This is a genomic window from Pantoea sp. SO10 (assembly GCF_005281435.1).
GTDB lineage: Bacteria > Pseudomonadota > Gammaproteobacteria > Enterobacterales > Enterobacteriaceae > Pantoea > Pantoea leporis.
The window spans coordinates 460,538-575,054 of sequence record NZ_CP040095.1 but is presented as its reverse complement, the minus strand read 5'-3'; the positions used below and the strand labels follow the sequence as shown (position 1 = coordinate 575,054).

The window sequence follows — 114,517 nt, the reverse complement described above, 5'->3', positions numbered from 1 at the left end:
CTGCTCGGTTCCAGCCTGTACAGCGCGCAACTGGCCGCTCAGCTGGGTTTGCCGTTTGCATTTGCCTCGCATTTCGCGCCGGATCTGCTGTTCCAGGCGCTGCATCTCTATCGTGAGAAATTCAAACCTTCCGCACGTCTGGCGAAGCCATATGCGATGGTGTGCGTCAACGTCGTCGCAGCCGATAGCGAACGTGACGCTCGCTTCCTGTTCACCTCGATGCAGCAGCAGTTTATTAATCTGCGTCGCGGCAAACCGGGTCCGCTGCCTGCGCCGGTGGAGAACATGGATAATCTGTGGTCGCCGTCCGAGCAATATGGCGTGCAGCAGGCACTCAGCATGTCGATTGTCGGCGATAGCGATAAAGTCCGCAGCGGCCTCGCCGCGCTGATGCGTGAAACCCAGGCGGACGAGATTATGGTTAACGGCCAGATTTACGATTCGCAGGCGCGTCTGCGCTCCTTCGCGCTGGCAATGGAAGCAGCGCGCACGCTGTAAACCTCATTGCGGTGGGTTTAACCACTCTGGGCCCACCGCAATGGTTCGCACGTCTCGCGCCGGTGACTGACCGTGAAAACGGCTGTATTCACGACTGAACTGCGAAGCACTTTGATAACCCACCCGATAACCCGCCGTGCCGGCATCCAGCTTCTCAATCAACATCAAACGCCGCGCCTCGTTGAGCCGCAGCTGCTTTTGATACTGCATCGGCGTCATCGCCGTTACCGCTTTAAAGTGATGATGCAGCGACGAAATACTCATCCCTACGCTGCTCGCCAGAAAATCCATTTTCAACGGCTGATGAAAGTTTTCGCGTAGCCAACGCGCGGCGCGCGCCACTTTGTTGCCTGGCCGTTCCGTCAACGCCATGTTGAGAATGCGCGGCCCTTCGGGTCCAGTCAGCAAACGATAGAAAATCTCCTGCTCAATCAACGGTGCCAGCGCGGCTATGTCCTGCGGGTGATCCAGCAACTCGACTAAACGCATCACCGCATCCACCAACGGTGGCGCGACTTTATGCACGGCGATACCGCGCTCGCTCACCGCCGTGCTGCCGAGTTGATGGTGCGGAAAGTGTTCCAGATAACGCATCAGACGCGTTTCGTTAATGGTGATGCCCACACCAAGATTCGGTTTCTCTGGCGTTGCCATGACCACGCAGGATTGCACCGGCATATCAAGCGTCACCAACAGTAAATCGCCCGGCCCGTAATGCATCACTTCATCACCCATGCGCAGCGCTTTTTGCCCCTGCGCGATCAGGGCAAAGCTCGCCCAGGTCGCCACATGCGCCAAACTGGTGGGCTGAGAACTGCGGCCGAAAGAGAGAAAGTCGATTGGGCAATAGTGACGACCATCCTGCGGTGCGTGGCGAGCAATAATTGCCACCAACTGCTGCCATTGTTCCTGATGAATCATGCGATCGGTGCTCCGCGGTAAGAAATCACTGAGTGGATATTCTCGCTTGCGGTTGGCGCTGCGACTAGTCCTTGAACAGCAGATTTGCAGGATCGTGCAAGAAGCTTGCAGGATTGCGCTACCACCCGATTGTATGGACAGCGCATGCTTTATTTTCCCCGAAATCTCAGGTGGAGAGACACGATGAAAACACTTGAAGGCAAAATTGCGCTGGTGACGGGCGCTTCGAAAGGCATTGGTGCCGCCATCGCCATGACTTTCGCGGCGGCCGGTGCTCGGGTGGTGGTGAATTATCTTCAGGACGAAGTGGGTGCGGCGGATGTGGTGACCGACATTCAGGAGCTGGGTAGCGACGCCATCGCCGTACAGGCTGATATCTCACGCGAGGCCGATGTGCAGCGCTTGTTCGCTAGCAGCATTGAGCAGTTTGGCGCGCCCGATATTGTGGTGAATAACGCCGGCATTTTTCACCACGGTGACTTTGCCGAGCTTAGCCTCAGCGAGATGCAGCAGCAGCTGAATGTGAATCTGCTGGGCACCTTGCTGGTGTGTCAGCAGGCGGCAAAACATTTCCCCGCAGGCGGCGGTTCCATCATCAACCTTAGCGCTTTAAATAGCCAACGCTGCACGCCCGGCTCGGTGCTTTGGGCAGCAACCAAAGGCGCGATCGATACCTTAACGCAGGGCCTCGCACGCGAGCTTGGGCCACGTAATATTCGCGTCAATGCGTTAGCACCCGGCATTATTTTGACCGAAGGTTTGCTGGCGGCGAAGAAGATGCACCCGGAGTTGAAAGCACAGCTGATAGCGGCAACGCCGCTCGGACGCTTTGGCTTGCCGGAAGATGTGGCGCAGGTGGCGCTGTTTCTGGCGTCAGAAGAGTCAGCTTACGTTAGCGGTGAACGCGTGCTGATTGCTGGTGGCGTGTAAAATTTACCTTCCACGCGCATAAAAAAAGGGACGCATCAGCGTCCCTTTTTACTTTTCGCGTTTATCGCTTATGCGTCACGACGACGTGGTGCAGCAGCGCCTTCTGGACGCGGGCCACGACCACCTTCACGGCTGAAGCGTCCGCCTTCACGGCCACCTTCACGACGTTCGGAGAAGCGACGTGGAGCGCCTTCGCCACGTGGAGCACCATCACCGCGCGGTGCGCCATTGCCACGACGTTCGCCGCCAGCAGATGGACGACGTTCGCTACGCTCGTGCACTGGCGCATCACCCATCAGCTGCATATTCATCGGTTTGTTCAGAATACGCGTACGAGTAAAGTGCTGCAGCACTTCGCCCGGCATGCCTTTCGGCAGCTCGATGGTTGAGTGAGTACCAAACAGCTTGATGTTACCGATGTAACGGCTGCTGATGTCGCCTTCGTTAGCGATCGCGCCAACGATGTGACGAACTTCAACACCATCATCACGGCCCACTTCAATGCGATACAGCTGCATTTCGCCAACGTCACGACGTTCACGACGTGGACGATCGCCATCGCGGCTGTCACGGCTTTCGCGTGGACCACGAGAATCACGTGAATCACGACGCTCACCACGGTCAGGACGATCGCTGAACTCGCGACGTGCTGGACGCGGTGCTTCTGGTGGCAGAATCAGTGGACGTTCGCCTTGAGCCATTTTCAGCAGTGCTGCGGCCAGCGTTTCGATATCCAGATCTTCGCCCGGCTGCATTTTGCTCAGCAGTGCGCGGTACTGATCCAGATCGCTGCTTTCCAGCTGCTGCTGTACTTTAGCCGCGAACTTAGCCAGACGACGCTCACCCAGCAGTTCTGCGTTCGGCAACTCAACTTCTGGAATGGTCAGCTTCATGGTGCGTTCGATGTTGCGCAGCAGACGACGCTCGCGGTTCTCAACGAACAGCAACGCACGACCTGCACGACCAGCACGGCCGGTACGACCGATACGGTGAACGTAAGACTCTGCATCCATTGGGATATCAAAGTTTACAACCAGGCTGATACGCTCAACGTCCAGGCCACGTGCTGCAACGTCGGTTGCGATCAGGATGTCGAGACGACCATCTTTCAAACGCTCCAGCGTCTGCTCACGCAGTGCCTGGTTCATGTCGCCGTTCAGTGCTGCGCTGTTATAACCGCTGCGCTCCAGCGCTTCGGCCACTTCCAGCGTGGCATTTTTGGTACGCACGAAGATGATGGCTGCATCGAAATCTTCCGCTTCCAGGAAACGAACCAGCGCATCAGTTTTACGGCCGTATGCGGTCCAGTAAGACTGAGAAATGTCCGGGCGCGTAGTCAGGCTTGACTGGATGCGCACTTCCTGTGGATCTTTCATGAAGCGCTTGGTAATACGGCGAATCGCTTCTGGCATGGTGGCTGAGAACAGCGCGGTCTGATGACCGTCTGGAATCTGCGCCATGATGGTTTCAACGTCTTCGATGAAGCCCATACGCAGCATTTCATCCGCTTCGTCCAGCACCAGACCGCGCAGGTTAGACAGATCTAACGTGCCACGCTTCAGGTGATCCAGCAGACGACCAGGGGTACCGACAACAACTTGTGGTCCCTGACGCAGTGCGCGCAGCTGTACGTCATAACGTTGGCCGCCGTACAGGGCTACCACGTTAATGCCACGCATGTGTTTAGAGAATTCTGTGACGGCTTCAGCAACCTGTACCGCCAATTCGCGGGTAGGTGCCAGCACCAAAATTTGCGGTGCTTTAACAGTAGGATCAATGTTGTTTAGCAGCGGCAGTGAGAATGCCGCAGTTTTACCACTACCGGTCTGCGCCATACCCAACACGTCACGGCCAGCCAGCAGATGAGGAATACACTCAGCCTGGATTGGAGAAGGCTTTACGTAGCCCATACCGTTCAGTGATTCGAGGATGTCGGCGTTCAGGCCAAGGTCAGCAAAAGTGGTTTGAATATCAGTCATGTAGTACACGTGCCTCTTAGATTGCGGCGGCCAGTCTACATAACTCGTCGTGAAAACTTTCAGTCATTTTCATCAAAAAGTGTGAACCGGCTCAAATTAGAAGTTTTGACGAACAGAAAAGCCCTCATCTCTGAAGATGATGACTTTACAGGTATTCAGGCAATAAAAGTTCGTCAGCTATTGCTGGTCAGATTCTGATAAATCGTCTTGTGTCTGGCCGAGTTGCGCCAGTTCCAACAATGCGTATCGGTGCTCAACAAAGTTATTTACGTTGTTGGCCACCGCCAGTTTGAACAACGCTTTCGCGTCGTCCTTCTCCCCCAGACTTAGGTAATACTTACCTAAATAGAAGTTGGTTTCACTGAGATGTTCAGCGAGCGAGGTGTTATCCGTTGCGTCCGCCTTGAGACGTTCCATCAGCGTTTTTTCACTGATGTCGCCAAGGTAGAACTCGACAATATTCCATCCCCATTGATCGCGAACCGCTTTGTCATGACGCTGTCTCAGCGTAACTTTTGCCTTGTCGGCATCCATATCGCTTTCAACGAGATAGAGCCAAAGGCTGCGGAATGGATCGTTAGGATCGTCTTGATAAAACGCCAGCAGATCATCTTGCGCTAACTTGTATCGACCGCCGTAATAGAGGGCGATACCACGGTTTAAATGCGCATAGTTGTAAGTTGGATCAAGCTCAAGTACAGAATCAAACGCTTCATAGGCAGCATCAAAGTTGCCTGCCTGCGTTAAGTATATACCGAGATAGTTAAATACCTCAGGCATATCTGGTCTTATAGACAGCGCTTGCGAAAAATCGTTCCGCGCTAATGCCCTCAGACCCAAACTATCATACAACACTCCGCGCTCATATAATAGCTGCGCGCGTTCATCATCGGTCAAGGCACGACTGGCAAGAATTTGTTCCATTCGCGCCAGGATCACCTCTTGCTGCAGTGTGGGCTGCAAAGGTACTGCCAGAACTTCGTTCTTACGCCAATTGGAGTTGCTGCATCCTGCCAGCGTGAGAGCTGTCGCAACAAAACACCAGCGCAAAAAAGGCTTCATTTCCCACTCCCGAATACAAACATTGGGACAACCATCCTGTCATCCTCCTGCTGTGCACAAGGATTCCCGCCCTCGCGATGATCTAAACACCTCTCCCCGCAAAGCAGGGAGAGGTAAATCGGTAAACGCTTACTCGCCGTCAGATGCATCAGATGCAGCGGTAGCAACTTCTTCCGCTGGTTTCTGCTCTGTCGCTTCTTTGATGCTCAGGCGTACACGTCCCTGACGGTCCACTTCCATGACTTTCACTGGAACTTCCTGGCCCATCTGCAGGTAATCGGTCACTTTCTCAACGCGCTTGTCGGCGATCTGAGAGATGTGCACCAAACCTTCTTTACCGCCGCCGATTGCCACGAAGGCACCGAAATCAACGATACGTGTCACTTTACCAGAGTAAACGCGGCCAACTTCGATCTCAGCAGTAATCTCTTCGATACGACGAATGGCTTCTTTGGCTTTCAGGCCATCAGTAGCAGCAATCTTCACGGTACCGTCATCTTCGATTTCGATGGTGGTGCCGGTTTCTTCGGTCAGCGCACGGATCACTGAGCCGCCTTTACCGATGACATCTTTGATCTTGTCTGAACTGATTTTGATGGTGTAAATGCGCGGCGCGAACTCAGAAATTTCCTGACGCGGCGTGCTGATTGCCTGTTCCATCACGCTCAGAATGTGCAGACGCGCACCCTTCGCTTGGTTCAGAGCAACCTGCATGATTTCGCGGGTGATGCCTTCAATTTTGATATCCATCTGCAGCGCAGTGATACCGTCGCGGCTACCCGCTACTTTAAAGTCCATATCGCCGAGGTGATCTTCGTCACCCAGGATATCAGACAGAACCACAAAGTTGTCGGCTTCTTTAACCAGACCCATCGCAATACCGGCTACGGCAGCTTTGATCGGTACGCCAGCGTCCATCAGTGCCAGAGATGCACCGCACACGGAAGCCATTGAAGAAGAACCGTTAGATTCAGTGATCTCTGAAACCACACGCACGGTGTAGGGGAAATCAGCTTGCTTAGGCATTACTGCCAGCACGCCGCGCTTCGCCAGACGACCGTGACCAATTTCACGACGCTTCGGTGAGCCAACCATACCGGTTTCGCCCACGCAGTATGGAGGGAAGTTGTAGTGGAACAGGAAGCTATCAGTACGCTCGCCCATCAACTCATCCAGATTCTGCGCATCACGTGCGGTACCCAATGTTGCGGTAACCAGCGCCTGCGTTTCACCACGGGTAAACAGTGAAGAACCGTGCGTGCGTGGCAGTACGCCAGTGCGCACATCCAGGCCACGAATCATATCTTTCTCACGGCCATCGATACGCGGTTCGCCACGGATGATGCGGCTACGAACAACACTCTTCTCAAGGTCGTGAACGATGTCAGCGATATCGCCAGCATCCAGCGTTTCATCTTCAGCCTGCAGTGCAGCGATGGTCGCGTCTTTCACTGCGCCAACCTGAGTGTAACGCTCTTGCTTATCAGTGATGCGATAGGCATCGCTGATGCCCGCTTCTGCCAGTGCAGTAACGCGTGCGATCAGTGCATCGTTAGTTGGCAGTGGCTGCCAATCCCAACGTGGTTTACCCGCTTCGGCAACCAGCGCATTGATGTTTTCGATAACGATCTGCTGTTGGTCGTGGCCGTATACCACAGCGCCCAACATCTGCTCTTCAGTCAGGATGTCAGCTTCTGATTCCACCATCAGCACCGCGTTCTGGGTACCGGCAACAACCAGGTTCAGACGTGATTCGTTGATTTCATCAGCAGTTGGGTTCAGTACGTACTGATCGTTGATATAACCCACGCGCGCTGCGCCGATTGGGCCATTGAACGGCAGACCTGACAGAGCCAGCGCAGCAGATGCGCCGATCATCGCAACGATGTCTGGGTTAACCTGTGGGTTAACAGAAACAACGGTTGCAATAACCTGCACTTCGTTAATGAAGCCTTCCGGGAACAGCGGACGAACTGGACGGTCAATCAGGCGTGAGATCAGGGTTTCGCCTTCGCTTGGACGGCCTTCACGACGGAAGAAGCTACCCGGGATACGACCAGCAGCGTAAGTACGCTCCTGATAGTTAACCGTCAGCGGGAAGAAATCCTGACCTGGTTTATTTTTTTTCTGGCCAACAACGGTAACGAATACAGCAGTGTCATCCATGCTCACCATTACTGCAGCGGTAGCCTGGCGCGCCATCATGCCGGTTTCCAGCGTGACGGTATGCTGACCATATTGGAATTTGCGTACGATCGGGTTCAGCAAAATTTAAGTCCTTAAATTCAGAGGCGCAGCCCATTCTGGCGCGCCGGGGATTACCGATCTTCAGTTGCATCCTCGCGACTAATGACAACCTTAACCGCCCATGCGGTAAAGCCTCTCATTAGCCGCGCGAACCTCTGCAAGCAAAGATCACTCTCTGCAACAATACATGAGTTTGGTCCGGATTGCTGCGGATTGCTCGAAAAAAGGGGCCATAAAGGCCCCCTTTTCGCGAAACTCGCACAAATCTGATCGTCAGATGCGTTTTTTTGCATGGTGCATGCGCTACATCCTTGATCAGATTCTTCAGACTTAGCGACGCAGACCCAGGCTTTCGATCAGACTGGTGTAGCGAGCAACGTCTTTACGCTTCAGGTAGTCCAGCAGCTTACGACGCTGAGATACCATGCGCAGCAGACCGCGACGGCTGTGGTGATCTTTCTTGTGCTCAGAGAAGTGACCCTGCAGGTGGTTAATCTGAGCAGTCAGCAGAGCAACCTGAACTTCAGTTGAACCACTGTCGTTGGTACCACGACCGTATTTAGCAACGATCTCTGCTTTAGCTTCTACGCTTAGAGACATAATAAACTCCGTTAGATAATGAATGTATGGGTGCCGATCTCTAATTCAGCAGCCCGCTTTTAAAGCCGCGCCATTCTACTCTTCGCCAGATAGCAACGCAAATGCGCCGTTAGGTCAAATGCGAGAGGCTTGATTACGCAGGAAATTCTACCACCAGACGACGCGGCGCCACGCGCCCATCGTCGGCGATTTCGGCCATGCCAATGAATTTGTGCTCATCACCTTCCGTCACGCGCACCAATCCCTGTTCCGGCGCATCCGCCACCTGAACCGGCATACCTTGTTTGAAATAAGCCGCCACCGTAGGCAGCAAATTCACTATCGGGAACTCTTCTGCCGGACTATCCATCGGCAGCAATAACGCATCGAGCGCACTGTAATCCGGCGTTTCCGCCATGTTGACGGTGGCCGCCACTTCCTGCAGCTGCTCCAGCGTCACCATTCTTTCGATCGGATAACGCGCCACCTGCAGACGACGCAGCATGATAACGTGCGCACCGCAGCCAAGCCGTTCACCGAGATCGTCGATGATAGTGCGGATGTAAGTGCCTTTAGAGACGTGAATCTCCAGCTCCAGTTCATCACCTTCCCAGCGAATAAACTGCAGCTCAAACACTTTGATCGGGCGCGCTTCACGCGGCACGGTTATGCCTTCACGTGCGTACTCGTACAGCTTGCGTCCCTGATACTTCAGCGCGGAGAACATGGTCGGCACCTGCATGGTGTCGCCACGAAAATAGTCCAGCGCTGCATCCAGTGCCGCCTGATCAAAAGTAATCGGACGCGTCTCAACAATATTACCGTCGGCATCAGACGTATCGGTGCGTTCACCCAGGCGAGCAATGACGCGATAACGCTTGTCCGAATCGAGCAGATACTGCGAAAACTTGGTGGCTTCGCCGAGGCAAACCGGCAGCATGCCGGTCGCCAGAGGATCGAGTGCGCCGGTGTGGCCCGCTTTGTTCGCGTTGAACAGACGTTTTACTCTCTGCAGCACATCATTGGAAGATGCGCCTTGGTGCTTATCCAGCAGAAACACACCGTGGACGTCGCGACCGCGACGACGAGGACGACTCATTAGTCCTCCTTGTCATCTTCCGCCGGGCTATCGCCACGACGCTCAACATCGCTCTTAATAACGTTGCTGACCAGGTTCGACATGCGCATACCTTCGATCAGCGAGTTGTCGTAGAAGAAGGTTAGCTCCGGCACGATGCGCAGGCGCATCGCTTTACCTACCAGCGTACGGATATAGCCAGAGGCTTCTTTAAGCGCCTTCAGGCCGTTTTGCACTGCTTCTTCATCTTTATCATTCAAAAAGGTCACAAACACCTTGGCATAGGCAAGATCGCGCGACACTTCGACGCCCGAAACCGTCACCATCATACCGAGACGTGGATCTTTAATTTCGCGCTGCAGGATAATTGCGATCTCTTTCTGCAACTCCTGAGAAACGCGCTGTTGGCGGCCAAATTCTTTTGCCATTATTCTTTCTCCCAAATAATTCGGGAGGCCAGAGGCCTCCCAAATTGCAACACATCAAATGATGATCAATCGATGGTGCGTTTAATTTCAATCACTTCGAACACTTCGATCATATCGCCAACGCGAACGTCGTTATAGTTCTTCACGCCAATACCACATTCCATGCCGTTACGAACTTCGTTGACGTCATCTTTGAAGCGACGCAGAGATTCCAGCTCGCCTTCATAGATAACCACGTTGTCACGCAGTACACGGATTGGGTTGTGACGTTTGATGATACCTTCAGTGACCATACAGCCCGCGATGGCACCAAATTTCGGTGATTTGAACACGTCACGTACTGCAGCCAGACCGATAATCTGCTGTTTGAACTCTGGAGCCAGCATACCGCTCATCGCAGCTTTCACTTCGTCAATCAGATTATAGATGACGGAGTAGTAACGCAGGTCAACGTTTTCAGCGTCAATCACGCGGCGAGCAGATGCATCAGCACGCACGTTGAAGCCGAGAATGATGGCGTTGGATGCTGCAGCCAGCGTGGCGTCGGTTTCGGTGATACCACCCACGCCTGAACCGATAATGCGTACTTTCACTTCGTCGGTAGAGAGTTTCAGCAACGAATCAGAGATGGCTTCAACAGAACCCTGTACGTCAGATTTCAGTACGATGTTCAGCTCAGACACTTCGCCTTCAGTCATGTTGGCGAACATGTTCTCCAACTTAGACTTCTGCTGACGCGCCAGCTTAACTTCGCGGAATTTGCCCTGACGATACAGTGCAACTTCACGCGCTTTCTTCTCATCACGTACTACAGTCGCTTCATCACCCGCAGCCGGCACACCGGACAGACCGAGGATTTCGACTGGAATGGATGGACCCGCTTCCAGTACTTCACGACCCAGTTCGTCACGCATCGCACGTACACGGCCATATTCGAAGCCGCACAGCACGATATCGCCTTTGTTCAGCGTACCTTCACGTACCAGCACGGTAGCAACCGGGCCACGACCTTTGTCGAGGAACGATTCAATCACCACGCCGCTCGCCATACCTTCACGGATAGCAGACAGTTCCAGAACTTCAGCTTGCAGCAGAATCGCATTCAGCAGGTCGTCGATACCGGTACCGGCTTTCGCAGAGACGTTAACGAACATGTTCTCACCGCCCCACTCTTCCGGAAGAATTCCGTACTGGGTCAGTTCGTTCTTAACGCGGTCTGGATCAGCATCTGGCTTATCAATTTTGTTAACCGCAACAACCACTGGCACACCGGCTGCTTTTGCATGCTGGATAGCTTCAACGGTCTGAGGCATCACGCCATCGTCAGCAGCCACAACCAGGATAACGATATCCGTGGCCTGCGCACCACGAGCACGCATTGCGGTAAACGCGGCGTGTCCCGGGGTATCGAGGAAGGTAATCATACCGTTGTCAGTTTCAACGTGGTAAGCACCAATATGCTGGGTAATACCGCCCGCTTCGCCTGATGCCACTTTCGTTGAACGAATGTAGTCAAGCAGCGAGGTTTTACCGTGGTCAACGTGACCCATGATGGTGACGACTGGCGCACGGCTTTCCTGCGCAGCATCGGTGTCACGATCGTCCATTACCGCTTCTTCCAGCTCATTCTCGCGGCGCAGGATCACTTTGTGACCCATCTCTTCCGCAACCATCTGAGCGGTTTCTTGATCGATAACCTGGTTAATGGTCGCCATGGCGCCCATCTTCATCATCGCTTTAACGACCAGAGAACCTTTGATCGCCATTTTGTTGGCCAGTTCAGCAACGGTGATGGTTTCACCGATGACAACATCGCGGTTAACCGCCTGAGCCGGCTTGTTAAAGCCCTGCTGCAGGGTGCTTGGCTTACGATGCTTACCGCCTTTACCGCCACGCACCTGAGCACGCGCTTCTTCGCGATCAGTTTTAGCTTCAGAATGCTTGTTGCCTTTCTTAACCGGACGAGCCGCTTTGGTGGTGCGAGCACGTGCACGGCCAGCTTCTACCTGGCGATCGTTCTCGTCTTCTGCCTGACGGGCGTGAGTAGAGGTAGTGACGTGATAGTCGCCTTTATCCTCTTCTTCAGGTTTTGCCCATTCAGCGCCTTTCTCTTCAGCCAGGCGGCGGGCTTCTTCAGCCACGCGGCGCGCATCTTCTTCCAGCTTACGGCGTGCTTCTTCTTCTGCTTTACGTTTCAGTTCGGCAGCTTCTGCTTCACGACGGGCTTTATCAGATTGCGCAGCCTTGGCTACTACATCGGTAGGTTGATTAGTCAATTTCTCTTTTTCCGCTGCTTCACGTTTAGCCTTGTCAGCGGCTTCGCGCTTGGCTTTGTCTTCGGCTTCACGTTGCGCTTTCTGTTCAGCTTCGCGACGGGCTTGTTCTTCCGCCTCGCGACGCGCCTGCTCTTCCGCTTCACGCTGCGCCTCGGCTTCCGCTTCTGCCTGAGCTTGCTCAGACTCTGCATCGCCTTTCACGTATGTGCGCTTTTTGCGGACTTCGATTTGTACCGACTTACTTTTACCCCCGGTGACGGGAATATTCAAGGTGCTGCGCGTCTTGCGCTGCAAAGTCAGCTTGCTTGAACCGGTCTGACCGTGCTCACGATTCAGGTGAGACAGTAAGGTTTCTTTCTCTTGCTGGGATACCGCATCGTTTTCAGACTTACGGATCCCTGCATCAGCAAATTGCTGTACCAGGCGATCGACCGGGGTCTGAATTTCGGCGGCCAGCGATTTTACGGTTACATCTGTCATGCTGTTCCTTCCTGTTATTACGCGTCATCGCCGAACCAGCAGATATTACGTGCAGCCATAATCAGCGCACCGGCTTTCTCGTCATCCAGCCCTTCAATATCTGTCAGATCGTCAACACCTTGCTCAGCGAGATCTTCCAGCGTGCAAACGCCTTTCGACGCCAGGCGATACGCCAGCGCACGATCCAAGCCCTCAAGATTCAGAAGATCCTCAGCGGGCTCCTGATTACCAAGGCTCTCTTCTTTCGCTAATGCCAGGGTGGTTAACGCATTTTTTGCTCGTTCACGCAGGGCTTCAATGGTCTCTTCATCGAGGCCGTCGATTTCCAGCAGCTCGTTGATTGGCACATAAGCCAATTCTTCCAGCGAAGAGAAGCCCTCTTCCACCAGAATGGTGGCGAACTCTTCGTCGATGTCGAGATGTTTGGTGAACATATCGATCGCTGCATGCGCTTCAGCTTGGTGCTTAGCCTGCAGATCATCGACGGTCATCACGTTCAGTTCCCAACCGCTCAGTTGGGAAGCCAGACGCACGTTTTGGCCGTTACGGCCGATCGCCTGAGCCAGATTGCCGGCTTCAACAGCGATATCCATGGTGTGATTGTCTTCATCCACCACAATTGACGCCACATCGGCTGGCGCCATAGCGTTGATAACGAACTGCGCCGGGTTGTCGTCCCACAGCACAATGTCGATACGCTCGCCACCCAGCTCGCTCGAAACCGCCTGGACACGCGCACCGCGCATACCGACGCAAGCGCCCACTGGATCAATACGTTTATCGTTGGTCTTCACCGCGATTTTGGCGCGTGAGCCCGGATCGCGCGCTGCCGCTTTGATCTCGATAACTTCTTCGCCAATTTCTGGCACCTCAATGCGGAACAACTCGATCAGCATTTCTGGTTTAGAACGGGTGACGAACAGCTGCGCGCCACGCGCTTCAGGGCGAACGGCATACAGCACACCGCGGATACGGTCACCTGGACGGAAGTTTTCACGCGGCAGCATGTCTTCACGCAAAATCACGGCTTCAGCATTGCTGCCGAGGTCCAGTGAAATGTTGTCACGGTTCACTTTCTTCACCACGCCGGTGATGATTTCGCCTTCGTGTTGACGGAACTGATCAACCACCATTGCACGCTCAGCTTCACGTACTTTTTGTACGATAACCTGCTTAGCAGTTTGGGTGGTGATACGGTCGAAGGTGACAGATTCAATCTGATCTTCGACAAATTCGCCCAGATTGAACGCTTCGTCTTCATAACGGGCTGCATCCAGCGTGATCTCGCGAGTCGGCTGCGTGACTTCTTCTACAATCTGCCAGCGACGGAAGGTGTCGAAATCGCCGCTGCGGCGATCGATGCTGACACGCACTTCGATCTCTTGCTCATACTTCTTTTTGGTCGCAGTGGCCAAAGCGCTCTCCAGCGCTTCGAAGATTTTCTCACGCGGCAGGGCTTTTTCGTTAGAAACGGCTTCTACTACAGCTAAGATCTCTTTGTTCATCCTGGTTAGCCTCAATCCGGACTTTTAAAAGTGGGGGACCAGGTTCGCTTTCTGAATGTTGCTCAGCGCGAACACTTCATCGTTACCCTCAACGGTCACCGTGATCATCTCGCCTTCAACAGACTTAATGATACCCTGCCATTTACGGCGGTTTTGTACGGCCATGCGTAGTACCAGGCTCACCTCGTCACCGACAAAACGTGCATAGTGTTCAGCAGTGAAAAGAGGACGTTCGAGACCCGGCGAGGAAACTTCAAGGTTGTAAGCCACGGTAATTGGATCTTCCACATCCATTACTGCGCTAACCTGGTGGCTAACATCGGCGCAATCATCAACATTGATACCCTCTTCACTATCAATATAGATGCGCAGGGTTGATGTGCGACCACGAATAAACTCAATACCGACTAATTCGTAGCCAAGCGCTTCTACTGGAGCAGAGATCAACTCTGTCAATTTTTGCTCTAATGTGGACAAGCCCACCCCCAAGACATAAAAAAAGGGCCTATAGCCCAGTGTTTCGATTTCCTGATAACAAAAAACCCCGAATATTCGGGGCTTTTTGTGACTGGACCCTGTACGCCGCATAGCGGCTTCGGAGCACAATCCAAAAGAATTTTTTTCAAAAATCACTGAGATTGCGTCCGTCGATGCATACAGTATATTTGAAAAAGAACTCTAAGGGAAAGTGGTTGCGGGGGCCGGATTTGAACCGACGACCTTCGGGTTATGAGCCCGACGAGCTACCAGGCTGCTCCACCCCGCGTCCGAAAACGTGGCGAATAATACGCCGACCTTGCAAAAAATGCAAGTTAAACTGAGATTTGGTACCGAGGACGGGACTTGAACCCGTAAGCCCTTTCGAGCACTACCACCTCAAGGTAGCGTGTCTACCAATTTCACCACCTCGGTACATCACTAGACTGCGACGTTGTTTTATCGCACTACAGCGTTGACGATCTTACTGCGGGATATCATTGCCCGGTGTTGCCGGTTTAGCTGGCTGAGTCTGCTGTTCAGACTGCACCGTCGCAGTGAGGTTATCCCACTCGCTACCTTTGGCTGTTTTATTACTGTTCAGGTTACCCAGAACCAGGCTGATGATGAAGAACAGCGTAGCCAGTACCGCGGTCATACGAGTCATAAAGTTGCCAGACCCATTTGAACCAAACAGCGTACCAGAAGCGCCTGCACCGAATGAGGCTCCCATATCAGCGCCTTTGCCTTGCTGCAGCATGATCAAACCCACGAGGCCAATCGCTACAATAAGGAAAACAACTAACAGAGCTTCGTACATAATCAACCTGTTTCCTTGCGCGTATCTGCACAGTTAAAGCTTCAACCAATATCGATGGGGAGTCTCGTCATCACCCATCAGAAGCGGGTGTGAATACTAACCAAAGGCACATACCTCTGCAAGTGCAATTTTCACCATCGCTTTCGATTGCGGAAAAAAGCACCATCCCGGTGATTTTGCAGGCGGAAAGTTTAAAAACTCCCCGCCTGAAAACTTACACCGCTTTTACTGCATCCGCGATTTTATGCGCCAGCGCACTGACCTGCGCCTCATCTTCACCTTCCACCATCACACGAATCAGGGGTTCAGTACCGGATTTGCGCAGCAACACACGACCGCGTCCCGCCAGCGTTTTTTCAGCTTCCGCAGTCACAGCTTTCACGCTTTCGCTTTCCAGCGGATCGTGCTCGCCAGCGAAGCGCACATTGACCAGAATCTGCGGCAGCATTTTCATGCCGCTGCACAGGTCATGTAGCGTCATGTGGTTGCGTACGATTGCAGTGAGCACTTGCAAACTTGCTACAATGCCGTCGCCGGTGGTGGTTTTATCCAGCAGAATGACGTGACCGGAGTTTTCCGCTCCTAAACGCCAGCCCTTCTCCTGCATTTTTTCCAGCACATAGCGGTCGCCCACTTTCGCACGGGTAAACGGAATACCCAGCTGTTTCAGTGCCAGTTCCAGACCCATGTTGCTCATTAACGTGCCCACCACGCCACCGCGCAGCTGGCCCTGACGCAGCCCTTCACGCGCAATGATGTAGAGAATTTGATCGCCATCGACTTTGTGACCTAAATGGTCAACCATCATGATGCGGTCGCCATCACCGTCGTACGCCAGTCCGAGATCGGCCTTCTCTTCCAATACGCGATGCTGCAGCAAACGCAGATCGGTCGCACCGCAATCTTTGTTGATGTTCATGCCATCCGGCTGCACGCCGATAGCAATCACATTCGCACCCAGCTCACGCAGCACATTAGGCGCAATGTGATACGTCGCGCCATTCGCACAATCGACCACAATCTTTAGCCCATTCAGGCTCAGCTCGCTTGGGAAAGTCCCTTTGCAGAATTCGATGTAACGACCAGCAGCATCGACAATGCGACTGGCGCGGCCCAGTTCAGCCGACTCTACGCAGGTGATCGGCTTTTCCATCTCCAGTTCGATGGCTTCTTCAACTTCATCCGGCAGCTTGGTACCTTCAGCCGAGAAGAATTTGATGCCATTGTCGTCAAAGGGATTATGAGAAGCTGAAATGACAATACCCGCTTCCGCGCGGAAAGTGCGGGTCAGATAAGCAATTGCAGGTGTCGGCATCGGGCCGGTGAAGGCCGCTGACAATCCCGCCGCCGCCAGGCCCGCTTCCAGTGCCGATTCCAGCATATAGCCTGAAATACGCGTATCTTTACCAATCAATACTTTGCGTGACCCCTGGCGCGCCAGCACCTTACCGGCCGCCCAGCCCAATTTGAGGACAAAATCAGGGGTAATCGGTGCTTCACCGACTTTGCCGCGAATCCCATCTGTACCGAAATATTTACGATTACTCATGCTTTATCCTTTTGCTCTCCGTGTCGCTTCGACGACGCGCATCGCTTCGACAGTCTCTTTCACATCATGCACGCGAATAATTTGCGCCCCTTGCATGGCGGCAATCACCGCACAGCTGAGGCTTCCGGTCAGACGCTGGGCCGGACCGACATTTAGCAACTGCCCAACCATCGACTTGCGTGACATTCCTACCAACAGCGGTAAGCCGTAGTGGTGGAAATGGCTAAGGTTGGCCAGCAGTTCATAGTTGTGGCTGAGATTCTTACCGAAACCGAAGCCAGGATCGAGCATCAGATTATCTTTTTTGATGCCGGCGGCTTCACATCGCGCAATCTGTGCAGCGAAGTAAGCGTCCACTTCGCTCACGATGTGGCTATATTCCGGTGCCTGCTGCATTGTGCGCGGTTCACCTTGCATATGCATCAGACACACCGGCAAGCCTGTTTCTGCCGCCGCCGCCAGCGCGCCCGGTTCAGACAAAGAACGAATGTCATTGATAATGTGAGCACCCACTCGCGCCGCTTCACGGATCACTTCTGGCTTGGAAGTATCGACCGAAATCCACACCTCAAAACGCTGCGCGATGGCTTCCACCACCGGAATAACGCGTGCCAGCTCCTCTTCCACGCTAACTTCATCAGCGCCCGGACGCGTTGATTCACCGCCCACATCAATAATGGTGGCACCGGCATTCACCATTTCATTGGTGTGCGTCAGCGCATCGACCAGCGTGTTGTGACTTCCACCATCAGAGAAAGAGTCCGGCGTGACATTCAAAATACCCATCACATGGGGAAAAGAGAGATCGAGATGGGAATCACGGGCGAACAACTTCATGGCGAGAATCTCCTTGAGGAATCACTGAATCGCGGAATGTAAAAAACCCCGGACTGGCCGGGGTTTGCATTGTAACAAGTATTGCGGGAGGGAGAACTGGCGGTGAGCAACGCATCCCGCCAGAATGCCATCACATGATCTTGTCTGAACCCGGCGTTTTCGGGTCATCAACAGGACGTGGAGCCTGCGTAGAGTCGCCGTTACCCACAGCAACTTTCGCCTCTTCCCAACCTGCTGGTGGACGCACTTCGCGGCGTGCCATCAGATCGCTGATCTGCGGTGCATCGATGGTCTCATACTTCATCAGCGCGTCTTTCATCGCGTGAAGGATGTCCATGTTTTCATTCAGAATACGGCGTGCACGCTGATAGTTGGTATCAATAAGGTGTTTAACTTCCTGATCGATAATGCGCGCCGTTTCATCTGACATGTGTTTTGCTTTCGCCACTGAACGACCGAGGAACACTTCGCCCTCTTCTTCAGCGTAAAGCAATGGACCCAGCTTCTCAGAGAAGCCCCACTGCGTAACCATGTTGCGTGCTACGCTGGTCGCCATTTTGATGTCAGATGAAGCACCGGTAGAAACATAGTCCGGACCATAAATGATCTCTTCCGCCAGACGTCCGCCGTAAGCCACAGAAATACGGCTTTCCAGCTTCTGACGGTTGGCGCTGATCTCATCGCCTACTGGCAAGAAGAAAGCCACACCCAGAGCACGACCACGCGGAATGATGGTGACCTTGTGCACCGGATCGTAACCCGGAACCAGCGTACCCACGATCGCGTGACCCGCTTCATGATAAGCCGTCGATTCTTTCTGCTCTTCGGTCATCACCATGGAGCGACGTTCCGCACCCATCATGATTTTGTCTTTGGCTTTTTCAAACTCAACCATCGAAACAACACGCTTGTTGCCGCGAGCAGCAAACAGCGCAGCTTCGTTGACCAGGTTAGCCAAATCCGCACCGGAGAAACCAGGCGTACCACGTGCGATAACTGATGGATCCATATCGGTTGCCAGCGGCACACGACGCATATGGACTTTCAGAATCTGCTCACGACCACGCACATCTGGCAGACCCACCACAACCTGACGGTCGAAGCGGCCTGGACGCAGCAGCGCCGGGTCAAGTACGTCTGGACGGTTAGTTGCCGCGATAACGATGATGCCTTCATTACCTTCAAAGCCATCCATCTCAACCAGCATCTGGTTCAGCGTTTGTTCACGTTCATCGTGACCACCGCCTAAACCGGCGCCACGCTGACGGCCAACCGCATCGATTTCATCAATAAAGATGATGCACGGTGCCGCTTTCTTCGCTTGTTCGAACATGTCACGCACACGAGATGCACCGACACCGACAAACATTTCCACGAAGTCAGAACCGGAAATGGTAAAGAACGGGACTTTCGCTTCACCAGCAATCGCTTTCGCCAGCAGCGTTTTACCGGTACCCGGAGGGCCGACCATCAGGACGCCTTTCGGAATTTTACCGCCCAGCTTCTGGAAACGGCTCGGCTCACGCAGATACTCAACCAGCTCACCGACTTCTTCTTTGGCCTCATCACAACCGGCCACGTCAGCAAAAGTGGTTTTGATCTGATCTTCGGTCAGCATGCGGGCTTTGCTCTTGCCGAAGGACATCGCGCCCTTGCCGCCGCCGCCCTGCATCTGCCGCATAAAGAAGATCCACACGCCAATCAGCAGCAGCATTGGGAACCATGAGATAAAGATGGAAGCCAGCAGGCTTGGTTCTTCAGGCGGTTCGCCAACGACTTTGACGTTTTTGGTCAACAGGTTATCGAGTAACTTAGGATCGTTGACGGGGATATAGGTGGTGTATTTATTGCTGTCTTTTTTGACAACGTTAATCTCACGCCCGTTAATTCGTGCCTCGCGGACCTGATCTTGGTTCACTTCCGATAGGAAAGTTGAATAATCAACCCTACGGCCATTCGACTCGCTGGGCCCAAAGCTCTGGAATACAGACATCAGCACGACCGCGATGACTAACCAGAGAATCAGGTTTTTCGCCATGTCACTCAAGGGATTAACCTCATATTACAACGATGTTAACAGACAGCGTAGGGTACTATAGATCCTTCATGCCTGGAATCGCAGTGCGGATGATTTTGCTTGTTTACCCTGAAACTCAGAATTACACATCAGAGTAAACGCATTGGTCGTCTTGCTTTGATTCCGGCAATTCGGGCTAAAGTTTGCGCCCCGTCGCCACAATGTACACTTCGCGCGAACGTAATCGCGAAGCGTCCGGCTTACGAATTTTTACTTTCGTAAACAGGGAGCGAATTTCCCGCAGGTATTCATCGAAGCCATCTCCCTGAAACACTTTCACGACAAAACTGCCGCCTGGGGCCAGGATATCCCGACACATTTCCAGCGCCAATTCTACCAAATACATCGAACGTGGAATATCAACCGCAGGTGTACCGCTCATGTTGGGTGCCATATCAGACATCACCACCTGCACCTTTTGGTCGCCAACGCGCTCCAGTAAGGCGTTAAGTACCGCCTCATCACGAAAATCGCCCTGCAAAAAATCAACGCCGACAATCGGATCCATTGGTAACAGATCGCAGGCGATGATACGACCACTTGATCCGATAAGCTGAACCACATATTGCGACCAGCCGCCGGGTGCCGCACCGAGATCAACAACCGTCATCCCGGGTTTGAAAATCTTGTCACCCTGCTGAATTTCTTCAAGTTTAAACCAGGCACGCGAACGTAACCCTTTTTTCTGTGCCTGCAGCACATATTTATCGCTAAAGTGTTCCTGTAGCCAGCGACTGGAACTGGCCGAACGCTTTTTACCCGTCATAATTTTTCCAATTAAATCGTCATCGTAGCGATAAATCAGCACGCAATGGTCGCGTTGATTTGGCGATATACCCGAGATGGCGGTAGAATGAACCGTTTTCAATCCCTGAGTAAGCAAAAAATACGATGAATCTGAGTACCAAACAAAAACAGCACCTGAAAGGCCTTGCCCATCCGCTTAAGCCGGTTGTCATGCTGGGCGGAAATGGCCTGACCGAAGGCGTGCTTGCCGAAATCGAACTGGCGCTCGAGCATCACGAATTGATCAAGGTAAAAATTGCCTCGGAAGATCGTGAAACTAAGCAGCTGATCGTGGACGCTATCGTGCGTGAAACTAAAGCAGGCAACGTACAGGTAATCGGCAACACGCTGGTGCTGTATCGCCCTGCCAAAGAGCGTAAAATTACTCTTCCGCGTTAATCATGCCTTTAAAGGCGGCGACGGGCAAAGAAAGTGCCACGCTCCTGCATGTGATAAAAGGCCGCAATGCGGCCTTTTTCCTTTCTTTACAAAATGCAGCGACATATTGCAAAGCGTAGCAATATCTTAAAGGTATTCCACCTTCAGGACTTCATATTCCACATCCCCGCCTGGGGTTTTCACAATCGCTACATCGTCGGCTGATTTTCCAACCAATCCACGCGCCATCGGCGAATTCACTGAAATCAGGTTCTGCTTGAAGTCAGCTTCATCGTCACCCACGATGCGATAGGTGAACTCTTCATCCGTATCCACATTAAGAATGGTAACGGTAGCGCCAAAAATCACGCGACCGGTTTTCGGCATGGCAGTCACATCAATGACTTGCGCATTGGAAAGCTTGGCTTCAATCTCCTGAATACGCCCCTCGCAGAAACCCTGTTCTTCGCGAGCCGCATGATATTCGGCATTCTCTTTCAAATCGCCGTGCTCACGGGCTGTGGCGATGGAGGCGATGATGCGCGGACGCTTCACAGTTTTCAGTTCGTTCAGCTCTTCGCGCAGCTTCTCAGCGCCTTTCAACGTCATCGGAATCTGATTCATTTTGGCTCCTCGTCATCTATCCTGGTTAACGGCGTCATCCTGACCGGTGACAGCAGAAAACAGCTTCTGCAGCGCGTTACCTCTTTTCACAAGCAAAAGAAGCCTGACCCGGAAAGCTTTCCGGGTCAGGTTCGGTTTTGCATTTTGATACGTATTTTACCCCAGAGTTCCCTGTGGGTCATCGTTTACTTTGCACCGTCCGGGGACGTAGTATTGACGCCCTCACCCGTCAGTTACCGCGAGATTATGCGATTTTCACGACTTGTTACCGGATTAACCTGTGCGTTTATGCTGCAGGCACAAGCAGCTCCCGTTGAAGAATACATGCAGTATTTGCCAGACGGCGCAAACCTGGCGCTGATGGTACAAAAAGTGGGCGCATCCACCCCGATAATCGATTATCACGGCAAACAGATGGCGTTACCGGCCAGCACCATGAAAGTGGTGACAGCGTTGGCGGCTTTATTAGAGCTCGGGCCCGATTTTCGTTTCCAGACCACCATGGAAACCAAAGGAGCGGTCAATGACGGCACCCTAAATGGCGATTTAGTGGCACGATTTGGCGGCGATCCTACGCTAAGCCGCCAGGATCTGCGCAACATGGTCACTGCGCTGAAAAAGCAGGGCATCACCCATATTAAGGGCAATCTGGTGATCGACACCTCGGTATTCGCCAGCCACGATATGGCGCCAGGCTGGCCGTGGAACGATTTGACGCAGTGCTTCAGTGCGCCACCGGCAGCGGCCATCGTCGATAAAAACTGTTTCTCAGTATCGCTGTATAGCGCCAATACGCCGGGCGAAAACGCCTTTGTGCGTATCGCCTCCTATTATCCGGCCCACATGTTCAGTCAGGTGCGCACCATTGGCCGCAACAGCGGTGACGGACAATATTGCGAGCTGGATGTGGTGCCAGGCGAGCTCAATCGTTACACCTTAACCGGCTGCATGCGTCAACGTTCAGAGCCGCTACCGCTGGCATTTGCCGTGCAGGATGGTGCTGCGTGGGCCGGTGAGATACTTAAAGCCGAGCTGCGCGCCGCCGATATTGATTACAGCGGTCATCTGGTTCGCCAGGCGCAAGTGACGTCGCCGGGTACCGTGTTGGCTTCAACGCAATCAGCGCCGCTGCACACGCTGCTGCACACTATGCTGAAGAAGTCGGACAACATGATTGCCGACACCGTGTTCCGCACCATCGGCCATCATTACTTCAATGTGCCGGGCACCTTCCGCGCGGGTTCAGATGCGGTACGTCGTATTCTGCGCGAAAAAGCCGGGGTCGATCTCGGCAACAGCATTCAGGTTGATGGTTCCGGACTGTCGCGTCATGACCTGATCGCGCCAGAGACCATGATGCAAGTGCTGCAATACATTGCGAAAAATGATTCGACGCTGAATTACATTTCGATGCTGCCGCTGGCCGGTTACGACGGCACGCTGCAATATCGCGGCGGTCTGCATGAAGCAGGGCTGGATGGCAAAGTCTCGGCGAAAACCGGTTCGCTGCAGGGCGTCTATAATCTGGCAGGATTCATCACCACCTCCAGCGGCGCGCGCGTCGCCTTTGTCCAGTTCCTGTCCGGTTACGCGGTACCGCCGGAAAATCAGAAAACGCGCCGCATTCCGCTGGTACGTTTTGAGAGCCGCCTCTATACGGATATCAACAAGAACAACTGATGAAACTGCTAATCGTTGAAGATGATGCGCTGTTGCAATCGGGCCTTGCGCAGGCGTTAAGCTCGCAAGGCTACGCCATCGACTGCGCCAGTACCGCCGCAGAGAGCAACGCGCTGCTGCGTAGCGGTCAGTACAGCCTGATCGTGCTCGATCTCGGCTTGCCGGATCGCGATGGCGCATCACTGCTGCGACAATGGCGACGCGACGGCATTGCGGTGCCGGTACTGATCCTCACGGCGCGCGATGCGCTGGAGGATCGCGTTGATGGTCTGGATGCCGGCGCTGACGATTACCTGGTGAAGCCGTTTGCGTTGGTTGAACTGCAGGCACGCGTGCGGGCGCTGATCCGCCGTTATCAGGGCCACAGCGACAACCTGCTGCAACAGGGCGATCTGACGCTCAATCTCAGTTCACAACAGGTTTTGCTGGAAGATCAGCCGCTGGAGATCACGCCCAAAGAGTTCGCACTGCTCACCCGCTTACTGATGCGCGTGGGGCAAAACGTACACCGCGAAACGCTGCAACAGGATCTCTATAGCTGGAATGACGATCCCGGCTCCAACACTCTCGAAGTTCACATCCACAATTTGCGTCGCAAGCTCGGAAAAGATCGCATCAAAACCGTGCGCGGCGTCGGTTACCGTCTGGAAATCCGCGAATGAACAGCATGCGTCAGCGGTTATTGATTATGCTGGCGCTGATTCTCCTCACCTGTCAGGTGATGAGCGCCATCTGGCTGTGGCATGAAAGCCGCGAGCAGATCAGTTTTTTAGTCAACGAAACGCTCTCTGCGCAGGCGCGTAACGATCGGGTAGAAAACGAGATCCGTGAAGCCATTGCCTCGTTGCTGCTGCCTTCCTTAGTCATGGTCGCCCTCACCTTGCTGCTGTCGTTTTGGGCGATTAACTGGATTATTCGTCCGCTGAAATCGCTGCAGGACAGCCTTGCGCATCGTTCAGCGGATAATCTGACACCGTTGCCGATCTACTCCGAAATGGATGAGATCGTGGCGGTAACCACCTCGATCAACCAACTGTTTTCACGCCTCGATCACACGTTGCAGCAGGAACGCCTGTTCACTGCCGATGCGGCGCACGAGCTGCGCACGCCGCTGGCCGGATTGCGCCTGCATCTCGAGCTGCTCCACCAGCAGAACGTGCCGCAGAGCGAGATGCTAATTGAACGTATCGATCAGTTGATGCACACCGTGGAACAGCTGTTGATGTTATCGCGCGCCGGGCAAGCGCTGGCGGGCGGTCACTATCAGCAGTTGCAGTGGCAACAGGACATCATGCAGCCGCTGGAGCCAGAAATGACCGAGCTGTATCAACAGCGTCAGCAAATCCTGCACTGGCCGCAGAACGACGATGTGCCGCAGCAAGGTGAAGCGGTACTGCTGCGCCTGATGCTGCGCAATCTGCTGGAAAACGCCTCGCGCTACAGCCCGGAAGGCAGCGAAGTCGCGGTGAAGATGCAGCAGGACCAGCAGCAGGTGATCATTGAAGTGTGGGATCAGGGTCCCGGCATTGAAGCCGCCGCTGCGGAAGAGCTAACACAGGCGTTTCGTCGTCGCGATCAGCGTTATGGCGGCAGCGGTTTGGGTTTGAATATCGTGCTGCGCATCGTGCAGATGCATCGCGGCAGGCTGGAGCTGGTGAACCGTGAAGATCGCAGCGGGCTGATTGCCCGCTGCTATTTACCGCATCAACTGATTGGCTAAGCGCCGTTAGAAGTGGGTATTCAGGCTCATAAAGTAAGTACGACCAGATTCGTTGTAGGTATTCGCACCCGCTCCATACAGATAAGAGTTGGTGTTAGCGTTACCGGTGGTTTGCGCATTACCTTCGCGATAGTGACGTTTATCGAACAGGTTATCGATGCCCACCGTGACGCTGGCGTACTTATTGATATCGTAGGTACCGCTCATACCGATAATTGAGTAAGGACTTACTTTATCCGTTGCGCTGCCGGTCGAAAGATTCCCTTTGTAATCATACTTCTTCGGCGTCTGCGTGCCGTACCAGGTCAGCGTGGTTTGCAGCGACAGATCCTGCGTCGCCTGCCAGCTCAGCGTCGAATTCAGCGTGTATTCCGGAATCACCGATAAACGATCGCCGGTCTCTTTGTTCTTACTCTGCAGCATATAGGTGAAGTTGTTATTCCACATCACGCTGTCGGAGAACGGCACGTTGACGGTGCCTTCCAGCCCTTCCACCACCGCTTTCGGTACGTTTTCCCACTTATAAATATCTGTGGTGCCATTGGATGCTTTGCTCACTGGCGAGTAACCGGCTTCGATCTTGTTGCGATAATCGTTGCGGAACCAGGTTAAACCGGCCTGATAACCTTCGTGTTTCCACTCCAGACCAATCTCTTTATTGATGCTGTTTTCCGCTTTCAGGTCGCTGTTACCCTGCAGATAACAGGCGCCGGTGCTGGCCGCACAACCCTGACCGTTGCTGTACAACAAGTAGTTCGGGTTGGTCTGATACAGGCTCGGCGCTTTATAGGCGCGACCAATCCCCATCTTCAGCGTGAAGTCATCGCCCAAACCTTGTGACAGGTTGAGCGACGGGCTCCAGTTATTGCCAACAATCGAGTGATGATCAAAACGCAGGCTTGGCGTCAGCATGGTGCTGTCGGTCAGCTCCATGTTGTCTTCCGCAAACAGCGAGAAAATCTCTGCCTGGGAATACGGGCTGCGACCGGTGTTATCGATGCCCGGCACCGCACCGTAGCTCGCCGCCTGCGTGTTGGAAGAGCCATCCTTCATGCGCTGCTGGTTCCATTCGGTACCCAGCGTCGCCGTTTGGTTAAAAAGCAGCTCAAACGGAATGCTGACTTCGCTATGCAGCAGCACGTCATCCAGCTGAATGGTGTTGAAACCGCTGTTAGAGAAGATGCCTTCGGTGCCGCCGGCCAAACCTTCATTGATGCGCGAGTTGCGGGTTTTCTCGTAGCGCGCGTAGGTATTGGTGCTGACGCCGTTATCCCATGCGCCGGTCCATTTTAATGAGACGTTCTGGCGATACAGGCGGTTAGTTTCATCACCGTACAGGCTTTTCACCAGCGCGCTGGTGTTGGTGTTCTGCGTATCACCCGCATACAGGTTGCCCTGACGGCTGTAACCGGCCTGCAGCTCCAGCGTCTGCATCGGTGCAAACGCCCAGCTCAGCAAGGCATTGATATCTTTATTAACCGAACCTTCACGACCCGCCGGATAGCTGCCCGCATAGCTGCCGGTGCGCGCCGCCGCATGCCCTTCGTTGATGTCATAGGCATCGGCCTGGGTTTTGGCTAAACCACCGTACAAACGGAAGTTGAAATCATCGCCCAGCGGCCCTTCCAGACTGAAGTTAGTGCGCTTAGTGGCGCCTTCCGCTTTATGTTCCGGCACGTTGTAATAGGTGTTCCAGGAACCGTGCCACTGCTGATCGGTCTGTTTTTTAGTGATGATATTCACCACACCGCCCGCCGCGCCGTTACCGTAACGCACCGCCGCCGGTCCACGAATCACGTCGATGTGATCGATCATCTCCGGCGGCACCCAGTTGGTGTCGCCACGCGTATCACGCTCGCCACGCCAGCCAAGGCGCACCGAGTTGCGGCTGGTGATCGGCATACCGTCCACCATGATCAAGGTGTTTTCCGGGCCCATACCACGAATATCGATCTGGCGATTGTTACCGCGCTGGCCGCTGGTGGAGTTGCCGGTCAGGTTAACGCCAGGCATGGTACGGATAATTTCAGACACATCACGCGCGGGCGGATGTTTTTTGATTTCGTCGGCAGTAATGGTTGAGACGCCCGGCGCTTGCAGGTTCTGCTGCTGCGCGGTGACCATCAAGGTGCCGCCGTCCATTGATTGTGCGTCAGTCGTGCTGGCTGAGGTTTTGCTGGAGGAAGTCTCTGCTGCCCAGGCGCTGCTGGAAAGCAGTGAGGCGCTGAGCCCCAGTTCAATCAGAATGGCTAACGATAACCGTGAGTAATTTTTCATTTTATACGTTCCTGGATGGCCAGCAAAAAGCCGTTGGATGCTTAACTGGCGAGCCGGTGAGAAGATCCCTGTCCATATCGCGCCCAGTTCCAGACCCTTCAAACCATCCGTAGCGCAACCTTACCGAACGGTAAGCATCTGGCGGAACAGGCGTGCTCATTTTTGAGCGCAGCCACCCTATTGCAAATGCAAATTATTATCAATAGTATTATTCATCAAGCTTATGTAAATCTCCGCGTAAACACCGACTGGCAGCCCTATGACCTGGCGAAATGATGTAACCGGCAGTGCGGCCTGGTGGCAGGCGCAACAATCCCAAGGTATTCCCCGCATTGAGTTAGTAGACGATGGCCAATGTCAGGTCACTTTCTTCTGGCGTGATCCGCAAGGCGATGAGACGCAATCGTCGACCCAGCGCGTGTGGATTAACATTACCGGCGTGACCGATCACCACCAGCGCCGCCCGCCGCAGTCGTTAATGCGTGTGGCGGGCACCAACGTCTGGTATTGGCAGACCTCGCTGCCCGCTAACTGGCGCGGCAGTTACTGTTTGATGCCCGATGAACAGGCCACGGACTTCACTGGCGTTGCCGACATGTCCACGCTGCGCAACTGGTGGCGCGACAAATTCCCGACGGCGCAGGCCGATCCTTTGAACAGCTTACGTGGCTGGTCCGGTGGTCGCGGCATGGGCGTCTCGCCGCTGCATCTGCCTCACGCGCCCGATCAACAGCTGTGGCAAGCGGTGGATAACGGCACAGCGCCAACCATTGAACTGCAACAGCAACAATGGGATAGCGCGCTATTAGGCAACAGCCGCAAGGTGTGGATTTACACCACCGGCGCAGCCAATCCCGCACAGCGTCCGCTGGCCATCATGCTTGACGGGCAATTCTGGGCGCACAGCATGCCGATTGCCGGACCGCTGCAGCAGCTCACTGATGCCGGTTCTTTGCCGCCAGCGGTGTATCTGTTTATCGACATCATTGACCGCGAACACCGCAGCCGCGAGCTGCCGTGTAACGCGCAGTTTTGGCAAGCCATTCAGCAAGAACTGTTACCGCAAGTTGCACAATCAACGCCTTATCGCCAGCAGGCGGACAGTACCATCGTCGCCGGACAAAGCTTTGGTGGCCTGGCGTCGGTGTTTGCCGCGCTGCACTGGCCGGAAACCTTTGGCAACGCGCTCAGCTTATCGGGCTCCTTCTGGTGGCCGGAACGCGGCAATCCGCACGGCTGGCTGCTGCAGGCGCTGGATAACGGTCTTGCACCGCGTCAACCGCTGCGTTTCTGGCTCGAAGCGGGCAAACGTGAAGGCTTGATTCTGCAAGCTAATCAACAACTTCAACAGCAGCTTAGCGCTGCCGGCTATCAGGTGAATTACCTGCCCGTGGAAGGCGGCCATGACGCGCTCTGTTGGCGCGGCGGCCTGCTGAATGGCCTGCAAGCGCTGTGGAGCAAACCGGAGCATCCATGTCCGAATCCCTGATGAATAAGCCTATGACCGACCAACAAACCTTGCCGTTAGTCGCGGCACAGCCCGGCATCTGGATTGCCGATCAGCTGTCACCTCACCACAACGCTTACGCGGTGGCGCACTTTGTCGAACTGCGCGGTGAGATTGATAGCGCCCTGTTGGCGCAGGCGATCGTTGCCGGCATGCAGGAAGCCGACACGCTGAATATGGCCTTTGGTGAGGTGGAAGGCGAAGCGTTGCAGTGGCCGCAGCCACACGCCTTTAGCCTGCCGCAGATTGTCGATTTGCGCGCTGAGGCCGATGCGCCTGCCAAAGCGCGCGCGCTGATGCGTGACGACATGAATGGCGATCTGCGCGTATTGAGCGGCGCAAAGCTGTGGCATCACCGCCTGTTCCGTCTCGACGATCAGCATTGGTTTTGGTATCAGCGCTACCATCATTTGGTGGTGGATGGCTTCAGCTTTACCGCGCTGACGCGCCGCATCGCCAATCTCTACAGCGCGGCCGTACGCCAGCAAGCCGCTGAACCGACGCCGTTTATTCCGTTTAGCGAAGTGGTGGACGAGTATCAGCGCTACCGCGAATCCTCCTCTTTTGCGCGTGACAGCCAGTTCTGGCGCGAAAAAGGGGCGGCGCTGCCCTCACCGGCTTCGCTCTCGCCGCTGCCGCTCGCCGGACAACATGCCAGCACCGATCTGCTGCGCCATAGCGTTACGCTGGATCGCAGCATCTTCCAGAGGCTAGTGCAGCAGCATCCGCACGCCAGCGCGGCCGATCTCGCCTTTGCGCTAGTGGCGCTGTGGCTGGCGCGTCTCAGCGGGCAAAACGACTTTGCCACTGGCTTCATCTTTATGCGCCGCATCGGCTCGGCCGCCTTGTGCGCCACCGGTCCGGTGATCAACGTATTGCCGATGGCAATCCATTACGATCCCGCGCAGCCGATCGGCGCGCTCGCCGCGCAGCTGGCGGGTGAAGTGAAAAAGATGCGTCGTCATCAGCGCTATGACGCCGAACAGGTGCAGCGCGATCTCGGCCGCCTCGGCGATGGCGACCCGCTGTACGGTCCGGTGATTAACCTGAAGATGTTTGACTACCAGCTCGATTTCGCTGGCGTGGAAGGCATCACCCATCAACTGGCGTCCGGGCCGGTGCGCGATCTGGAGATCGCCATTTACATCAGCGAGCACGGTGAACTGACGCTGGAGCTGCTGGCCAATGCCGAACGCTATAGCGAACAAACCTTGCAGCGTCATGCCAGCCGCTTTGCCCTGCTGCTCGATCAGCTGGCGCAACAGCCGCAGCGGCCGTGCGGCGAACTCGATCTGCTCACTGCCGAAGAGCATGCGCAGATTGCCGCGATCAACCAAACCGCCTATCCGCTGCCAGCAGAAACGCTGGCTTCCCTGTTAGCGCAGCAGGCGGCACGCACCCCTGATGCACCGGCGCTGGCCGATGCGCAGCATCAGCTTAGCTATCGCGCGATGCAACAGCAGGTGTTTGCGCTGGCCGCCGATCTCAGCGCCGCCGGCGTGCAGCGTGGCGATATTGTCGCCGTGGCTCTGCCGCGTTCAGTGCAGCTCTCCCTGGCGCTGCAGGCGATTGTTTCGCTCGGCGCTGCCTATTTACCGCTCGACACCGGTTATCCGGATGACCGCTTACAGCTGATGCTGGAAGACGCCGCGCCAAAAACGCTGATCACCTGCGCAGCGCTCAGCGCGCGCTTCAGCGCCATCGCGTCGGTCAATCAGCTGCATTTTGATGTGCTGTATCACAATGCCCATGCACCGCAGCCGGCCAGCGCGCCGACGCCGCAGGATGGCGCCTACATCATTTACACCTCAGGTTCGACCGGTCGCCCTAAAGGCGTGCTGGTGGGGCATGAAGCCATCGTCAATCGCCTGTTGTGGATGCAGGATCGCTATCCGCTGCAAGCCGACGACGTGGTGCTGCAAAAAACCCCGAGCAGCTTCGACGTTTCGGTGTGGGAATTCTTCTGGCCGCTGCTGGTCGGTGCGCAGTTGGTGATGGCACCGCCAGAAGCCCATCGCGACCCGGAAGCGCTGCAGCAGCTGTTTGCCCGCTACCAAGTCACCACCACGCATTTCGTTCCCTCGATGCTGGCGGCCTTTGTCGCGGCGCTCGACGATCAAGCGGCGATTGCCCGCTGCGCCAGCCTGCGTAACGTGTTCTGCAGCGGTGAAGCGCTGCCGACGGATTTATCGCGCGAGTGGGAAAAACTGACGCGCGTGCCGCTGCACAATCTGTATGGCCCAACCGAAGCGGCGGTGGATGTCAGCTGGTATCCGGCGTTTGGTGCTGCCCTGGCCGCCGTCGAAGGTGCCAGCGTGCCGATTGGTTTCCCGGTGTGGAATACCGGCCTGCGCATCCTTGATGCCCGCATGCAGCCGGTGCCGCCGGGCGTGACGGGCGATCTCTACTTAACCGGCGTGCAGCTGGCGCATGGCTATCTTGGCCGTCCCGATCTCACCGCCAGCCGCTTTATCGCCGATCCTTTCATGCCTGGCGAGCGCATGTATCTCACCGGCGACGTGGCGCGCTGGCTGGATAACGGCGCGGTGGAATATCTCGGCCGCAGCGACGATCAGCTGAAGATTCGCGGTCAGCGTATCGAACTGAATGAGATCGATCATGTGCTCAGCGCGCAGCCCGGCATTGAGCAGGCGGTCACACACGCGGTGGTGCTTGGCGGCACGGCAGCGCAAGGTGATGCGCGTCAGCTGGTCGGCTACGTGATTGCCGGGCAGCCGGTTGATCGCGACGCGCTGCGTCAGGCGCTGGCGCAACGCTTGCCCGCGCATATGGTGCCGGTAGCCATTGTGCAGCTCGATGCCTTCCCGCTCAGCAGCAATGGCAAGCTGGATCGCAAAGCGCTGCCGTTGCCCGCATCCGCCAGTGCCCACGCGGGACGGGCACCGCACGCCGGGCTGGAAACCACCTTAGCCAATGCTTTCTGTCAGCTGCTGGCGCGCGAGGAAATCAGCGCGCAGGATGACTTTTTCGCCCTCGGCGGCCATTCGCTGCTGGCGATGCGCTTGGCGGCGCAGCTACGCCGTGAGCTGCAACAGCCGGTGTCGGTGGGACAAATCATGGTGGCCTCAACGGTGGAGAAGCTGGCAACGCTGCTCAGTGATACGCAATCCCATCAGCAAGCCGGTTTCGAAGCGGTGCTGCCGCTGCGTCAGGGCAACGGACCAACGCTGTTCTGCTTCCATCCGGCGTCAGGGTTTGCCTGGCAGTTCAGCATCCTGCAGCGTTATCTCGATGCGCGCTGGTCGCTGGTTGGCATTCAGTCGCCGGATATCAGTAGCCCGCTGAACCAAAGCGCGCATCTGGATGACGTGTGCGACACCCATCTGCAAACCCTGCGCGACGTGCAGCCGCACGGACCTTACTATTTCCTCGGCTATTCGCTTGGCGGAACCCTGGCGCAGGGCATCGCGGCACGGCTGGAAGCAGCCGGTGAAGAGGTGGCGTTCCTCGGCCTGCTGGATACCTGGCCACCAGAAACGCAAAACTGGGATGAGAAACGCGGCGAGAACGTGCTGGATCCGGCGGTGCTGGAAGAGGTGAACCGCGAGCGCGAGCAGTTTATCGCCGCGCAGCGCCATCAGGCCGGTGAAGAGATGCGCGCGATGTTCGATACCATCGAGGCCAACTACGCCAGTTCGGTGCGCCTGCTGGCGACTGCATGCAGCGCGCGTTTCAACGGTCGCGCCACGCTGTTCCTCGCCGAACAGACGCAGCAGCCAGGACAAGATGCGCGCCGCGCCTGGGCGCCGTATATCGGTGAACTGGAAGTGTGGCCGATGGATTGCGCCCACGTGGAGATCATTTCACCGCAGATGTTTGAGCAGATTGGACCGTTGTTGCAGCGGTTGTTGGGATAGCGATCTTTCCCTCACCCTAACCCTTGTATGTTTAAAGTCATCTTAGTTACCCGCCTCCGGGCGGGTACACTGTCAAAGCGTTGTACCTGACGTTTCAGCCCGTCTGCCCTCTGGGACATCGAGCCCGCGGGAGAGCTTATGGCGGAACGTCAGTTTTTCTCTTAACCCGAACAGCTGCCAGGACCGCTCTGCGAGTCCGTATCTTACAAGGCCGGGAGATGTGAAATGACTGAATACTCTGTAATCGGCATCGACATTGCTAAAGAGACGTTTGACGTTTATATCGATACTTCCTGTACTTATCTGCATCTCGATAATTCACCCGACGGCCATCAGCAGCTGCTGAGCGTATTGTCTGCCCTTCGCGTGAAACTTGTGGCTATGGAAGCAACCAGCCGCTATCACTCGCTGCTGGCCGCCACGCTGACGCTGCAGGGCTTTGCCGTTGCTGTAGTCAATCCGCGTCTGGTAAAAAATTTCGCCCGCGCAACGGGAACGCTGCATAAAACCGACCCAAACGACGCGCGCCTCATCTGCGAGTTTGGCCGGCGCATGGAGCCGGAAGTACGCGCCACGCCGGATGAGCAGACACAACGGCTGGCAGGAATGGTGACCCGTCGCAGGCAGTTGGTTGAGAATCGTGCGATGGAAATAAACCGGTATAAAAGCTGTGATGACGTTGCCATATCGGCGAGCCTCAAGCGTCATATTGACTGGCTGAAAGCGGAGATTAAGGATGCGGATGACGATATCGACAGACAGATAAGAACGATGCCGCTGTGGAAAGAGAAGGTTAAGCTTCTGGAAGAGGTAAAGGGAATAGGACCGACGACGATGGCTGTGTTGCTGTCAATGTTGCCGGAACTGGGAGCGCTGAGCCGTCATAAAATCAGTGCGCTGGTCGGCGTGTGCCCTTACGCGCACGACAGCGGAAAAATGAAAGGTAAGCGCTGCATCTGGGGCGGCCGAAGTGCGGTGCGGTCGGTGCTGTATATGGCCACGCTGACGGCGGTGCGTTACAACCCAACAATCAAAGCTTTTTTTGAGCGCCTGACAGGGCGGGGAAAAGTGTTCAAAGTCGCGATAACGGCGTGTGTGAGAAAGCTGATAACCATTTTGAACGCGATGCTGAGGGACAATAAAGAATGGAGGCCGGCGTAACGCATCCATTGACTTTAAACACAGCTGCTCTCCCGCAAGCGGGAGAGGGAACAATCAGGAGCCGCTGACGGGAGAGGGAATGTTTAGGTGTGGTAACGGGTGTAACATACAAGCTGGGTCGGCCCCTTCTCCCGCTTGCGTGAGAAGGCTGGGATGAGGGCCCGCGCGCACCGTGTTTAATTATCCCCCGCGCCCCAGCGGCACAATCATTGGCGTATGCGCCACCGGATCGTCCACAATCACGCAGCGCAAGCCATACACCTGCTCGATCAACGCGGGCGTCACGATCTCCGACGGCTTCCCTTCGGCAACAATCCTGCCGTCACGCATCGCAATCAAATGCGTGGCATAGCGACAAGCGTGATTAAGATCGTGCAGCACCACCACCAGCGTTCGCCCATGCTGTTGATTCAGCTCCTGCATCAATTCCAGCAGCTCAATTTGATGGGTGATATCCAGCCAGGTGGTCGGTTCATCCAGCAGCAGCAGCGGCGTTTCCTGCGCCAGCACCATGGCAATCCACACGCGCTGACGCTGACCGCCCGATAACTTATCCACCGACTGCTGGGCCAAATCGGCCACGCCGGTGGCGCGCATCGCGTTCTGCACCGCCGCTTCATCTTCCGCACGCCAGCGACCAAACAGCACCTGATGCGGATAACGTCCGCGCGCCACCAGCTCGGTGACGCTGATGCCCGCCGGCGCGTTGGAACTTTGCGGCAGCAAACCCAAACGCCGCGCCACCTCTTTGGTGGGATAGCTGGCAATGGCCGCGCCATCCAGCAACACCTCACCTTTTAACGGCGTATGCAGGCGACTCAACGTGCGCAGCAGCGTCGATTTTCCGCAGGCGTTAGGGCCGATAATCACCGTCAGCTCACCTTGCGGAATCGTCACTGACAGATTCTCTGCCACCACCTTTTTGTCATAGCCCAGCGTCAGGCTATCGCCGCGCAGACGTGAAGGGATATCGGTCATTGGCGTCGCGCCTCCCGCACCAGTAAAGCGATCAGATAAAGTCCACCGAGAATGACGGTTATCACGCCAACCGGTAATTGATATGGCAGGAACAGATGCTGTGCGGCGAAGTCTGCGGCAATCAGCAACAGCGCGCCGCACAGCGCCGCCAGCGGCAAGGCACCTTTAACGCCGCCGCCGAGACGACGGGCAATCTGCGGCGCCAGCAGCGCGACAAACGAAATCGGCCCGACCAGCGCGGTTGACGCCGCCGTGAGAACCACGCCAATCAGCATCAGCCACATGCGGCTGCGCTCCACCGGCACGCCAAGCGCGCAGGCGGTATCGTCGCCCATCTCTAGCAAACGCATCCGCCGCGCCAGCAGCGCCATCAACAGTAACGCCAGCAGCAGCACCGCAATCACCGGCGGCGTTTTCGCCCAGGTAATGCCGTTGAGCGATCCGGCGCTCCACAAGCCCGCACTCAGCGCCGACTCCAGCGAAGCGCTGATAATAAGCCAGGAATTCAACGCCATCAGCAGCGCGCGCACGCTGATGCCGACGATAATCAGCCGGAAGGTCTCTACGCCGTTGCGCCAGGCAAACAGATAGACCAGCGCCGCCGTGGCGATGCCGCCAATCAACGCTGCGCCGGTCATCGCCGTGACGCTTTGATTAAATAGCACCAGCGCCACCAGCACGCCGCTGTAAGCGCCGGTGTTGAAACCGAGAATGTCCGGGCTGCCAAGCGGATTACGCAGCAGCGACTGGAAAATCGCGCCGCTGATGCCTAACGCCGCACCAATCAGCAGCGCCATTAGCACGCGCGGCAAGCGCCATTCCAGCACGATCAGTTTGACGTTGCTGGCGCCCTGCCCGAGCAGAATTTGCCAGATTTGATCACCGCTGATCTGCAATGCGCCGCGCGTCATCGCCAGATAAGCCAGCAGAGCGCAGGCGCACAGCAGCCAAAGCGCATGTAACCCGACACGACGCGTCATAGTGCACCCCGGCCCAATTTACGGCGCACCAGCACAATCAGCATCGGCGCACCGAGCATCGCCGTGACGATGGAAACCCGCAGCTCGCCCGCCACCAGCAGGCGGCCAAGGATATCGGCGGCGAGCAGCAAAATCGGCGTGATCAGCGCGGTCGCAGGCAGCATCCAGCGGTGATCGTTGCCCACCAGCCAGCGGGCAAAGTGCGGCGTCATTAAACCGACAAAGGCAATCGGGCCCACCGCCGCGGTGGCTGCGCCGCACAGCAGCGCAATCGCCAACAGGCCAAGCAGTTGGGTGCGCGCCACCCGCGTGCCGAGCGCGGTCGCCATGTCGCCACCCATACTCAAACTATTCAGCGCCTGCGATAGCGCAATGGCGACCACACTGCCGAGCAGCACCGCCGGGAACAGCGTGCGCAGCGTGGTGAAATTGCGAATATCCAGCGAGCCGCTGTGCCAGAAGCGCAGATGATCGTAGATGTCGGGATTGAGCAGCGACAGGCCAGAGGTTAATCCTTCCAGCACCGCGCCCAGCGCCACGCCGGCCAGCGTCAGACGCACCGGATTGACACGCCCGCCGCCAATCGCGCCGGTCATCGCCACCAGCACGGACGCCAGCAGCGCGCCGCCAAAGGCGAAGCCGAGCCAATCCACCGGCGAGTCAGCACCGAACAGCGCAATGCCAATTACCACCGCGAAACCTGCTCCGGCGTTGACGCCGAGAATGCCGGGATCGGCCAGCGGATTGCGCGTCAGGCTCTGCATCAACGCACCAGCGAGGCCGAGCGCCACGCCCGCCAGCAAACCGGCCAGCGTACGCGGCAGGCGCGCATCACGCACAATGACGCACTCCGCGCTGTGACAGGAGGTGGTAAGCGAATGATAAACATCGGGAAGTGGTATTGATTTTGCCCCCAGCATTAAGCTGAGCGCAATGAGGAGCAAGAGCAGAATCCCTGAGCCTGCTAATGCACGAATCTGGCGCATAGCGTTCTAAACCTTCACTGTTCAACGTCGTCGCATGCGCGATGTAACTTGATAATGGTTATCGTTATTACTCGCGTTTAGCTATGTTACCATGACTCGCCTCGCGGACGATGAGGAAAATTGGTGCAATAAGGCGAACACATGAACAAATCTTCCCACTTTATCGATCTCTCGCTGCTGAAAACTCACCCGGCTTTTCGCGCGGTGTTTATCGCGCGTTTTATCTCGATTGTCGCGCTCGGCATGCTCGCTGTGGCGGTGCCGGTGCAGATTCAGCACATGACCCATTCACCGCTGCTGGTGGGCTTGGCGGTGACGCTGGCCGCTGCCGGCATGTTTATCGGCCTGCTCACCGGCGGCGTTTTGGCGGATCGCTATGAACGCAAAAAGCTGATTTTGTTTGCCCGATCCACCTGCGGCTTAGGTTTTATCGCGCTGGCCATTAACGCCGCGCTGCCAGAACCCTCTCTGATCGCGGTTTATCTGCTGGGTTTCTGGGATGGTTTTTTCGGCGCGATTGGCGTCACCGCGCTGCTGGCGGCGACGCCCGCGCTGGTCGGCAGGGAAAACATTATGCAGGCGGGCGCTATCACCATGTTGACGGTGCGCTTCGGCTCCATTTTATCGCCCGCGATTGCCGGTCTGGTGATTGCTCACGGCGACGTGACGTGGAACTACGCACTCGCTGCCTTTGGCACCTTACTTACCGTGTTAACGCTGCTGAAATTGCCCACTTTGCCGCCGCCGCCACAACCGCGTGAACATCCGCTGAAATCCCTCGCAGCTGGCGTGCAGTTTCTTTTCGCCAGTCCTATTGTCGGCATGGTGGCGCTGATTGGCGCATTAGTCACGCTGGCCAGCGCGGTGCGCGTGCTCTATCCGTCACTCGCGCCGCATTGGTCTGTTAGCGCTGACCAGCTTGGCCTGATGTATGCCGCCGTGCCGCTCGGCGCAGCTATCGGCGCGTTCACCAGCGGTAAACTGAAACACGCCGCGCGTCCCGGACAGCTGGTGCTCGGCAGTGCGATTGTAGCATTTGTCGCGCTGGGTTTGTTTAGCCTGATGCCGAACCTGCCGCTGGCGTTAGCCTGTTTAGTCGCTTTCGGTTACTTCAGCGCCATCAACAGCCTGGTGCAGTACGCGATGATTCAGGCATTAACGCCAGATCATCTGTTAGGCCGCATCAACGGCTTGTGGACCGCGCAGAACGTGACCGGCGATGCGATTGGTGCGGCGGTGATTGGTGCGATGGGTTCATGGTTGCTGCCACCGCAGGCCGCCGCGGTATTTGGCTTTACCGCGGCGCTGCTCGGCATCGTGATGTGGTGGGTGATGGGCCGTTTACGTCGTTACCATCCGCCAGCACCGGAGCTGACGGAACAGGCATCATGATTTAACGAACAGCTTCTCCAGGCGCGCCAGCAGATTGCTGGCGCTGTAGTAATCAAGACGGAAGGAATCGACGCCCAGCTCGTAAACCTGCTTGCCCTGCACCGCCGCGTTTTGCGCAAGGAACGGATTGTTCAGCACCGATTGCGTGGTTTTATCGTCAGCGGCGAACAGCAGGAAGGTTTTGCCGGTCAGGCCGCTGGCAACGTTTTCGCCCGACAGCTGAATGATGTCTTTGCGCTGTCCCATGCTGTGTCCCTGCTCAACCGTCGCCGGTGGCGTTACCAGGGTGAAGCCAAGTTGTTCCAGCAGCTTGCCCTGCGCCGAAGCCGCGGTCCACACATTGACTGCGCGTCCGCCGCCGTTCCATACCATGGCTGAGACCGGCTGCGGTGGCAGCGTGATGGCTTTTTTCAGCGCCGCTTCACGATCGTCAAAAGCTTTAATACGTTGCGCCGCCTGCGCTTCATGCCCGGTCGCCTGGCCTAACTGCGTGACGACATCCTGCCAGCTTTTGTCGTCGTAATTGACCACCAGCGTCGGTGCAATAGCCGAAAACTGTTCGGCGAGCTTGATGGCAGAATCGTTGCCGGTGGCGCTGACGATAATCAGATCCGGCGCTTGCGCGGCAACCGCTTCGGCATTCGGCTCACCGATGTACAGACGTTGAAGATGCTGCTTTTTGGCAACGTCGCTCCACTGGCGAAAGAAACCCTGATCGTCGGCCAGGCGACTGTTCGGCGCAGTCGCGCCGGAAGCAATCACCGGCGCATCAATGGCCAGCAGCGATCCGGTCAGCGTGACGCTGGTCGAGACAATGCGCTGCGGCGCGTGATTGAGCGTAATCGATCCGTTGGCACCCTGAACGGTGCGCGGCCAACCCTGTTCGGCATGAGCGACGCTGGTGAAAATCTGGAAAACACCTATAAGGGCTGCAATGCCCCAAAAACCGCATTTATTCATAAGTTTTGGTCCACTTTTTAGCATATTGCCCTGCTGAGCGTCAGCGCCTGATTACGGCTAAACGCAGCTGAAATCCCGCGAATGGATTGACACTTTTGCCCAATCGACGTAGGTTACAGGCCCATAATAAAAATGATAATCATTCTTAATAATCTTATCATTTATAGGTGAAAATTATGGTGGAATCTTCCACGTTTGAAAATGCCTGGCTGAAGGATTATTCCGCGCTAAGCCGTGGTTTCCTCTTTACCTCGCCGTGGCGTAGTTTGGCAACGCAAGGATGCTATACCACCGTTACCGCGCCGGTAGATGACGCCGCGTCGCTGGACGGTGATTTCCAACAACAGTTGCGCCAGCATTTTGCCGCGGCGAAAAAACAGGGCATCGACAATCCGATTCTGGTCGGGGCGATCCCGTTTGACGTCAGCCAGCCCGCCGCGCTGTTTATTCCTGAATCTTATCAAACGTTTAATCGCGCTGACCTGCAAAACGCGTTGCCGGAAAACGTCAGCGATCTGCCGCAGGTGCGACGTCGCACCGCAGTGCCGGATCACGATGTGTTTACCACGATGGTGGCAGATGCGGTGGCGGCCACGCAGCGCGGCGATCTGGATAAAGTGGTGCTGTCGCGTCTGATGGATATCGTTACCGAACAGCCGGTTGATACCGCAGCGCTGATGCAGCGCGTGATTGCACAGAACCCCAATAGCTACCATTTCCATCTGCCGCTGCCGCAAGGCGGTGCGTTGATTGGTGCCAGTCCGGAGCTGATGCTGCGCAAACAGGGGCGCGATTTTAGCTCTTGTCCGCTGGCGGGCTCAGCGCGGCGCAATCACGACGATGCCCAGCAGGATCGTGCCGCTGGCGATACGCTGATGGATTCCGGCAAAGATCGTCATGAGCACAAACTGGTGACCGACGCGATGCGCGACACCTTGCAGCCGCGCAGCCGTTTGCTGTCGGTGCCGACCATTCCGTCGCTGATTACCACCGCCACGCTGTGGCATCTCGCCACGCAAATCGACGGCGAAGTGCAGGATGAGCGCGAAAATGCGCTGTCGCTGGCCTGCCTGCTGCACCCGACGCCTGCGTTGAGCGGTTTCCCCCATCAGCGCGCGCAGCAGCTTATTCAGCAGTTGGAACCTTTTGATCGCCAACTGTTTGGCGGCATCGTCGGCTGGTGCGATAGCCAGGGCAATGGCGAATGGGTGGTCACCATCCGCTGCGGCACCGTGCATGGCACGCGGGTGCGCCTGTTTGCCGGTGCGGGCATCGTGGCCGACTCCCAACCCGAATCAGAATGGCGTGAAACCGGCGTGAAGCTGGACACCATGTTGCGCGCCTTTGGACTGCAATAAAGGAAAGAACATGAGCATTCCCTATACTCGCTGGCCGGACGACCTGGCTGCGCGCTATCGCGAAAAAGGTTACTGGCTGGATGTGCCGATGACCGACATTCTGGCGCGTCATCAGCATAATGATGCCATCGCGGTGATTGATGGCGATCGCCAGATCAGCTATCGCGAAATGGACGTGCTGAGCAGCAACCTGGCCGCCGCGCTGCAGCGTCGTGGCCTGCAAAATGGCGATACTGCGCTGGTGCAGCTTGGCAACGTGGCCGATTTTTATGTCACGGTATTTGCGCTGTTTAAGCTCGGCGTAGCGTCAGTATTTGCGCTGTTCAGCCATCAGCGCACCGAACTAAGCGCCTATGCAGCGCAGATCGAACCTAAACTGCTGATTGCCGATCGCACTCACGCGCTGTTTGCTGATGATAGCTTTATCAACGCGCTGTGCGCCGCGCAGCCTTCGCTGCAGCAGGTGATTCTGCGTAATGACAACCAGCCGGAAAATACGCTGGAAGCGCTGATGGCGGAAGCCGCGGGTGATTACGTCGCCACACCAACCGCCGCTGATGAAGTGGCGTTTTTCCAGCTCTCCGGCGGCAGCACCGGCACGCCGAAGCTGATTCCGCGCACCCACAACGACTATTACTACAGCATTCGCGCCAGTGATGAGATTTGTCAGGTGACCGCCGATACGCGTTATCTCATCGCCCTGCCCGCGCCGCATAACTTTGCCATGAGCTCCCCGGGTTCGCTCGGTGTATTTTATGCCGGTGGTCAGGTAATTCTGGCTGCCGATCCCAGCGCCACGCTCTGCTTCCCGCTGATTGAGAAGCATCAGGTCACCGATACCGGTTTGGTGCCGCCGGCGGTGAGTTTGTGGCTACAGGCGATTCAGGAATGGGGCAGCAATAAACAGCTGGCTTCGCTGCAGCGCATTCAGGTGGGCGGCGCCAAGCTGGGCGAAACCCTCGCGGCACGCATTCAGCGTGAAATTGGCTGTCAGCTGCAGCAGGTTTTCGGCATGGCCGAAGGTCTGGTGAACTACACGCGCTTTGGCGACGATGAGAACATCATTCTCACCACGCAAGGCCGTCCGATCTCTGAAGATGACGAAGTGTGGGTCGCTGACGAGCACGGCAACGCGCTGCCCACCGGCACCATCGGTCGCCTGATGACGCGCGGCCCCTACACCTTCCGTGGCTATTACAAGAGCCCGGAACATAACGCCGCCAGCTTCGACGCCAACGGGTATTACTGTTCGGGCGATCTGATTGAGATCGACGCGCAGGGCTACATCACCGTGCAAGGGCGCGAAAAGGATCAGATCAATCGCGGTGGCGAGAAGATCGCCGCGGAAGAGATCGAAAATCTGCTGCAACGCCATCCGGATGTGATCCACGCCGCGCTGGTGTCGATGAACGACGAATTGATGGGTGAAAAGAGCTGCGCCTTTATCGTTGCCAGCCAACCGATCAAAGCGGTGGCGTTGCGTCGTCACCTGCGAGAACTGGGCGTGGCCGAGTTCAAATTACCTGACCGTATTACCTGCGTCGATGCCCTGCCGCTGACGCCTGTCGGCAAGGTGGATAAAAAACGTTTACGCCAACAGCTTGCCGACCAACAAGCGCAAGCCTGACCTGTTCCGGAGATTGTAATGGCTATTCCAAAACTGAACGCTTACGCGCTACCCGCAGCAACTGAACTGCCAACCAATAAAGTAAAGTGGACGCTTGAGCCTCAGCGTGCCGCGCTGCTGATTCACGATATGCAGGCTTACTTTCTTAATTTCTGGGGCGAAAACAGCCCGCTGGTTAATCAGGTGGTGGAAAACATCGCTCGTCTGCGTGCTTACTGCAAAGCGCAGGGCATACCGGTGTTATATACCGCTCAGCCGAACGAACAGAGCGATGCCGATCGCGCACTCCTCAACGACATGTGGGGACCGGGCCTGAACAAACATCCGGATCAGCAGAAGATCGTGGATGCGCTGGCGCCGGATCAGGACGATCAGGTACTGACCAAATGGCGATACAGCGCCTTCGTGCGCTCACCGCTGGAATCGATCCTGCAGGAGATGGGCCGCGATCAGTTGATCATCACCGGCGTGTACGCGCATATCGGTTGCCTGACCACCGCGACTGACGCCTTTATGCGTAATATCCAGCCGTTTATGGTGGCGGATGCGCTGGCCGACTTCACGCGCGAAGAGCACATGATGGCGCTGACTTACACCGCAGGTCGCAGCGGTAAAGTAGTGATGACCGCCGACCTGATGCCGCTGCCGTTGAGCAAAGACGATCTGCGTGCGCTGATTCTGCCGCTGCTGGAAGATGACGATGTGCCTGCAGATGACGAGAACCTGATCGATTACGGTCTGGATTCAGTACGCGTGATGGCGCTGGCGGCGCGCTGGCGTCAGGTGCACAGCGACATCGATTTCGTCAGTCTGGCAAAAAATCCGACCATCGATGGCTGGTGGGCGCTGTTATCAAGGGTGCCAGCTAAATGAGTGCAACTTTCGATTTCAGTGGAAAAATCGTCTGGGTAACCGGCGCAGGCAAAGGGATTGGTTACCACACCGCGCTGAGCTTCCATCAGGCGGGCGCGCAGGTTATCGGCTTCGATCTGCGTTTCGAACAGGCCGACTATCCTTTCACCACGCAGGTGCTGGATGTGGCGAACGCCGCCGAGGTGAAAGCGGTTTGTCAGCGTTTGCTGGCAGATCAGCCGCGTCTCGATGTGCTGGTGAACGGTGCCGGCATCCTGCGTATTGGCAGCACCGATGAACTGTCGTTCGACGATTGGCAGGCGTGTCTGGCGGTGAATGCCGGCGGCGCGTTCAACCTGTTCCAGCAAACCTTGCCGGTGTTTCGCCAGCAGCGTGCGGGTGCGATTGTGACTATCGCCTCTAATGCAGCACATGCGCCGCGCCTTGGTATGTCCGCTTATGGCGCTTCCAAAGCGGCGTTGCGCAGCTTGTGTCTGACCGTGGGTTTAGAGATGGCACCTTACGGCGTGCGCTGCAATATCGTTTCTCCGGGTTCCACCGATACCGATATGCAACGCAGCCTGTGGCATACGCCAGAAGCCGAGCAGGAGATGATCAATGGTTTCCCGGATCAGTACAAGCTGGGGATCCCGCTGCGTAAGATCGCTAAACCGCAGGAGATCGTCGCTAACGTGATGTTCCTCGCGTCGGATCTTGCCAGCCACGTGGTGCTGCAGGATATTGTGGTCGACGGTGGCGCAACGCTGGGATCCTAAGTTATGGCAATCTGGAAACGTTCGGTCGATGTTGAAACGTTGAATAAGATGGGTGAAAACTCGCTGGTGGCACACGTTGGCATTGTGTTTACCACCATCGGTGAAGATTATCTCGAAGCCACCATGCCGGTGGATGCCCGCACGCAGCAGCCGTTTGGCCTGCTGCACGGCGGCGCTTCTGTGGTGCTGGCGGAGTCGATGGGATCGATTGCCGGTTATCTCAGCATCGAAGAAGGTAAAAGCGTGGTGGGGATTGAGGTGAGCGCCAGCCACCATCGTGCAGTAAGCAGCGGTGAAGTGCGCGGCATTTGCCGCCCGCTGCACCTTGGTGCGCGTAATCAAAGCTGGCAGATTGAGATTCGTAACGCCCGCAATCAGCTGTGCTGCACCTCGAGATTGACGGTGGCGGTGCTGGGTTAAGACATAAAAAAAGCGGCCTTCGGGCCGCTTTTTTTGTGCGATTAACGCTGGTAAATGATTTCGACGCCTTCGTCGTCCTCTTCGTCCCAGTCGTCATCCCAATCGTCGTCTTCTTCCACTTCCTGCGCCGTTTCCATGGCTTCACGGTGATAATCATCCCACATGAAGGCCACTTTCTCTGGCTCTTTAGCTTCTTCTTCGGCTTCTTTTGGATTTTCGATGATAAAGCTCATCACATCCCAGCAAAGATCTTTCACGCCATCATGGCTAGCCGCAGAGATTAGGTAATATTTTTCTTCCCAGCCTAATGCTTCCACTACCGCTTTGGCACGGCTTTCCGCTTCTTCGCGGCTCAGCAGGTCACATTTGTTGAACACTAACCAGCGCGGCTTCTGGAACAGCTTATCGCTGTATTTCTCCAGTTCGCCAAGAATGATGCGGGCATTTTCTACCGGATCAGATTCATCGATAGGGGCAAGATCGATCAGGTGCAACAGCACGCGGCAGCGCTCAAGGTGCTTCAGGAAGCGAATACCCAGACCTGCGCCATCCGCTGCACCTTCAATCAGGCCAGGAATGTCGGCGACAACAAAGCTCTTTTCGTTGTCCATACGCACCACGCCAAGGCTTGGCACCAGCGTAGTGAACGGATAATCCGCGACCTTGGGTTTCGCTGCAGATACCGAGCGAATAAAGGTCGATTTACCGGCATTCGGCAGACCCAACATACCAACGTCAGCCAGCAGCATCAGTTCCAGTTGCAGATCACGCTTCTCGCCCGGTGTTCCCATGGTTTTTTGACGCGGGGAACGGTTAACTGAGGATTTAAAGCGCGTGTTACCAAGGCCATGCCAGCCGCCTTTCGCCACCATCAGCTTCTGCTCATGACGCGTCATGTCGCCCAGCGTTTCGCCGGTACCCTGGTCAATTACGCGGGTACCAACGGGCACTTTAACGATAATGTCTTTACCACGTTTACCGGTGCAATCACGGCTTTGGCCATTCTGGCCACGTTCGGCACGGAAAGACTTTTCAAAGCGATAATCGATCAGGGTGTTGAGGTTTTCATCCGCCAACAAATACACGTCGCCGCCGTCGCCGCCATCGCCGCCATCCGGGCCGCCTCTTGGAATATATTTTTCACGGCGGAAGCTTACGCAACCATTGCCGCCATCACCCGCGACCGCAAGGATCGTCGCTTCATCTACAAACTTCATTTTATTTCTCCGTCACGCTGTCGTTCACGGCAGCTTGCAGGCCGCAAACGGGTCCGCCAGGGTCTTCTGCGCTGACCGACGGCGGATAATACAAGACTGGCAAAGCCAGGAGTACATAAATTGTACAACAACTGTGCTAAAGCGTAACTGTTATCCAGCAAGCTCAGTAGCAGAATGTAAAAAGCCCCGCAAAGCTGCGGGGCCTTTCATTCGTGTATTCAGACGTTAGACGTCTGCAGCACGACAACCTTACTCAGCAACGATGCTGATATATTTACGGTTGTTCGGGCCTTTAATCTCGAATTTTACTTTGCCGTCTGCGGTGGCAAACAGGGTGTGGTCACGACCACAACCTACGTTGCTACCTGCGTGGAATTTGGTGCCACGCTGACGAACGATGATGCTACCTGCCAGAACAGATTCGCCACCGAAACGTTTTACACCCAGACGTTTTGCGTTGGAGTCGCGACCGTTACGGGTCGAGCCACCAGCCTTCTTATGTGCCATTTGTCAGATCTCCTCTTACGCGCCGATCACAGTGATTTTCACATCTGTGAACCACTGACGGTGACCAGCTTGCTTACGGTAGTGTTTACGACGACGAAACTTAACGATTTTAATTTTCTCGCCACGACCGTGAGCAACAACTTCTGCCTTGATCACACCGCCTGAAACCAGTGGCGCGCCGATTTTCACGTCTTCGCCATTTGCGATCATCAGAACCTGGTCAAACTCAATGGTTTCACCGGTTGCGATGTCCAGCTTTTCCAGGCGAACGGTCTGACCTTCGCTTACTCGGTGTTGTTTACCACCACTTTGGAAAACCGCGTACATATAAAACTCCGCTTCTGCGCGTGCCTTTCTATTCATCAGGCGGCGCGATAAATATTCACAATAGGGCGCGAATTCTACGCAATACTCCAGCAGAAGACAAGAGCACTTTGCACTCTCTTGCAGAAAAAAAGCGCAAGGCGAATGCAAACGTTTCGCAACCCGATTTTTCAAGTACAATCAGTAACAGATTACCTGAACTCACGCTGTGTAAAGCGCTTACCATGCAAAAAACGAGTAAAGCTGAAAAGACGAATGAACTTAGAACAGATTAATGAATTAACCGCGCAGGACATGGCGGCCGTCAACCAGACCATCCTCGAGCAGCTGAATTCAGAAGTCTCACTGATTAACCAGTTGGGCTATTACATCATCAGCGGCGGGGGCAAACGCATCCGTCCGATGATCGCTGTGCTGTCGGCACGCGCGCTGAATTATCAGGGATCGTTGCACATCACTAATGCGGCGCTGATCGAATTTATCCATACGGCGACGCTGCTGCACGATGATGTGGTGGATGAATCCGATATGCGCCGTGGCAAAGCCACCGCTAACGCCGCGTTCGGTAATGCGGCAAGCGTGCTGGTGGGCGATTTTATCTATACGCGCTCATTCCAGATGATGACCAGCATGGGATCCTTAAAGATCCTTGCGCTGATGTCGGAAGCGGTCAACGTGATCGCCGAAGGAGAAGTGCTGCAGTTAATGAACTGCAACGATCCCGATATCACTGAAGAGAGCTACATGCGGGTGATCTACAGCAAAACCGCTCGCCTGTTCGAAGCTGCTTCGCAAGCGTCGGCGATTTTAGCTGAGGCGACGCCCGCGCAGGAAAAGGCGTTACAGGATTATGGTCGCTACCTTGGCACCGCTTTCCAGTTAATTGATGATTTGCTGGATTACAGCGCAGATGGTGAAACGCTGGGCAAAAATACCGGTGATGACCTGAGCGAAGGTAAACCGACGCTGCCATTGCTGCACGCGATGCACAACGGGACGCTTGAGCAGGCGCAGATGATCCGTAAAGCCATTGAAGAAGGTAACGGTCGTCATCTGCTGGAACCGGTGCTGGCAGCGATGCAACAGACTGGCTCGCTGGAGTGGACGCGCAAACGCGCTGAAGAAGAGGCAGATAAAGCCATCGCAGCCCTGCAGGTATTACCCGAAAGCCCGTGGCGCAGCGCCCTCGAAGCGCTGGCGCACATGTCAGTACAGCGCGATTTCTGATTACAACGGGGCCTTCTCTGGCCCCGTTTCCTTCCTCACTCTTCTCCCTTTTTACTTACATCTCTTGCATCGCTTTTGCGAAAAGCGACGCAGTTTCGTGCGCCAGCCAAACATTTACTGGAAAATTACGGGAAACATTTGCTATAAAAACGCGGGTTTTTTCCAGATATCTCTGCCACGGGAGCGCCTTTTTACAGCGGAGATGAAGTAATAACACGGACATGGAGAAGAGAGTTATGTACACAAGGAAAGCGGATTGGCACCCGGCAGATATCATTGCTGCATTACGTAAGAAAGGCACATCACTGGCAGCGCTGTCACGCGAATCAGGGCTCAGCTCCTCAACGCTGGCCAATGCGCTGTCGCGTCCCTGGCCCAAAGGTGAGTGGCTAATCGCCAATGCGATCAAGGTTCATCCGGCAGACATCTGGCCAAGCCGATATTACGATCCTGTTACCGGCCAGTTATTGGATCGCAAGAAGTGCATACGATCGCCGAAGGATCGTAAAAAGATCTGACTGTAATACCAATGAAAAAAAACCAGCCGCGTTGCCGTGACTGGTTTTTTTGATCTACGAAGCAGAAATTATTCGCCGCTTACGCGCTCGATATTTGCACCCATCGCTTTCAACTTATCTTCGATGTGCTCGTAGCCACGGTCGATGTGATAGATACGATCCACTATCGTGGTGCCTTCCGCGATACAACCCGCCAGCACCAGACTCGCTGATGCACGCAGATCGGTGGCCATCACCTGCGCGCCCGACAAGGTTTCTACGCCATGACAAATCGCTGTATTGCTCTCAATTTCCGCGTGCGCGCCCATACGAATCAGCTCAGGGATATGCATAAAGCGGTTTTCGAAGATGGTTTCGGTAATCACACCGGTTCCTTCTGCCACCAGGTTCAACAGTGTGAACTGCGCCTGCATGTCAGTAGGGAAGCCAGGATGCGGCGCGGTACGGATATTCACCGCTTTTGGACGCTTACCGTGCATATCCAGGCTGATCCAATCTTCGCCCACTTCGATCTCTGCACCAGCCTCACGCAATTTAGACAGCACGGCATCCAGCGTATCTGGCTTCGTGTTGTGGCAAACAACTTTGCCCCGTGAAATGGCTGCTGCGACCAGGAAAGTACCGGTTTCGATACGATCTGGCAGCACGCGATAAACGCCGCCGCCCAGACGCTCAACACCTTCAATGGTAATTTTGTCTGTGCCCGCGCCGGTGATTTTCGCACCCAGCGTGTTGAGGAAGTTTGCCGTATCGACAATCTCCGGCTCACGCGCGGCGTTCTCAATGATGGTGATGCCGGTGGCCAGCGTGGCCGCGCTCATGATGGTAACGGTAGCGCCGACAGACACTTTATCCATCACGATATGCGCGCCCTTCAGACGGCCATTGACAGAAGCTTTAACGTAGCCCTCTTCCAGCTTAATTTCCGCACCCAGCTGTTCCAGGCCAGTAATGTGCAGATCGACCGGGCGTGCACCGATAGCGCAGCCGCCCGGCAGTGAAACCTGGCCCTGACCAAAACGCGCCACCAGCGGACCCAGCGCCCAAATCGAAGCACGCATGGTTTTCACTAAATCGTATGGCGCACTGAAAACATTAACTTCGCGAGCATCAACGTGGACCGAACCATTGCGCTCAACGCGCGCACCCAGCAGATTCAGCAGCTTCATGGTGGTATCGATATCACGCAGCTTCGGTACGTTCTGAATCTCTACCGGCTCCTCAGCCAGCAGCGCAGCAAACAGAATCGGCAACGCAGCATTCTTCGCCCCGGAAATGGTCACTTCACCACTTAAACGGGTGGGGCCTTGCACACGAAATTTGTCCATTAACACCGCTCTCAATTATCTATCAATAAAACAACCGGTGAGGCACTTAGAAACCGTTGAGTTTACGGTCGCGCGCCCACTCGGCTGGGGTATAAGTTTTGATGGAAACCGCATGAATACGGTTATCCGCAATATATTCCATCAGCGGCGCGTACACAGCCTGCTGCTTCTTCACGCGGCTCAGTTCGCCGAACATTTCGCCCACCGCGATGACCTGAAAATGGCTGCCATCGTTGCTGAGTACGTGTACTTCTTCTAATGCCAGCGCCTGCATCAGCACGGCCTGAACTTCACTATTTTCCATCGCTCGTTACTTCGCTTAATAATAATAAGGCAGACATCTTAGAGGAAAGCGTCTGACTCTTAAATACGCAAAAGCCCCTGAAAATATCAGGGGCTTAGCATCGACATCATTTGATCAGGCGATTTTTTCCGCAGAAACAATAATCTGCTGCAGGTTATACAGCGTGATCAGTGACTGGAGTTTATCGGAGATCCCAGAGAAAAGCGGTGCGCTGCCTTGAGCACGCGCAATCTCACGCAGATGCACCAATAGCGCTAAACCCGCTGAATCCACCCTTTCCAGCCCGGCGACATCAATGGTGGTGATATCCGCCACCGCAGTGTCACGTTCCTGCCACAAGGTCAGCAAAGTATCACGATCTAATTTGCCGCTTAAGGCCAGCGTGCTGGCAGTGCGCTGCCAGCGTAACGGTTCACTCATTATTGCTTTTTATCCAGGGTGATCGGCTGTGCGGCATAGGTTTTCAGCTGAGCCGTCAAGCCATCAATGCCTTTGGTACGCAGCAGATCGCCCCACTCATTCTGTTTCGTGGTGATCATGCTGATGCCTTCGGCCACCATATCATACGCCTGCCAGTTGCCGGTTTGGCTATTCTTACGCCACTGGAAATCGAGACGCACAGGCGGGCGCCCATTAGGATCGATGATGGTGACGCGAATCGCCACGATATTGGCATCGCCAATCGGCTGCTCCGGCTGAATCTGGTAGGTTTGACCGTTGTACAGCGCCAGCGCCTGGCCGTAAGCCTGTGCCAGATAATCACCGAACGCGGCAAAGTAGGCATCACGTTGCGCCGGTGTCGCATCGCGATAATAGCGACCAAGAACCAACGCACCGGCATATTTTATCTGTACGTACGGCATCAGTTCCTGACGTACCACTTCGCGCAGATAGTTCGGATCCTGCTTAATCTTCGGCTGTTCGTTTTTCAGGCGGGTGAAGGTCTTTTCCGCCGCTTCGTTCATCAGCTTGTAAGGATTAGTTTGATCCGCTGCGGCGTTGGCTGCCAGCGGTGCGATTGCCAACAGGGCAATCATCAGTAAACGTTTAAACATCATGTTTTACCTCGTAGGTTATTCCGTTGTTGCAGGTGCTGCCGGTGCACTCTGCGCACCCTGTGATTTATCGTCAGATTTGTTATCGCCGCTTTTATAGAGGAATTGACCGATCAGGTCTTCCAGCACCAGCGCCGACTTGGTGTCACGCAGCGTGCCGCCATCTTTCAGCATAGAAGAGCCAAGCTCGGGATCGTCAAAACCTAAATTCAGCGCCAGGAACTGCTCACCGAGCAGGCCTTGAGTGCGGATGGCTAATGAGCTGGTGTCGGGAATTTTATCAGCGTATTTATCGCTAATATCCATGGTCACACGCGGTGAGAGGGTTTTCTCATCCAGCGCAATATCTGACACCCGGCCAATCAACACGCCGCCAATTTTCACCGGAGAACTGACTTTCAGTCCGCCGATATTATCGAAGGTGGCATACATCTTCCACGTTGGTTCGGTGCCGATAGTTTTGAGATCGGCAACGCGCAGGCCGAGGAATAACAGCGCCAGCAGCGCAGCCAGCATGAAGACGCCAACCCAGATTTCGTTTTTCTTGCTTTGCATTGCATCAATTCCCAAACATCAGTGCTGTCAGCACAAAATCCAAACCGAGTACCGCCAGTGAAGCATGCACCACGGTACGCGTTGTCGCACGACTGATCCCTTCCGAGGTCGGGATGGCATCATAGCCATTAAAGAGCGCAATCCAGGTTACCGTGACGGCAAAGACTGCGCTTTTGATCATGCAGTTAACGACATCAGTGCGGAAATCTACCGCGTTCTGCATCGCCGACCAGAAGAAACCGGGATCGATCCCTTTCCAGCTCACGCCAACCAGCGCGCCACCGGCAATACCAACGGCGGTAAAGATCAACGCCAGCAACGGCATGCTGATAAATCCGGCCCAGAAGCGCGGTGAGACCACGCGACGTAGCGGATCGACGGCCATCATCTCCATGCTGGAGAGCTGTTCGGTGGCTTTCATCAGCCCGATTTCAGCGGTTAACGCTGAACCCGCACGGCCTGCAAACAGCAACGCCGTGACGACCGGACCGAGCTCACGCAGCAGCGAGAGCGCCACCAGCATGCCAAGGCTGGTTTCCGCATTGTAAGTGGTGAGCACCAGATAGCCTTGCAGACCCAGCACCATGCCAATAAACAAGCCAGATACCACGATGATCAGTAACGATAACACGCCCACGCTGTACAACTGTTTTACCAGCAGCGGCGCATGGCGACGAAACGCCGGCTTACCGACTAACGCATGAAATAACATGAGGCCTGCGCGGCCAAAAGCGGCACAGGTATTGATTCCCTGACGTCCAAATGACGCTAGCGCCTGTAACAACATCAGTTTACGTTCTCCCTGAGCGGGTCAAGTCGCTGAGATAATCGCCAGCGGCAAAGCGGAAAGGCACCGGACCATCCGCATGACCCTCGATAAACTGGCGCACACGCGGATCGGGATTTTCCCGCAGTTCCGGCGCGCTACCCTGAGCAATGATTTTTTGTCCGGCAACAATATAGGCATGATCGGCAATGCTCAAGACCTCAGGCACATCGTGTGAAACCACGATGCAGGTCAGGCCCAGAGCATGATTCAGTTCATCAATTAACTTCACCAGCACGCCCATGGTAATTGGATCCTGGCCGACAAAAGGCTCATCGAACATGATCAGTTCGGGTTCCAGCGCGATAGCACGCGCCAGCGCCGCACGGCGGGCCATACCGCCAGAAAGTTCAGCAGGCATTAGTTTAGCGGCTCCACGCAAACCCACCGCTTCCAGCTTCATCAATACGGTGCTGTGCAACAGCTCTGGCGGCAGCTGCGTATGTTCACGCAACGGCCAGGCAACGTTTTCATACACGTTGAGATCGGTAAACAGCGCGCCGGACTGAAACAGCATGCTCATTTTTTTACGCGCTTCGTACAATTTGGTGCGGGAAAGCGTCGGGATATTTTGATCGCGGAACCAAATCTCGCCTTTATCGGGCTGTAATTGCCCACCGATCAGACGCAATAATGTGGTTTTGCCAATTCCGGACGGGCCCATAATCGCGGTGACTTTACCGGCAGGTACCGTTAACGAGATGTCGTCGAAGATAGTACGATCTCCGCGCGTGAAACTGACGCCACGAACCTCAACCAGATTCGTTTGCTGCTGGATCATCTTTACCTCTTTATGCGGATCGGGCGCTATCAAAGCTGTGGATGGTAGCCTGGTAGCCTCGAATGCACGATAGTTTTACAGAAACTTACCCACTTAGTGTGGCGAAAACGGCCTTAAAATTTACTTTTGCCTCTCAGACAGTCAAAATCAGCGCCTGTTAGTGCGTGCAGAATGTTTTTACCCGTCGGACAAGGTTCGCCGACACCTCCATCCATCAAGGATTTTTAATGTTCGTAGCCTCTGCCTTGCTGTTTATCGGATTGATTTTACTGGTTTACGGTGCCGACCGTTTGGTATTTAGCGCCGCGATCCTCTGTCGATCCTTTGGCATCCCACCGCTGATCATTGGTATGACGGTGGTGAGCATTGGCACATCATTACCGGAATTGATCGTCTCGTTTTCGGCCGCACAGCATGGACAGATGGATTTAGCGGTTGGCACCGCGCTGGGCTCGAACATCACCAATATTCTATTAATTCTGGGCGGCGCGGCACTGCTCCACCCATTGACAGTACACTCCAATCTGATTCGGCGCGAATTGCCATTAATGCTGCTAGTCTCACTGCTCTGCGGCATCATGCTGTTTGATAACTATTTAAGTCGACTCGACGGCATCGCGTTACTGCTGATTGCATTGGGTTATCTGCTGGTGGTAATTCGCATTGCTCGCCGGGCTGAACGCGATAATAACGACACGCTAACCCGCGAACAGCTGGCGGAGCTGCCGCGCGATGAGGCCGGCAACACAGTGGCCTTTCTGTGGCTGGCGGTTGCACTGATTATTTTGCCGATGTCGACGCGTATGGTGATCGACAACGCCACCGTCTTTGCCGACTACTTTGGTGTGAGCGAACTGGTGATGGGCCTGACGCTGATCGCCGTCGGCACCAGCTTGCCCGAACTGGCCACCGTGGTGGCTGGCGCGCTGAAAGGTGAGGACGATATCGCGATCGGTAACCTGATCGGCGCCAATATTTTCAATCTGGCGATTGTTCTCGGCCTGCCGGCGCTGATTCATCCCGGCAGCGTTGATGCGCATGCCTTCGCACGTGATTACTGGGTGATGCTGGCAGTGAGCGTACTGTTCGCCCTGCTCTGCCTGCTGCGCAAACGCCGTATTGGTCGTATCGCAGGCACACTATTATTAGGTGGTTTTATCGCGTGGGTGCTGTGGCTATGGCTGAGCCCCATGCTTATCACAAGCTATTAAGGACGGACTGACCATGTCACATCAGCAACCGGATTTCGATTTTCAGCAAGCAGGCAAAGCGGTGCTGCGCATCGAACGCGAAGGGCTGGAGCAGCTTGATCAATATATCAATGATGATTTCGATCGCGCCTGCGCGATGATCTTTGCCTGCCGCGGCAAAGTGGTGGTGATGGGCATGGGCAAATCCGGGCATATCGGTAAAAAAATGGCCGCGACTTTTGCCAGCACCGGTACACCTTCGTTCTTTGTGCATCCCGGCGAAGCCAGCCACGGCGATCTCGGGATGGTCAGCACCAATGATGTGGTTATCGCGATTTCTAACAGCGGTGAATCCGGCGAAATTCTTGCGTTGGTGCCGGTGTTAAAGCGCCAGAAAGTGCAGCTGATTTGTATCACCGGCCGTCCTGAGAGCGCGATGGGCCGCGCTGCAGATGTGCATCTGTGCGTGAAAGTGCCGCAGGAGGCTTGTCCGCTCGGCCTGGCACCGACCACCAGCACCACCGCGACTTTAGTGATGGGCGATGCGCTGGCCGTGGCGTTGCTGGAAGCGCGCGGATTTACCCAGGAAGATTTTGCGCTGTCGCATCCCGGCGGTGCGCTGGGCCGCAAACTGCTGCTGCACGTCAGCGATATCATGCACAGCGGCGATGAAATTCCTCACGTTAGCCGTGATGCGTCGATGCGGGATGCGCTGCTGGAAATTACCCGTAAGAATCTGGGTTTGACGGTGATCGTCGATGACCTAATGAAAATCGAAGGCATCTTTACCGATGGTGACTTGCGTCGCGTGTTCGATATGGGCATCGATTTCCAGAAAGCCACCATTCAGGAAGTGATGACCAGCGGCGGCATTCGCGTGCGCCCCAATATGCTGGCCGTTGACGCCCTTAATTTGATGCAAAACAAAAACATCACCGCCCTGCTGGTGGCCGATGACGATCGCCTGCTCGGTGTGGTACATATGCATGACATGCTGCGCGCTGGCGTGGTCTAACAGGAAGAAATAATGAGTGCTGAAACGGCGATGGTCGAGACTTGCTACGGTCCGGTGAGCGCGGACGTCATGGCGCGTGCTGCGAAGATTCGCCTGCTGATTTGTGACGTTGATGGCGTGATGTCCGATGGCGTCATTTATATGGGCAACAGCGGTGAAGAGCTGAAAGCTTTTAACGTGCGTGATGGTTATGGCGTGCGTTGCCTGCTGACCTCCGGCGTCGAAGTGGCTATTATTACCGGCCGCAAAGCAAAACTGCTGGAAGATCGCTGTAAGACGCTCGGCATTACGCATCTTTACCAGGGACAATCGGATAAGCTTTTGGCCTGGCGGGAACTCCTGGATAAACTGTCATTAACGGCCGATCAGGTCGCCTATATTGGCGATGACCTGATCGACTGGCCGGTAATGGCGCAGGCGGGTTTGAGCGTTGCCGTTGCTGATGCTCACCCGATTTTACTGTGGCGCGCGCATTATGTGACCCGCATTGCCGGTGGCCGCGGTGCGGTACGTGAGTTGTGCGATCTGATTTTGATGGCGCAGAACAAATTTGAGGATGCCAAAGGGCAATCAATATGAGTAAGAGCAGGCGTTGGATGACGCTGATCCTGGCCTTGATCGCCTTAGTGCTGATCGGCTGGAATCTCACCAACCAGGATGACGACAGAACGCCGGTGGCAACCAACGATCAAGCGCCAACCTACACCAGCGAGAAATCGAACACGGTGGTGTATAACCCCACAGGCGCGCTGGGCTATAAGCTGGTCTCCGATAAAGTGACCTACTTTGCTGCCGATGAGATAAGTTGGTTCGATAATCCGGTGATGACCACCTATGACGTTAATAAAGTGGCGACATGGTCGGTGCGCGCCGATAAGGCAAAGCTGACCAAAGATCGTATGCTTTATCTTTACGGCAACGTTGTTGTCAATTCTTTGACTCAGGATTCACAGCTTGAGCGCATCCTCACCGATAACGCTCAGGTTAATTTGGTCACCCAGGATGTGACATCTGACGATCAAGTCACCCTTTTTGGCCGCAGTTTTAATTCCACTGGCATGAAAATGCGCGGCAATTTACGGACGAAACATGCTGAGCTGCTTGAAAAGGTCAAAACTTCCTATGAAATTCAAAATGAACAAAAATAGCCTTAAGTTATTGCTGGTGAGTACGCTGCTGGCAACGAGCCTGCCTGCGCTGGCATTAACTGGCGACTCAGACAAACCGGTAAATATCGACTCCGTTAACCAGGCGCTGGATCTGCAGGGCAACGTTGCGACCTTTACCGGCAACGTGATTGTGACGCAGGGTTCCATCAAGATTACCGCCGATAAAGTGGTGGTCACTCGTCCGGGCGGCGATAGCAAAAAAACCATCGTTGATGCTTACGGCACGCCAGCCACCTTCTATCAGATGCAGGATAACGGCAAGCCGGTGCAAGGCCACGCCAGTAAACTGCACTATGAATTGGCGAACGATTTTGTTGAGCTGACCGGCAATGCCTTCATTCAGCAGCAGGACAGCAACATCAAAGGCGACCGCATCACTTACCTGGTGAAAGAGCAGAAAATGCAGGCGTTCAGCCAGGGCGACAGCAAGCGCGTGACTACCGTTCTGGTACCGTCGCAGCTGCAGGACAAAAACGGTTCGTCCGCGAGCCCTAAAAAGAGTAACTGATTGCTATGGCTACACTAATCGCTGAGAACCTGGCGAAAGCCTACAAAGGCCGCCGCGTGGTGGAAGATGTTAGCCTGCAGGTAAAATCCGGCGAGATTGTCGGCCTGCTGGGCCCAAACGGTGCCGGTAAAACCACCACCTTCTACATGGTGGTGGGCATTGTGCCGCGCGATGCCGGCCGCATCGTGATTGATGATGAAGACATCAGCATTTTGCCGCTGCATGCGCGCGCCCGTCGCGGCATCGGCTATCTGCCGCAGGAAGCTTCGATCTTCCGTCGCCTGAGCGTGTACGACAACCTGATGGCTGTGCTGCAGATCCGTGATGATTTAACCGAAGAACAGCGTCAGGATCGGGCCAACGAGCTGATGGAAGAGTTCCATATTGGCCATCTGCGCGACAGCATGGGCCAGGCGCTGTCGGGTGGTGAACGCCGTCGTGTGGAAATTGCCCGCGCGCTGGCGGCTAATCCGAAATTCATCCTGCTGGACGAACCTTTTGCCGGTGTTGACCCGATCTCGGTTATCGACATCAAGAAAATCATTGAGCATCTGCGTGACAGCGGCCTTGGCGTGCTGATTACCGACCACAACGTGCGTGAAACCCTCGCGGTGTGTGAACGCGCTTATATCGTCAGCCAGGGACATTTAATTGCCCATGGCACGCCTGATGAAATTCTTGTAGATGAGCAAGTTAAGCGTGTTTATTTGGGCGAAGAGTTCAGACTCTGATAAGGTGTTGTAACACCCTACGTTTGCTTAGGAAATTCTTACCGAATTATGAAGCAAGGTTTGCAACTCAGGCTCAGCCAACAGCTGGCGATGACTCCACAGTTGCAGCAAGCCATTCGCTTGCTGCAACTCTCTACGCTTGAACTCCAGCAAGAACTGCAAATGGCGCTGGAAAGCAATCCGCTGCTTGAACAAACCGAACTGCACGAAGAAGTTGACGCACGTGAATTTCAGGATCAGGAAAGTGATTCGTTAGACACGCGCGAAGCGCTTGAGCAGAAAGATATGCCTGAAGAGCTTCCGCTCGACGCTACCTGGGACGAAATCTACACCGCAGGCACACCGTCAGGCACCGGCACCGATTACCAGGATGACGAACTGCCGATCTACCAAGGCGAAACCACCCAATCGCTGCAGGATTACCTGATGTGGCAGGTTGAGTTAACGCCGTTCACTGATACCGATCGCGCGATTGCCACGTCAATTGTTGATGCCATTGATGACACCGGCTATCTCACCGTCAGCTTACAAGACATTTATGACAGTATTGGTGATGAAGAGCTGGCGCTGGAAGAAGTCGAAGCCGTGCTCAAGCGCGTACAGCGTTTCGATCCGATCGGCGTCGGTGCACGTGATTTGCGTGATTGCCTGTTAGTCCAGCTGTCGCAATATGCTGCCGACACGCCCATGCTGGCGGAAGCGCGCCTGATTGTTAGCGAACATCTCGATCTGCTGGCCAACCATGATTTCCGCAGCCTGATGCGCGTAACCCGTCTGAAGGAAGAGGTGCTGAAAGAGGCGATGCTGCTGATTCAGTCACTCGATCCGCGCCCAGGCCAGTCGATCAACACCAGTGAACCGGAATATGTCATTCCCGATGTGCTGGTACGCAAAATCAGTAAGCGCTGGACGGTTGAACTCAATTCCGACAGCATGCCGCGCCTGAAAATCAATCAGCAGTATGCGGCGATGGGCGGAGCTGGCCGTAATGAAAGCGATAACCAGTTTATTCGCAGCAACTTACAGGAAGCCAAGTGGCTGATTAAGAGCCTGGAGAGCCGCAACGACACGCTGCTGAAAGTGACACGCTGTATCGTTGAACAGCAGCAGGCGTTTTTTGATCAGGGTGAGGAGTACATGCGTCCGATGGTGTTGGCAGATATCGCTCAGGCTGTTGATATGCATGAATCCACCATTTCCCGCGTGACCACGCAAAAGTATTTACACAGCCCGCGTGGCATCTTTGAACTGAAGTATTTTTTCTCCAGTCACGTCAACACCGAAGGCGGCGGCGAAGCCTCGTCCACGGCGATTCGTGCATTGGTGAAAAAATTAATCTCGGCGGAAAACCCCGCAAAACCCTTGAGCGACAGCAAACTGACCTCCATGTTATCCGAACAGGGCATCATGGTTGCGCGACGTACGGTTGCTAAATATCGCGAGTCTTTATCTATACCGCCATCAAACCAGCGCAAGCAATTGGTTTGACCGAACGAAGAAGGAAGACCTATGCAGCTAAACCTTACCGGACTTAATGTTGAAATTACCGAACCTCTGCGTGAATTTGTAAATACCAAATTTGCCAAACTGGAACACTATTTTGATCGTATCAATCAGGTTTATATTGTTCTGAAGGTAGAGAAGGTGACGCAGGTTGCGGATGCAACACTGCACGTTAACGGCGGAGAGCTGCACGCCACATCGGAAGCGGAAGACATGTACGCGGCCATCGACGGGTTAATCGATAAGCTTTCCCGTCAGCTGACCAAACACAAAGACAAACTGAAAAAACACTAACCTTCACGCTTGCAGAGTGCTGACTGATTCGGCACTTAGAGCATAAATGGGGCGGAACTTACCGCCCCGTTTTGTCATCTGCGCAAGCGCCAGCGGGTGAACGGTAATGAAATCAATTGCCTGAAACTCGCGGCTATGTGAACTCGCAAGTGAAACGATGATGAACAACGATCTAACACTGGAATTGAGCTCGGTCCTATCACTGGACTGTACCCGTAGCGGCGTACACTGCCAGAGTAAAAAACGCGCGCTGGAGATTATCAGCGAGCTGGCAGCGAAGCAGCTCAATCTGCCGCACCAGACGCTTTTCGAAGCCATCCTGACCCGCGAACGCATGGGCAGTACCGGTATTGGTAACGGCATCGCCATTCCACATGGCAAGCTGGAAGAGGACACCTTACGCGCTGTCGGCGTGTTTATTAGCCTCGATCAGCCTATCGCTTTTGATGCGGTAGATAATCAGCCGGTTGACCTGCTGTTTGCCCTGCTGGTACCCGCGGACCAGTGTAAAACCCACTTACACACGCTTTCGCTGGTTGCCAAACGCCTCGCAGATAAAACCGTCTGTCGTCGTTTGCGCGCGGCACAGAGCGACCAAGAGCTCTACGCCATTATCACAGAAGCTCAGGAAGCACACTCTTAAGCGAGAAACACTTTTACCGGCGTTTTCGCCGGTTTAAAACGGGAGAAATGTGATGGTGCTGATGATCGTTAGCGGTCGGTCAGGCTCAGGAAAATCAGTCGCGCTGCGTGCCCTCGAAGATATGGGCTTTTACTGTGTCGACAACTTGCCGGTGGTCTTGCTACCGGAGCTGGCGAATACCTTAACCGAACGCAATATCTCTGCGGCGGTCAGCATTGACGTGCGTAACATGCCGGAATCACCGGAAGTCTTTGAAGCGGCGCTCAACAATCTGCCCGATGCCTTTTCGCCGCAGCTGCTGTTTCTTGATACCGATCGCAACACGTTGATTCGCCGCTACAGCGATACGCGTCGCCTGCATCCGCTCTCCAGCAAAAACTTGTCGCTGGAGAGTGCTATCGATGAAGAGAACGATCTGCTGGAGCCACTGCGCTCACGCGCCGATCTGATTATCGATACGTCTGAGATGTCGGTTCATGAGCTGGCGGAGATGCTGCGTACCCGCCTGTTAGGCAAGCGTGAGCGTGAACTGACCATGGTGTTTGAGTCATTCGGCTTCAAACACGGCATTCCGATCGACGCCGATTATGTCTTCGATGTGCGCTTCCTGCCGAACCCGCACTGGGATCCTAAGCTGCGTCCGATGACCGGCCTGGATCGTCCGGTGGCCGCCTTCCTCGATCGTCACACCGAAGTGCACAACTTTATCTATCAAACGCGCAGCTATCTGGAACTGTGGCTGCCGATGCTGGAAACCAATAACCGTAGCTATCTCACCGTCGCCATTGGCTGTACCGGCGGTAAGCATCGTTCGGTGTATATCGCGGAACAACTGGCGGATTATTTCCGTTCACGCGGTAAAAACGTGCAGTCTCGTCATCGCACTCTGGAAAAACGCAAATCATGACCGTGAAGCAAACCGTTGAGATTCGTAACAAGCTGGGCATGCACGCGCGCCCAGCGATGAAGCTGTTCGAGCTGGTGCAGAGTTTTGATGCTGAAGTGTTGCTGCGTAACGAATCGGGCACCGAAGCTGAAGCCAGCAGCGTGATTGCGTTGCTGATGCTCGACTCAGCGAAAGGCGGTCATATTGAAATCGAAGCCAGCGGCCCGCAGGAAGAGCAGGCGCTGGCAGCGGTCATCGAACTGTTTGAAGCGGGCTTTGACGAAGATTAAGCCTTTCAATGCAGCTTGTAGCGATTCAGGAAACCCTCGCCGCCTAACTGGCGCATCTGCCGCATAATCCACTGCTGGCGCTGTCGCGTGTAGCCTGAAGGCGCATCGGCACGGAAGCGGATCGGATTGGGTAGAACCGCCGCCAGTAACGCGGCTTCAGACATCGTCAGGCGGCTGGCGGGTTTATGGAAATAGCGCTGTGAGGCCTCTTCCACGCCAAATACGCCATCGCCAAATTCTGCAATATTGAGATAAACCGTCAGGATGCGCCGCTTGGTCCACACGGTTTCGATTCCCACCGTGAGTCCCGCTTCCAGCCCTTTACGCACCCAGCTGCGGCCATCCCATAGAAACAGGTTTTTCGTCGTCTGCTGAGACAAGGTTGAAGCTCCGCGCATGCGTTCATTGCCATCGTTATCCAGCACTGATTGAATGGCATCAACATCAAAGCCCCAATGCTCGGGAAACTTTTGATCTTCAGAAGCGATAACCGCTAAAGCCATCCACGGCGAGATCTCATCCATGCCGACCCAATCCGAGTGCGCCACATAATCAAAACGCCCTGTAAACCAGGCACCGATTTGCCGCTCCACCATTACCGCCGAGAACGGTACTGGTAGAAAAGCAAACAGCAGAATGCCCGCTAACCAGATGCCGAGCCAGGCCAGCAGCACTTTAGCAATCAGTACTTTAATACGTTTTCCCAGCGTCCCTTTACTCTTGCTCATGCAATTTTCTCTTACCTGTTCCCTGTATTAATCAATCACCCAAGTCACAATAGCTAATACCAACGATTAACCACTAAATTTTATCCTCTGATTGGCAAAAACGTCAGTGAAATTGTTGCCTGCGCAATCAACGTTCCTCTATTAGAGCCAATCACATCAAGCACTTCCGCCAAAAAGGAATCGGTTCCATGAGGTTAAATGCACCAGGCGCTGCGCGCATGAACACTTAACTGAATGTGATATCGCTCACGTAAAAGCTTTCATGAAGCTTAACTATCATTTTTTATGATGTTCGAACTTGTTCATTGATTACAGAGACCATTCTGAAAAATGCGACCAAATCTGTCTGATCCTGCCTGCATTCGGCCTCAATGATGGTAAAGCGATTTACCGCACAATTGGTTTACATCATTCAATAAACTATAAACTGGAACTTTCCGTTTAAGGTTTCCAAAACGTTTTGGATAAGCCGTCAGAAAACCTGACTTTATTCATAAATATCAGCATGTTAATCTAACTTAACTTCAATTTTTTGTCAGAATCACATTTTCCATGCTCGTGTCAGGCTTTTCCTGCTAACGACTGAAGCAAAACCAGGCAAAAAGCAGAACAATTGGTCAAAAAAGGTGCAATATGGCAAAGAAATTAATTCCTTGCTTGACTGTGTCAGCAAATTAATGTTTTCTGTATTTAATCGCTGCTCAACATCACACAATTTAATGAATCTTGTCACAAGCATTGGCGAATTTGTTAAGGTGATTTGGAAGCGTTAACCAATACCGAACTGCTGCTTTCTTTTTCGATTTCTAATAATAGCAGCAGTGCCCATTTCCCTGGTGTTGGCGCAGTATTCGCGCACCCCAGTTTCGACTGGGGTCATTTTTTTCTAACGTCCTGTAATTTTTCCCGCTCCGCTACCCATTCACGTAACACGTTCGCGTCTTTCAGCCACTCTTGTTTTAACTCATCGACCCACTCTTGCACGTTGTCCCACCACGCTGGCAATTCCGGCGACTGAATCTGCTTCGCCAACTGCTGTATATGCAGTAAGCCAACCGAACCTGCCGCACCTTTGATCTTGTGCCCTTCTTCAGCAATCCCTTTTTGATCGCGCGCCATCATGTTGGAATCCAGCACCTCGAGATAGCCCGGCATCATCTGCTCAAACATGGTCAGGCTTTGGGTAATCAATCCTGGGCCAACCAGTTCAATGTATTGCTCCAGCATCGCCACATCTAGCAGCGTGCGCGACTGCGCATCTGATGATTCGGTGGCGATCTCTTCCAGCTCCGGCTGATAATCCCAGAACTTCTTGATCACCGCCGTAAGCGCTGGCACAGCAAGCGGTTTGCTCAACACATCATCCATGCCGGCATCGAGATACTCTTTTTTGTCTTTCAGCACATTGGCGGTCAATGCCACCAGCGGCGGCAGCGCCACATCTGCGTAACGCTGATGGATGGCACGTGACACGTCGAGGCCCGTCATATCCGGAAGCTGAATATCGAGCAGCACCAGATCGAACTCCTGCGGATCAAACATCGCCAGCGCATCCGTACCGGTCATCGCGACTTCTACGCTGCAACCCAGCTTCTCCAGTACCGAACGCGCAACGATGACGTTGAGTTCAATATCTTCCACCAGCAACACGTGCAGCGCCGGCAACGGCATACTGTCATCCAGATTGTCGTCTTCCACTTCCTCAGCGACGCGTGGCGCGTTGATCTCCACGGTGAAGCAGGAACCCTGCCCCGCGACGCTACTCACGCTAATATCGCCGCCCATCGCCTGGGCTAAACGACGCGAGACCGCTAAACCGATGCCGGTGCCCGTCGCCGGCTTGCCGCCGTGCTGATCTTTCACCTGGTAATACATGGCGAAGATCTTATCCTGCTCTTCCTGCGGAATGCCCATGCCGGAATCCTGCACTTCAAAGTGCAGCGTTTCATCCTGACGATAGGCAACGCGCACCACAATCTCGCCCTGCTGAGTAAATTTCACGGCATTGCCGATCAGGTTCCACAGAATCTGACGCAGACGCGTGCCATCCGCCGAAATTTTATGGGGCAGCGGCAGCTCTGGCGCCATGACAAATTTCAGCCCTTTTGGCTGCGCCAGCAGACCGGAGAGGTTTTCCAGATCGGCGAGGAAACCGGTGAAATCCAGCGGCTGATTATCCAGCTGCACTTTGCGGCGTTCGATTTTGTCCACTTCAATTACATCATTGAAGATGTTGCCCAGCGTGATGGCCGACACGTGGATGGTTTTGAGGTACTTCAGCTGCTCCTGATTGAGATCGGTATCCAGCAGGATGCGGCTCAGTCCGACGATGCCATTCAGCGGCGTACGCAGCTCATGGCTGATAGTCGAAATAAAGGTAGTCTTCTCACGGCTGGCGTTCTCCAGCGCGTCCTGATAGCGCTTACGCTCGGTAATGTCGCGGCCAAAGCCCATCAGGCCACTGCGTTTTCCGACACGGTCGTAATAGGGCACTTTACGGATTTCGAAACAGGCTTTGCGCCCGTCGGGATATTGCAGCCACTGTTCGTAGGTTAGCGACACATTGTGGCGGAACACCTTCTCATCGGTTTCCAGCACTTTGGTGGCGGCTTCGTCATCGTAGATATCGCGTGGTGTCAGGCCAATCAGCTGTTTTTCACTCATGCCGGTTAGCAGTTCCATGGCGCGATTACAGCCGGAGAACTGCTTATCAATGTTGCGGTAGAACACCAAATCCGGTGACGCATCAAGGAAGGAGCGCAGGAAGGAGGATTGCTGTTCCAGCTCAATTTGCGCCTGCTCGCGTCGTGCCATCTCTTCGCGCAGCTTATCCATCACCTGCTCGCGCGCCTGCTCGGCTTTAATACGGTCGTTAATTTCCTGATTAAGCTGGGTGATGGTCTCTTTCATCTGCTGGTTCAGCTCGAGATCGCGCGTACGCATCTCTTCCAGCTTATCCACCAGTTTCGACAGGCGCTGGCGCGACTCTTCCAACTGATCGACCACCACTGAGAGGAAATAGACCGCCCAGGGCGTAATCAACAGACCGAAGAAGATGGAGCGGACGACGTCGATGCTCTCCACATGCCCACGCAATACCATGGTGACGGCCATCTGTACCACCATCGCCAGCACCACCAGCGCTGAGGCTAACAGCAGCGAAAAGCGTACCAGGCCGAGTTTGACCATCAAATCAACGTAGTACTGCGCTAAAAGACGAATCTGTTTCATTACGAGCTCCCTGAACGAAATCTGGCTCATGATAGCGTAATTATCGCTGCGCTGCCCCGCTTCACCCGGCCATATCGCGCAGGTTATGCCCTGTAATGGTGCATCGCAGCGTGATTTCGCCGACGTTCCCTTCTATATGCGCAAAGCGCTTGACTAATTCTGCCAACTGAATAATCTGGAGGGCCGCGCTTTTGCGAACCTTTCCTCAACATCCGGTGCTAATCAGCACCCTGGCAGCCATTCATCCTGATGGTTGCACCTCTTTATTGCATACCCATTCAATTTAAATGACTTTCTACGCATGCTTTGCGTGATTAATTTTACTAATGGCAGCGCCATTTTGATTCAAATATGACGCCATAAGAAAAACAGATACATGCTGTGTATCAACTGCCCCTAACAGCATTAAATGCTGTTATAACCCTTTCTGCCAGCATTGTTTGGATATTAGAGGGCTGGGTCACAGTGAGACGGCTCACACTTCCTGGGGGAATGCGCAGCGGGATATTGACATAAATTTACGCAATAAATTCTTATTAATCATTTAATTAAGTGACAAGAAAGCCTATTACCCGCATCAAAGCTGGCTATTTGACCTGAGTTCGCTTTCCCGATAAGTTGGAATTCCACTGGAAGCTTTCCTGGTGGGCCTGTGTCTCGGCATATCTATGCAGCAAGAAGCCTCCCTCTGGATGCAAGCTATCTCCCGAAAGAGACCGGAATAAAAAGAGCAGCTCATTAAGGACGTGACAACAGTGTCTTGAGAGCCCTTGCTCGGTGCTGCGACGCCTGCTCTTTACTGAGCGGCACAAGAATTGATACCGCCGCGCTGGCTTACATTGTCACGCTGCGGTACACGAAATAATGCAGGTAATGTCAAAAGAAGTTTAAGGAGACTCTCAATGTCCACGCAAAAACCGAATCCCTATGGTTTGTATGACCCATCAGCTGGCAGTGACAGCTGTGGTGTAGGTTTCATTACCCGTAAGGACGGCGAGCAGACTCATGAGATTCTGCGGATGGCCCATAGCGCGCTGTGCACGGTTCCGCACCGAGGCGGCATGTCTGCCGAAGGCGTGGGCGATGGCGCGGGTGTGAACGTCGATCTCTCCCTGAACTTCTTCCGCAAGGTCACCGGTCTGGCGCTGGAAGCCGGCCGTTTTGGCGTCGGTAACTTCTTTGTGCCAAAAGACGCAGAGCTGCGTGCAAACGCTGAGCGTCTGGTTGAAGAAACGCTGGCGGCGCATAACTTCCCGGTATTAGTGAAACGCGATATGCCGCTGGACGGCAGCGTGACGCGCCCGGCCGCCCTGCAATTCCAGCTGCCGATTGTGCAGTGGATTTTTGCCGCGCCGCAGGAAGTGACTGAACAACTCGAATTCGAGCGCCAGATTTATCGCGCGCTGCTGGATATCGAAGCGCGCGCCTTTACCGAAAGCGAATTCGGCGGCCTCTATCCGCTGTCGCTCTCTTCGCGCACGCAGGTATTTAAAGCGCGTCTGAACTCCAACGAAGTGATTCCTTACTTCAAAGATTTGACCGATGCCGATCATCAGGTGCGCGGGCTGTTCTTCCACACCCGTTTCTCGACCAACACCGATCCGCATACCACCATGGCGCAGCCATTCCGCTTAATGGCGCACAACGGCGAGCTGAACACCGATCGTAAAAACCGCATTGCCGAAGCGGCACTGATGCTGGCGCGCGGTAAAAAAATCGTGCGTCCAAAAGGTCAGTCCGACAGTTCGCGTCTCGACCAGAGCATCCATAGCCGTTTGATGGAAGATAACCTCGACCTGATCAACGCCGTAGTTTCGATGATGCCGCCAGCGTGGGAGAACGATACCTCGCTCTCGAACGAAGTGCGCGCCATGCTCGAGTACTTCTCTTTATATGAAGAGAAGAACGATGGCCCAGCTGCGCTTATCTTCGGTAACGGTGAAGTGATCGGCGCGCGACTTGACCGCCTCGGTCTGCGTCCGCTGCGTTCCGTTGAAACCGCGGAGTACATCGGAGCGATGTCTGAAGCGGGCCAGATCGCCTTCCCACCGGAAAGCGTGCTGCGTCGTGGCCGTATCGAAGCGGGCGGCATGCTCTATTACGATCACAAAGAGAAACGCTCTTACACCACGGTTGAAGCGCTGGAAAAACTGGCCGCTGAAAAAGATTATCTGTCACTCCTGAGCAAAGCGCGTATCGATCTCGCCGACCTGCCAGAAATTCAGGCAGAGCAGCTCGGCTCGCCGCTGCGTTATCGTGGTGACCTCAAAACCTATCAACGTTTTGTCGCCTACTACTACAACCAGGAAAGCTTCAAATTCATGATGGATCCGATGCTGCAAACCGGCGCTGAGAAGATCTCAGCCATGGGTTACGGCAACGCCATCAACGGCCTGTCTGACCACGAAGGCGGCATGGCGCACTACTTCTCACAACGATTTGCCCAGGTTACCAACCCGCCGCTCGACTCCATTCGTGAAGCGGACGGCATGACGCTGCGTGTTGCGCTGGGTGCGAAGCCGCATCTCGGCCGCAGCAAAGGTCAGCAAATCATTGTTCCGACGCCAATCCTGACGCACCTCGACATGCTGCGCCTGCGCGAGCAAACCGTCGCTCCTTATGCGCGTTTCGAGATGCTGTATGAACCGGTGGTCGGCAAAGATATCGTCAGCCGTGCGGCCAACGCCAACGCGCTGGAAAAAGCCATTGATGACTTAGCCCAGCAGGTTGTCGATTTCGCACGCCAGCAAGGCGGCATCGCGGTGATCACCGATCGTCATATCTCTTCAACTCACGCAGCGATCCCGATGCTGCTGATGGTGTCGGCGATCAACCAACGTCTGGTGCAGGAAGGTCTGCGTCTGGATGTTTCGCTGGTGGTCGAAAGTGGTCAAAGCATCTCTTCACACCATATCGCGGCGACGCTGGGCTTCGGTGCTTCTGCCGTTTACCCACTCGGCGTGCAGATGCGTGCGGAAGAGAAATTCGGTGAAGGCGAAGAAGGCAATAAAGCCTTTAAACGCTATGCCAAAGCAGCCGAAAAAGCGCTGATGAAAACCATGGGTAAAGTCGGCCTGTGTACCGTTGAGAGCTACAGCTGCGGCGAGTTCTTCGAGCCGAACTTCCTGAATACCGACGATCCGGTATTGAAAAAGTATTTCCCGAATATCAAAACGCCGGTTGGCGGCGCGGGCTTCCCGGCGATCGCCCAGATGGCGGTAGACTGGCATCAAAGCGCATTAAAAATTCAGGGCGAAGCGGAAGTGCCGTTGCTCGGCCTGTTCAAAGAGCGTGCTGAAGGCGCGGGCCACTCATACGGCACCATCGCGGTGCGTACCTTCATTGATATGACGGAACAACCGATTCGCTTTGCTAACAAAGAGCGCGAAGAGGACAACTTTATTCGTTTGATGACGCTGGCCAAACTGGATAATGCGTTCAACATCAAAGCGGAAGCCTTTAAAGACAGCAGCTTCGAGCGCATCCCAAACGATGTGATCGACAGCTTTGCCATCACGCCAGATTATCGTCAGTTCTCCAGCCTGATGCATGCCGAACGTAAACGCCGTCCTGCGGCGCTACGTGACATCCTCGCGCTGCCGTGCGATCTGACCCACGTGGACAGCGAAGCCGAATTCGGCCGTAAACTGGGCCGCTACTCGCTGGTGAACAACGGTTTCGCTACGCGTGGCCTGAAATGTGAAGCAGTGAACGGCAGCCTGAACCAGTTCGAGCTGCGTCTGATCGATGCAATTGCTGGCCTGAAACCAGAAAGCGAGCGCCTGGAAGCGCTGGCACGGGCACTGAAAACCCGTTTCACCGATGATATCGAAAGCAGCAACGTAGCGGATGGCGTGCTGCACATCACCGCTTACGGCAAAGCGGCCGATTATCTGTCGCTGATCTTCACCGCGCTGCCATCGCTGCCGCTGGAAGAGATTCAGCCAGCCCACGAAATCACCCGTACCTTTGCTTCCGGTGCGATGAGCCACGGTGCGTTGGTTGCGCCGGCGCACGAAGCTGTCGCGCACGGTACTAACATGGTTGGCGGCATGAGTAACTGTGGTGAAGGTGGCGAGCACTATTCACGTCACGGCACCATCCGCGCGTCACGTATCAAGCAGTTGGCATCCGGGCGTTTCGGCGTGTGGGCGGCTTATCTTGCTGATCCAATGCTGGAAGAGCTGGAGATCAAAATCGGTCAGGGCGCGAAGCCCGGTGAAGGCGGCCAGCTGCCGGCACCAAAAGTGACCGTTGAGATTGCCGCAGCGCGTGGCGGTACGCCGGGCGTTGAGCTGGTTTCACCGCCGCCGCACCACGACACTTACTCCATCGAGGATTTGGCGCAGCTGATCCACGACTGTAAAGCCGCGCGCGTGCGTGTCATCGTCAAACTGGTTTCATCTGAAGGTATCGGCACCATCGCCGTCGGCGTGGCGAAAGCCGGCGCGGATGTCATTAACGTCGCGGGTAACACCGGCGGCACCGGCGCAGCGTCCGTTACCAGCCTGAAATATACCGGCCGCGTCGCGGAAATCGGCATCGCTGAAGTGCATCAGGCGCTGTGTGCCAACGGCCTGCGCGACAAAGTGCAGCTGCGCTGCTCCGGCGCGCAGCAAACCGGCAGCGATGTGATCAAATCTGCCCTGCTCGGCGGCGATAGCTTCGAGTTCGGCACCACCGCGCTGATGATGCTGAAATGCGTGATGGCGAAAAACTGTAACGTCAAATGCCCGGCCGGTTTAACCACCAACGCCGAAGCCTTTGATGGTGATCCGCGTCAGCTGGCGCAGTACTTCATCAACGTGGCGCAGGAAGTGCGTGAGTTCCTCGCCCGCCTCGGTCTGCGTTCTCTGCGTGAAGCGCGTGGCCGTTCGGATTTGCTGCACTTGATGGATCACCCGCTGGAAGTCGGCAAACTGGATCTGCGTGCGATGTTGACCGTAGTGCCAGAGCAGAAAATTGCCAAGCCGGTGTATCTGGAAAAAGACTTTGAGCTGGATGATGGCTGGGTCAGCGAGCTGAAAACGCAGCTGGTTGGCGCGGCAAGCCGTGAAATCGCGCTGGGCGCGGGCATCACGCTGAACAACCGTAACAAAAGCGTCGGTGGTCAGCTGGCGATCGATATCGAACGCATGCTGAACCATGAACTCTCGAAAGAGCAGCTGGCTGCATTGCCAGCGGTGCTGAAAGACGATCGCGGTCGTCACTATCTGGCGCCAGCCACCGTGCTGATTAACACCAGCGGCTCTGCTGGCCAGTCGTTCGGCGCGTTCTGCAACGACGGCATGCAGATGAAGCATTACGGCACCTGTAACGACGGTGTCGGCAAAGGCCAGTGCGGCGGCGAGTTGGTGGTGATGTCACCAGGCGGCGGCGCACAGGATAGCGATGGCAACGTGTTGATCGGTAACTTCGCGCTGTTTGGCGCCACCGGCGGCCGTCTGTTCGTTCAGGGCCAGGCGGGTGACCGCTTCGCCGTGCGTAACTCCGGCGCAACCGCGGTAGTGGAAGGCGTTGGTGACTTCTGCTGCGAATACATGACCAACGGCGCCATCCTCAACCTTGGCACCTTTGGTAAAGGCTTTGGCAACGGCATGAGCGGCGGTTTCGCTTACCAGTACGATCCGTATGGATCGCTGGCAGCCCACGCAGCAGGTGATTCGGTGCTGTTTGGTTCTATCGCCGATGAAGATGAAATGGCGCAGGTGCACAAACAAGCGGTGCTGACCATGCTGAACTGGCATCTGGAAGCAACCCAATCGCCACGCGCGGCCTGGCTGCTGGATAACTGGGAAACCGAGTGCCACCACTTTGTTTATGTGATGCCGCGTTCGCTGCTGCTGTATCAGGATGGCACCGAAATCCTGAAAGCCAAATCACGTAAAGACCTGCTTGAAGAGCTGTCAACCTCACTGGCTGCGCATCAGGTTGCGAAGTTCAAATCAGCGTGGCGTGACGGTAAAACCATTGCCAACGGCGCAGTTCCGGCTTATGGCGCGACCGATACGCTAGAGATGTTTGTTCTGCTGAACAACTACACCGTTCTCAGCCTCGCGCAGCAGCTGGCGCTGGGCAAGCTGCCGAAAGGCACGGCGGTGGAAGATCCAGCAGTAGAAAAAGCGGTACGTAATCTTCTGATGACCGAAGATTTCACGCTCATCAGCAAGCTGCAACGTCATGCACGCTCGGCGATTGAGAGTTACAGCGATGACGAGCTGGCAAGCCTGATCGCCGCGAAACGAATGTCAGATTACAAAGCGGCATTAACGCAGCGCAACATTCGCTCGATGGACAGCCTGGCGACTTACGGCTGGATCATCTATCAGGATGCCTGCAACCGTGAAGTGCTTGGTCATCTGCCTGATTTTGAAGAGCTGTTTGCGCGTGCTGCACTGCCAGAAATCGCTGCTGCGGTCGGGAAACTTTCCTGATTACAGCGCCAATGAACAAGTGTAATTTTGACCTTTCCCTCACTACTTCAAGGTGCAGAAAGGCGGCAAACGCATCTGTAACCTGAAGTATGACAGGGATAAAATTTTGAACAGGATTGAGCCTTACCGATGAAAATTCCTTACATTCCTGAAGATGCACCGTTTAACGGTGAGCAGAAATACTGGCTGGCGGGCTTCCTCGCCGGTCTCCATTCGCGCCTGCTGGTATTAGAAGACAAGCAGAGCGCACCGGCTGCAGGTGCCAGCACCAATACGCAGTTGCACATCCTGTTCGGTTCACAGACCGGCAACGCTGAAGCGCTGTCGCAAACGGCCGCTAAAGCCGCACGCGCCAAAGGTTTGGTGCCGGTGGTTCAAGCGCTGGGCGAAGTGGATCTGGATGTGTTCGCCACCATGCGTCACGTGCTGATCGTCACCTCGACCTACGGCGAAGGCGAAATGCCGGACAACGCCCAGCTGTTCTGGAACGCGATTTCAGCCAGCACCGCGCCGCGTCTGGAGCAGATGCACTTTGCGGTATTGGCGATTGGCGACACCGGCTACGACGGTTTCTGCCAGGCAGGTAAATTCATCGATATGCGTCTTGAGCAGCTCGGTGCAAAACGCGTCGCCGATCGTATCGACTGCGATATCGACTTCGAAGAGCCATCCAGTGCGTGGATTGGTACGGCGATGCCGCAATTCGCCGCCAGTGCAGGCAGCAGCGGTACAGCATTAGAAAGTGCGCCTGAAGCGCCGGTCATTCCGGGCAGCAATAAGCAGAACCCCTATGCGGCTGCGTTGGTGACTAACAAGCGTCTTTCGGCAGAAGAGTCGGCGAAAGATATTCGTCACTTCGAGTTTGATCTCACCGACAGCGGTTTGAAATATGAAGCGGGCGATGCGCTGGGTGTGATCCCGGTGAATGACGCAGCACTGGTTTCACTGCTGCTGACTCAGCTGAAAGCAGATTACGAAACGCCAGTTCCCAGCTTTGATCGCAACCTCGGCGATCTGCTGACTTATCAGTTCGAAATCTCCGAGCCGTCACGCAAACTGATTGAGTGGGTTGGCCAGCACACCACCAACCAGGAACTGCGTCACGTCCTGCAGCACGACGATAAAGATACCCTTGCCGTTTGGCTGTGGGGCAAAGACACGCTGGATCTGCTGCAGCTTGAGCTGACGCGCAGCCTGTCGGTGCCGGAATTCGTTGCCATGCTGCGTCCGTTACAGCATCGCGCTTACTCCATCTCGTCGAGCTCGAAAGCCCATCCAAATCAGGTACATCTGACCATTGCTTCCGTGCGCTATCACAGCGGCGGCCGCGAGCGTAAAGGCGTGTGCTCAACTTATCTGGCTGAACGTGTACGTCGCGGCGAAAAGCCGGCGATCTTCATCTCACCAAACAAAGCGTTCCGTGTACCGTCAAACGGCAATGCGCCGCTGATCATGGTTGGGCCAGGCACCGGTATCGCACCGTTCCGCGCCTTCCTGCAGGAACGTCAGGCAACGGGCGCAGAAGGTAAAAACTGGTTGTTCTTTGGTGACCAGCATCAGGCACACGATTACATCTACGAAGAAGAGTTGCAGGCATGGCAGGAGAAAGGTCTGCTGACTAATCTGGATCTGGCCTTCTCGCGCGATCAGGAAGAGAAGATTTACGTGCAGAACCGCATGCTGGAGAAAGGCGCTGAGCTGTACGCCTGGCTGCAGGATGGCGCTTACTTCTACGTGTGTGGCGACGCATCTCGCATGGCAAAAGACGTTGATGCGGCGCTGTATGAAGTGGTTCGTCAGTTCGGTGGCTTGTCCAGCGAGCGCGCGGCGGCTTACGTCGATCAGCTGAAGAAAGATAAACGCTACCTGCGCGACGTCTACTAAGACGCGCAGGCATAAAAAAACGGGCCAATCGGCCCGTTTTTTATTGCACGTTTTACTTCACCACACGCAGTGAAGGTCGTCCGCCACGCGGCGGCGGCTCATCATCTGGCGAATGATCGTCGTCAGTCGCATCATCCGGACGATCGCCATCAATCACAGACATCATTGTCTCTTCCTGACCGCTACCTTCCTGCTCGTCCGTCGCCAGCTCGTAAGCCGGTTCCGGCTCGAACATGGTGCCAGCGCCGTTTTCACGGGCATAAATCGCCAGAACTGCAGCCATCGGCACAGAAACCTGACGCGGTACGCCACCGAAACGCGCGTTGAAACGCACTTCATCATTGGCGAGGTCAAGATTGCCTACCGCACGCGGCGCGATGTTCAGAACGATCTGTCCATCACGCGCATATTCCAGCGGCACCTGCACACCAGGCAGATTGATGTCGACCACCAAATGCGGCGTCAACTGGTTATCCAGCAACCAGTCGTAGAACGCCCGCAACAGGTAAGGACGACGCGCCGTTAGTTGCGACATTTCCATACATTAGCCCCGAGCTTGCAGGCGCATTTCACGTTCTGCTTCCGTCAGTGACGCAAGGAAAGAGTCACGTTCAAACACACGCGTCATATAGCCTTTCAGCTCTTTAGAACCGGCGCCAGACAGGTCAACGCCCATCTGCGGCAGACGCCACAGCAGCGGCGCCAGATAGCAATCCACCAGGCTGAACTCTTCGCTCATGAAGAACGGTGTGCGTGCGAACAGTGGTGCAATCGCCAGCAGCTCTTCGCGCAGTTGCTTGCGCGCTGCATCGGCTTCGGCACCGTTGGCGGTTTCGATGGTGCGCATCAGGCTGTACCAATCCTGCTCAATGCGGTGCATCATCAGACGGCTTTCACCGCGCGCTACCGGGTAAACCGGCATCAGCGGTGGATGCGGGAAACGCTCATCGAGGTATTCCATGATGATGCGTGATTCATACAGCGTCAGTTCACGGTCGACCAGCGTCGGTACGGTGCGATACGGGTTGAGGTCAATCAGATCCTGCGGCAGGTTATCCGTTTCAACCTGCTCGATCTCCACGCTGACGCCCTTCTCAGCCAGTACGATACGTACCTGATGGCTGAAAATGTCAGTCGGACCAGAAAACAGCGTCATTACCGAACGTTTGTTGGCAGCGACAGCCATGAAAACCTCCAAGTTTGTTCACAAAAAGATACTGCGAATAGCCAACCACACGGCGACTCACCGGCTCATCAGATTCGCCTACCGTCAGCGTCAGGAGCATCGACCGGTCTTCCGGACAGGAACGACATGCACAACGCTGCGTCTTGCAGGCGCAAAGTGACAGTGAGTTTACCAGATTTTAAGCAGCTTGTGGGGCGGGCGTGATGATTTGCGGGCAAAATGCGGGTAAAGCTCGCGTTTTTCGTGGGAAAAAATCATTAATGCAGGCAATAAAAAACCCGCCGAAGCGGGTTTTTTGAGCCAACTGCCGCTGCCGAAGCAGCAAACAATTAACGCTTGGAGAACTGCGGACGACGACGTGCTTTACGCAGGCCGACTTTCTTACGTTCAACTTCACGCGCATCACGGGTAACGAAGCCCGCTTTACGCAGTTCAGAACGCAGAGACTCGTCGTACTCCATCAGAGCGCGTGTGATACCGTGACGGATCGCACCAGCCTGACCAGAAATACCACCACCTTTAACAGTGATGTACAGGTCAAATTTACCAACCATATCAACCAGCTCCAGCGGCTGACGCACGACCATGCGTGCAGTCTCGCGACCGAAGTACTGCTCCAAAGAGCGCTGGTTAATTACGATGTTACCGCTACCCGGCTTGATGAAGACGCGAGCGGCAGAGCTTTTGCGGCGACCAGTGCCGTAGTTTTGAGTTTCAGCCATTGCCTATAATCCCGATTAAATGTCAAGAACTTGCGGTTGCTGCGCCGCGTGGTTGTGCTCGTTGCCTGCGTAAACTTTCAGTTTACGGTACATAGCACGACCCAGTGGGCCTTTCGGCAGCATGCCTTTAACCGCGATTTCAATCACACGCTCAGGACGGCGCTCGATCATCTCTGCAAAGGTCGCTTGCTTGATACCACCGATGTGGCCAGTGTGGTGATAGTAAATCTTGTCAGTACGCTTGTTGCCGGTTACAGCAACTTTTTCTGCGTTCAGAACGATGATGTAATCACCGGTATCAACGTGCGGAGTGTATTCCGCTTTGTGCTTACCACGCAGACGGCGCGCCAGTTCAGTCGCCAGGCGACCCAAGGTTTTGCCCGTTGCGTCAACAACATACCAGTCACGCTGTACGGTTTCTGGTTTAGCTGTAAAAGTTTTCATTGAAAAGCTTACCCAAATAAAAAGTTACACGTTGGTGAAATCCCAAACGCTAAGTAAACGATTGAGGCTCACACGACCATTTTGCCCAGCAAGCCACCCCTTCAAGTGAGTTACCGGATCACATCGAGTTCTTGGGAAAGAAAACCGATGCTGTAACGTGGGGTCGCAAGATTATAGAGAAGTCGAACTCAAAGATCGAACCTTTTTGCATCTAAAACCTACGATTTATGCCACGTCATCAGGGCAGATGCGGCAGACGCAAATACTCTTCGCTCTGCATCTCCTGCAAACGCGACAAGCAGCGTTGATACTCAAACTTCAAGCGTGTGCCCTGATAAATTTCAAACAGTGATGTTTCAGCCGCGACAACCAGTTTCACGTGGCGTTCGTAGAACTCATCGACCAACGCAAGGAAGCGGCGCGCCTGATCTTCGGTCTTATAAATCATCACCGGCACATCATACAGCAAGAGGCTGTGAAAACGGCGCGAGAGCTCAATATAGTCGTGCTGACTGCGCCCTTCGCCGCACAGCGTCAGGAAATTGATCGCCAGCACGCCTTCATGCACGCCCAGCGTGGGCATCTGGCGATGGTTGATTTCCAGCACCGGCGCGTCTTCACGCGCTTTACCGGACAGCGCGCGGAACATGCGCTCCATTTCGCTATGCGTGGCCTCGTTGAGCGGGAAGTTCCACAAATGCGCCGACGTTAGTGTGCGCAAACGGTAATCGATACCCGCGTCCACATTCATCACTTCACAATGACGCTTGATTTGTTCGATGGCTGGCAGGAAACGCGGGCGCTGCAGGCCGTTGCGATAGAGCTCATCCGGCGGAATGTTCGAGGTGGCTACCAGCGAGATGCCGCGCGCAAACAGCGCTTCCATCAGCGTGCCCAGCAACATGGCGTCGGTGATATCCGAGACAAAAAACTCATCGAAACAGAGAATGTCGGTTTCCGCTTTAAAGCGATCGGCGACAATTAGCAGCGGATCGCTGTGGCCTTGCAGCTGCGTCAGTTCCTGATGGACACGCAGCATAAAGCGGTGGAAATGCAGGCGCAGCTTACGATCACCAGGAATTGACTGAAAAAACAGATCCATCACCCAGGTTTTACCGCGTCCCACACCGCCCCACATATACAGGCCGCGCACTGGCGCTTCGCGGGTGCTTTTCTCTTTATTCATTATCTTAGACAAGCGGCCAAACAGACCTTTGGCAGCCGGTTCAACCTGTTGCTGGCGGGCAATCAATCCTTGCTGGATGGTATCTAAGCGGGTAATCGCTTCTCGTTGTACGTCATCCGGGCGAAATTCGCCCTGCGACAGCGCCTGCTCGTAGCGCGCAAGCGGAGATGAGGTTTGCATGGTTCTCTCAGAATCCCTGAAAAAGTCCGATTCACGGGTCGGTTGACGAAAATTAGGCCGCTCTACACTAAGCGATGCAGCCCGATAGTTCCACTTCCAATAGATTATTGGGTATAGTGGCTGCTATTGAAGTTGATGTTGCAACAGAAGCAATGCCCTACGAAACAACGGAAATTACACGGGAGTCATTATGACCTGGGAATACGGGCTGATTGGTTTAGTGATTGGCATTATTGTCGGCGCAGTCGTCATGCGTTTTGGCAACAAGAAGCTGCGTGAGCAGCGTAGCATGCAGTATGAACTGGAAAAATCGAAGGCTGAGCTGGCCGATTACCGCGAGGAGCTCACCAACCACTTCGCCCGCAGCGCCGAGCTGCTGGACAATATGGCGCATGATTATCGCCAGCTGTATCAGCACATGGCGAAAGGGTCTAACGACCTGCTGCCAAATCTGCCCGGCGAGAAAAATCCGTTTGCCTACCAGTTAACGGAAGCCGAAGCGGATAACGATCAGGCGCCGGTGCAGATGCCGCGTGATTACTCTGAAGGCGCATCCGGCCTGTTACGTGGCAGCGACCGCGCTCCGCGTAATTAATCCTTTTGGGGCACAGCTTAGCTGTGCCCTTTTCGTTTTCGAACACAAACCACAAACTACTGTCACACTTCTTTTATCCCTTTCGCAGCGAGAGCGTTGTAGCAATGAAAAAACAAGCACGTCTGTTAAGCGCATTAGCCTTAGGTATCGGGATGAGTTTGGCTGCGGCGCCGAGTGCGCTGGCAACTCTTCCCGCCCAGATTCAGGGACAAGCATTGCCAAGCCTTGCACCGATGCTGGAAAAAGTTCTGCCCGCAGTAGTGAGCGTGCGTGTTGAAGGTACCGACAGCGGTCAGCAGGCGCAGGATATTCCTGAACCACTGAAGCGCTTTTTTGGTCAGGCACCGGGACAATCGCAGCCTCAGCCTTTTGAAGGTCTGGGTTCTGGCGTGATCATTGATGCCGCTAAAGGCTATATCCTCACCAATAACCATGTGGTCAGCAACGCCGATAAAATCAGCGTGCAGCTGGGTGACGGCAACGAATATGACGCTAAGTTAATTGGTCACGATGAACAAACCGACATCGCATTGATCCAGGTTGAAGGCGCGAAAAACCTGACGCAGGTGAAAATCGCCGACTCTGATTCGCTGAAAGTGGGTGATTTTGCCGTGGCCATCGGTAACCCGTTTGGTCTGGGTCAAACCGCCACCTCGGGCATCATCTCTGCGCTCGGTCGTAGCGGCCTGAATCTGGAAGGACTGGAAAACTTCATTCAGACCGATGCCGCGATTAACCGCGGTAATTCCGGCGGTGCGCTGGTGAACCTGAATGGTGAGTTGATTGGTATCAACACCGCGATTCTGGCGTCAAGCGGCGGCAACATCGGCATTGGCTTTGCCATTCCCGCCAACATGGCGATGAACCTGGCGCAGCAGCTGATTCAGTTCGGCGAAGTGAAGCGCGGTCAGCTTGGTATCAAAGGCACGGAAATGACCGCCGATATCGCCAAAGCGTTTAACGTTGATGCGCAGCGCGGCGCCTTTGTTTCGGAAGTGCTGCCGAAGTCAGCCGCCGAGAAAGCGGGCATCAAAGCCGGCGATATCATCACCTCCATCAATGATAAGCCAATCACCAGCTTTGCTGAGCTGCGTGTGAAAGTCGGCACCACGCCGCCGGGCCAGGATGTGAAAATCGGCCTGCTGCGTGAAGGCAAACCGGTCAACGTCACCGTCACGTTGGAACAGAGCGCGCAAACCACCGCCAGCGCGCAGCTGATGTCGCCTGCACTGCAAGGCGCAACGCTGAGCGACGGCGCGACCAAAACCGGTGATAAAGGCGTGAAAGTCGATGCCATTGAAAAAGGCACGCCAGCGGAGCAAGTTGGTTTGCAGAAAGATGATGTGATCATCGGCGTAAACCGCAATCGCGTCGCTTCTATTGCCGAAATGCGCAAAGTGCTGGAAGGCAAACCGCCGGTGCTGGCACTAAACGTGGTGCGCGGCGAAGAGACGATTTACCTGCTTCTGCGATAATCCTCGCAACAGGCGGACAAGCAGGTGTTTGTCCGCCTTTCTCATGCTATTCTGCCCTGCGATCTCACCTGGCTTGAAATAACACCATGTTTCTTAAACTTTTGCGTTCTGTGGTGATGGGCCTGATCGTGGCTGGCTTACTGCTCGTCGCGATCCCTGCGCTGCGTATGGGCAGCAACGTCACCTTTGATCAAGACAACAGCGACGATGAAGCACCCGTTAGTTTTAATCAGGGTGTGCGACGTGCCGTGCCTGCGGTCGTTAACGTCTATAACCGCAGCGCCCATGGCAACAATAATCGCGGCATCACCACGCTGGGTTCCGGCGTCATCATGAACGGCAAAGGCTACATCCTCACTAACAAACACGTGATTAATAACGCCGACCAAATCATCGTCGCGCTGCAGGATGGACGCTTCTTCGAAGCCACCTTAGTGGGTTCCGATGCCATGACCGATTTAGCGGTGCTGAAAATCAGCGCCTCCAACTTGCCGGTTATCCCCATCAACGCCAAACGTATCGCGCACATCGGCGACGTCGTCATGGCGATCGGCAACCCATATAACCTCGGCCAAACCGTGACGCAAGGCATTATCAGCGCCACCGGACGCGTGGGTCTGAGCTCATCCGGACGACAAAACTTCCTGCAGACCGATGCCTCGATCAATCAGGGTAACTCGGGCGGCGCATTGATTAACTCGCTGGGTGAACTGATGGGCATTAACACCTTGACGTTTGATAAAAGCAGCGATGGCGAAACGCCGGAAGGGATTGGTTTCGCCATTCCCACCGCGCTGGCGAGCAAAATCATGGATAAGCTGATTCGTGATGGTCGGGTGATTCGCGGCTACATCGGCATCACCGGGCGCGAACTGCCGCCGCTGCACGGCCAAGGCAGTAATCTTGATCGCGTGCAGGGCATTATCGTCAGTGACGTCACGCCGAATGGCCCCGCCGATAGCGCCGGCATTCAGGCCAATGACGTGCTGCTGGAAGTGAATGGTAAACCGGCGCTCTCGGCGCAGGAAACCATGGATCAGGTGGCAGAAATTCGGCCGGGCTCGGTGATTGACGTGCAGATCTTGCGTAATGAAAAGAAAATGACCTTGCCGGTGACGATTCAGGAATTCCCGGAAGTGACCGCGCCCGCCACCACCACGCCATAAGGGCGCTTGCGCGCCCTGATGATTTAGCTGCGATCGACCGGGAAGGCGATCACTTCGCTTAGCGAGCTGGCTTTCAGCGCCAGCATGATCAAACGATCCACGCCCAACGCCACGCCAGAACAGGCAGGCATACCGTGCGCCAGTGCATCCAGCAGATAGGTATCGATAGGATGTTGCGGCAGGCCACGCGCAGCACGACGACGATTGTCCTGCTCAAAGCGCTGACGCTGCTCGCGGCTATCGGTTAATTCACGGAAACCGTTCGCCAGCTCAATCCCTTTGTAATAGACCTCAAAGCGCTCGGCGACGCGGTGATCTTCCGTACTGATCTCCGCCAATGCGGCCTGCGTCGCAGGGAAATGGTAGACGAAGCACGGCTTATCGTTACCAATCTTCGGCTCAACGCCCAGCATAAACAGCAGCTGCAGCAGCGTATCGCGGTCTTCTTCACGATTGGCCAACTCGCCCTCGCCCAGCTTCTCCGCCACTTCGCGTAGCTGCGCTTTATCAGCCGATAACGGATCGACTTCCAGATGGCGGATAAACGCCTGCTGATACGACAGGGATTCCGCGCTGTCGCACTCCAGCACCTGCTGCATCAAATCGTCCACCTCGTTCATGAGGCGGTACATGTCGTAGTGCGGACGATACCACTCCAGCATGGTGAACTCGGGATTGTGGTGACGCCCGGCCTCCTCATTACGGAAGCTGCGACCCATCTGGTAAATCGGACCACTTCCGGCCGCCAGCAGGCGCTTCATGTGATATTCCGGACTGGTCATCAGCCACAGATCGCGCCCTTCGGCTGCGCCTGGCCCAACAAAACGCGTCTGGAACGGCACCAGATGGATGTCAGTAATGGTCGCCTGGCTCATCGCCGGGGTATCGACCTCCAGCACGCCGCGATCGGCAAAGAAACGACGTATTTCCGCCATGATAGCGGCGCGTTTCAACAAATTGGCAATGGGTGCGCTCGGCTGCCAGCTTGCCGTTTCGCTCATGTTGATGACTCCTCATACAGATAAGGGGTGGAAGTCTACCCGCAATGCCGATGGCAAACAACGGCAGCGGGCGCAGGCAGCAATTTGCTAGCGGGCAGCTATACTTAACCCATTAAAATCGTGAAGGAATCCCACAATGTCTCCATGGAAAACCCTGCTTGCCAGCCTGAGCGCTTTTCTCTCCGTTGCCTGCTCAACCGCGCCGCCTAAAGGTGTCACAGTAGTAGAGGGTTTCGACAGTCAGCGCTATCTCGGCCAATGGTATGAAATCGCCCGCCTCGATCACCGCTTTGAGCGCGGATTACAACAGGTTACCGCTAATTATAGTCCGCGCGAGGATGGCGGTTTGAAGGTGATCAATCGCGGCTACAATCAGCAGAAACAGCGCTGGCAAGAGAGCGTTGGCAAAGCCTACTTCACCGGCGATAAACAGCGCGCCGCGCTGAAGGTGTCGTTCTTTGGCCCGTTCTATGGCGGCTACAACGTGATCGCACTGGATCCTGACTATCGCTATGCGCTGGTGTGCGGGCCGAATCGTAGCTACTTGTGGATTCTGTCACGTACGCCGCAGCTGGATGAAAATGTTAAGCAACGCCTGGTTGAACAGGCCAGAAGTGCCGGATTCCCGGTGGATGAGCTGATTTGGGTGGAGCAGAAATAGAGAGGACCGGTGCGAAAGTCGCTTTCGCACCGGACTATCTTACTGTGCGCTGCGCTGGATTGCCTTGCCGCCCGCCGAAACGTCTTCGCCAACACCACGCGTGGTGTTACAAGCGGTCAGAACGGATGAGAGCACCAGCACGGAAAAAATCGCGACAATACTTTTCTTTAACATAGCCATATCCTTTTTGGTTGCAGTAAAAGTACAGCTCTTAAAGCATAGTCTTGATCTGTAAAACTGCGGATTGGACGGATGAAAAAAGAGAAGGGAAACACACAGTGAGAAAAAAGGCGCATCAATGATGCGCCTGATTTGACGATTATTTTACGCGAGAAACGTATTCGCCAGAGCGGGTATCTACTTTTACTACTTCGCCAATCTGTACGAACAGTGGCACTTTGATTACAGCGCCAGTCGACAGCGTAGCGGGCTTACCGCCGGTACCTGCGGTATCACCCTTCAGGCCTGGATCGGTTTCGATAACTTCCGCTTCGATGAAGTTCGGTGGCTGAACAGCGATCGCTTTATCGTTCCACAGGGTAACGATACAATCCGCATTGTCCTGCAGCCACTTGGTCACGTCATCCAGCACTTTAGATTCGATCTGATACTGCTCGAAAGACTCTGGGTGCATGAAGTAGTAGAAGTCACCGTCGTTGTAAGAGTATTGCAGCGTCATATCACGAACGTCTGCGCCTTCGGCAGAGTCAGTAGATTTGAAGGTCTTCTCAACGCGAGAACCGGTCAGCAGACGACGCATTTTAACGCGCGCAAATGCCTGGCCTTTACCCGGCTTAACGAACTCACTGGCTTCGATGGCATATGGCTCGCCTTCGAACATGATTTTAAGACCGGGACGGAAATCGTTGCTAAGATAAGTCGCCATAAAGGCCCTCTGTAAATATTGAACTGGTAAATAGCCAAAAAAATGGCACACATTGTAACCCTAAATCCCCCCGTCAGAGAAGATTGGTTGCAGCAACTAGCTGATGTTGTCACCGAACCTGCTGAATTACTGCAACTTTTATCTCTTGATCAGCATGCTGATCTGGCTGCAGGCGCTGATGCGCGCAAGCTTTTCGCCCTGCGCGTACCGCGCGCCTTCATCGCACGCATGAAAAAAGGCGATGCGACCGACCCGCTGCTGCTGCAAGTGCTCACCAGCCGCCAGGAATTTATCTATGCGCCAGGTTATAGCACCGATCCGCTGGATGAACAAAGCAGCGTGGTGCCGGGTTTACTGCATAAGTATAGAAACCGTGCGCTGCTGCTGGTAAAAGGCGGCTGTGCGGTCAACTGCCGCTACTGTTTCCGCCGTCATTTCCCTTATCAGGATAATCAGGGCAACAAGCGCAACTGGCAGGCAGCGATTGACTACATCGCCACGCATCCGGAACTGGACGAGATCATATTCTCCGGCGGCGATCCGCTGATGGCGAAAGATCATGAACTGGCATGGCTGGTGGGCGCGCTGGAGAAAATCCCGCATCTCAAACGCCTACGTATTCACAGCCGCTTGCCGGTGGTGATTCCGTCGCGTATCACCGAGAGTTTGTGTCAGATTCTGGCGGACACGCGCCTGCAGGTATTGATGGTGAGCCATATCAACCATGCGCAGGAAATTGATGATGAGCTGCGTTACGGCATGCAGATGCTGAAGCGTGCCGGCGTGACGCTACTCAATCAGAGCGTGTTGCTGCGTGATGTGAATGATGATGCGCAGACGCTAGCGGATCTCAGTAATGCGCTGTTTGATGCCGGCATTCTGCCCTACTACTTGCACGTGCTGGATAAGGTGCAAGGCGCGGCGCACTTCTTTGTGTCAGATGAGGAAGCACGTGGGCTGATGCGCCAGCTGCTGCCGATGGTTTCCGGTTATATGGTGCCGAAACTGGCGCGCGAGATTGGCGGCGAGCCAAGCAAGACGCCGCTGGATTTGCAGCTGCGTCAGGCATAAAAAAAGCCGCATCAGCGGCTTTTTTTACAACTGCAACTTACGGGCACTTATACACCTGGCCGGTCATTTTGCTGTCGAGCGGTGCGAAAGCTGACAGCAGATTCTGCGTCGGGCTGGTGGCGCCATAAATCACGTTGCCGCCCATTTCTGCCGCGCGGTTGCGTAGGTCGTTAGCTGCGCCACGCAGTGAACTGCCTTCACCGCCTGAACCGCTCAGCCAGTTGCTCTGAGAGCCGGTAAGCGTTCCCAGCAGCTGACATTGACTTGCGGGTTGTTGGTCGACGAAGGTCACACGTTCGCCGCCAGCACTCAATTGATTGGAGCTGCTACAGCCCGCCAGCAGTAAAGTTCCGACTGCCAGACCGAGCAAGAGGTTAATCCGCATTGTAATCCCCATTTATTATCATCAGTGTCGGGCGGCAGCGTAGCAGAAAAGCGCACTTTTTTTCTGAACATTCATTGCCCTAAACCCGTAAAGCCGAAGTATTGCGCCCTTACTTATACCTTGTTCCCCAGCAAAAGAAAAACCCCCGACCGTTTCCGATCGGGGGTTTTCCAGATGACTTAAGCAGTCAGGGGCAATTACATCATGCCGCCCATTCCGCCCATGCCACCCATACCGGCAGCGCCGCCTAAATCAGGTGCGTCGCTTTTTGGCAGGTCAGTCACCATCGCTTCGGTGGTGATCATCAGGCCCGCAACCGACGAAGCGTACTGCAGCGCAGAACGAGTCACTTTGGTTGGGTCCAGGATACCGAAGTCGATCATGTTGCCGTACTCTTCAGTCTGCGCGTTGTAACCGTAGTTACCGTCGCCTGCTTTCACGTTGTTAGCAACAACTGAAGGCTCTTCGCCGGCGTTGGAAACGATCTGACGCAGCGGGGCTTCCATTGCGCGCAGCGCAACTTTGATACCCACGTTCTGATCTTCGTTATCGCCTTTCAGGCCAGATGCGGCGATTTTCGCTGCAACGCGAACCAGCGCCACACCACCACCGGCAACCACGCCTTCTTCAACCGCAGCACGGGTCGCGTGCAGGGCATCTTCAACGCGTGCTTTCTTCTCTTTCATTTCAACTTCAGTTGCTGCGCCCACTTTCAGCACGGCTACGCCGCCTGCCAGTTTCGCTACGCGCTCCTGCAGTTTCTCTTTGTCGTAATCAGAGGTTGCTTCTTCGATCTGCTGACGAATCTGCGTTACGCGGCCAGAGATAGCGCCTTGATCGCCCACGCCATCGATGATGGTGGTGGTGTCTTTGTTGATCACAACGCGTTTTGCCTGACCCAGATCTTCCAGGGTAGCTTTCTCCAGCTCCATACCGATCTCTTCAGAGATCACGGTACCGCCGGTCAGGATAGCGATATCCTGCAGCATCGCTTTACGACGGTCGCCGAAGCCAGGTGCTTTAACCGCAGCCACTTTGACGATACCGCGCATGGTGTTCACCACCAGCGTTGCCAGAGCTTCACCTTCCACGTCTTCTGCAATGATCAGCAGTGGCTTACCGGCTTTCGCAACGGCTTCCAGCACGGGCAGCATTTCGCGGATGTTAGAGATTTTCTTGTCAGCCAGCAGGATGAACGGGGTTTCCAGCTCAACTGCGCCTGTTTCTGGCTTGTTGATGAAGTACGGAGACAGGTAGCCACGGTCAAACTGCATACCTTCAACCACGTCCAGCTCATCTTGCAGGCCGGTGCCTTCTTCAACGGTGATAACGCCTTCTTTGCCCACTTTGTCCATCGCGTCTGCAATCAGTTTGCCCACGGTTTCATCAGAGTTAGCAGAGATGGTACCAACCTGTGCAATCGCGCGTGAATCCTGGCAAGGCACAGACAGGGTTTTCAGTTCTTCAACGGCGGCGATAACGGCTTTATCGATACCGCGTTTCAGATCCATCGGGTTCATGCCCGCAGCGACGGCTTTCAGGCCTTCGGTGATGATGGCCTGAGCCAGTACAGTTGCAGTGGTGGTGCCGTCGCCTGCTGCGTCGTTCGCTTTAGAGGCCACTTCTTTCACCATCTGTGCGCCCATGTTTTCGAACTTGTCTTCCAGCTCGATTTCACGCGCAACAGAAACACCATCTTTGGTGATGGTCGGTGCACCAAAAGATTTATCCAGAACCACGTTACGGCCTTTCGGGCCCAGGGTAACTTTTACTGCATCTGCCAGTACGTTTACGCCACGCAGCATTTTTACGCGTGCGTCATTACCGAATTTTACGTCTTTAGCTGCCATTTCAAATATCCCTTAAATTCGTTTCGTTCAGTGAATTGCGCGTAAATTACGCTTCAACAACTGCCAGGATGTCGCTTTCGGAGATGATCAGAACTTCTTCGTTGTCGATTTTCTCGGTTTTAGCACCGTAGCCTTCGCTGAAAATCACCAGATCACCCACTTTTACGTCCAGTGGCTTAACTTCACCGTTTTCCAGGATGCGGCCTTTGCCAACAGCCAGGATTTCACCGCGGGTAGATTTACCGGCAGCTGAACCGGTCAGCACGATGCCGCCCGCTGATTTAGCTTCGACTTCTTTACGCTTGACGATAACGCGATCGTGCAATGGACGAATTTTCATTTGATAGCTCTCCTTTAGAAAGTCCAATCATTCATTTTTGGGGTTGAGCCGGACAGCAGGGCTTCCAGCCTCGTGCTGGAAGAGATAGGGGCAATAAGTGGGCTTTCAAGGGCAAAAAATATAAATATTTTCGTTTCTGCAACAGACGGCGAAAAAAGCAACAAAAAGGCGGCTTGCGCCGCCTTGATTATCTAATGGTCTTTGTCATGACCTATTTGGTCCTGATCTTTGCGCTCATATTCACCGTCCACGGTGAAACCCGCATCCGGACCGGCGCCCGGACCTCGCCATACGCGCAAGTGCGGCATCAGCTTCAACGTCAGATGCTTCTGCACCGGCGGCAACAGCAGCAGTAAACCGAGGAAGTCGGTGAAGAAACCGGGCAACAGCAGCAGGAAGCCGGAGATGATCAGCGAAACGCTTTTGGTCATCTCAGCCGCCGGGCTTTCGTTACGCGCCAGCTTCTCCTGCATCAAACGGAAATTCTTCATGCCCTGATTTTTCACCAGCGACACACCAATACACGAGGTGAAGATCACCAATAGCATGGTGAGCAGCACGCCCAGCGCATGCGCGACCTGAATGAAGATTGAGATCTCAATCCAGGCCAAAACAAAAAAAATCACGAACGGTAACCAGCGCACCGAGTTCTCCTGTGAGTTGAAGCTGCCCCGCAAATGGCCAGGCAGCAAAAAGGGAGGGTCTTTACGACCGTATTGATAGAGATGGGCATTTGCACCGGCATTTTCAACCGATCCTGCCATTTTTTTCCCACTGACTTAAAATTGCGAAGTACATCACATATCGTTATTACCGCTGGGCCTGCAAAAGCCCGTAAAGTGATCTGTGCACAAACAATTCTGTAACATCAGAATATGATCGTGCCCGTCAGTGCGAAGATGGATAATATGTCGGCGCTGACATTCCACGACAATATAATCGCTTCACCTGCACGTTGTTTGCCGCCCGTCCATCCCGACGCCCGGCAGTAACCAGGCAGCAATAACAAGAAGGTAATCATGGCGAACAACATTCGTATCGAAGAAGACCTGTTAGGCATGCGCGAAGTTCCGGCAGACGCTTACTACGGTGTTCATACTCTGCGTGCGATTGAAAACTTCTACATTAGTAACAATAAAATCAGCGACATACCGGAGTTTGTCCGCGGTATGGTGATGGTGAAGAAAGCAGCCGCGCTCGCCAACAAAGAGTTGCAGACCATTCCCCGCAATATCGCCAACACCATTATTCAGGCCTGTGATGAAGTGCTGAACAACGGTAAATGCATGGATCAGTTCCCGGTTGACGTCTATCAGGGCGGCGCGGGCACCTCGGTCAACATGAACACCAATGAAGTGCTGGCCAACATCGGCCTGGAGCTGATGGGCCACCAGAAAGGTGAATATCAGTACCTCAATCCCAACGATCACGTGAACAAGTGTCAGTCCACCAACGATGCTTATCCAACCGGTTTTCGTATCGCGGTGTACGCTTCGATCCTGAAGCTGCTCGACGGCATCAATCAGCTGAGCGAAGGTTTCCAGCGCAAAGCGGTTGAATTCGAAAGCATTCTGAAAATGGGCCGTACTCAGCTGCAGGATGCGGTGCCGATGACGCTTGGCCAGGAGTTCCACGCGTTTAACGTGCTGCTGAATGAAGAGACTCGCAGCATTCTGCGCACCGCTGAACTGCTGCTGGAAGTGAACCTCGGCGCCACCGCCATCGGCACACGTCTCAACACGCCGGATGGCTATCAGCAGCTGGCGGTACAGCGTTTGGCGGAAGTGAGTAATCTGCCGGTGGTGCCTGCAGAAGATTTGATTGAAGCCACCTCCGACTGCGGCGCGTACGTGATGGTGCACTCGGCTCTGAAACGCCTGGCCGTGAAACTATCGAAAATCTGTAACGACCTGCGCCTGCTCTCCTCCGGTCCGCGCGCCGGCCTGAATGAGATCAACCTGCCTGAACTGCAGGCCGGTTCATCAATCATGCCCGCCAAAGTCAATCCGGTGGTGCCAGAAGTGGTGAACCAGGTGTGCTTCAAAGTGATCGGCAATGACATTACCGTCACCATGGCGTCAGAAGCGGGTCAGCTGCAGCTCAACGTGATGGAGCCAGTGATTGGCCAGGCGCTGTTTGAATCGATCAGCATTCTGACTAACGCCTGCTTCAACCTGCTGGAAAAATGCGTCAACGGCCTCACCGCCAACAAAGCGGTGTGTGAAGCTTACGTGTTCAACTCGATTGGTATCGTCACTTACCTCAACCCGTACATCGGCCATCACAACGGCGATATCGTCGGTAAGATTTGCGCCGAAACCGGTAAAAGCGTACGTGAAGTGGTGCTGGAGCGTGGCCTGCTAACGGAAACTGAACTGGATGACATTTTCTCCATTCAGAACCTGATGCATCCGGCGTACAAAGCCAAACGTTACACCGACGAAAACGAACAGTAATCCGTTCCGGATCAAGTTGCCAACAGCACGCCCGTATACAATGCGGCGTGCTTTTTTCATTTTGGCGGCTACAACTTTAAGAGTCGGGATTTCTCCGCGGCTCAGGGAGTGGAACGAATGGTAGTAGTGGAGTTGGTTATTGTCCTGCTGGCAATCTGGCTCGGTGCACGTCTGGGCGGCATCGGTATTGGGTTCGCGGGCGGTTTAGGTGTGCTGGCGTTGACGCTGATTTGCGGCTTGAAACCCGGCGCGATTCCCTTTGATGTAATCGAAATTATCATGGCGGTGATTGCCGCAATTGCCGCGATGCAGATCGCCGGCGGTCTTGATTATCTGGTGGGATTGGCAGAACGCCTGCTGCGCCGCCATCCACGCTATGTCACCTTCCTTGCGCCGCTGGTCACCTATGTCATGACGCTGCTGGCCGGCACCGGCCACACCGCCTTCTCCACCTTGCCGGTGATTGCCGAAGTGGCGAAAGAGCAAGGCGTGCGCCCGTCGCGTCCGCTGTCGATTGCGGTCGTCGCCTCGCAGATTGCCATTACCGCCTCGCCGCTCTCGGCGGCGGTGGTATTCTTCGCTTCAATCCTGGAACCGCATGGCGTGAGTTATCTGGCGCTGCTGGGTGTGGCGATTCCCTCTACCATGGCAGCGATCTTCTGCGCCGCCATCATCACCAGTTTTCTCGGCAAGGAGCTCAGGGATGATGAGAAATATCAGGCGCGTTTAGCGAAAGGTGAAGTGAAACTGCGCGGTGAGCAGGTTTATGACATCAAACCGGGCGCGAAGCGTGCCGTATTGCTGTTCCTGATCGGCATCGCCGCCGTGGTGCTCTACGCCACCGCAATTAGCGACAGCGTTGGCCTGATCAGCAATCCCGTGCTGCCACGCAACGAAGCCATCGTGGTGTTTATGCTGACCGTTGCCACGCTAATCTGCCTGACCTGTAAAGTCGATACCGGTGAAATCCTCAGCGCCAGCACCTTTAAATCGGGCATGAGCGCCTGTATCTGCGTGATGGGCGTGGCGTGGCTGGGCGATACCTTTGTCAAAGCGCACCTCAACGATATCCAGGCGTTAGCCGGTGACATGCTGCAAGGTTATCCGTGGATGCTGGCGCTGGTGCTGTTCTTCGCCGCCACGCTGCTCTATTCGCAAGCCGCCACCACCAAAGCGTTGATGCCTGCCGCGTTGATGCTGGGCGTCTCGCCGCTGGCCGCCGTCGCGTCCTTTGCGGCGGTTTCCGCGCTGTTTGTGCTGCCAACCTATCCTACGCTGCTGGCCGCGGTGGAAATGGATGACACCGGTTCAACCCGTATCGGCAAGTTTGTGTTTAATCACTCCTTTATTATTCCCGGCGTGTTGGCGATTGCCTTCTCGGTGGCGTTTGGCCTCCTGTTTGGCAGCCTGATTCTGTAGCGCGTTTACATCCTGAAAACCTCGTGGCGAAGCGGTCGTGTTATTATCGCGGCCTATTCGCCACCGGAGCTCACTCATTCGCTATGGCTGCACGACTCTTTCGCCTTGCCGGCTTTTGCCTGGCGCTGGTTTTCTGCCTTTCGGCACAAGCCTCACTCTTCTCCCCGAACAACAACAGCCGCTTTGTGCCGGTTGATCAGGCGTTTGGCTTCGATTTCACTCAGCAAGGCAATCAGCTGACGCTCAGCTGGAAAGTGAAGGATGGCTACTATCTCTATCGCCAGCAAATCCACGTCACGCCGCAAAAAGCGCAAATTGCTCCACTCACGCTGCCGCCGGGCCAGCCGCATGAAGATGAGTTCTACGGCAAAAGTGAAATCTATCCGCAGGATCTGCAACTGCCGATCACGCTGCGCCAGGCCGATGCCGGCGCGACCGTCACCGTGACCTATCAGGGCTGTGCGGCTGCGGGCTTCTGCTATCCGCCGGAAACCCGCGCGGTGCCGCTGAGCGCGGTTGCCGCCAATCAGGCTGCGCCTGCGGTCAGTGCGCAGCCCGCCAATCACAGCACGCCGCTGCCGTTTTCACCGCTTTGGGCGCTGCTGATTGGTATTGGCGTCGCTTTCACGCCGTGTGTGCTGCCGATGTATCCGCTGATCTCCAGCATCATTTTAGGAGGCCCGCGCCGCTATTCGATGGGGCGATTGTTCGCGCTGGCGATGGTGTATGTGCAAGGTATGGCGCTGACGTACACCGTACTCGGCATGGTTGTGGCAGCGGCCGGATTACGCTTCCAGGCGGCGCTGCAACATCCTTACGTGCTGATTGGCTTGTCGGCGCTGTTTATCGTGCTGGCGCTGTCGATGTTTGGCCTGTTCTCGCTGCAATTGCCTGCCAGCCTGCAAACGCGCCTCACGCTGTGGAGCAATCGCCAGCAAGGTGGCTCGCTGCCGGGCGTCTTCATGATGGGTGCACTGGCCGGGTTGATCTGCTCGCCCTGCACCACCGCACCGCTCAGCGCCATTCTGCTGTACATCGCGCAGAGCGGTAATCTGTGGGCCGGAGCCGGCACGCTGTGGTTGTATGCCTTCGGCATGGGCCTGCCGCTGATTGCCGTGACGATGTTTGGCAACAAGCTGCTGCCAAAAAGTGGGCCGTGGATGCAAACCGTCAAAGAGGGTTTTGGCTTTGTGATTCTGGCGCTACCGGTATTCCTGCTGGAACGCGTGATTGGCGATCTGTGGGGCATCCGTCTGTGGAGCCTGCTTGGCGTGGCATTTTTTGCCTGGGCATTCAGCCTCAGCCTGCGCGCCAGCGGCAAATGGCGCGTGCTGCAAGTCATCATGCTTGCTGCCGCGCTGGTCAGTGCGCGCCCGCTACAGGATTGGGCGTTTGGCAGCAGCAACAGCGCGCAAGCCGTGGCGCATCTGCCGTTCCACACCATCAATAGCAGCGAGCAGCTCGACAGCGCGCTACAGCAGGCGCAAGGCCGTATCACCATGGTCGATCTCTACGCCGACTGGTGTGTGGCCTGCAAAGAGTTCGAGAAATACACTTTTAGCGATGAGGGCGTGCGTAACGCGCTAAGTCAGGTACAACTGCTGCAAGCCAATGTCACCGCCAATAACGCGCAGGACAACGCGCTGTTGCAGCATCTGCAGGTTTTAGGTTTGCCCACCATTCTGTTCTTCGATGCGCAAGGCAAAGAGATCCCCGATTCGCGCGTCACCGGCTTCCTCAACGCCGCCGATTTCCGCACGCATTTGCAGAATGTGTCACGTTAAACGACACTGTCAGCAGGACACTGTCCTTTCGTCCGCGAGCGGGCCCGCATTCCAGAGGAGAGTCACTTGCAACGTGAACAAATACTCGAGCATGCGTTGAATGTGCTCGAACAAAGTGGCCTGGCCGCCACCACTTCCCTAACTCAGCTGGCTGGTGCAACCGGTCTTGAAGCGGAACAACTCACGCGTTTCTGGCCCGATCGTGATGCTTTGCTGTATGACGCGCTGCGCTATCACGGCCAGCAGATTGACAGCTGGCGTCGTCAGGTGCAGCTTGATGAACACCTCAGCGCCGAACAAAAGCTGTTAGCCCGCTACGAAGTGCTGAGTGAGCACGTCAGCAAAGGTCGTTTTCCCGGCTGCCTGTTTATCGCCGCCTGCAGCTTCTATCCGCAACCCGATCAGCCGGTGCATCAGCTAGCCGAACAGCAAAAGCGCAGTTCCTGGCAATTCACCCATGAAATTCTGGTCGATTTAGCGCTGGATAATCCCAGCATGGTGGCCGATCAGATGGAGCTGATTCTGGAAGGTTGCCTGAGCAAACTGCTGGTGAAACGCAACGTACAGGATGTCGCGACGGCGCGGCGTCTGGCGGAAGATGTACTCGGCATCGCGCTGTGCCGCAAAAATGGTGCGCTGGCGTAGCCTTTTTGTTCACCTTGTCTGAAAAGCAAGCAATCAATCACGATTGCACCGCTTTTTTGACGAAAGCCGTTGACGGCTGTAAGCCATTAGGGTTTAATGCGCCCCGTTGCCCGGATAGCTCAGTCGGTAGAGCAGGGGATTGAAAATCCCCGTGTCCGTGGTTCGATTCCGCGTCCGGGCACCAACATTCTGAAAACCCAGCTTATGGCTGGGTTTTTGCTTTTCTGCGTTTTGAAAAAGATGCCAGTTTCTCACCGACATCTTCCCCCACATCAGATCTGAAATATCCGACCATCTCCGGTGGGAAGTTCAACATTCAGACTCAACTTACCGCCTAACGCTTCTACATATTTTTTCAGGCTGGAAAGTTTTATCTCGTCACCTCGCGCCTCAATCGCTGCGATAGCAGGTTGCGAGATACCCATCTTTTCAGCCAGCTGCACCTGTGAAAGTTCCAGCTCCTCACGCAACTGACGCAGGCGGATTTCCATGATTTTTTGATCAGCCTTACTTTTAATGCGCTCCTGAGATTCAGGGGAACGCTGCGCAATCAATTCTTCAAGTTTTTGCATTGGTTAGTTCCTCCAGATGCTGCTTGTACTCTTTATCGGCTAGTTTGATCATCGATTGGTAGAAACGCTTCTGATTCACTCCAGTTTTATCCCCCGCACACAGCACGATAGCCTTCCTCACGGGATCAAACGCGAAAAATGCGCGAATAGGCCTTCCATTGCTTTGAACGCGAAGTTCCTTCATGTTGGCAAAACGAGAGCCGGTGACGGTATCGACATCCGGTCGCCCCAACATTGGGCCAAACACTTTCAGCAGTTCGAGACTCGACAACACATCTTCAACCATTTCGTCATCTTGTTCTTGCAGCCATGCTGCGAAGAGCAAAGTAATTTCGACTTCCCAACTGTTCAAACTTGCCTCTCATAAACTGTAGTTTATATTCTTAACATATAAACTGAAAGTTATATTTTGAGAGATGATTTACATCATGATTTCTACTTGCCGCTGCACTTAACGTTTTAAATTTGAGAATTTCCTCTGAAAACAAATTAAATACTCAGCTAATACTTTTAATCTATCTCCCCATAATAAAATCCAATAAAATTAATTATCAGTGAGTTAAACCCATCCAAAATAGTAATTCGTGATCCTGTCTCGGTTAGCCGTAACATCCCCTGCGTAACATCTGCGTAATCGCGTAAGCTTAATTTCATACCAGTAATCACCTGCTGATTCAGCTTGTTAGCTTAACGCCCTAATCATTGAAGTAATGACTCATCAAAACGAAAAATAAAGCGTCTCACTTTCATCTTTAATTATTTATTCAGAAACACAACGCGATTAATTAAATCACTCCCTACAGGAAAATAACCATGAGCGCAGGAAACCGAATCTATTTACGTCGTCCCGCCGATGCCGAACCGCTGTTGGAAGCTTTTCGCCGGTTACCGGCTGCGGTGGTGGCGGATTGCATGAGCCGTTTGCCCGCCTTGTCGGCCGAGATCAGCCTGAAAACCGCGCCGCGCCAACCGATCATGTGTGGCCTGGCGGTGACGGTTAAAGCGCGTTCCGGTGACAACCTGATGCTGCACAAAGCGCTGGATATGGCGGGCCGAAACGATGTGATTATTCTGTCGAACGAGGGCGATCGCAGTCAGTCGCTGATGGGCGAAGTGATGGCGACCTATGCCAGACAGCGCGGTATGGAAGGCATTGTGCTGGACGGACCGGTCCGCGATATCGAAGGGTTGTCACGCATGGACTTCCCCATCTACGCCGCCGGTCACACGCCGGGCGGCCCGTTCAAGGATGGTCCGGGCGAGATCAACGTGCCAATTGCCTGCGGTAAAATTCACGTTTCACCGGGCGATATCGTGCTGGGCGATGCGGATGGTGTGATTGTGATTCCTCGCCAGGATGCCGCACGCATTCTCGAAGCGGCGCAGGCGTATTTAATCGTTGATGAACACAACTTCGAGCTGGCGAAAACCGGCTCACTCGAACGCAGCTGGCTGGATGAGACGCTGCGCACCAAGCAGGTTGAAATCATTGATGATGTGTTTCGTTAGAAACAAAACCGCGCGATAAATCGCGCCGCTACCGATGCGTGCACCTATGTGTAGCGGCGCAATTCATTGCGCGATAAATCGCGCCGCTACGGATGCGTACACCTATTTGTCGCAGCGCAAATTATTGCGCAACGCTAAGGCGTACTGCTCACCATCGCCAGTTTGCGCTGGCGATTCTCACGCCACACCGCAAATATCCCGGCCAGCGCTACAATCGATGCGCCCAGCAAGGTGGTGCTGCCCGGCAGGCTGTTCAGGAACAGATAACCAATCAGCATCGACCACACCAGCGTGGTGTAATCGAACGGTGCCAGCAGTGACGCATCGGCGTAACGCAGGCTCAGCGTCACCAGAATCTGCGCCAGCCCACCAAACAGGCCGCAGCCCACCAGCAACAGCAGCTGTATCGCGCTGGGTTTGCTCCAGCCAAACAGCGCCGTCGCCAGGCCAATTACGGTAGTCATCAGTGAGAAATAGAACACGATCGCGCCCGGCTTCTCGATGCCGTTGAGGAAGCGAATTTGCACGTTAGAGGTCGCGGAGCACAGCGCCGCCAGCAACGCACATGCCACACCAATACTCGTCGTCGCGTTGCTGGCCCCATGGGAAAACAGCGCGCCGCTGGTGCTCAGGCTGGAAGAGAGCATGATCAAAATGCCGGATAATCCCACCACCACGGCGACCCAACGCGAAACCCGCACCCGCTCTTTCAACAACATCGCCGCCAGGATTACGGTAAACAGCGGCGCCGCATAGCTCAGCGCGGTGGCATCGGCCAGCGAAATATAGACCAGCGCCAGATAGTTAAAATACATGCCGCCGGTGCCGGAGAAGCCGCGAATAAAGTGACAAAAAAGGTTACGCGTCTTGAGATTGTCCAGCACGTTGCCCTGCATTTTCAGCCAAATCAGCAGCGGCAACAGCGCGATAAAACTGCGGAAAAAAATCACTTCGCCGGTGGGAATGGCGCCGTTCAGCCCCTTCACACACGCCAGCATCAAGGTGGCGCACAGCGCGGCCAGTATCTTCAGTAACACGCCTAATCGGGCATTCATGCTTTTTCACTTCTCTCTACCACATGCAATCGGCGGGACTGCCGAGAGGACTTGCAATCAGCCTGGCGAGAAAAGTGTGCGCTGGATAACACTTTTTTGCTCTGCCCGAATAGAAAGAACTTATGCGCCGCTTAGCCATATTTTTTTGCTATTGCACGACAGGGTTTCCCTCTTTTTCGTCTGAAAACAAAGCCGATATAGTCCAGAAAAACGAGAACGCAGGCGCTCCGTCCCGGTGACGCCGTGGTATTCATCATTGAGGAAGTTCACATGACCATGAAAAGACGTACCACCATCGGGCTGGCACTGCTGCCGCTGCTGGCTATTTCGGCTGCTCATGCCGACATGATGGCCAACATCAAATCCAGCGGCGAGCTAAAGTGCGCGGTCTATTCGGACGTGCCGCCCTTCTCTTCTCCGGATCCGAAAACACGTCAGCTGGCGGGCATGGATATCGATCTGTGTAACGCGCTGGCGAAGCAGATGAACGTCAAACTGACGCTGGTGCCCACCTCGGTGGAAGCGCGTATTGCGGTGATTGCTACCGGCCGCGCCGACGTACTGATCGCCAATCTGGCCTACACCAAAACCCGCGGCAACCAGATTCAATTCAGCGATCCCTATTACGTCGCCAAGGAGATGCTGCTGGTCAAAGCACCGCTGGCCGACAAGCCGCTGAGCTATTTCAAGGGCAAACGCATCAGCGCCACCAAAGGCACCACTTCTGAGCAATCAATCCATATCAAAGGCGGCAAAGCGGTGACCTTCCAGGATTCAGCCTCCGCGTTCCTCGCGCTGGAGCAGAACAAATCGGTGGGCTTCGTCACCAACACCATGACCGGCATCAAAACCATTTCGCAGGCAAAAAAAGACGGCATCAATCTGGCGATGATCAAAGAACCGATGGCGCTGGAGCCGATTGGTGTCGGCATGAAGCGTGATGAACCGGCGCTGCTGGCCAGCGTCAACAGCAGCCTGAAGGCGATGGACGATGACGGCACCATCGACAAAATCTGGGATACGTGGATTGGGCCCAACACCGAATACAAAATGGTGCGCGAAGAGCGCGTACAGCCGCTCTCCAGTCTGAAATTTGAACCGCTGGAATAACCATGCCCGTGACGTCGCACTCTGCTCTCCAGCCTGCCAGCGTTCCCGCGCTGGCTTGCTCCTCTGCTATCAAGCTCTCCACCATCGGCGCACGCGCGTGGCTGGTGGAAGCGCCAGGCGGTTTCGATCTCCCGGCGCAGCGCCGCATCTGGTCGCTGGCGCGCCTGCTGCATGCCGATGAAGCGATTGAAGCGCTGATCCCCGGCGTCACCAATCTGCTGGTACTGTTCCGCCATATTCCAGCTGATGAAATCGCCGTGCGCATGCAGCTGCATGCCGCATGGGATCAGGCGCAGGCGATCAGTCCGCAGGGCAAACTGATTGAAATTCCGGTGCATTACGGCGGAGAACACGCCACCGATCTCGAGGCGGTGTGCCGCCATACCGGTTTGAGCCCACGCGAGGTGGTGCGTCTGCACCATCAAAGCGAATACACGGTGTTTGCATTGGGCAGCGCGCCGGGCTTCGGTTATCTGCACGGTCTCGATCCGCTGCTGGCGACACCGCGCAAGAAAGTGCCGTCGCTCAGCATGTTGAAAGGCACCGTCACCATCGGTGGCGCGCAGGCGGGCGTTTCGGCGCTGACCGGCCCGAACGGCTGGAATGCGATTGGTTTTGCCGAGCTGGCGGTGTTTGACCCGCTGGCCGCATCGCCCGCGCTGATGGCACCGGGCGATCGCATCCGTTTTCTGCCGCAGAGGATTGAGCTGTGATTGAGATCGAACAGAGCGGTGCGCTCAACACGGTGCAGGATTTAGGTCGCTTCAACTATCGCCACATGGGCGTGTCGGTGAGCGGCGCGATGGATCCGCTGGCGCTGCGTGCCGGTAATTTGCTCCTCGGCAACGACGAAAATGCAGCGGCGATTGAAGTGCAGCTGTTCCCGTTCCGCGTGCGTTTTCTGCAGGAAGGCAGCATCGCGGTGACCGGCGCCGATTGCCGCGCCACGCTGGATGGCACGCCGCTGCCACCGTGGTGGGGCTGCAGCGTGCGTGCCGGGCAAGTGCTGGAGCTGCGTTATCCGCGCAGCGGCGCGCGTGGCTATCTGTGTGTTTCTGGCGGCATTGATGTGCCGCTGGTGCTCGGCTCGCGCAGTACCGCGTTGCGCGGCGGCTTCGGCGGTGTTGAAGGACGCCCGCTGCAGCGTGGTGATCGGCTAACACTCGGCGAAAATCGCGGCCCGGCACTTCCGCAGAGTGGCATTGGCATCGAACCGCCGGACAGCGCGTTACATGCCTTTTTCCCCAGCAACAGCGCCGGAGAAATTCAGCTGCGTGCCATTCCCTCTGGCGAATATCCGCTGTTTGCCGCCGATGCCGCGCGCTTCTGGCAGCAATCCTGGCAGGTATCAAATCAAAGCAATCGCACCGGCTATCGGCTTTCTGGCGATCCGATCTTCCCGTCAGAAACCGTTGAGATGCGATCTTACGGACTGATCCCCGGCATTGTGCAGGTGCCGCCGGGTGGCGAACCGATCATCCAGCTAAGCGATGCCAACACCGCCGGCGGTTATCCGAAGATCGCTGGCGTGATCGAGCAGGATCTTTGGCGGCTTGGGCAAGTGCTGCCGGGCCAGTCGATCCAGCTGATCCGCAGCGATGTGCATGAAGCGATTGCCATCGAACAGGAAGTGACGCGCTGGCTGAGCCGCCTGCGTGTTAGCTGCCAGCCACTGCGTAAAGCGCTTACCGTTTAATCCGCACAAGGAAACTAAACATGAAGATTGATGTGAATTCCGATATGGGCGAAGGCTTCGGCGTTTACCAGCTGTGCGATGACGCCGCGCTGATGAAAGTGGTGTCATCTGCCAATATCGCCTGCGGTTTCCACGCCGGCGATCCGGCGATCATGACCAACATGGTGCGGCTGGCGAAGGCAAATGGCGTGGGCATTGGCGCGCATCCCGGCTTGCCGGATCGTCAGAGTTTTGGCCGCCGCGAACTGCCATTTAGCGCCGAAGAGATTTGCCAGCAAGTGGCCTATCAGCTCGGCGCGCTGACGGCGATTGCCCGCGCGGAAGGCACCTACGTTTCCCACTTCAGTTTCCACGCCGCAATGGGCAACATCGTCAACCGCGATGCCGCGCTGGCGCAACAGGTGATGGAGTTAGTGGCGCGCATCAATAGCGAGCTGATCATCTTCGCCCAGCCCGATACGATCATTGAAGTCGCGGCGCAGGCGGCTGGCCTGAAAACGCTGACGCTGTTCCTGGCCGACCGCGCCTATGACGCGCAAGGCCGTCTGGTGCCGCGCGGCATTGCCGGTGCGGTGATCAACGAGGAAAGCGCGCTGCGTGCCCGCGTGCGCCAGTTTTTGCAGCACGGCACGGTGACGACGATTGAAGGTGAAGAGATTGCCGTACGTGCGCGCTCGATTCTGGTTCACAGCGACACGCCAGGTTCACTCGCGCTCGCCACCATTGTGCGCAGCGAAATCGAAGCCAGCGGCCATCAGGTTGCCCCGGCGGCAGAGGTTCTACAATCCAGGTAAAAACCAGGTCGCCATTTTTGGCGACCTGGACATCAAACGCATCCACCACAAAACGCCGCAATGCGATCGCATCCCGTCTCTAACCGCTCCATGCTCGTGGCATACGACAACCGGATAAACGGGCTCATGCCGTACGCCGCGCCCTGCACCGTGACTACGTGCTGCTCCTCAATCAGCGCCAGCACAAAATCGGCATCATTCGTGATCAATCTGCCACCGGCGCTGGTTTTACCGATGTAGCCCGCGATATTCACAAACAGATAAAATGCGCCCTGCGGTTTGTGACAGCGCAGGCCATCAATCGACGTCAGGCGCTCCAGCACGTAATCGCGGCGCTGGCGATAGATGCGCGCGCGCTCCTGCAGCAGATCCTGCTGGCCTTCCAGCACCGCTACCGCCGCGGCCTGCGTTAAGGTGCAGACGCCGCCGCTGTTCTGGGTATTCACGTTGCTCATCGCTTTGATCAACGACGCCGGGCCGCCGCAGAAGCCCAATCGCCAGCCGGTCATGGACCAGGCTTTCGATACGCCGTTCACCGTCAGCACGCGCTCAAACAGACGCGGCTCAACCTGCGCCAGCGTGTAGAAACGCACATCGTCATAAATCAGGTGTTCGTAGATATCGTCGGTCATGATCCACACCTGCGGATGGCGCAGCAGCACCTCGCCCAACGCCTGCAGCTCCTCTTTGCTCGCCACCGAACCGGTGGGATTGCTCGGATAGTTGAGCAGCAGCCATTTGGTTTTGTCGGTGATGGCGGCGTCTAAATCGGCTGGCAGCGGTTTGAAGCCGTTCTCCTGTGTGCAGGGTAGCGCCACCGGTACGCCACCAGCGAATTTGACGATATCGGCATAGCTGATCCACGACGGCGTCGGGATCACCACTTCATCGCCTGGATTGATGGTCGCGAGGATCGCGTTAAAAATGATCTGCTTAGCGCCGCCAGCGGTGAGGATCTGGCTGACGTCGTAATCGAGCTGATTATCGCGTTTGAACTTCAGCTGGATCGCTTTGCGCAGCGCCGGCGTGCCGTCGGTGGGCGGATAGCGCGTATCCCCGGCGCGCGCAGCGGCATAAGCTGCTTCAATCGCGTGAGGTGGCGTGGGGAAATCGGGTTCACCGGTAGAAAGCGCCACCACATCAATGCCCTGCGCCGCGAGATCGCGGGCCTTTTGGGTCATGGCAACGGAGGCAGAAACGGTCACATTCTTTAATCGATCGGCTATCTCGGGCATGGGTTAATCCTGGCTCAGTTTCAGCATGAAAGGCTTGCAGCAAGCTGCAAACACGACGTTTACCAGAGGATAGGTTTTTGCCCGAAGCGGCGGTTAATAGTGCTTTGTTGTGGTGATATAACACAAAGCGATGACTGAACCGACCGCACACTTTCGCCATAAAGGTGGCGAGCCTGATGTGGAAATGCGCGGCAGGTCACGCGCCAGCGCCTGACGCAATGTTAATAGAGTGTTACTTTGAGTGCCGGTTAACAGCGCGCAACGCCGGTTTACTCACTCCCATCATCGCCAAATCTAATGAGTGAATCGCACCATACTAGTGCAAAGGTCGCTGTTTTACCCTCGCCGTCTCGGCAACTGTCCAACTCAGCACCTGCCGTAGGAGGCACTGTAGCTCTACCCTCCTGTCTGAGTTCATTCGCGAAAGCCTATTTTGGCATCAAGTTTGCTTGATACCCGCTATGCGTTCTGTTGGAGGAAGCGTTCATGAATCTTCGTCGCCTGAAGTACTTTGTTAAAATTGTTGATGTGGGCAGCCTGACCCAGGCCGCCGATATTTTGCATATTGCCCAGCCCGCGCTGAGCCAGCAGCTGGCTACGCTGGAAGGGGAAGTGAATCAGCAACTGCTCATTCGTACCAAGCGCGGCGTAACGCCGACCGAAGCCGGTAAAACGCTCTATTCCCATGCGCAGGCGATTTTGCGCCAGTGCGAGCAGGCACAAAGTGCCATTGAACTGGTCGGCGCGTCACTGAACGGCAGCGTCTCGGTTGGCTTAGCGCCGGGCACCGCGGCACAAAACCTCGCGTTACCGCTAATGATGGAAGTGCAGCAGCAGCATCCCGGCATCGTGCTCTACTTCAATGAGAACTTCGGCACCACGTTAAGCGAACTGATCATGAATGGCCGCATGGATATGGCGGTGATTTACGATCATCGCACCATTCACGGCCTGCGCTTTATGCCGCTGATGAAAGAGGATCTCTACTTCGTCTGCCCGTTTAGCCTCGCGCAGCCGGTGAAAGAGATCCCGCTGGCGCAGGTGGCGCAATACGATCTGTTCCTGCCGCGCGTCTACAACATCATGCGCAAAGTGCTCGATGATGCCTTCGTACACAACAATCTGCAGTACCGCGTGAAATGCGAGATCGAGTCGCAAACCACTCTGAATGCCGCCCTGAGCGCCGGACTTGGCACCACCATCATGCCGGAATCCGCAGCGCGCGCGATGCTGAAAAGCGGCGATGCGTGGATGGCAAAGATCGTCGATCCGGATGTGCAGGTGTCGCTGTCGTTTTGCATGTCGGATCACCTGCCGCTGTCACAGCCGGCCGAAGCGGTGAAATCGATCCTGCTGTCGCTGATGTCGCGCCGCAACGTTGAGAATCATCCTCTGACGTTGGTGGGATAAGTCCCGCTTATTGCCGCAAAGCGAAACCCTCTTACTGCCCGTATTGCGAACGCGCTAGATTACGATTTTGCCCGCTCCGGCGGGCGTGTTTCGCTTTGACGGGAATTCCATGGATAAAACCGCAATACCGCTGCCGACGCTGCGTGCGCTGGCGCGCAAGATGCAATCCTCCGGGCTGAACAGCCTGGCGCTCGATGGCAAGCACTGGTCAGTGCGGTTGACCTTCGCCGCCACGCCAGCCACGCCCGCGCCTGTCACGCTTCCCGCCGCTGAAATCCCCCTCATCCCGCAACGCATCGGCGCACCGATGCCCGGCACGCTGCTGCGCCGCCATCCGCATAGCCCGCAGGATTTTGTCGCGCCCGGCCAGCACATCGAGGCCGGTGCGGTGGTGGCGCTGGTGCAGGTTGGCCCGCTGTATGTGCCGGTGATTAGCCCGGATAGCGGCACGGTGCAGTCGTTCGCGGCAGAGCATTTGTCTGCGGTGGAGTATGGCGAGGACGTGTTGATGTTTCAGTCGCCATGAATGGCAGCCCTGCGGGGTTATAAGGGGCGCTTATTGCCTCAAAATTTTTATGTCTTATGCCCTTGCGGCATAACTGCATACAGTCAAAAGACGCCATAACGAGGAGAGGCAGATGCCATTTTCAGATTACAAAACCGCGCTGGTGACCGGCGCATCGGCGGGAATGGGCGAAGCGATTGTTGAGCGCTTGTGCCAGGAGGGCATCACCGTGCACGCGGTGGCGCGCCGTAAAGAGCAGTTGGCGGCGCTGGCCGATCGTACCGGCTGTATTCCGCACGCGGTGGATGTCAGTGACATAAAGGCGCTGACCGCGCTGTGCCAGGATCTCGAAATCGACATTCTGGTGAATAACGCTGGCCTGTCGCATCCGGGCTCGATCCTCGATGCCGACGAGAACGTGATTGAAACCCAGGTGGACGTCAATCTGCGCGCGGTGCTGCATCTGTGTCGTTTGCTGGTGCCGGGTATGGTGGCGCGCGATCGTGGCCACGTCTTCAACATCACCTCGATTGCTGCCATCTACAACTTCAACGGTAACTCGGTGTATCACGCCACCAAAGCCGGCGTGCATGCCCTTTCGCGCCAGCTGCGCGTCGATTGCTACGGCGCGCGAGTGCGCATCACCGAAATCTGTCCGGGCCGCGTCGCCACCGATATCTTCGGCAACGTGTCTGGCGATCACGAAGAGGCGCGCCGCCGCTTCATTGATGGCTTTGAATTGCCGCAGGCCAAAGATATCGCCGACTGCGTTGCTTTCGCGCTCGCGGCACCGCTGGCGGTAAATATCGGCAACATCGAAATCACCCCGACATTACAGGTGCCGGGCGGTCTTTCCACCATGCGACCGGGCGACCACAGCGCGTAGCAGGCGATGATGAGGTAACAGAATGGCTCTCGATTTCAGCAGTGTGATAACCGGCCAATACGGCCAGATGATCGTTGACGGAACGGTGATCACCCTTGAACTGGCGTTGGGTGCCTGGCTGCTGGCGATGGTGCTGGCGCTGCTGCTGGTGGTGATTCGCCTGACTGAAAACCGCATCGCGGTTGGGCTGGTCAAAGCCTATGTCTCTTATCACCGCAATGTGCCAACGCTGATCCAGTTGATGATGTGGTACTTCGCCATTCCCACGCTGCTGCCGGAAGCGCTGCAGATGTGGATCAACAACTACAACGCCGAGTTCCTGTTCTCCCTTACCGCGCTGGGCCTGTGTCAGGCGGCGTACTTCTCCGAAGATATCCGCAGCGGCCTGCGCGCCATTCCCGACGGGCAGAACGAAGCTGCGCGCGCACTCGGCATGAGCTACGTGCGCGCCATGCACGGCGTTATTCTGCCGCAGGGCATTCGCAATGCGATGCCCGCGATGATCAACCACACGGTGCTGCTGTTTAAAAACACCAGCCTGGCGATGGTGATTGGTGTGGCGGATCTCACCTATGTAACGCGCGATATTGAGAACCAAACGTTCCGTACCTTCGAATCCTACATCGTGGCGACCGGGGGTTATCTGTTCTTCTCCCTGCTGCTGATGGGCCTTGGCGCACTGCTGGCCCGCCGCTTCCAGCGCGTCTATGCGAGGTAATGGCGATGTTTGAGATGTTCACCATTTTGCATGACAACGGCATGCTGCTGTTGATGGGGCAATACCCAAACGGTCCGATTGGCGGCGTGCTTTGTACGCTGCTGATCTCGGTGCTGGCGGTGCTGCTGGCGTTTCCGATTGGTGTGCTGCTGGGCCTGGCGCGTCTGTCGCCGTGGCGCTGGCTGAGCTGGCCCGCCACCGGCTGGGTTTACCTGCTGCGCGGCATCCCGCTGATGATGGTAGTGTTCTGGACTTACTTCTGTGTACCGCTGCTGATTGGCCACAACATCAGCGGTTTCGCCACCATGCTGTGTACGCTGGTGATTTATGAGAGTGCCTATATCGCCGAAATCGTGCGCGGCGGCATTCAGGCGCTGCCGCACGGCCAATACGAAGCCTCGCGCGCGCTGGGCATGAGCCACCTGAAAACCCTGCGTCTGGTTATTCTGCCGCAGGCGCTGTTCAACACCCTGCCCAGCCTGGTTAGCCAGCTGGTGTCGATTATCAAAGACAGTACGCTGGGCTATGTGATTAACGTGCCGGAGCTGACCTTTGCCGCCAATCAGGTGAGTAATCAGCTGCTGACCAAACCGTTTCAGGTGTTCGCCATTGTGGCGCTGAGCTACTACCTCATCTGCTTCAGCCTCACCTGGCTGGCCAATAAACTCGAAGCGCACATTGCGCAGAAACGTCGTCAAGCACCGCAGCCAACGCCCAGCGTGGCGCCCGCGGTGATGCTGACTAAAACCTCTTCGCAATAAGGAAACCGCATGGGACCGATGATCATGTTTAATCAGGTTAATAAATGGTACGGCGCGTATCAGGCGCTGACCAACCTGAGCGCCGAAATTAACCCCGGTGAAGTGGTGGTGGTGTGCGGCCCTTCCGGCTCGGGCAAATCGACGCTGATCCGCACCGTTAACCGTTTAGAACCGATCGATGACGGCCAGATTGTGTTTGATGGCACCGATATTCACGGCAGCAGCACGCGCCTCAATCAGCTGCGCACGCGCATCGGCTTTGTGTTTCAGAGCTTCAACCTGTTCCCGCATGTGACGGTGGCCGAGAACATCATGATGTCGCCGATGAAAGTGCTGGGCGTGAAGCGCAGCGAAGCGCGTCGTCAGGCGGGTGAATTGCTGGAGCGTGTGGGCTTAGCGCATAAAGCCGATGCTTATCCGGCGCAGCTTTCCGGCGGCCAGCAGCAGCGCGTGGCGATTGCTCGCGCGCTGGCGATGAAGCCGCCGGTGATGCTGTTCGATGAACCGACCTCGGCGCTCGATCCGGAGATGGTCGGCGAAGTATTGTCGGTGATGCGCGGTCTGGCGCAGGAAGGGATGACGATGATGTGCGTGACCCACGAAATGAACTTTGCCCGTGAGGTGGCGGATACCATCTGGTTTATGGACCAGGGACAGATTCTGGAGAAATCACAACCAGAACAGTTCTTCACCCAGCCGCAGCACCCGCGCGCGCAGCGCTTTCTAAGCGACCTGCGATCGCATTAAGGGGGATATTTTTTCACTATCGCCATTTTTAATTAAAGTTTGGTCCTAACTTGTCGTTCTTCTTTATGCCACCACCAGGAGAAGACCGATGAAAACAGCATTCGTATTATTTTCTGGTTTGCTATTTGCCCAAGCCGTTCTGGCTGAGGGCGGTACCGTTTCTTTTACCGGTGCGATAGTTGAGCCTGCCTGTACGACGACGACCAATAGCCAGCATGCCGCAGTGCAATGTAGCCAGAATGGTGTCGATAAAGTGCGTCAGATTAGATTCAATAAGCAACAGCAGACGCTGCCGTTTCAACTCGGCAATGTCAGCGTGCAATCATCGGGCCATATTAAAGCTGTTGAAGTGATCTATCGGTGAGTCATCACTGACAATTTTCCCCCGCCAGGGGGAAAATTATTTATTGATAGGTCAGAGTGAAAGTCGCGGAACTGTTAGCTGTGCCAGGTGTAATGGTTGCGGTCGTTTGGTAATAACGCGCCTGAAGCGGAATATTATAATTCCCCGCGCTGGCCGAAGTTCCGGCAACAATATTAGCGCCCAGTTGCACAGGCGCATTGTTAAACAGCAGCTGCACGCCCACTCCACTTGCCGTATTGGCACCTGATGTCAGATTTAATACCCCATTGGCGGAGTTTTGGGCATTTCCATCAATCTTCACATTGATGCGGGTGCCGGCATTACAGTTAAGCGGAAGGGTAAAATTACGCGTAAAGCTGGCATCGGGTGAACTGCCCGTCCCACTGAACGCACGCTTATCCACATTGCCCATATTCACGGCGATGGCAGTATTACTGACTGAACACGCCAGCGTTGTGACACTGAAACCATTCATAAGAATAGTCGATTCCGGTGAATGCCAGAACGCCTGGTTGTTGTGCAAAATAAACGATCCTGCCTGCTGCGCGGTGACCATCCCCGATCCGGTTGGTCCGGTTTTATAGAACTGTAGCAACGCTTGCTCGCGCAGAGGTTGTCCCGCCATTAAGCCATTGACCGAACACAGCAACCTATTGTTCGCATTACCATCTCCCGTTTCGGTTCCATCAACCCAGCCACTTGAGTTACTGCAATTGTTCACTGAGATGGCACCGATAGCAAAGCCAATCCCCGCAATATTGGTGCTGTAAATTCGCCGGCCCCCAATGGTCGTGACATAGCTACCGGTGCCTTTTACGCCCACACTTTGAAAAGTCAACGCGGGGGCTGTGTTAGTACAAGTATATGTGTTCACCGCACCCGAGGTGATCTGGCTGCCAATCAACGATCCCACCGGTAAATCCCGTTGAATCACTATCGCAGGAGGAGAAATTGTCGTCGCGGCTGTGGTGGTGGTACAGGTATAAGCCTGCGCAAAGTTAACGTACAACCCAATGAAAAAAATGCTCGGTAATAAAAGAAATAAACGCATAAATGCTTCCTTTAGCGGCACTGTGCCGTCACAGAATTGACACCAAACTGAGCCTTTCCTAACGTAAACGGAGCCTGACATTCGCCGCCCTTCCAGTTCACCTTAACCACGCCCGCTGCGGGCACGCCGCTGAGGTAAACATGTTGTTTGTCATCAACGATGCCATGCGAAAGGGTTTCGCCGTTGGCAACGCTGGCACGTGCGCCGAACGGCACTTGACGCCCACGTAAGGTGACGACCATTTTTGCCCCCGATACCGTGGGATAATTGGCTAATGCTACGGCCCCCTGCGTAGGCACCACTGTTTGGCTGTCACTCAGCAGATCGACGTTATCGCCGAGCGAATTGGCATCAAGCGAAAGCGAGGTGCGGCGATAAGGTGTTACGTTGGGTACGACGGCATAACCTCTGCCATCAGTCAGCACGCCGGTTTGGTTGAGCACGCGAACCGCTTCCGCGTCTTCAGCACGCACTAAGGCCATGGTGTCACCCAACGGCTGGCTCAGAGTCACACCATAGGGATGCACCACAATGCCGCCCGTTGCGCCGTAATTCAGTTGTCGGGTATTCCGCGAGTAGTTATAGCCAGCCTGGTATTCGCCAAAGCGTGCTTTATAGTTGACTGACGCATTGCCATTGGCGCCAACCCCTTGATTGGTGTAACCCTGTTGCACGCTATAGCTCAGGTTATTGTCTGCCAGTGCAGTGCCTGACAACCCCACCGCGCCAGTGGTTTTATCGTGATTGTCGGTGCTGCCCGAGAAGTTCAGCCAGCTTTTGGATAAAAATCGGCCGAAGGGAATCTGCACCGCCAGCGAAAAAATTTGATCGTGGTTGGTGTAGAACGGCGTCTGTGAATAGCTGTAATTAAAGGAGTAATTGATGGCGTTAAAGCTGGTGTTATAGCCCAGCGTCAAACTGCGCTCCTTGTCTGTCACGCCCCAATATTGTTGCTGGTAAGCGGAGAGAAAAAGGCTGCCATAATCACCCAACGATTGATTAACGTTGAGTTGGGATTTACTGCGTCTGTTATGGCTATAACGCCAGTTTCGCCATTCGCGTCGGGCTTGTTCAACTTCATTGCGGTTGTTGGGATTACCCCGGAAACCCGGCGGTAGTGTATTCGCGTAATAGCCATTGGCTTCATTAAAATCGTAATAACCAGAGGTGGAATAACGGTAGCCAGCCAGAGTAAAAGTGGTGCCGCTCATTGCGAAATCTTTTGCATATTGAAAACGAAATGAGCCACCGCGATGAGTTTCTTCCATTAAACGGGCATTGGCGAATGTCCCGTCCAGCGAAATCGAACCCAATAACCCCAGACCTTTCCCCACACCAACCGATGCAGACGTGTAATCACCCGACAGAATAGATCCACCATAAACGGTTGAGCTATAAGGCAAACCATAGATACCTGTGCCTTGTATAAAGCCCGGTTTTTTTGCCGATCCCCCGGTTGAACGATATTGCCCGGCCGTGAAAGCATATTTGAAACGCCCTTCACGCTGCATGATAGGCACCGCAGAAAATGGCTGAACAAACTGTCGGACGCTGCCATTCGCTTCTTTTATTACCACCTCAAGATCGCCACTGGCCGAGGTAGGATAAAGATCATTTATGGCGAAAGGTCCGGGTGGCACATAGGCTTGCCAAATGATGTTACCGTCCTGACGAATGGTAACTTGCGCATTGCTCTGCGCAATGCCTCGTACAACGGGTGCGAATCCTCGTAAGCTCTCGGGCTGCATATTGTCGTCTGAGTAGAGCTGAGCTCCACGAAAGGGGAAGCTATCGAATACCTCTGAGGGTGTATAGCTCTCTCCCAATACCAGCTGGCTTTTCCAGGGTTTGATGTCACGCTGAACGTAGGTATTAATACTGTTCCACTTATCATTACCCTGACTATGGCTATAGGTGGTGTAATTGCGCGCGCGCCAGGCCCCGAGATTGATACCGCTACGCAAATTAAGATACGCGTTGTTATCACTTCCCTGACGATAATCACTCCAGTTATTGGCACCTGAATAGCCATAATTCATAAATAGCGCGTTGACACCATCGTCCCACTCATCTGGGCCAACATACCCTTGTGCGTTATGTCGTACATATTCTTGTGGAATGGAGACGTTTAAGCGTTGCTGGCTTAAATCAAAGCGGGTTTGCGCCTGCGGGATGATGGCAGCGATATTCGTCACTTCCTGCGCAGGTGAGATTTTCACGAAAGCGGGTGTGGCATTCTCTTTCACGCCCCACCGCATAAAATCAGCTTTTATTAATAGGGGCTGCAGACCCTTCGCACCGGGTTCAAAGCGTATGCTTTTTGATCCAACAAAATTGTCGTTCAGGTAAACGTCGGCGTTGTAAACGCCCGCCGCCTGGCCTCCACTGTGGCTAAAAGTGGAAAGATCCAGATTTGCACGCTGGCCGCTGTGTCGTTCCACCGTGTCAGGATCAAAATAATCCTCTGCAGCCACATCATTAATGGATATTGCAGCCAGTATTAACATGTTAAGTAAGGTGCGCTGAAAAGCAGGCCTCAGCGTTAAAGGTATATTTTGTCTCATCGACATGGCCCTCTCCTTTAATCGGTGCCCACTTTTAATGTTTGTTCTGCTGTAATGCCGCCGAAATCATTAATCGCTCGCCAGCTCACCGGATTGCCAACATGCACTTTTTGGCCCAGAACGATTTCCTGTGAAGGCAGCACCATCGGCGGTTTGGTCATGGTTGAACCGTTTACGGTCAGGTCGTAGAGCGAAACGCTGTAAGGCGTGGGATTAAACACCGCGAGTTTTCCCTCACGCTGGCGAAATTTGAGCCGGGTAAAAGCCAATGCGGGATCGCCGCTTAACTCTGCGGGCCGGTAAAATAACTTCATCTTGTTTTTAATGGTGATAACGAGATCGTTAGTGGCCTGACGATTGACCGTCGGGATGATCTTGATATTCAACCAGTGCACGGATTCCTGATCGTCTGGCAACGTGTGGCCACTGTAGATAACGCGCACCGAATTCTGGCTATGCGGCTCAAGGCGGAAGAGCGGGGGCGTAGTGATGAAAGTGTCATCAGCGGTATCACTCTCTTCCTGACCGCTAACCCAGGATTGAATCAAATAGGGACGATCGTCTGGATTAGTCACACTTATCGCGGCCAGCTTGTTTTTACCGTCATAAACCAGGCGTGTGCCACCAATCTGCACACCAGACTGAGCCATAGGCGACAGGCACAAAAGTGCCATGGCCAATGGCCAAAGACTTTTTTTAAACATCCATCTCTCTCCGTGACGAAAGAAAGAGCCGCATGACGCGGCTCTGAAACTACTTAGTTGTAAGCAATGGTGAAGGTCGCCGTGGAGTTTGCTGTACCCGCAGTAACTGGCGTGGCCGTAGCGTAATATTTCGCTATGTAGGTCAGTACATTAGGGCCGGCTGCCGTGATTGGACGATCAGCCGATTTGCTGGCGATAGGGATGAGAGTGGAACTGTCTTGCTCATACAGCGCGACACCCACATTAGTGGCAGTTTGCCCTGAGTTCAGAGCGAGGATTTGGTTATTTCCCGCAGAGGTTGCGCCATCGAAACGTACGCTGGCCGAGGTTACCGCAGCAGGACAACTTGTCAGATTAATGTTGAAGCGAGTCGGTGCCGCGGTGACACCGGCTCCGGTGAAGGTTTTGCTCGAAACGGTGCCCAGATTCACGGTTTGGTTGGCAGAGCCAGTATCCACCGTGCAAGCGTTATCGGTAATTGTACCCGTGAAATTAATCGTGCCATCAGCAGCAGTTGTCGTGCCAATAAATCCAAGAGAAGCCGTAATTGCAACCAATACTGCGAACTTGCTTTTCATGATTAAGCCTCAAAAATCGTCATAAAAAATGTCTCTGCTAAAGCAATGAAGGTTCATTTCCACAGCAGAAGAAACATTAATCGAAGTAATGTTGGAGCCCTTCGACCGCTTTAAGTAAATGACAATTTTCAGGCTATTGAAAGTTTTTTTGATTATTCGTGCTTAATTTGAAATATAACCCTAAAAAAATTAGCGCGACGGTCAATTTACAGATCTTTGATCTTTTTTAAGATCTTTTTTTAGAATAAAAAACTTAACATTTGCATTTTAACGATCTAAAGATCTAAAAAACTACTTAAGACAGTATTTTGTTCGATCGAGACAAAATTCAGTATCCTCAAGATATGTCTGCAATTGCCGCCGGAAAGGCTAAATATCGCGAGATGATGCTTACACCACCAAAACAAAGGCGGTTATTATTCATACGCTTCTTATAACGCCGGCTTAACTATTACAGAAATAAAACTGTTATATTACGTTGCGTTAATTGCACGTTTAGTGATTATTTAATCTGGGGAGAATGAAAATGCGCTCTTGATAAAGAGCGCGTAGAGGGGTGAAAAATTACTCAAAAAATCGAGTTAACTTTTATTTCAATTGGCAGTGAATTCTGCAGTTTCGAGGGTCTAAAAGCGACCGAGGAAGATTGAGTCATTAACGCCCTCTTGCTCCGCACATGAGCAAGGCCCATTCACCACGCTATCCATATGGCTCCCGCATCCGCAGACTTCACGCACTGCTCCACCCATCGCACGCCCATCAAACCGGCATGCGCGCCCGGATACCAGAAGTCTTTCAGGAATGCCTGATCGCCACGATCGGTGGCATCCATTGCCAGCGCAAAACGGCGATAGAGATTGGACCAGGCTTCAAACAATCCTTCCGGATGTCCGCCGCCAATACGGTCGTCAGCCAGCGCACTCGGATGCAGATAACCCATGCCGCGCTCGAGAATCTGCACCGGCTCGCCCTGCACTTCATAGCGCAGCTGATTCGGCTGCTCATCCCACCACTCCAGGCTGGCTTTCTCGCCGATCACCCGCACCTTCTGGCCGTGCATCGAACCGCAGTTCACCGCCGATGCCCACATAGTGCCGACTGCGCCGTTGTCGTACTCCATCATCACGAAGGCGTTATCCTCCAGCGGCGCACGGGTTTTGACAAAGCTTTGGCGGCTGCACAGCAGGCGTTTGATCTGCAGATGCGGCACCATGGTTTCGGCGATAAACAGCGGATGCGTCGCCAAATCGCCCAGCACATAGCTCGGCCCGACGAAGCGCGGATCGACGCGCCACTTGGTGCTTTCGTTCTGCAATTCAACCGCTTCGTTATGGAAGCCGTGCGCGAACTGCATGTTGATGATGCGGATCTCACCCAGCAAACCTGCGGCAATCATCTCGCGTGCCTGATGAATCAGCTGATGTCCGGCGTAACCATAAGTCACACCGATGATTTTCTTCTTCTCAGCACACAGCTGTTCCAGCTCATCGGCCTCGGCAGCGGTGAAGCACAGCGGCTTCTCACACACCACATGGAGACCCGCATTCAGTGCGGCGCGGCAGATGGCGAAGTGCGTGTTATTGGGTGTGGCGATCGACACCGCTTCGATGCCGTCCGGACGCGCCGCTTCTGCCGCAAACAGGGTTTCGTAATCTGCGTAGCAGCGATCGGCTTCGATACCCAGCGAAGTGCCAAAGGCGCGGCCGCGCTCGGCGTTGATATCGAATGCGCCCGCCAGCAGCGTGAAGTTGTTATCACGCGTGGCCGCCGAACGGTGAATGTAACCAATCTGGCTGGTGCCGCCACCGCCAACCATGCCCCAGCGCAGCGAGCGATCCAGAGCCTTAATGCCGTTGATCATGTTGTTCTCCTCAGAATCCGACCGATTGCAAATAGTGCAGGCTGGCGGTGACGTCACGCAGGCTGGTGTCGGCATCACGCGGATCGCGCTCCTGCTCGACGGTGATCCAGCCCTGATAATTGCGCTCCGCCAGGAAGGCGCGCACCGCTGGATAATCAATTGCCCCTTTGCCAATCGGGCACATCACGCCTTCTGCGCAGGCGGCAAAGAAATCGACGCCGCGCGCAATCACGTCGCGCCATACCGCATCGTTAACGTCTTTGAAGTGCAGATAATCGATGTGATCCCAGTAGCGGCTGAGGTAAGGAATCGGATCCATGCCGGAGTAGTACAGATGGCCGGTATCGAGGCACAAACCAGCGACTTCATGCGGAATGTCTTCCACCAGCTGTTGCAGCTCGTCGGCGAACTCAATGCAGCCACCGGCATGCGGATGGATCACCGCACGCACACCGTATTCGTTCCAGGCAATCTGGCTCAGCGTGGTGATGTGCTGCATCATGCGCTGCCACGCTTCAGCTGACAGGCGCGGCGCCTTGGCGGATTGACCAGCGTATTTGGCGCGTTCTGGATTACCGAAGTCGATAATCACCAGATAAGGTGCGGGTTTGTTGTCCGCATGGGTTTTGGTCGCGGTCGGTACCAGAGACAGGTTGCGACAGATGTTGTGCGTCAGCTCAACCGTCGCCGGAAAATTGGCTTCACTCACCAAATCATCAAAAATGGTGCCCGCCACCAGCGACAAGTCGTGCGCTTCCAGCTGCTGACGCAGTTCGGCAGGCTCAACCGGCAGATAGCTCCATGGGCCCAGCTCAATGCTTTTATAACCGGCCTGCGACGCTTCACTCAGGACTTTCTGCCACGGCGGCAGGAAGGGATTTTTCGGGTCATCAACGCCCCAGCTACAGGGCGCGTTAGCAATATGGATAGTCATGATCGTTCCTTGCGGTAGTGGATGGCGCAAGTATCAAATAAATATTTCATCACCAACAACCATGAAACATTCATTTTTTGATAGCGATCATAGTATTTCGCATCATTAAAATGATAGAAAATATATCAAATACAGCAACGACGCGGCCTACAGGTTTTCACGCGTGACGATATCAAACGGCAGGATGATCTGGGAGAAATGATCGCCCGGCTGCGCATGATGCTGCTGCACCATCTGCGCCAGGCGCATGGCCATTTCGTCGATGCGGTTGCGGATCATCACCGTAATGGTGCCATCAATCAGCGCCAGCTCGCCCTCTTTCACCGGACCATGACATATCAACGCCACCTTACGCTGCGGCTGCTGGCGCAACGCATGAATCACGCCCTCAATGCCGCCGCAAGGCGCGAAGATCAGTGCCAAATCGGCATGTTCTTCCAGTAACTGACGCGTGGAACGGTAGCCGCCATCAATCGATTCATTGGTTTTCAGCGGCTCCAGCACGCGTCGCGCGCTGTCCTGCTCACGCAGATAGGAGCGGAAACTGATCTCATTGCTCTCCTGACAGATAAAGCGATGGTCGCCCACCAGCACGCCGACCGAACCCGGCTGATGCAACAGGTGCGTGGCAATCCACGCGGCGGTGCGTCCGGCTTTCTGGTTATCCAGACCGACATAACCGGCGTGACCGCACGGCGAAAAGTTGGAAAACAGCGCATAAACCCGCACGCCCTGACGCGATATGTTTTCTATCGCATGGCGAATCAGCGGGTGGTCCAG

General features: G+C 55.0%; 108 protein-coding genes and 3 tRNA genes (2 of these 111 cut by a window edge). 52 read left to right on the top strand and 59 right to left on the bottom strand.

The window, feature by feature from the left end; genetic code table 11:
* Positions 1–498: the 3' portion of a luciferase-like monooxygenase gene (locus FCN45_RS02575; protein WP_137385066.1), read on the top strand. 513 nt of this gene lie to the left of the window's left edge; 498 of the gene's 1,011 nt are visible here — the last part of the coding sequence; the start codon falls outside the window, past its left edge; it ends in the stop codon at positions 496–498.
* A 3-nt stretch (positions 499–501) separates the two neighbouring features.
* On the opposite strand, the gene FCN45_RS02570 is transcribed toward FCN45_RS02575, so the two are convergent.
* Positions 502–1,419: an AraC family transcriptional regulator gene (locus tag FCN45_RS02570; protein ID WP_137385065.1), complete on the bottom strand. Its 918-nt coding sequence runs from the start codon at positions 1,417–1,419 to the stop codon at positions 502–504.
* Positions 1,420–1,602: 183 nt separating this feature from the next.
* Here FCN45_RS02570 and FCN45_RS02565 point away from each other — a divergent pair, with 183 nt between their 5' ends.
* Positions 1,603–2,349, top strand: a complete 747-nt coding sequence (locus FCN45_RS02565; protein ID WP_137385064.1) for an SDR family NAD(P)-dependent oxidoreductase — start codon at positions 1,603–1,605, stop codon at positions 2,347–2,349.
* A 68-nt stretch (positions 2,350–2,417) separates the two neighbouring features.
* Here FCN45_RS02565 and FCN45_RS02560 read toward each other — a convergent pair whose 3' ends face one another.
* The 17 genes from FCN45_RS02560 to rlmE all read right to left on the bottom strand — a co-directional run bounded on the left by FCN45_RS02560 (position 2,418) and on the right by rlmE (position 20,509).
* On the bottom strand, positions 2,418–4,328 hold the full coding sequence (locus FCN45_RS02560) for a DEAD/DEAH family ATP-dependent RNA helicase (protein WP_137385063.1): 1,911 nt from the start codon (positions 4,326–4,328) through the stop codon (positions 2,418–2,420).
* A 16-nt stretch (positions 4,329–4,344) separates the two neighbouring features.
* Positions 4,345–4,395 (bottom strand): protein YrbN, encoded by a 51-nt coding sequence (gene yrbN, locus FCN45_RS23860; protein WP_152689941.1) that lies wholly within the window; start codon positions 4,393–4,395, stop codon positions 4,345–4,347.
* A gap of 110 nt (positions 4,396–4,505) precedes the next feature.
* On the bottom strand, positions 4,506–5,390 hold the full coding sequence (gene nlpI / locus FCN45_RS02550) for a lipoprotein NlpI (protein ID WP_137385062.1): 885 nt from the start codon (positions 5,388–5,390) through the stop codon (positions 4,506–4,508).
* Positions 5,391–5,519: 129 nt separating this feature from the next.
* Positions 5,520–7,658: a polyribonucleotide nucleotidyltransferase gene (gene pnp, locus FCN45_RS02545; RefSeq protein ID WP_137385061.1), complete on the bottom strand. Its 2,139-nt coding sequence runs from the start codon at positions 7,656–7,658 to the stop codon at positions 5,520–5,522.
* 309 nt (positions 7,659–7,967) lie between these two features.
* The gene (gene rpsO / locus FCN45_RS02540; RefSeq protein ID WP_025903869.1) at positions 7,968–8,237 is read right to left on the bottom strand and encodes a 30S ribosomal protein S15; all 270 of its coding nucleotides are present in this window, start codon (positions 8,235–8,237) and stop codon (positions 7,968–7,970) included.
* A 133-nt stretch (positions 8,238–8,370) separates the two neighbouring features.
* A complete protein-coding gene (truB, locus tag FCN45_RS02535) occupies positions 8,371–9,315 on the bottom strand; it encodes a tRNA pseudouridine(55) synthase TruB (RefSeq protein WP_137385060.1) in 945 nt (314 codons plus the stop codon).
* Entirely contained in the window at positions 9,315–9,722 is a 408-nt protein-coding gene (gene rbfA, locus FCN45_RS02530) for a 30S ribosome-binding factor RbfA (protein WP_101762250.1), read from the bottom strand. Before rbfA ends, truB begins: the two co-directional genes overlap by 1 nt.
* A 65-nt stretch (positions 9,723–9,787) precedes the next feature.
* Positions 9,788–12,478, bottom strand: a complete 2,691-nt coding sequence (infB, locus tag FCN45_RS02525; RefSeq protein ID WP_064737725.1) for a translation initiation factor IF-2 — start codon at positions 12,476–12,478, stop codon at positions 9,788–9,790.
* 17 nt (positions 12,479–12,495) lie between these two features.
* Positions 12,496–13,983 carry a transcription termination factor NusA gene (gene nusA, locus FCN45_RS02520; protein ID WP_101762251.1) on the bottom strand — a complete coding sequence of 496 codons (1,488 nt, stop codon included), beginning with the start codon at positions 13,981–13,983 and terminating at the stop codon, positions 12,496–12,498.
* Between the two features lie 24 nt (positions 13,984–14,007).
* Positions 14,008–14,460 carry a ribosome maturation factor RimP gene (rimP, locus tag FCN45_RS02515; protein WP_137386838.1) on the bottom strand — a complete coding sequence of 151 codons (453 nt, stop codon included), beginning with the start codon at positions 14,458–14,460 and terminating at the stop codon, positions 14,008–14,010.
* Between the two features lie 212 nt (positions 14,461–14,672).
* Positions 14,673–14,749 (bottom strand) — tRNA-Met (locus tag FCN45_RS02510).
* 59 nt (positions 14,750–14,808) lie between these two features.
* Positions 14,809–14,895 (bottom strand) — tRNA-Leu (locus FCN45_RS02505).
* 49 nt (positions 14,896–14,944) lie between these two features.
* Positions 14,945–15,280, bottom strand: coding sequence for a preprotein translocase subunit SecG (gene secG / locus FCN45_RS02500; protein WP_137385059.1), 336 nt, complete (start codon positions 15,278–15,280; stop codon positions 14,945–14,947).
* Between the two features lie 214 nt (positions 15,281–15,494).
* Positions 15,495–16,829: a phosphoglucosamine mutase gene (gene glmM / locus FCN45_RS02495; RefSeq protein WP_101762253.1), complete on the bottom strand. Its 1,335-nt coding sequence runs from the start codon at positions 16,827–16,829 to the stop codon at positions 15,495–15,497.
* Positions 16,830–16,832: 3 nt separating this feature from the next.
* Positions 16,833–17,666, bottom strand: a complete 834-nt coding sequence (gene folP, locus FCN45_RS02490; protein WP_101762254.1) for a dihydropteroate synthase — start codon at positions 17,664–17,666, stop codon at positions 16,833–16,835.
* Between the two features lie 130 nt (positions 17,667–17,796).
* Positions 17,797–19,704 carry an ATP-dependent zinc metalloprotease FtsH gene (gene ftsH, locus FCN45_RS02485; RefSeq protein ID WP_036620266.1) on the bottom strand — a complete coding sequence of 636 codons (1,908 nt, stop codon included), beginning with the start codon at positions 19,702–19,704 and terminating at the stop codon, positions 17,797–17,799.
* Between the two features lie 175 nt (positions 19,705–19,879).
* On the bottom strand, positions 19,880–20,509 hold the full coding sequence (rlmE, locus tag FCN45_RS02480) for a 23S rRNA (uridine(2552)-2'-O)-methyltransferase RlmE (protein ID WP_007886684.1): 630 nt from the start codon (positions 20,507–20,509) through the stop codon (positions 19,880–19,882).
* A gap of 125 nt (positions 20,510–20,634) precedes the next feature.
* On the opposite strand from rlmE, the gene yhbY reads away from it, so the two are divergent.
* Entirely contained in the window at positions 20,635–20,928 is a 294-nt protein-coding gene (yhbY, locus tag FCN45_RS02475) for a ribosome assembly RNA-binding protein YhbY (RefSeq protein ID WP_007886683.1), read from the top strand.
* 126 nt (positions 20,929–21,054) lie between these two features.
* Here yhbY and greA read toward each other — a convergent pair whose 3' ends face one another.
* Positions 21,055–21,531, bottom strand: a complete 477-nt coding sequence (gene greA / locus FCN45_RS02470) for a transcription elongation factor GreA (RefSeq protein WP_110868068.1) — start codon at positions 21,529–21,531, stop codon at positions 21,055–21,057.
* A gap of 246 nt (positions 21,532–21,777) precedes the next feature.
* Between greA and dacB the strand changes: the two genes are divergently transcribed.
* From dacB to pmrB, 3 genes are read left to right on the top strand one after another with little or no spacing between them, the layout of a single operon-like run.
* The gene (dacB, locus tag FCN45_RS02465; protein ID WP_137386837.1) at positions 21,778–23,211 is read left to right on the top strand and encodes a serine-type D-Ala-D-Ala carboxypeptidase; all 1,434 of its coding nucleotides are present in this window, start codon (positions 21,778–21,780) and stop codon (positions 23,209–23,211) included.
* On the top strand, positions 23,211–23,873 hold the full coding sequence (pmrA, locus tag FCN45_RS02460) for a two-component system response regulator PmrA (RefSeq protein ID WP_101762257.1): 663 nt from the start codon (positions 23,211–23,213) through the stop codon (positions 23,871–23,873). The genes dacB and pmrA overlap by 1 nt, the downstream gene beginning before the upstream one ends.
* Positions 23,870–24,931: a two-component system sensor histidine kinase PmrB gene (gene pmrB / locus FCN45_RS02455; protein WP_101762258.1), complete on the top strand. Its 1,062-nt coding sequence runs from the start codon at positions 23,870–23,872 to the stop codon at positions 24,929–24,931. The genes pmrA and pmrB overlap by 4 nt, the downstream gene beginning before the upstream one ends.
* Before the next feature lie 6 nt (positions 24,932–24,937).
* Here pmrB and FCN45_RS02450 read toward each other — a convergent pair whose 3' ends face one another.
* The gene (locus FCN45_RS02450; protein WP_110868070.1) at positions 24,938–27,208 is read right to left on the bottom strand and encodes a TonB-dependent siderophore receptor; all 2,271 of its coding nucleotides are present in this window, start codon (positions 27,206–27,208) and stop codon (positions 24,938–24,940) included.
* Positions 27,209–27,467: 259 nt separating this feature from the next.
* Here FCN45_RS02450 and fes point away from each other — a divergent pair, with 259 nt between their 5' ends.
* The 3 genes from fes (at position 27,468) to FCN45_RS02435 (ending at position 33,754) form a co-directional block, all read left to right on the top strand.
* The gene (gene fes / locus FCN45_RS02445; protein WP_137385058.1) at positions 27,468–28,697 is read left to right on the top strand and encodes an enterochelin esterase; all 1,230 of its coding nucleotides are present in this window, start codon (positions 27,468–27,470) and stop codon (positions 28,695–28,697) included.
* Positions 28,682–32,593: an enterobactin synthase subunit F gene (locus FCN45_RS02440; RefSeq protein WP_137385057.1), complete on the top strand. Its 3,912-nt coding sequence runs from the start codon at positions 28,682–28,684 to the stop codon at positions 32,591–32,593. Before fes ends, FCN45_RS02440 begins: the two co-directional genes overlap by 16 nt.
* Positions 32,594–32,818: 225 nt before the next feature.
* Positions 32,819–33,754 carry an IS110 family transposase gene (locus tag FCN45_RS02435; RefSeq protein ID WP_137385056.1) on the top strand — a complete coding sequence of 312 codons (936 nt, stop codon included), beginning with the start codon at positions 32,819–32,821 and terminating at the stop codon, positions 33,752–33,754.
* A 180-nt stretch (positions 33,755–33,934) separates the two neighbouring features.
* Here the strand turns inward: FCN45_RS02435 and FCN45_RS02430 are convergent, their stop codons facing one another.
* The 3 genes from FCN45_RS02430 to fepD are packed head-to-tail and all read right to left on the bottom strand — an operon-like array spanning position 33,935 to position 36,698.
* The gene (locus FCN45_RS02430) at positions 33,935–34,732 is read right to left on the bottom strand and encodes an ATP-binding cassette domain-containing protein (protein ID WP_137385055.1); all 798 of its coding nucleotides are present in this window, start codon (positions 34,730–34,732) and stop codon (positions 33,935–33,937) included.
* Positions 34,729–35,712 (bottom strand): iron-enterobactin ABC transporter permease, encoded by a 984-nt coding sequence (gene fepG, locus FCN45_RS02425; RefSeq protein ID WP_137385054.1) that lies wholly within the window; start codon positions 35,710–35,712, stop codon positions 34,729–34,731. The genes FCN45_RS02430 and fepG overlap by 4 nt, the downstream gene beginning before the upstream one ends.
* Positions 35,709–36,698 (bottom strand): Fe(3+)-siderophore ABC transporter permease, encoded by a 990-nt coding sequence (gene fepD / locus FCN45_RS02420; protein WP_101762264.1) that lies wholly within the window; start codon positions 36,696–36,698, stop codon positions 35,709–35,711. Before fepD ends, fepG begins: the two co-directional genes overlap by 4 nt.
* 141 nt (positions 36,699–36,839) lie before the next feature.
* Here fepD and entS point away from each other — a divergent pair, with 141 nt between their 5' ends.
* The gene (gene entS / locus FCN45_RS02415) at positions 36,840–38,090 is read left to right on the top strand and encodes an enterobactin transporter EntS (RefSeq protein WP_137385053.1); all 1,251 of its coding nucleotides are present in this window, start codon (positions 36,840–36,842) and stop codon (positions 38,088–38,090) included.
* Here entS and fepB read toward each other — a convergent pair.
* On the bottom strand, positions 38,085–39,050 hold the full coding sequence (gene fepB, locus FCN45_RS02410) for a Fe2+-enterobactin ABC transporter substrate-binding protein (RefSeq protein WP_137385052.1): 966 nt from the start codon (positions 39,048–39,050) through the stop codon (positions 38,085–38,087). The genes entS and fepB overlap by 6 nt on opposite strands.
* Before the next feature lie 176 nt (positions 39,051–39,226).
* Here fepB and FCN45_RS02405 point away from each other — a divergent pair, with 176 nt between their 5' ends.
* Genes FCN45_RS02405 through FCN45_RS02385 form a run of 5 tightly spaced genes read left to right on the top strand, consistent with a single transcriptional unit; the run spans position 39,227 to position 44,083 of the window.
* The gene (locus FCN45_RS02405; protein ID WP_137385051.1) at positions 39,227–40,408 is read left to right on the top strand and encodes an isochorismate synthase; all 1,182 of its coding nucleotides are present in this window, start codon (positions 39,227–39,229) and stop codon (positions 40,406–40,408) included.
* 10 nt (positions 40,409–40,418) lie between these two features.
* The gene (locus FCN45_RS02400; RefSeq protein WP_137385050.1) at positions 40,419–42,035 is read left to right on the top strand and encodes a (2,3-dihydroxybenzoyl)adenylate synthase; all 1,617 of its coding nucleotides are present in this window, start codon (positions 40,419–40,421) and stop codon (positions 42,033–42,035) included.
* An 18-nt stretch (positions 42,036–42,053) separates the two neighbouring features.
* On the top strand, positions 42,054–42,908 hold the full coding sequence (locus FCN45_RS02395; protein ID WP_137385049.1) for an isochorismatase: 855 nt from the start codon (positions 42,054–42,056) through the stop codon (positions 42,906–42,908).
* Complete coding sequence (gene dhbA, locus FCN45_RS02390; RefSeq protein ID WP_101762269.1) at positions 42,905–43,663, top strand: 2,3-dihydro-2,3-dihydroxybenzoate dehydrogenase; 759 nt, start codon at positions 42,905–42,907, stop codon at positions 43,661–43,663. Before FCN45_RS02395 ends, dhbA begins: the two co-directional genes overlap by 4 nt.
* Before the next feature lie 3 nt (positions 43,664–43,666).
* Entirely contained in the window at positions 43,667–44,083 is a 417-nt protein-coding gene (locus tag FCN45_RS02385) for a hotdog fold thioesterase (protein WP_137385048.1), read from the top strand.
* A 41-nt stretch (positions 44,084–44,124) separates the two neighbouring features.
* Here the strand turns inward: FCN45_RS02385 and cgtA are convergent, their stop codons facing one another.
* The 3 genes from cgtA to rplU form a co-directional block, all read right to left on the bottom strand.
* Positions 44,125–45,300 carry an Obg family GTPase CgtA gene (gene cgtA, locus FCN45_RS02380; protein ID WP_008104343.1) on the bottom strand — a complete coding sequence of 392 codons (1,176 nt, stop codon included), beginning with the start codon at positions 45,298–45,300 and terminating at the stop codon, positions 44,125–44,127.
* 249 nt (positions 45,301–45,549) lie between these two features.
* Positions 45,550–45,807, bottom strand: a complete 258-nt coding sequence (gene rpmA / locus FCN45_RS02375; RefSeq protein ID WP_007886647.1) for a 50S ribosomal protein L27 — start codon at positions 45,805–45,807, stop codon at positions 45,550–45,552.
* A gap of 15 nt (positions 45,808–45,822) precedes the next feature.
* The gene (rplU, locus tag FCN45_RS02370) at positions 45,823–46,134 is read right to left on the bottom strand and encodes a 50S ribosomal protein L21 (protein ID WP_007886644.1); all 312 of its coding nucleotides are present in this window, start codon (positions 46,132–46,134) and stop codon (positions 45,823–45,825) included.
* A 252-nt stretch (positions 46,135–46,386) separates the two neighbouring features.
* Between rplU and ispB the strand changes: the two genes are divergently transcribed.
* Both ispB and FCN45_RS02360 read left to right on the top strand, forming a co-directional pair.
* Entirely contained in the window at positions 46,387–47,358 is a 972-nt protein-coding gene (gene ispB / locus FCN45_RS02365) for an octaprenyl diphosphate synthase (RefSeq protein ID WP_101762272.1), read from the top strand.
* Between the two features lie 236 nt (positions 47,359–47,594).
* The gene (locus tag FCN45_RS02360; protein WP_101762273.1) at positions 47,595–47,876 is read left to right on the top strand and encodes a helix-turn-helix domain-containing protein; all 282 of its coding nucleotides are present in this window, start codon (positions 47,595–47,597) and stop codon (positions 47,874–47,876) included.
* A 68-nt stretch (positions 47,877–47,944) separates the two neighbouring features.
* On the opposite strand, the gene murA is transcribed toward FCN45_RS02360, so the two are convergent.
* The 7 genes from murA to mlaF all read right to left on the bottom strand — a co-directional run bounded on the left by murA (position 47,945) and on the right by mlaF (position 52,725).
* Positions 47,945–49,204 (bottom strand): UDP-N-acetylglucosamine 1-carboxyvinyltransferase, encoded by a 1,260-nt coding sequence (gene murA / locus FCN45_RS02355; RefSeq protein WP_110868080.1) that lies wholly within the window; start codon positions 49,202–49,204, stop codon positions 47,945–47,947.
* A 46-nt stretch (positions 49,205–49,250) separates the two neighbouring features.
* The gene (ibaG, locus tag FCN45_RS02350) at positions 49,251–49,508 is read right to left on the bottom strand and encodes a BolA family iron metabolism protein IbaG (RefSeq protein ID WP_008104351.1); all 258 of its coding nucleotides are present in this window, start codon (positions 49,506–49,508) and stop codon (positions 49,251–49,253) included.
* 114 nt (positions 49,509–49,622) lie between these two features.
* Positions 49,623–49,928: a lipid asymmetry maintenance protein MlaB gene (mlaB, locus tag FCN45_RS02345; protein WP_008104353.1), complete on the bottom strand. Its 306-nt coding sequence runs from the start codon at positions 49,926–49,928 to the stop codon at positions 49,623–49,625.
* Positions 49,928–50,563 (bottom strand): phospholipid-binding protein MlaC, encoded by a 636-nt coding sequence (mlaC, locus tag FCN45_RS02340; RefSeq protein WP_101762276.1) that lies wholly within the window; start codon positions 50,561–50,563, stop codon positions 49,928–49,930. Before mlaC ends, mlaB begins: the two co-directional genes overlap by 1 nt.
* A gap of 18 nt (positions 50,564–50,581) precedes the next feature.
* Positions 50,582–51,118: an outer membrane lipid asymmetry maintenance protein MlaD gene (gene mlaD / locus FCN45_RS02335; protein ID WP_137385047.1), complete on the bottom strand. Its 537-nt coding sequence runs from the start codon at positions 51,116–51,118 to the stop codon at positions 50,582–50,584.
* Between the two features lie 4 nt (positions 51,119–51,122).
* On the bottom strand, positions 51,123–51,905 hold the full coding sequence (gene mlaE / locus FCN45_RS02330) for a lipid asymmetry maintenance ABC transporter permease subunit MlaE (RefSeq protein ID WP_007886633.1): 783 nt from the start codon (positions 51,903–51,905) through the stop codon (positions 51,123–51,125).
* Between the two features lie 4 nt (positions 51,906–51,909).
* The gene (gene mlaF / locus FCN45_RS02325) at positions 51,910–52,725 is read right to left on the bottom strand and encodes a phospholipid ABC transporter ATP-binding protein MlaF (protein ID WP_008104360.1); all 816 of its coding nucleotides are present in this window, start codon (positions 52,723–52,725) and stop codon (positions 51,910–51,912) included.
* Positions 52,726–52,952: 227 nt separating this feature from the next.
* Between mlaF and FCN45_RS02320 the strand changes: the two genes are divergently transcribed.
* The 11 genes from FCN45_RS02320 to npr all read left to right on the top strand — a co-directional run bounded on the left by FCN45_RS02320 (position 52,953) and on the right by npr (position 60,954).
* Complete coding sequence (locus FCN45_RS02320) at positions 52,953–53,936, top strand: calcium/sodium antiporter (RefSeq protein ID WP_137385046.1); 984 nt, start codon at positions 52,953–52,955, stop codon at positions 53,934–53,936.
* Between the two features lie 13 nt (positions 53,937–53,949).
* On the top strand, positions 53,950–54,930 hold the full coding sequence (kdsD, locus tag FCN45_RS02315; protein WP_110868082.1) for an arabinose-5-phosphate isomerase KdsD: 981 nt from the start codon (positions 53,950–53,952) through the stop codon (positions 54,928–54,930).
* A gap of 12 nt (positions 54,931–54,942) precedes the next feature.
* Positions 54,943–55,509: a 3-deoxy-manno-octulosonate-8-phosphatase KdsC gene (gene kdsC, locus FCN45_RS02310; RefSeq protein ID WP_137385045.1), complete on the top strand. Its 567-nt coding sequence runs from the start codon at positions 54,943–54,945 to the stop codon at positions 55,507–55,509.
* Positions 55,506–56,078 (top strand): LPS export ABC transporter periplasmic protein LptC, encoded by a 573-nt coding sequence (gene lptC / locus FCN45_RS02305; RefSeq protein WP_101762281.1) that lies wholly within the window; start codon positions 55,506–55,508, stop codon positions 56,076–56,078. Before kdsC ends, lptC begins: the two co-directional genes overlap by 4 nt.
* Positions 56,053–56,607, top strand: coding sequence for a lipopolysaccharide ABC transporter substrate-binding protein LptA (lptA, locus tag FCN45_RS02300; RefSeq protein WP_036648348.1), 555 nt, complete (start codon positions 56,053–56,055; stop codon positions 56,605–56,607). The genes lptC and lptA overlap by 26 nt, the downstream gene beginning before the upstream one ends.
* Before the next feature lie 5 nt (positions 56,608–56,612).
* Positions 56,613–57,338 (top strand): LPS export ABC transporter ATP-binding protein, encoded by a 726-nt coding sequence (gene lptB / locus FCN45_RS02295; RefSeq protein WP_008104371.1) that lies wholly within the window; start codon positions 56,613–56,615, stop codon positions 57,336–57,338.
* A gap of 48 nt (positions 57,339–57,386) precedes the next feature.
* Positions 57,387–58,826 (top strand): RNA polymerase factor sigma-54, encoded by a 1,440-nt coding sequence (rpoN, locus tag FCN45_RS02290; protein ID WP_137385044.1) that lies wholly within the window; start codon positions 57,387–57,389, stop codon positions 58,824–58,826.
* A 21-nt stretch (positions 58,827–58,847) separates the two neighbouring features.
* A complete protein-coding gene (gene hpf / locus FCN45_RS02285; RefSeq protein ID WP_101762283.1) occupies positions 58,848–59,135 on the top strand; it encodes a ribosome hibernation promoting factor in 288 nt (95 codons plus the stop codon).
* Between the two features lie 160 nt (positions 59,136–59,295).
* On the top strand, positions 59,296–59,778 hold the full coding sequence (gene ptsN / locus FCN45_RS02280) for a PTS IIA-like nitrogen regulatory protein PtsN (protein ID WP_176970221.1): 483 nt from the start codon (positions 59,296–59,298) through the stop codon (positions 59,776–59,778).
* A 52-nt stretch (positions 59,779–59,830) separates the two neighbouring features.
* Entirely contained in the window at positions 59,831–60,685 is an 855-nt protein-coding gene (gene rapZ / locus FCN45_RS02275) for an RNase adapter RapZ (protein ID WP_101762285.1), read from the top strand.
* A complete protein-coding gene (npr, locus tag FCN45_RS02270) occupies positions 60,682–60,954 on the top strand; it encodes a PTS phosphocarrier protein NPr (protein WP_008104379.1) in 273 nt (90 codons plus the stop codon). The genes rapZ and npr overlap by 4 nt, the downstream gene beginning before the upstream one ends.
* A gap of 5 nt (positions 60,955–60,959) precedes the next feature.
* On the opposite strand, the gene mtgA is transcribed toward npr, so the two are convergent.
* Together mtgA and arcB are read right to left on the bottom strand one after the other, a co-directional pair.
* The gene (gene mtgA, locus FCN45_RS02265; protein WP_137385043.1) at positions 60,960–61,682 is read right to left on the bottom strand and encodes a monofunctional biosynthetic peptidoglycan transglycosylase; all 723 of its coding nucleotides are present in this window, start codon (positions 61,680–61,682) and stop codon (positions 60,960–60,962) included.
* 876 nt (positions 61,683–62,558) lie between these two features.
* On the bottom strand, positions 62,559–64,913 hold the full coding sequence (gene arcB / locus FCN45_RS02260; RefSeq protein WP_137385042.1) for an aerobic respiration two-component sensor histidine kinase ArcB: 2,355 nt from the start codon (positions 64,911–64,913) through the stop codon (positions 62,559–62,561).
* A 902-nt stretch (positions 64,914–65,815) separates the two neighbouring features.
* Between arcB and FCN45_RS02255 the strand changes: the two genes are divergently transcribed.
* Positions 65,816–71,347 (top strand): glutamate synthase-related protein, encoded by a 5,532-nt coding sequence (locus FCN45_RS02255; RefSeq protein WP_137385041.1) that lies wholly within the window; start codon positions 65,816–65,818, stop codon positions 71,345–71,347.
* A 129-nt stretch (positions 71,348–71,476) separates the two neighbouring features.
* On the top strand, positions 71,477–73,231 hold the full coding sequence (locus FCN45_RS02250; RefSeq protein WP_137385040.1) for a sulfite reductase subunit alpha: 1,755 nt from the start codon (positions 71,477–71,479) through the stop codon (positions 73,229–73,231).
* 52 nt (positions 73,232–73,283) lie between these two features.
* Here the strand turns inward: FCN45_RS02250 and sspB are convergent, their stop codons facing one another.
* From sspB to zapE, 5 genes are all read right to left on the bottom strand, one after another.
* The gene (gene sspB / locus FCN45_RS02245) at positions 73,284–73,772 is read right to left on the bottom strand and encodes a ClpXP protease specificity-enhancing factor (protein ID WP_064737765.1); all 489 of its coding nucleotides are present in this window, start codon (positions 73,770–73,772) and stop codon (positions 73,284–73,286) included.
* A 3-nt stretch (positions 73,773–73,775) separates the two neighbouring features.
* A complete protein-coding gene (gene sspA, locus FCN45_RS02240) occupies positions 73,776–74,417 on the bottom strand; it encodes a stringent starvation protein SspA (RefSeq protein WP_008104394.1) in 642 nt (213 codons plus the stop codon).
* Positions 74,418–74,746: 329 nt separating this feature from the next.
* Complete coding sequence (gene rpsI / locus FCN45_RS02235; protein WP_007886600.1) at positions 74,747–75,139, bottom strand: 30S ribosomal protein S9; 393 nt, start codon at positions 75,137–75,139, stop codon at positions 74,747–74,749.
* A 15-nt stretch (positions 75,140–75,154) separates the two neighbouring features.
* Positions 75,155–75,583: a 50S ribosomal protein L13 gene (rplM, locus tag FCN45_RS02230; protein ID WP_007886599.1), complete on the bottom strand. Its 429-nt coding sequence runs from the start codon at positions 75,581–75,583 to the stop codon at positions 75,155–75,157.
* 238 nt (positions 75,584–75,821) lie between these two features.
* Positions 75,822–76,949, bottom strand: a complete 1,128-nt coding sequence (zapE, locus tag FCN45_RS02225) for a cell division protein ZapE (RefSeq protein WP_137385039.1) — start codon at positions 76,947–76,949, stop codon at positions 75,822–75,824.
* 190 nt (positions 76,950–77,139) lie between these two features.
* On the opposite strand from zapE, the gene zapG reads away from it, so the two are divergent.
* The 3 genes from zapG to degS all read left to right on the top strand — a co-directional run bounded on the left by zapG (position 77,140) and on the right by degS (position 80,185).
* Positions 77,140–77,544: a Z-ring associated protein ZapG gene (gene zapG / locus FCN45_RS02220; protein WP_064737767.1), complete on the top strand. Its 405-nt coding sequence runs from the start codon at positions 77,140–77,142 to the stop codon at positions 77,542–77,544.
* 104 nt (positions 77,545–77,648) lie between these two features.
* Positions 77,649–79,019 (top strand): serine endoprotease DegQ, encoded by a 1,371-nt coding sequence (degQ, locus tag FCN45_RS02215; RefSeq protein ID WP_101762291.1) that lies wholly within the window; start codon positions 77,649–77,651, stop codon positions 79,017–79,019.
* 86 nt (positions 79,020–79,105) lie between these two features.
* A complete protein-coding gene (degS, locus tag FCN45_RS02210; protein WP_101762292.1) occupies positions 79,106–80,185 on the top strand; it encodes an outer membrane-stress sensor serine endopeptidase DegS in 1,080 nt (359 codons plus the stop codon).
* 23 nt (positions 80,186–80,208) lie between these two features.
* On the opposite strand, the gene epmA is transcribed toward degS, so the two are convergent.
* Entirely contained in the window at positions 80,209–81,186 is a 978-nt protein-coding gene (gene epmA, locus FCN45_RS02205; RefSeq protein ID WP_101762293.1) for an elongation factor P--(R)-beta-lysine ligase, read from the bottom strand.
* 136 nt (positions 81,187–81,322) lie between these two features.
* On the opposite strand from epmA, the gene FCN45_RS02200 reads away from it, so the two are divergent.
* Positions 81,323–81,847: a lipocalin family protein gene (locus tag FCN45_RS02200; RefSeq protein ID WP_101762294.1), complete on the top strand. Its 525-nt coding sequence runs from the start codon at positions 81,323–81,325 to the stop codon at positions 81,845–81,847.
* Positions 81,848–81,886: 39 nt separating this feature from the next.
* Here the strand turns inward: FCN45_RS02200 and FCN45_RS02195 are convergent, their stop codons facing one another.
* Together FCN45_RS02195 and efp are read right to left on the bottom strand one after the other, a co-directional pair.
* Positions 81,887–82,021, bottom strand: coding sequence for an entericidin A/B family lipoprotein (locus tag FCN45_RS02195; protein WP_007886592.1), 135 nt, complete (start codon positions 82,019–82,021; stop codon positions 81,887–81,889).
* A gap of 145 nt (positions 82,022–82,166) precedes the next feature.
* A complete protein-coding gene (gene efp, locus FCN45_RS02190; RefSeq protein WP_034826669.1) occupies positions 82,167–82,733 on the bottom strand; it encodes an elongation factor P in 567 nt (188 codons plus the stop codon).
* Positions 82,734–82,775: 42 nt separating this feature from the next.
* On the opposite strand from efp, the gene epmB reads away from it, so the two are divergent.
* On the top strand, positions 82,776–83,804 hold the full coding sequence (gene epmB / locus FCN45_RS02185) for an EF-P beta-lysylation protein EpmB (RefSeq protein WP_137385038.1): 1,029 nt from the start codon (positions 82,776–82,778) through the stop codon (positions 83,802–83,804).
* Between the two features lie 37 nt (positions 83,805–83,841).
* Here epmB and FCN45_RS02180 read toward each other — a convergent pair whose 3' ends face one another.
* From FCN45_RS02180 to FCN45_RS02165, 4 genes are all read right to left on the bottom strand, one after another.
* Positions 83,842–84,189: a DUF4156 domain-containing protein gene (locus tag FCN45_RS02180; RefSeq protein ID WP_008104416.1), complete on the bottom strand. Its 348-nt coding sequence runs from the start codon at positions 84,187–84,189 to the stop codon at positions 83,842–83,844.
* Positions 84,190–84,386: 197 nt separating this feature from the next.
* The gene (gene groL / locus FCN45_RS02175; protein ID WP_137385037.1) at positions 84,387–86,039 is read right to left on the bottom strand and encodes a chaperonin GroEL; all 1,653 of its coding nucleotides are present in this window, start codon (positions 86,037–86,039) and stop codon (positions 84,387–84,389) included.
* Between the two features lie 46 nt (positions 86,040–86,085).
* Positions 86,086–86,379, bottom strand: a complete 294-nt coding sequence (locus FCN45_RS02170) for a co-chaperone GroES (protein ID WP_101762298.1) — start codon at positions 86,377–86,379, stop codon at positions 86,086–86,088.
* Between the two features lie 191 nt (positions 86,380–86,570).
* Positions 86,571–87,023 carry an FxsA family protein gene (locus FCN45_RS02165; RefSeq protein ID WP_192236087.1) on the bottom strand — a complete coding sequence of 151 codons (453 nt, stop codon included), beginning with the start codon at positions 87,021–87,023 and terminating at the stop codon, positions 86,571–86,573.
* A 375-nt stretch (positions 87,024–87,398) separates the two neighbouring features.
* Between FCN45_RS02165 and aspA the strand changes: the two genes are divergently transcribed.
* The 5 genes from aspA to FCN45_RS02140 all read left to right on the top strand — a co-directional run bounded on the left by aspA (position 87,399) and on the right by FCN45_RS02140 (position 92,867).
* Positions 87,399–88,835 (top strand): aspartate ammonia-lyase, encoded by a 1,437-nt coding sequence (aspA, locus tag FCN45_RS02160; RefSeq protein WP_137385036.1) that lies wholly within the window; start codon positions 87,399–87,401, stop codon positions 88,833–88,835.
* A gap of 117 nt (positions 88,836–88,952) precedes the next feature.
* Positions 88,953–90,254 (top strand): anaerobic C4-dicarboxylate transporter, encoded by a 1,302-nt coding sequence (locus FCN45_RS02155; RefSeq protein WP_137385035.1) that lies wholly within the window; start codon positions 88,953–88,955, stop codon positions 90,252–90,254.
* Between the two features lie 83 nt (positions 90,255–90,337).
* Positions 90,338–92,038 (top strand): protein-disulfide reductase DsbD, encoded by a 1,701-nt coding sequence (locus tag FCN45_RS02150; protein ID WP_137385034.1) that lies wholly within the window; start codon positions 90,338–90,340, stop codon positions 92,036–92,038.
* Between the two features lie 66 nt (positions 92,039–92,104).
* On the top strand, positions 92,105–92,683 hold the full coding sequence (locus tag FCN45_RS02145) for a transcriptional regulator (protein WP_101762303.1): 579 nt from the start codon (positions 92,105–92,107) through the stop codon (positions 92,681–92,683).
* A 108-nt stretch (positions 92,684–92,791) separates the two neighbouring features.
* Positions 92,792–92,867 (top strand) — tRNA-Phe (locus FCN45_RS02140).
* An 88-nt stretch (positions 92,868–92,955) separates the two neighbouring features.
* Here FCN45_RS02140 and FCN45_RS02135 read toward each other — a convergent pair.
* Positions 92,956–93,255: a helix-turn-helix domain-containing protein gene (locus FCN45_RS02135; RefSeq protein WP_137385033.1), complete on the bottom strand. Its 300-nt coding sequence runs from the start codon at positions 93,253–93,255 to the stop codon at positions 92,956–92,958.
* Positions 93,242–93,607: a type II toxin-antitoxin system RelE/ParE family toxin gene (locus FCN45_RS02130; RefSeq protein ID WP_137385032.1), complete on the bottom strand. Its 366-nt coding sequence runs from the start codon at positions 93,605–93,607 to the stop codon at positions 93,242–93,244. The genes FCN45_RS02135 and FCN45_RS02130 overlap by 14 nt, the downstream gene beginning before the upstream one ends.
* Before the next feature lie 461 nt (positions 93,608–94,068).
* Here FCN45_RS02130 and FCN45_RS02125 point away from each other — a divergent pair, with 461 nt between their 5' ends.
* On the top strand, positions 94,069–94,764 hold the full coding sequence (locus FCN45_RS02125) for an RraA family protein (RefSeq protein ID WP_101762304.1): 696 nt from the start codon (positions 94,069–94,071) through the stop codon (positions 94,762–94,764).
* Between the two features lie 134 nt (positions 94,765–94,898).
* On the opposite strand, the gene FCN45_RS02120 is transcribed toward FCN45_RS02125, so the two are convergent.
* Positions 94,899–95,819, bottom strand: coding sequence for a DMT family transporter (locus FCN45_RS02120; RefSeq protein WP_137385031.1), 921 nt, complete (start codon positions 95,817–95,819; stop codon positions 94,899–94,901).
* A gap of 270 nt (positions 95,820–96,089) precedes the next feature.
* Here FCN45_RS02120 and FCN45_RS02115 point away from each other — a divergent pair, with 270 nt between their 5' ends.
* The 4 genes from FCN45_RS02115 to FCN45_RS02100 are packed head-to-tail and all read left to right on the top strand — an operon-like array spanning position 96,090 to position 99,419.
* On the top strand, positions 96,090–96,929 hold the full coding sequence (locus tag FCN45_RS02115) for a transporter substrate-binding domain-containing protein (protein WP_137385030.1): 840 nt from the start codon (positions 96,090–96,092) through the stop codon (positions 96,927–96,929).
* 2 nt (positions 96,930–96,931) lie between these two features.
* Complete coding sequence (gene pxpB / locus FCN45_RS02110) at positions 96,932–97,642, top strand: 5-oxoprolinase subunit PxpB (RefSeq protein ID WP_137385029.1); 711 nt, start codon at positions 96,932–96,934, stop codon at positions 97,640–97,642.
* Positions 97,639–98,625, top strand: a complete 987-nt coding sequence (locus FCN45_RS02105; protein WP_137385028.1) for a biotin-dependent carboxyltransferase family protein — start codon at positions 97,639–97,641, stop codon at positions 98,623–98,625. The genes pxpB and FCN45_RS02105 overlap by 4 nt, the downstream gene beginning before the upstream one ends.
* Before the next feature lie 20 nt (positions 98,626–98,645).
* Entirely contained in the window at positions 98,646–99,419 is a 774-nt protein-coding gene (locus tag FCN45_RS02100; protein WP_137385027.1) for a 5-oxoprolinase subunit PxpA, read from the top strand.
* 32 nt (positions 99,420–99,451) lie between these two features.
* On the opposite strand, the gene FCN45_RS02095 is transcribed toward FCN45_RS02100, so the two are convergent.
* Positions 99,452–100,654, bottom strand: a complete 1,203-nt coding sequence (locus tag FCN45_RS02095) for a pyridoxal phosphate-dependent aminotransferase (protein ID WP_137385026.1) — start codon at positions 100,652–100,654, stop codon at positions 99,452–99,454.
* Positions 100,655–101,140: 486 nt separating this feature from the next.
* Between FCN45_RS02095 and nac the strand changes: the two genes are divergently transcribed.
* From nac to FCN45_RS02060, 7 genes are all read left to right on the top strand, one after another.
* Positions 101,141–102,064 carry a nitrogen assimilation transcriptional regulator NAC gene (nac, locus tag FCN45_RS02090; protein WP_137385025.1) on the top strand — a complete coding sequence of 308 codons (924 nt, stop codon included), beginning with the start codon at positions 101,141–101,143 and terminating at the stop codon, positions 102,062–102,064.
* A gap of 109 nt (positions 102,065–102,173) precedes the next feature.
* On the top strand, positions 102,174–102,590 hold the full coding sequence (locus tag FCN45_RS02085; protein WP_137385024.1) for an acetyl-CoA carboxylase biotin carboxyl carrier protein subunit: 417 nt from the start codon (positions 102,174–102,176) through the stop codon (positions 102,588–102,590).
* 112 nt (positions 102,591–102,702) lie between these two features.
* On the top strand, positions 102,703–103,455 hold the full coding sequence (locus tag FCN45_RS02080) for an SDR family oxidoreductase (protein ID WP_137385023.1): 753 nt from the start codon (positions 102,703–102,705) through the stop codon (positions 103,453–103,455).
* 22 nt (positions 103,456–103,477) lie between these two features.
* Positions 103,478–104,173: an amino acid ABC transporter permease gene (locus FCN45_RS02075; RefSeq protein ID WP_137385022.1), complete on the top strand. Its 696-nt coding sequence runs from the start codon at positions 103,478–103,480 to the stop codon at positions 104,171–104,173.
* Positions 104,174–104,178: 5 nt separating this feature from the next.
* Positions 104,179–104,934, top strand: coding sequence for an amino acid ABC transporter permease (locus FCN45_RS02070; RefSeq protein ID WP_137385021.1), 756 nt, complete (start codon positions 104,179–104,181; stop codon positions 104,932–104,934).
* A 9-nt stretch (positions 104,935–104,943) separates the two neighbouring features.
* A complete protein-coding gene (locus FCN45_RS02065) occupies positions 104,944–105,681 on the top strand; it encodes an amino acid ABC transporter ATP-binding protein (RefSeq protein ID WP_101762314.1) in 738 nt (245 codons plus the stop codon).
* Between the two features lie 88 nt (positions 105,682–105,769).
* Positions 105,770–106,045: a hypothetical protein gene (locus FCN45_RS02060; RefSeq protein ID WP_101762315.1), complete on the top strand. Its 276-nt coding sequence runs from the start codon at positions 105,770–105,772 to the stop codon at positions 106,043–106,045.
* Positions 106,046–106,085: 40 nt separating this feature from the next.
* Here FCN45_RS02060 and FCN45_RS02055 read toward each other — a convergent pair whose 3' ends face one another.
* The 7 genes from FCN45_RS02055 to FCN45_RS02025 form a co-directional block, all read right to left on the bottom strand.
* On the bottom strand, positions 106,086–107,096 hold the full coding sequence (locus FCN45_RS02055; protein ID WP_137385020.1) for a fimbrial protein: 1,011 nt from the start codon (positions 107,094–107,096) through the stop codon (positions 106,086–106,088).
* Positions 107,097–107,107: 11 nt separating this feature from the next.
* Positions 107,108–109,666, bottom strand: a complete 2,559-nt coding sequence (locus tag FCN45_RS02050; protein WP_137385019.1) for a fimbria/pilus outer membrane usher protein — start codon at positions 109,664–109,666, stop codon at positions 107,108–107,110.
* Positions 109,667–109,677: 11 nt separating this feature from the next.
* Positions 109,678–110,364, bottom strand: a complete 687-nt coding sequence (locus tag FCN45_RS02045; RefSeq protein WP_137385018.1) for a molecular chaperone — start codon at positions 110,362–110,364, stop codon at positions 109,678–109,680.
* Positions 110,365–110,417: 53 nt separating this feature from the next.
* Positions 110,418–110,942: a fimbrial protein gene (locus FCN45_RS02040; RefSeq protein WP_101762319.1), complete on the bottom strand. Its 525-nt coding sequence runs from the start codon at positions 110,940–110,942 to the stop codon at positions 110,418–110,420.
* A 691-nt stretch (positions 110,943–111,633) separates the two neighbouring features.
* On the bottom strand, positions 111,634–112,803 hold the full coding sequence (locus tag FCN45_RS02035; RefSeq protein ID WP_137385017.1) for a Gfo/Idh/MocA family protein: 1,170 nt from the start codon (positions 112,801–112,803) through the stop codon (positions 111,634–111,636).
* A 10-nt stretch (positions 112,804–112,813) separates the two neighbouring features.
* The gene (locus tag FCN45_RS02030; protein WP_137385016.1) at positions 112,814–113,737 is read right to left on the bottom strand and encodes a TIM barrel protein; all 924 of its coding nucleotides are present in this window, start codon (positions 113,735–113,737) and stop codon (positions 112,814–112,816) included.
* A 147-nt stretch (positions 113,738–113,884) separates the two neighbouring features.
* Positions 113,885–114,517: the 3' portion of a LacI family DNA-binding transcriptional regulator gene (locus FCN45_RS02025; RefSeq protein ID WP_101762324.1), read on the bottom strand. The gene runs 396 nt beyond the window's last position; the window shows 633 of its 1,029 coding nt (coding positions 397–1,029); the start codon falls outside the window, past its right edge — the gene reads right to left on this strand; it ends in the stop codon at positions 113,885–113,887.

What these genes read in the sequence shown, in the direction of transcription:
- rpmA (WP_007886647.1), bottom strand. Translation starts at nt 45,807, where the DNA reads ATGGCACATAAGAAGGCTGGTGGCTCGACCCGTAACGGTCGCGACTCC.
- FCN45_RS02055 (WP_137385020.1), bottom strand. Translation starts at nt 107,096, where the DNA reads ATGCGTTTATTTCTTTTATTACCGAGCATTTTTTTCATTGGGTTGTAC.
- FCN45_RS02560 (WP_137385063.1), bottom strand. Translation starts at nt 4,328, where the DNA reads ATGACTGATATTCAAACCACTTTTGCTGACCTTGGCCTGAACGCCGAC.
- ispB (WP_101762272.1), top strand. Translation starts at nt 46,387, where the DNA reads ATGAACTTAGAACAGATTAATGAATTAACCGCGCAGGACATGGCGGCC.
- FCN45_RS02180 (WP_008104416.1), bottom strand. Translation starts at nt 84,189, where the DNA reads ATGCGGATTAACCTCTTGCTCGGTCTGGCAGTCGGAACTTTACTGCTG.
- FCN45_RS02255 (WP_137385041.1), top strand. Translation starts at nt 65,816, where the DNA reads ATGTCCACGCAAAAACCGAATCCCTATGGTTTGTATGACCCATCAGCT.
- FCN45_RS02085 (WP_137385024.1), top strand. Translation starts at nt 102,174, where the DNA reads ATGGATAAAACCGCAATACCGCTGCCGACGCTGCGTGCGCTGGCGCGC.
- zapG (WP_064737767.1), top strand. Translation starts at nt 77,140, where the DNA reads ATGACCTGGGAATACGGGCTGATTGGTTTAGTGATTGGCATTATTGTC.
- aspA (WP_137385036.1), top strand. Translation starts at nt 87,399, where the DNA reads ATGGCGAACAACATTCGTATCGAAGAAGACCTGTTAGGCATGCGCGAA.
- kdsC (WP_137385045.1), top strand. Translation starts at nt 54,943, where the DNA reads ATGAGTGCTGAAACGGCGATGGTCGAGACTTGCTACGGTCCGGTGAGC.
- FCN45_RS02565 (WP_137385064.1), top strand. Translation starts at nt 1,603, where the DNA reads ATGAAAACACTTGAAGGCAAAATTGCGCTGGTGACGGGCGCTTCGAAA.
- npr (WP_008104379.1), top strand. Translation starts at nt 60,682, where the DNA reads ATGACCGTGAAGCAAACCGTTGAGATTCGTAACAAGCTGGGCATGCAC.
- FCN45_RS02035 (WP_137385017.1), bottom strand. Translation starts at nt 112,803, where the DNA reads ATGATCAACGGCATTAAGGCTCTGGATCGCTCGCTGCGCTGGGGCATG.
- fepB (WP_137385052.1), bottom strand. Translation starts at nt 39,050, where the DNA reads ATGAATAAATGCGGTTTTTGGGGCATTGCAGCCCTTATAGGTGTTTTC.
- FCN45_RS02095 (WP_137385026.1), bottom strand. Translation starts at nt 100,654, where the DNA reads ATGCCCGAGATAGCCGATCGATTAAAGAATGTGACCGTTTCTGCCTCC.
- mlaB (WP_008104353.1), bottom strand. Translation starts at nt 49,928, where the DNA reads ATGAGTGAACCGTTACGCTGGCAGCGCACTGCCAGCACGCTGGCCTTA.
- rplM (WP_007886599.1), bottom strand. Translation starts at nt 75,583, where the DNA reads ATGAAAACTTTTACAGCTAAACCAGAAACCGTACAGCGTGACTGGTAT.
- FCN45_RS02115 (WP_137385030.1), top strand. Translation starts at nt 96,090, where the DNA reads ATGACCATGAAAAGACGTACCACCATCGGGCTGGCACTGCTGCCGCTG.
- secG (WP_137385059.1), bottom strand. Translation starts at nt 15,280, where the DNA reads ATGTACGAAGCTCTGTTAGTTGTTTTCCTTATTGTAGCGATTGGCCTC.
- FCN45_RS02440 (WP_137385057.1), top strand. Translation starts at nt 28,682, where the DNA reads ATGTCCGAATCCCTGATGAATAAGCCTATGACCGACCAACAAACCTTG.
- truB (WP_137385060.1), bottom strand. Translation starts at nt 9,315, where the DNA reads ATGAGTCGTCCTCGTCGTCGCGGTCGCGACGTCCACGGTGTGTTTCTG.
- sspA (WP_008104394.1), bottom strand. Translation starts at nt 74,417, where the DNA reads ATGGCTGTCGCTGCCAACAAACGTTCGGTAATGACGCTGTTTTCTGGT.
- arcB (WP_137385042.1), bottom strand. Translation starts at nt 64,913, where the DNA reads ATGAAACAGATTCGTCTTTTAGCGCAGTACTACGTTGATTTGATGGTC.
- lptA (WP_036648348.1), top strand. Translation starts at nt 56,053, where the DNA reads ATGAAATTCAAAATGAACAAAAATAGCCTTAAGTTATTGCTGGTGAGT.
- murA (WP_110868080.1), bottom strand. Translation starts at nt 49,204, where the DNA reads ATGGACAAATTTCGTGTGCAAGGCCCCACCCGTTTAAGTGGTGAAGTG.
- FCN45_RS02100 (WP_137385027.1), top strand. Translation starts at nt 98,646, where the DNA reads ATGAAGATTGATGTGAATTCCGATATGGGCGAAGGCTTCGGCGTTTAC.
- rpsI (WP_007886600.1), bottom strand. Translation starts at nt 75,139, where the DNA reads ATGGCTGAAACTCAAAACTACGGCACTGGTCGCCGCAAAAGCTCTGCC.
- nlpI (WP_137385062.1), bottom strand. Translation starts at nt 5,390, where the DNA reads ATGAAGCCTTTTTTGCGCTGGTGTTTTGTTGCGACAGCTCTCACGCTG.
- glmM (WP_101762253.1), bottom strand. Translation starts at nt 16,829, where the DNA reads ATGAGTAATCGTAAATATTTCGGTACAGATGGGATTCGCGGCAAAGTC.
- infB (WP_064737725.1), bottom strand. Translation starts at nt 12,478, where the DNA reads ATGACAGATGTAACCGTAAAATCGCTGGCCGCCGAAATTCAGACCCCG.
- nac (WP_137385025.1), top strand. Translation starts at nt 101,141, where the DNA reads ATGAATCTTCGTCGCCTGAAGTACTTTGTTAAAATTGTTGATGTGGGC.
- pxpB (WP_137385029.1), top strand. Translation starts at nt 96,932, where the DNA reads ATGCCCGTGACGTCGCACTCTGCTCTCCAGCCTGCCAGCGTTCCCGCG.
- mlaD (WP_137385047.1), bottom strand. Translation starts at nt 51,118, where the DNA reads ATGCAAAGCAAGAAAAACGAAATCTGGGTTGGCGTCTTCATGCTGGCT.
- ptsN (WP_176970221.1), top strand. Translation starts at nt 59,296, where the DNA reads ATGAACAACGATCTAACACTGGAATTGAGCTCGGTCCTATCACTGGAC.
- ibaG (WP_008104351.1), bottom strand. Translation starts at nt 49,508, where the DNA reads ATGGAAAATAGTGAAGTTCAGGCCGTGCTGATGCAGGCGCTGGCATTA.
- rlmE (WP_007886684.1), bottom strand. Translation starts at nt 20,509, where the DNA reads ATGACGGGTAAAAAGCGTTCGGCCAGTTCCAGTCGCTGGCTACAGGAA.
- mtgA (WP_137385043.1), bottom strand. Translation starts at nt 61,682, where the DNA reads ATGAGCAAGAGTAAAGGGACGCTGGGAAAACGTATTAAAGTACTGATT.
- rapZ (WP_101762285.1), top strand. Translation starts at nt 59,831, where the DNA reads ATGGTGCTGATGATCGTTAGCGGTCGGTCAGGCTCAGGAAAATCAGTC.
- mlaC (WP_101762276.1), bottom strand. Translation starts at nt 50,563, where the DNA reads ATGTTTAAACGTTTACTGATGATTGCCCTGTTGGCAATCGCACCGCTG.
- FCN45_RS02405 (WP_137385051.1), top strand. Translation starts at nt 39,227, where the DNA reads ATGGTGGAATCTTCCACGTTTGAAAATGCCTGGCTGAAGGATTATTCC.
- hpf (WP_101762283.1), top strand. Translation starts at nt 58,848, where the DNA reads ATGCAGCTAAACCTTACCGGACTTAATGTTGAAATTACCGAACCTCTG.
- nusA (WP_101762251.1), bottom strand. Translation starts at nt 13,983, where the DNA reads ATGAACAAAGAGATCTTAGCTGTAGTAGAAGCCGTTTCTAACGAAAAA.
- epmA (WP_101762293.1), bottom strand. Translation starts at nt 81,186, where the DNA reads ATGAGCGAAACGGCAAGCTGGCAGCCGAGCGCACCCATTGCCAATTTG.
- FCN45_RS02120 (WP_137385031.1), bottom strand. Translation starts at nt 95,819, where the DNA reads ATGAATGCCCGATTAGGCGTGTTACTGAAGATACTGGCCGCGCTGTGC.
- FCN45_RS02360 (WP_101762273.1), top strand. Translation starts at nt 47,595, where the DNA reads ATGTACACAAGGAAAGCGGATTGGCACCCGGCAGATATCATTGCTGCA.
- degQ (WP_101762291.1), top strand. Translation starts at nt 77,649, where the DNA reads ATGAAAAAACAAGCACGTCTGTTAAGCGCATTAGCCTTAGGTATCGGG.
- FCN45_RS02040 (WP_101762319.1), bottom strand. Translation starts at nt 110,942, where the DNA reads ATGAAAAGCAAGTTCGCAGTATTGGTTGCAATTACGGCTTCTCTTGGA.
- FCN45_RS02570 (WP_137385065.1), bottom strand. Translation starts at nt 1,419, where the DNA reads ATGATTCATCAGGAACAATGGCAGCAGTTGGTGGCAATTATTGCTCGC.
- FCN45_RS02430 (WP_137385055.1), bottom strand. Translation starts at nt 34,732, where the DNA reads ATGACCGATATCCCTTCACGTCTGCGCGGCGATAGCCTGACGCTGGGC.
- FCN45_RS02135 (WP_137385033.1), bottom strand. Translation starts at nt 93,255, where the DNA reads ATGCAAAAACTTGAAGAATTGATTGCGCAGCGTTCCCCTGAATCTCAG.
- FCN45_RS02065 (WP_101762314.1), top strand. Translation starts at nt 104,944, where the DNA reads ATGGGACCGATGATCATGTTTAATCAGGTTAATAAATGGTACGGCGCG.
- FCN45_RS02030 (WP_137385016.1), bottom strand. Translation starts at nt 113,737, where the DNA reads ATGACTATCCATATTGCTAACGCGCCCTGTAGCTGGGGCGTTGATGAC.
- degS (WP_101762292.1), top strand. Translation starts at nt 79,106, where the DNA reads ATGTTTCTTAAACTTTTGCGTTCTGTGGTGATGGGCCTGATCGTGGCT.
- pmrA (WP_101762257.1), top strand. Translation starts at nt 23,211, where the DNA reads ATGAAACTGCTAATCGTTGAAGATGATGCGCTGTTGCAATCGGGCCTT.
- FCN45_RS02050 (WP_137385019.1), bottom strand. Translation starts at nt 109,666, where the DNA reads ATGTCGATGAGACAAAATATACCTTTAACGCTGAGGCCTGCTTTTCAG.
- groL (WP_137385037.1), bottom strand. Translation starts at nt 86,039, where the DNA reads ATGGCAGCTAAAGACGTAAAATTCGGTAATGACGCACGCGTAAAAATG.
- efp (WP_034826669.1), bottom strand. Translation starts at nt 82,733, where the DNA reads ATGGCGACTTATCTTAGCAACGATTTCCGTCCCGGTCTTAAAATCATG.
- entS (WP_137385053.1), top strand. Translation starts at nt 36,840, where the DNA reads ATGAACAAATCTTCCCACTTTATCGATCTCTCGCTGCTGAAAACTCAC.
- FCN45_RS02070 (WP_137385021.1), top strand. Translation starts at nt 104,179, where the DNA reads ATGTTTGAGATGTTCACCATTTTGCATGACAACGGCATGCTGCTGTTG.
- FCN45_RS02075 (WP_137385022.1), top strand. Translation starts at nt 103,478, where the DNA reads ATGGCTCTCGATTTCAGCAGTGTGATAACCGGCCAATACGGCCAGATG.
- kdsD (WP_110868082.1), top strand. Translation starts at nt 53,950, where the DNA reads ATGTCACATCAGCAACCGGATTTCGATTTTCAGCAAGCAGGCAAAGCG.
- FCN45_RS02400 (WP_137385050.1), top strand. Translation starts at nt 40,419, where the DNA reads ATGAGCATTCCCTATACTCGCTGGCCGGACGACCTGGCTGCGCGCTAT.
- lptB (WP_008104371.1), top strand. Translation starts at nt 56,613, where the DNA reads ATGGCTACACTAATCGCTGAGAACCTGGCGAAAGCCTACAAAGGCCGC.
- rbfA (WP_101762250.1), bottom strand. Translation starts at nt 9,722, where the DNA reads ATGGCAAAAGAATTTGGCCGCCAACAGCGCGTTTCTCAGGAGTTGCAG.
- fepG (WP_137385054.1), bottom strand. Translation starts at nt 35,712, where the DNA reads ATGACGCGTCGTGTCGGGTTACATGCGCTTTGGCTGCTGTGCGCCTGC.
- lptC (WP_101762281.1), top strand. Translation starts at nt 55,506, where the DNA reads ATGAGTAAGAGCAGGCGTTGGATGACGCTGATCCTGGCCTTGATCGCC.
- FCN45_RS02395 (WP_137385049.1), top strand. Translation starts at nt 42,054, where the DNA reads ATGGCTATTCCAAAACTGAACGCTTACGCGCTACCCGCAGCAACTGAA.
- FCN45_RS02320 (WP_137385046.1), top strand. Translation starts at nt 52,953, where the DNA reads ATGTTCGTAGCCTCTGCCTTGCTGTTTATCGGATTGATTTTACTGGTT.
- mlaE (WP_007886633.1), bottom strand. Translation starts at nt 51,905, where the DNA reads ATGTTGTTACAGGCGCTAGCGTCATTTGGACGTCAGGGAATCAATACC.
- zapE (WP_137385039.1), bottom strand. Translation starts at nt 76,949, where the DNA reads ATGCAAACCTCATCTCCGCTTGCGCGCTACGAGCAGGCGCTGTCGCAG.
- FCN45_RS02080 (WP_137385023.1), top strand. Translation starts at nt 102,703, where the DNA reads ATGCCATTTTCAGATTACAAAACCGCGCTGGTGACCGGCGCATCGGCG.
- fes (WP_137385058.1), top strand. Translation starts at nt 27,468, where the DNA reads ATGACCTGGCGAAATGATGTAACCGGCAGTGCGGCCTGGTGGCAGGCG.
- sspB (WP_064737765.1), bottom strand. Translation starts at nt 73,772, where the DNA reads ATGGAAATGTCGCAACTAACGGCGCGTCGTCCTTACCTGTTGCGGGCG.
- FCN45_RS02250 (WP_137385040.1), top strand. Translation starts at nt 71,477, where the DNA reads ATGAAAATTCCTTACATTCCTGAAGATGCACCGTTTAACGGTGAGCAG.
- folP (WP_101762254.1), bottom strand. Translation starts at nt 17,666, where the DNA reads ATGAAGTTGTTCGCCCGTGATTCCCATCTCGATCTCTCTTTTCCCCAT.
- dhbA (WP_101762269.1), top strand. Translation starts at nt 42,905, where the DNA reads ATGAGTGCAACTTTCGATTTCAGTGGAAAAATCGTCTGGGTAACCGGC.
- yhbY (WP_007886683.1), top strand. Translation starts at nt 20,635, where the DNA reads ATGAATCTGAGTACCAAACAAAAACAGCACCTGAAAGGCCTTGCCCAT.
- FCN45_RS02155 (WP_137385035.1), top strand. Translation starts at nt 88,953, where the DNA reads ATGGTAGTAGTGGAGTTGGTTATTGTCCTGCTGGCAATCTGGCTCGGT.
- FCN45_RS02450 (WP_110868070.1), bottom strand. Translation starts at nt 27,208, where the DNA reads ATGAAAAATTACTCACGGTTATCGTTAGCCATTCTGATTGAACTGGGG.
- rpoN (WP_137385044.1), top strand. Translation starts at nt 57,387, where the DNA reads ATGAAGCAAGGTTTGCAACTCAGGCTCAGCCAACAGCTGGCGATGACT.
- mlaF (WP_008104360.1), bottom strand. Translation starts at nt 52,725, where the DNA reads ATGATCCAGCAGCAAACGAATCTGGTTGAGGTTCGTGGCGTCAGTTTC.
- FCN45_RS02200 (WP_101762294.1), top strand. Translation starts at nt 81,323, where the DNA reads ATGTCTCCATGGAAAACCCTGCTTGCCAGCCTGAGCGCTTTTCTCTCC.
- ftsH (WP_036620266.1), bottom strand. Translation starts at nt 19,704, where the DNA reads ATGGCGAAAAACCTGATTCTCTGGTTAGTCATCGCGGTCGTGCTGATG.
- FCN45_RS02045 (WP_137385018.1), bottom strand. Translation starts at nt 110,364, where the DNA reads ATGTTTAAAAAAAGTCTTTGGCCATTGGCCATGGCACTTTTGTGCCTG.
- pmrB (WP_101762258.1), top strand. Translation starts at nt 23,870, where the DNA reads ATGAACAGCATGCGTCAGCGGTTATTGATTATGCTGGCGCTGATTCTC.
- FCN45_RS02125 (WP_101762304.1), top strand. Translation starts at nt 94,069, where the DNA reads ATGAGCGCAGGAAACCGAATCTATTTACGTCGTCCCGCCGATGCCGAA.
- dacB (WP_137386837.1), top strand. Translation starts at nt 21,778, where the DNA reads ATGCGATTTTCACGACTTGTTACCGGATTAACCTGTGCGTTTATGCTG.
- fepD (WP_101762264.1), bottom strand. Translation starts at nt 36,698, where the DNA reads ATGCGCCAGATTCGTGCATTAGCAGGCTCAGGGATTCTGCTCTTGCTC.
- cgtA (WP_008104343.1), bottom strand. Translation starts at nt 45,300, where the DNA reads ATGAAGTTTGTAGATGAAGCGACGATCCTTGCGGTCGCGGGTGATGGC.
- rplU (WP_007886644.1), bottom strand. Translation starts at nt 46,134, where the DNA reads ATGTACGCGGTTTTCCAAAGTGGTGGTAAACAACACCGAGTAAGCGAA.
- epmB (WP_137385038.1), top strand. Translation starts at nt 82,776, where the DNA reads ATGGCACACATTGTAACCCTAAATCCCCCCGTCAGAGAAGATTGGTTG.
- greA (WP_110868068.1), bottom strand. Translation starts at nt 21,531, where the DNA reads ATGAATCAGATTCCGATGACGTTGAAAGGCGCTGAGAAGCTGCGCGAA.
- FCN45_RS02170 (WP_101762298.1), bottom strand. Translation starts at nt 86,379, where the DNA reads ATGAAAATTCGTCCATTGCACGATCGCGTTATCGTCAAGCGTAAAGAA.
- FCN45_RS02150 (WP_137385034.1), top strand. Translation starts at nt 90,338, where the DNA reads ATGGCTGCACGACTCTTTCGCCTTGCCGGCTTTTGCCTGGCGCTGGTT.
- FCN45_RS02060 (WP_101762315.1), top strand. Translation starts at nt 105,770, where the DNA reads ATGAAAACAGCATTCGTATTATTTTCTGGTTTGCTATTTGCCCAAGCC.
- FCN45_RS02195 (WP_007886592.1), bottom strand. Translation starts at nt 82,021, where the DNA reads ATGTTAAAGAAAAGTATTGTCGCGATTTTTTCCGTGCTGGTGCTCTCA.
- FCN45_RS02385 (WP_137385048.1), top strand. Translation starts at nt 43,667, where the DNA reads ATGGCAATCTGGAAACGTTCGGTCGATGTTGAAACGTTGAATAAGATG.
- FCN45_RS02435 (WP_137385056.1), top strand. Translation starts at nt 32,819, where the DNA reads ATGACTGAATACTCTGTAATCGGCATCGACATTGCTAAAGAGACGTTT.
- rpsO (WP_025903869.1), bottom strand. Translation starts at nt 8,237, where the DNA reads ATGTCTCTAAGCGTAGAAGCTAAAGCAGAGATCGTTGCTAAATACGGT.